Origin of the sequence: Paenarthrobacter sp. NPDC058040 (assembly GCF_042885775.1) — a bacterium.
Taxonomy (GTDB): Bacteria; Actinomycetota; Actinomycetes; order Actinomycetales; family Micrococcaceae; genus Arthrobacter.
The window spans coordinates 188,253-303,595 of sequence record NZ_JBHVRN010000001.1; the positions used below are offsets into that span (position 1 = coordinate 188,253).

The 115,343-nt window shown below is 64.5% G+C and carries 101 protein-coding genes and 2 tRNA genes (2 of these 103 cut by a window edge); 64 read left to right on the forward strand and 39 right to left on the reverse strand.

The features are described 5' to 3' along the window. The 5 genes from ACFVSJ_RS00835 to sdhC all read right to left on the reverse strand — a co-directional run. Positions 1-30, reverse strand: the 5' end (the start) of a protein-coding gene (locus tag ACFVSJ_RS00835) for an alpha/beta hydrolase (protein ID WP_387433246.1). 741 nt of this gene lie to the left of the window's left edge; 30 of the gene's 771 nt are visible here — the first part of the coding sequence; the start codon lies at positions 28-30; its stop codon lies beyond the left edge, outside the window. Between the two features lie 113 nt (positions 31-143). Then, positions 144-926: a succinate dehydrogenase iron-sulfur subunit gene (locus ACFVSJ_RS00840; RefSeq protein WP_364163696.1), complete on the reverse strand. Its 783-nt coding sequence runs from the start codon at positions 924-926 to the stop codon at positions 144-146. Beyond that, positions 926-2,725: a succinate dehydrogenase flavoprotein subunit gene (gene sdhA / locus ACFVSJ_RS00845; protein WP_387433249.1), complete on the reverse strand. Its 1,800-nt coding sequence runs from the start codon at positions 2,723-2,725 to the stop codon at positions 926-928. The genes ACFVSJ_RS00840 and sdhA overlap by 1 nt, the downstream gene beginning before the upstream one ends. Before the next feature lie 95 nt (positions 2,726-2,820). Further along, a complete protein-coding gene (locus ACFVSJ_RS00850) occupies positions 2,821-3,282 on the reverse strand; it encodes a succinate dehydrogenase hydrophobic membrane anchor subunit (RefSeq protein ID WP_387433251.1) in 462 nt (153 codons plus the stop codon). 3 nt (positions 3,283-3,285) lie between these two features. After that, positions 3,286-3,666, reverse strand: coding sequence for a succinate dehydrogenase, cytochrome b556 subunit (gene sdhC / locus ACFVSJ_RS00855; RefSeq protein ID WP_011773978.1), 381 nt, complete (start codon positions 3,664-3,666; stop codon positions 3,286-3,288). A gap of 253 nt (positions 3,667-3,919) precedes the next feature. On the opposite strand from sdhC, the gene ACFVSJ_RS00860 reads away from it, so the two are divergent. From ACFVSJ_RS00860 to ACFVSJ_RS00975, 24 genes are all read left to right on the forward strand, one after another. Further along, complete coding sequence (locus ACFVSJ_RS00860) at positions 3,920-5,053, forward strand: mannose-1-phosphate guanylyltransferase (protein ID WP_387433255.1); 1,134 nt, start codon at positions 3,920-3,922, stop codon at positions 5,051-5,053. A gap of 109 nt (positions 5,054-5,162) precedes the next feature. Continuing rightward, positions 5,163-6,368, forward strand: a complete 1,206-nt coding sequence (locus ACFVSJ_RS00865) for an amidohydrolase (protein ID WP_387433257.1) — start codon at positions 5,163-5,165, stop codon at positions 6,366-6,368. Between the two features lie 122 nt (positions 6,369-6,490). After that, positions 6,491-6,925, forward strand: coding sequence for a MarR family winged helix-turn-helix transcriptional regulator (locus ACFVSJ_RS00870; RefSeq protein ID WP_387433260.1), 435 nt, complete (start codon positions 6,491-6,493; stop codon positions 6,923-6,925). 29 nt (positions 6,926-6,954) lie between these two features. Then, a complete protein-coding gene (locus ACFVSJ_RS00875; RefSeq protein WP_387433262.1) occupies positions 6,955-7,386 on the forward strand; it encodes an organic hydroperoxide resistance protein in 432 nt (143 codons plus the stop codon). Then, on the forward strand, positions 7,383-8,408 hold the full coding sequence (locus tag ACFVSJ_RS00880) for an NADP-dependent oxidoreductase (RefSeq protein WP_387433265.1): 1,026 nt from the start codon (positions 7,383-7,385) through the stop codon (positions 8,406-8,408). The genes ACFVSJ_RS00875 and ACFVSJ_RS00880 overlap by 4 nt, the downstream gene beginning before the upstream one ends. A gap of 265 nt (positions 8,409-8,673) precedes the next feature. Continuing rightward, positions 8,674-9,741, forward strand: coding sequence for a BMP family protein (locus ACFVSJ_RS00885; RefSeq protein WP_387434141.1), 1,068 nt, complete (start codon positions 8,674-8,676; stop codon positions 9,739-9,741). 125 nt (positions 9,742-9,866) lie between these two features. Further along, positions 9,867-11,390, forward strand: coding sequence for an ABC transporter ATP-binding protein (locus ACFVSJ_RS00890; RefSeq protein WP_387433267.1), 1,524 nt, complete (start codon positions 9,867-9,869; stop codon positions 11,388-11,390). Continuing rightward, positions 11,377-12,711, forward strand: a complete 1,335-nt coding sequence (locus ACFVSJ_RS00895) for an ABC transporter permease (RefSeq protein ID WP_387433270.1) — start codon at positions 11,377-11,379, stop codon at positions 12,709-12,711. The genes ACFVSJ_RS00890 and ACFVSJ_RS00895 overlap by 14 nt, the downstream gene beginning before the upstream one ends. Then, the gene (locus tag ACFVSJ_RS00900) at positions 12,708-13,997 is read left to right on the forward strand and encodes an ABC transporter permease (RefSeq protein WP_387433272.1); all 1,290 of its coding nucleotides are present in this window, start codon (positions 12,708-12,710) and stop codon (positions 13,995-13,997) included. Before ACFVSJ_RS00895 ends, ACFVSJ_RS00900 begins: the two co-directional genes overlap by 4 nt. After that, positions 13,984-14,400 carry a cytidine deaminase gene (locus ACFVSJ_RS00905; RefSeq protein WP_387433275.1) on the forward strand — a complete coding sequence of 139 codons (417 nt, stop codon included), beginning with the start codon at positions 13,984-13,986 and terminating at the stop codon, positions 14,398-14,400. The genes ACFVSJ_RS00900 and ACFVSJ_RS00905 overlap by 14 nt, the downstream gene beginning before the upstream one ends. Beyond that, a complete protein-coding gene (locus ACFVSJ_RS00910; RefSeq protein ID WP_387433278.1) occupies positions 14,397-15,707 on the forward strand; it encodes a thymidine phosphorylase in 1,311 nt (436 codons plus the stop codon). Before ACFVSJ_RS00905 ends, ACFVSJ_RS00910 begins: the two co-directional genes overlap by 4 nt. Positions 15,708-15,718: 11 nt before the next feature. Then, positions 15,719-16,387, forward strand: coding sequence for a DedA family protein (locus ACFVSJ_RS00915; protein WP_387433281.1), 669 nt, complete (start codon positions 15,719-15,721; stop codon positions 16,385-16,387). Positions 16,388-16,580: 193 nt separating this feature from the next. Further along, positions 16,581-17,267: a DedA family protein gene (locus tag ACFVSJ_RS00920; protein WP_387434143.1), complete on the forward strand. Its 687-nt coding sequence runs from the start codon at positions 16,581-16,583 to the stop codon at positions 17,265-17,267. Between the two features lie 29 nt (positions 17,268-17,296). After that, complete coding sequence (locus ACFVSJ_RS00925; RefSeq protein ID WP_387433284.1) at positions 17,297-18,439, forward strand: adenosine deaminase; 1,143 nt, start codon at positions 17,297-17,299, stop codon at positions 18,437-18,439. Continuing rightward, positions 18,417-19,109, forward strand: coding sequence for a MazG nucleotide pyrophosphohydrolase domain-containing protein (locus ACFVSJ_RS00930; RefSeq protein ID WP_387433286.1), 693 nt, complete (start codon positions 18,417-18,419; stop codon positions 19,107-19,109). Before ACFVSJ_RS00925 ends, ACFVSJ_RS00930 begins: the two co-directional genes overlap by 23 nt. A gap of 120 nt (positions 19,110-19,229) precedes the next feature. Continuing rightward, positions 19,230-20,510 (forward strand): phosphopyruvate hydratase, encoded by a 1,281-nt coding sequence (gene eno / locus ACFVSJ_RS00935; protein ID WP_387433287.1) that lies wholly within the window; start codon positions 19,230-19,232, stop codon positions 20,508-20,510. A 169-nt stretch (positions 20,511-20,679) separates the two neighbouring features. Next, positions 20,680-21,378 carry a septum formation initiator family protein gene (locus ACFVSJ_RS00940; RefSeq protein ID WP_387433289.1) on the forward strand — a complete coding sequence of 233 codons (699 nt, stop codon included), beginning with the start codon at positions 20,680-20,682 and terminating at the stop codon, positions 21,376-21,378. A 68-nt stretch (positions 21,379-21,446) separates the two neighbouring features. Beyond that, positions 21,447-22,136: a DUF501 domain-containing protein gene (locus ACFVSJ_RS00945; protein ID WP_387433291.1), complete on the forward strand. Its 690-nt coding sequence runs from the start codon at positions 21,447-21,449 to the stop codon at positions 22,134-22,136. Continuing rightward, the gene (locus tag ACFVSJ_RS00950; protein WP_387433293.1) at positions 22,133-23,089 is read left to right on the forward strand and encodes an exopolyphosphatase; all 957 of its coding nucleotides are present in this window, start codon (positions 22,133-22,135) and stop codon (positions 23,087-23,089) included. The genes ACFVSJ_RS00945 and ACFVSJ_RS00950 overlap by 4 nt, the downstream gene beginning before the upstream one ends. Continuing rightward, complete coding sequence (locus ACFVSJ_RS00955; protein ID WP_387433294.1) at positions 23,086-24,465, forward strand: S8 family serine peptidase; 1,380 nt, start codon at positions 23,086-23,088, stop codon at positions 24,463-24,465. Before ACFVSJ_RS00950 ends, ACFVSJ_RS00955 begins: the two co-directional genes overlap by 4 nt. Before the next feature lie 38 nt (positions 24,466-24,503). Then, positions 24,504-25,958 carry an NAD(P)/FAD-dependent oxidoreductase gene (locus ACFVSJ_RS00960; protein WP_387433297.1) on the forward strand — a complete coding sequence of 485 codons (1,455 nt, stop codon included), beginning with the start codon at positions 24,504-24,506 and terminating at the stop codon, positions 25,956-25,958. 82 nt (positions 25,959-26,040) lie between these two features. Continuing rightward, complete coding sequence (locus tag ACFVSJ_RS00965; protein ID WP_387433299.1) at positions 26,041-26,961, forward strand: N-acetyltransferase; 921 nt, start codon at positions 26,041-26,043, stop codon at positions 26,959-26,961. Positions 26,962-26,982: 21 nt separating this feature from the next. Beyond that, positions 26,983-27,056: transfer RNA gene (locus ACFVSJ_RS00970), tRNA-Leu, on the forward strand. A gap of 222 nt (positions 27,057-27,278) precedes the next feature. Then, the gene (locus ACFVSJ_RS00975) at positions 27,279-28,640 is read left to right on the forward strand and encodes an ABC transporter substrate-binding protein (protein ID WP_387433301.1); all 1,362 of its coding nucleotides are present in this window, start codon (positions 27,279-27,281) and stop codon (positions 28,638-28,640) included. Positions 28,641-28,846: 206 nt separating this feature from the next. On the opposite strand, the gene ACFVSJ_RS00980 is transcribed toward ACFVSJ_RS00975, so the two are convergent. Genes ACFVSJ_RS00980 through ACFVSJ_RS00995 form a run of 4 tightly spaced genes read right to left on the reverse strand, consistent with a single transcriptional unit; the run spans position 28,847 to position 32,981 of the window. Continuing rightward, positions 28,847-29,617, reverse strand: coding sequence for an ABC transporter ATP-binding protein (locus ACFVSJ_RS00980; RefSeq protein ID WP_387433303.1), 771 nt, complete (start codon positions 29,615-29,617; stop codon positions 28,847-28,849). Beyond that, positions 29,614-30,609 (reverse strand): ABC transporter ATP-binding protein, encoded by a 996-nt coding sequence (locus ACFVSJ_RS00985; protein WP_387433305.1) that lies wholly within the window; start codon positions 30,607-30,609, stop codon positions 29,614-29,616. The genes ACFVSJ_RS00980 and ACFVSJ_RS00985 overlap by 4 nt, the downstream gene beginning before the upstream one ends. Further along, positions 30,606-31,574 carry a branched-chain amino acid ABC transporter permease gene (locus ACFVSJ_RS00990; protein ID WP_387433307.1) on the reverse strand — a complete coding sequence of 323 codons (969 nt, stop codon included), beginning with the start codon at positions 31,572-31,574 and terminating at the stop codon, positions 30,606-30,608. The genes ACFVSJ_RS00985 and ACFVSJ_RS00990 overlap by 4 nt, the downstream gene beginning before the upstream one ends. A gap of 9 nt (positions 31,575-31,583) precedes the next feature. Then, complete coding sequence (locus tag ACFVSJ_RS00995; protein WP_387433309.1) at positions 31,584-32,981, reverse strand: branched-chain amino acid ABC transporter permease; 1,398 nt, start codon at positions 32,979-32,981, stop codon at positions 31,584-31,586. Positions 32,982-33,263: 282 nt separating this feature from the next. Here ACFVSJ_RS00995 and ACFVSJ_RS01000 point away from each other — a divergent pair, with 282 nt between their 5' ends. After that, positions 33,264-34,187 carry a Bax inhibitor-1/YccA family protein gene (locus ACFVSJ_RS01000; protein WP_387433312.1) on the forward strand — a complete coding sequence of 308 codons (924 nt, stop codon included), beginning with the start codon at positions 33,264-33,266 and terminating at the stop codon, positions 34,185-34,187. 55 nt (positions 34,188-34,242) lie between these two features. Here the strand turns inward: ACFVSJ_RS01000 and ACFVSJ_RS01005 are convergent, their stop codons facing one another. From ACFVSJ_RS01005 to galT, 3 genes are read right to left on the reverse strand one after another with little or no spacing between them, the layout of a single operon-like run. Then, entirely contained in the window at positions 34,243-35,481 is a 1,239-nt protein-coding gene (locus tag ACFVSJ_RS01005; protein ID WP_387433315.1) for an acetyl-CoA C-acetyltransferase, read from the reverse strand. Positions 35,482-35,533: 52 nt separating this feature from the next. Continuing rightward, positions 35,534-36,694 carry a galactokinase gene (gene galK, locus ACFVSJ_RS01010; protein ID WP_387433318.1) on the reverse strand — a complete coding sequence of 387 codons (1,161 nt, stop codon included), beginning with the start codon at positions 36,692-36,694 and terminating at the stop codon, positions 35,534-35,536. Beyond that, positions 36,691-37,833: a galactose-1-phosphate uridylyltransferase gene (gene galT, locus ACFVSJ_RS01015; RefSeq protein ID WP_387433320.1), complete on the reverse strand. Its 1,143-nt coding sequence runs from the start codon at positions 37,831-37,833 to the stop codon at positions 36,691-36,693. The genes galK and galT overlap by 4 nt, the downstream gene beginning before the upstream one ends. A 99-nt stretch (positions 37,834-37,932) precedes the next feature. Here galT and ACFVSJ_RS01020 point away from each other — a divergent pair, with 99 nt between their 5' ends. From ACFVSJ_RS01020 to ACFVSJ_RS01035, 4 genes are read left to right on the forward strand one after another with little or no spacing between them, the layout of a single operon-like run. Beyond that, a complete protein-coding gene (locus tag ACFVSJ_RS01020; RefSeq protein WP_387433322.1) occupies positions 37,933-38,883 on the forward strand; it encodes an aldose 1-epimerase family protein in 951 nt (316 codons plus the stop codon). 56 nt (positions 38,884-38,939) lie between these two features. Next, complete coding sequence (locus ACFVSJ_RS01025; protein ID WP_387433324.1) at positions 38,940-40,220, forward strand: AI-2E family transporter; 1,281 nt, start codon at positions 38,940-38,942, stop codon at positions 40,218-40,220. Between the two features lie 3 nt (positions 40,221-40,223). Then, the gene (ilvA, locus tag ACFVSJ_RS01030) at positions 40,224-41,462 is read left to right on the forward strand and encodes a threonine ammonia-lyase (protein WP_387433326.1); all 1,239 of its coding nucleotides are present in this window, start codon (positions 40,224-40,226) and stop codon (positions 41,460-41,462) included. Between the two features lie 12 nt (positions 41,463-41,474). Next, positions 41,475-42,113 carry a rhomboid family intramembrane serine protease gene (locus ACFVSJ_RS01035; protein ID WP_387433328.1) on the forward strand — a complete coding sequence of 213 codons (639 nt, stop codon included), beginning with the start codon at positions 41,475-41,477 and terminating at the stop codon, positions 42,111-42,113. Between the two features lie 127 nt (positions 42,114-42,240). Here ACFVSJ_RS01035 and greA read toward each other — a convergent pair whose 3' ends face one another. Both greA and ACFVSJ_RS01045 read right to left on the reverse strand, forming a co-directional pair. After that, positions 42,241-42,735 carry a transcription elongation factor GreA gene (gene greA / locus ACFVSJ_RS01040; protein WP_387433331.1) on the reverse strand — a complete coding sequence of 165 codons (495 nt, stop codon included), beginning with the start codon at positions 42,733-42,735 and terminating at the stop codon, positions 42,241-42,243. Between the two features lie 151 nt (positions 42,736-42,886). Beyond that, complete coding sequence (locus tag ACFVSJ_RS01045) at positions 42,887-43,345, reverse strand: DUF4307 domain-containing protein (protein ID WP_387433333.1); 459 nt, start codon at positions 43,343-43,345, stop codon at positions 42,887-42,889. Positions 43,346-43,422: 77 nt separating this feature from the next. On the opposite strand from ACFVSJ_RS01045, the gene mca reads away from it, so the two are divergent. From mca to ACFVSJ_RS01060, 3 genes are all read left to right on the forward strand, one after another. Further along, on the forward strand, positions 43,423-44,325 hold the full coding sequence (gene mca, locus ACFVSJ_RS01050; RefSeq protein WP_387433334.1) for a mycothiol conjugate amidase Mca: 903 nt from the start codon (positions 43,423-43,425) through the stop codon (positions 44,323-44,325). A 99-nt stretch (positions 44,326-44,424) separates the two neighbouring features. Continuing rightward, positions 44,425-44,706 carry a hypothetical protein gene (locus ACFVSJ_RS01055; protein WP_387433337.1) on the forward strand — a complete coding sequence of 94 codons (282 nt, stop codon included), beginning with the start codon at positions 44,425-44,427 and terminating at the stop codon, positions 44,704-44,706. Further along, on the forward strand, positions 44,684-46,843 hold the full coding sequence (locus ACFVSJ_RS01060; protein WP_387433339.1) for a thioredoxin domain-containing protein: 2,160 nt from the start codon (positions 44,684-44,686) through the stop codon (positions 46,841-46,843). Before ACFVSJ_RS01055 ends, ACFVSJ_RS01060 begins: the two co-directional genes overlap by 23 nt. A gap of 22 nt (positions 46,844-46,865) precedes the next feature. On the opposite strand, the gene ACFVSJ_RS01065 is transcribed toward ACFVSJ_RS01060, so the two are convergent. After that, complete coding sequence (locus ACFVSJ_RS01065; protein ID WP_387433341.1) at positions 46,866-47,507, reverse strand: hemolysin III family protein; 642 nt, start codon at positions 47,505-47,507, stop codon at positions 46,866-46,868. A gap of 159 nt (positions 47,508-47,666) precedes the next feature. On the opposite strand from ACFVSJ_RS01065, the gene ACFVSJ_RS01070 reads away from it, so the two are divergent. Together ACFVSJ_RS01070 and ACFVSJ_RS01075 are read left to right on the forward strand one after the other, a co-directional pair. Next, positions 47,667-48,428: an isoprenyl transferase gene (locus tag ACFVSJ_RS01070; RefSeq protein WP_387433344.1), complete on the forward strand. Its 762-nt coding sequence runs from the start codon at positions 47,667-47,669 to the stop codon at positions 48,426-48,428. A gap of 263 nt (positions 48,429-48,691) precedes the next feature. Next, on the forward strand, positions 48,692-50,086 hold the full coding sequence (locus tag ACFVSJ_RS01075; protein ID WP_387433346.1) for a PhoH family protein: 1,395 nt from the start codon (positions 48,692-48,694) through the stop codon (positions 50,084-50,086). Between the two features lie 214 nt (positions 50,087-50,300). On the opposite strand, the gene ACFVSJ_RS01080 is transcribed toward ACFVSJ_RS01075, so the two are convergent. Both ACFVSJ_RS01080 and ACFVSJ_RS01085 read right to left on the reverse strand, forming a co-directional pair. Beyond that, entirely contained in the window at positions 50,301-50,945 is a 645-nt protein-coding gene (locus tag ACFVSJ_RS01080) for a GNAT family N-acetyltransferase (RefSeq protein WP_387433348.1), read from the reverse strand. Between the two features lie 59 nt (positions 50,946-51,004). Continuing rightward, on the reverse strand, positions 51,005-51,811 hold the full coding sequence (locus tag ACFVSJ_RS01085; RefSeq protein ID WP_387433351.1) for a hypothetical protein: 807 nt from the start codon (positions 51,809-51,811) through the stop codon (positions 51,005-51,007). Positions 51,812-51,872: 61 nt separating this feature from the next. Here ACFVSJ_RS01085 and ACFVSJ_RS01090 point away from each other — a divergent pair, with 61 nt between their 5' ends. Both ACFVSJ_RS01090 and ACFVSJ_RS01095 read left to right on the forward strand, forming a co-directional pair. Further along, entirely contained in the window at positions 51,873-52,403 is a 531-nt protein-coding gene (locus tag ACFVSJ_RS01090) for a prepilin peptidase (protein WP_387433353.1), read from the forward strand. Positions 52,404-52,420: 17 nt separating this feature from the next. Beyond that, positions 52,421-52,894 (forward strand): NUDIX domain-containing protein, encoded by a 474-nt coding sequence (locus ACFVSJ_RS01095; RefSeq protein WP_387433355.1) that lies wholly within the window; start codon positions 52,421-52,423, stop codon positions 52,892-52,894. A 5-nt stretch (positions 52,895-52,899) separates the two neighbouring features. On the opposite strand, the gene ACFVSJ_RS01100 is transcribed toward ACFVSJ_RS01095, so the two are convergent. The 5 genes from ACFVSJ_RS01100 to ACFVSJ_RS01120 all read right to left on the reverse strand — a co-directional run bounded on the left by ACFVSJ_RS01100 (position 52,900) and on the right by ACFVSJ_RS01120 (position 58,152). Further along, a complete protein-coding gene (locus ACFVSJ_RS01100; protein WP_387433357.1) occupies positions 52,900-54,495 on the reverse strand; it encodes an MDR family MFS transporter in 1,596 nt (531 codons plus the stop codon). Continuing rightward, the gene (locus tag ACFVSJ_RS01105; protein ID WP_387433359.1) at positions 54,492-55,160 is read right to left on the reverse strand and encodes a TetR/AcrR family transcriptional regulator; all 669 of its coding nucleotides are present in this window, start codon (positions 55,158-55,160) and stop codon (positions 54,492-54,494) included. Before ACFVSJ_RS01105 ends, ACFVSJ_RS01100 begins: the two co-directional genes overlap by 4 nt. 145 nt (positions 55,161-55,305) lie before the next feature. After that, complete coding sequence (locus tag ACFVSJ_RS01110) at positions 55,306-56,733, reverse strand: class II fumarate hydratase (protein ID WP_387433362.1); 1,428 nt, start codon at positions 56,731-56,733, stop codon at positions 55,306-55,308. Positions 56,734-56,820: 87 nt separating this feature from the next. Further along, positions 56,821-57,435, reverse strand: a complete 615-nt coding sequence (locus ACFVSJ_RS01115; RefSeq protein ID WP_387433364.1) for a carbonic anhydrase — start codon at positions 57,433-57,435, stop codon at positions 56,821-56,823. A gap of 9 nt (positions 57,436-57,444) precedes the next feature. Beyond that, positions 57,445-58,152, reverse strand: a complete 708-nt coding sequence (locus tag ACFVSJ_RS01120; protein ID WP_387433366.1) for a DUF4245 domain-containing protein — start codon at positions 58,150-58,152, stop codon at positions 57,445-57,447. Between the two features lie 199 nt (positions 58,153-58,351). Between ACFVSJ_RS01120 and glpX the strand changes: the two genes are divergently transcribed. Beyond that, the gene (glpX, locus tag ACFVSJ_RS01125; RefSeq protein WP_387433369.1) at positions 58,352-59,374 is read left to right on the forward strand and encodes a class II fructose-bisphosphatase; all 1,023 of its coding nucleotides are present in this window, start codon (positions 58,352-58,354) and stop codon (positions 59,372-59,374) included. 80 nt (positions 59,375-59,454) lie between these two features. On the opposite strand, the gene ACFVSJ_RS01130 is transcribed toward glpX, so the two are convergent. Genes ACFVSJ_RS01130 through ACFVSJ_RS01150 form a run of 5 tightly spaced genes read right to left on the reverse strand, consistent with a single transcriptional unit; the run spans position 59,455 to position 65,094 of the window. Continuing rightward, a complete protein-coding gene (locus ACFVSJ_RS01130; protein WP_387433371.1) occupies positions 59,455-60,390 on the reverse strand; it encodes a lipid II:glycine glycyltransferase FemX in 936 nt (311 codons plus the stop codon). A gap of 2 nt (positions 60,391-60,392) precedes the next feature. Then, on the reverse strand, positions 60,393-61,643 hold the full coding sequence (gene manA, locus ACFVSJ_RS01135; RefSeq protein ID WP_387433374.1) for a mannose-6-phosphate isomerase, class I: 1,251 nt from the start codon (positions 61,641-61,643) through the stop codon (positions 60,393-60,395). Positions 61,644-61,691: 48 nt separating this feature from the next. Further along, positions 61,692-63,335 carry an LCP family protein gene (locus tag ACFVSJ_RS01140; protein ID WP_387433377.1) on the reverse strand — a complete coding sequence of 548 codons (1,644 nt, stop codon included), beginning with the start codon at positions 63,333-63,335 and terminating at the stop codon, positions 61,692-61,694. A gap of 11 nt (positions 63,336-63,346) precedes the next feature. Beyond that, positions 63,347-63,910 carry a 5-(carboxyamino)imidazole ribonucleotide mutase gene (gene purE / locus ACFVSJ_RS01145; protein WP_387433379.1) on the reverse strand — a complete coding sequence of 188 codons (564 nt, stop codon included), beginning with the start codon at positions 63,908-63,910 and terminating at the stop codon, positions 63,347-63,349. Continuing rightward, positions 63,907-65,094: a 5-(carboxyamino)imidazole ribonucleotide synthase gene (locus tag ACFVSJ_RS01150; RefSeq protein WP_387433382.1), complete on the reverse strand. Its 1,188-nt coding sequence runs from the start codon at positions 65,092-65,094 to the stop codon at positions 63,907-63,909. The genes purE and ACFVSJ_RS01150 overlap by 4 nt, the downstream gene beginning before the upstream one ends. Positions 65,095-65,286: 192 nt before the next feature. Between ACFVSJ_RS01150 and ACFVSJ_RS01155 the strand changes: the two genes are divergently transcribed. Next, positions 65,287-65,859, forward strand: coding sequence for a GtrA family protein (locus ACFVSJ_RS01155; protein WP_387433385.1), 573 nt, complete (start codon positions 65,287-65,289; stop codon positions 65,857-65,859). On the opposite strand, the gene ACFVSJ_RS01160 is transcribed toward ACFVSJ_RS01155, so the two are convergent. After that, complete coding sequence (locus ACFVSJ_RS01160; protein WP_387433388.1) at positions 65,846-66,541, reverse strand: TIGR03089 family protein; 696 nt, start codon at positions 66,539-66,541, stop codon at positions 65,846-65,848. The two genes, ACFVSJ_RS01155 and ACFVSJ_RS01160, sit on opposite strands and share 14 nt — an antisense overlap. A 366-nt stretch (positions 66,542-66,907) precedes the next feature. Between ACFVSJ_RS01160 and ACFVSJ_RS01165 the strand changes: the two genes are divergently transcribed. The 3 genes from ACFVSJ_RS01165 to ACFVSJ_RS01175 all read left to right on the forward strand — a co-directional run bounded on the left by ACFVSJ_RS01165 (position 66,908) and on the right by ACFVSJ_RS01175 (position 72,481). Beyond that, positions 66,908-67,453, forward strand: coding sequence for a WhiB family transcriptional regulator (locus ACFVSJ_RS01165; protein WP_387433390.1), 546 nt, complete (start codon positions 66,908-66,910; stop codon positions 67,451-67,453). A 29-nt stretch (positions 67,454-67,482) separates the two neighbouring features. Continuing rightward, positions 67,483-70,806, forward strand: a complete 3,324-nt coding sequence (locus ACFVSJ_RS01170; RefSeq protein WP_387433393.1) for a glycosyltransferase — start codon at positions 67,483-67,485, stop codon at positions 70,804-70,806. Between the two features lie 82 nt (positions 70,807-70,888). Then, positions 70,889-72,481 (forward strand): DUF5719 family protein, encoded by a 1,593-nt coding sequence (locus tag ACFVSJ_RS01175; protein ID WP_387434145.1) that lies wholly within the window; start codon positions 70,889-70,891, stop codon positions 72,479-72,481. A 24-nt stretch (positions 72,482-72,505) separates the two neighbouring features. Here the strand turns inward: ACFVSJ_RS01175 and ACFVSJ_RS01180 are convergent, their stop codons facing one another. Continuing rightward, entirely contained in the window at positions 72,506-73,024 is a 519-nt protein-coding gene (locus ACFVSJ_RS01180) for a metallopeptidase family protein (RefSeq protein ID WP_387433396.1), read from the reverse strand. A 121-nt stretch (positions 73,025-73,145) separates the two neighbouring features. Between ACFVSJ_RS01180 and ACFVSJ_RS01185 the strand changes: the two genes are divergently transcribed. From ACFVSJ_RS01185 to ACFVSJ_RS01200, 4 genes are all read left to right on the forward strand, one after another. Continuing rightward, positions 73,146-73,553 carry a DUF3499 domain-containing protein gene (locus ACFVSJ_RS01185; RefSeq protein WP_387434147.1) on the forward strand — a complete coding sequence of 136 codons (408 nt, stop codon included), beginning with the start codon at positions 73,146-73,148 and terminating at the stop codon, positions 73,551-73,553. A gap of 113 nt (positions 73,554-73,666) precedes the next feature. Then, entirely contained in the window at positions 73,667-73,861 is a 195-nt protein-coding gene (locus ACFVSJ_RS01190) for a Trm112 family protein (RefSeq protein WP_387433398.1), read from the forward strand. Positions 73,862-73,905: 44 nt separating this feature from the next. Beyond that, the gene (gene ahcY, locus ACFVSJ_RS01195; RefSeq protein WP_387433401.1) at positions 73,906-75,384 is read left to right on the forward strand and encodes an adenosylhomocysteinase; all 1,479 of its coding nucleotides are present in this window, start codon (positions 73,906-73,908) and stop codon (positions 75,382-75,384) included. A 110-nt stretch (positions 75,385-75,494) separates the two neighbouring features. Next, positions 75,495-76,715: an Ig-like domain-containing protein gene (locus ACFVSJ_RS01200; protein ID WP_387433403.1), complete on the forward strand. Its 1,221-nt coding sequence runs from the start codon at positions 75,495-75,497 to the stop codon at positions 76,713-76,715. A gap of 9 nt (positions 76,716-76,724) precedes the next feature. On the opposite strand, the gene ACFVSJ_RS01205 is transcribed toward ACFVSJ_RS01200, so the two are convergent. Then, complete coding sequence (locus ACFVSJ_RS01205; protein WP_387433406.1) at positions 76,725-77,528, reverse strand: RDD family protein; 804 nt, start codon at positions 77,526-77,528, stop codon at positions 76,725-76,727. A 127-nt stretch (positions 77,529-77,655) separates the two neighbouring features. On the opposite strand from ACFVSJ_RS01205, the gene ACFVSJ_RS01210 reads away from it, so the two are divergent. Beyond that, complete coding sequence (locus ACFVSJ_RS01210) at positions 77,656-78,651, forward strand: stage II sporulation protein M (RefSeq protein WP_387433408.1); 996 nt, start codon at positions 77,656-77,658, stop codon at positions 78,649-78,651. A gap of 139 nt (positions 78,652-78,790) precedes the next feature. Beyond that, the gene (locus tag ACFVSJ_RS01215) at positions 78,791-79,981 is read left to right on the forward strand and encodes a TIGR01906 family membrane protein (RefSeq protein WP_387433411.1); all 1,191 of its coding nucleotides are present in this window, start codon (positions 78,791-78,793) and stop codon (positions 79,979-79,981) included. Positions 79,982-79,995: 14 nt separating this feature from the next. On the opposite strand, the gene ACFVSJ_RS01220 is transcribed toward ACFVSJ_RS01215, so the two are convergent. The 4 genes from ACFVSJ_RS01220 to ACFVSJ_RS01235 form a co-directional block, all read right to left on the reverse strand. Then, positions 79,996-80,883 carry a phosphotransferase family protein gene (locus tag ACFVSJ_RS01220; protein ID WP_387433414.1) on the reverse strand — a complete coding sequence of 296 codons (888 nt, stop codon included), beginning with the start codon at positions 80,881-80,883 and terminating at the stop codon, positions 79,996-79,998. Beyond that, positions 80,880-81,329: a hypothetical protein gene (locus ACFVSJ_RS01225; RefSeq protein ID WP_387433416.1), complete on the reverse strand. Its 450-nt coding sequence runs from the start codon at positions 81,327-81,329 to the stop codon at positions 80,880-80,882. Before ACFVSJ_RS01225 ends, ACFVSJ_RS01220 begins: the two co-directional genes overlap by 4 nt. A 164-nt stretch (positions 81,330-81,493) precedes the next feature. Further along, positions 81,494-83,326, reverse strand: coding sequence for an AMP-dependent synthetase/ligase (locus ACFVSJ_RS01230; RefSeq protein WP_387433417.1), 1,833 nt, complete (start codon positions 83,324-83,326; stop codon positions 81,494-81,496). A gap of 81 nt (positions 83,327-83,407) precedes the next feature. Further along, on the reverse strand, positions 83,408-85,093 hold the full coding sequence (locus ACFVSJ_RS01235) for a dolichyl-phosphate-mannose--protein mannosyltransferase (RefSeq protein WP_387434149.1): 1,686 nt from the start codon (positions 85,091-85,093) through the stop codon (positions 83,408-83,410). 285 nt (positions 85,094-85,378) lie between these two features. On the opposite strand from ACFVSJ_RS01235, the gene rsmI reads away from it, so the two are divergent. Beyond that, the gene (rsmI, locus tag ACFVSJ_RS01240) at positions 85,379-86,209 is read left to right on the forward strand and encodes a 16S rRNA (cytidine(1402)-2'-O)-methyltransferase (RefSeq protein ID WP_387434152.1); all 831 of its coding nucleotides are present in this window, start codon (positions 85,379-85,381) and stop codon (positions 86,207-86,209) included. 161 nt (positions 86,210-86,370) lie between these two features. Further along, complete coding sequence (locus ACFVSJ_RS01245) at positions 86,371-87,852, forward strand: NAD-dependent succinate-semialdehyde dehydrogenase (RefSeq protein ID WP_387433420.1); 1,482 nt, start codon at positions 86,371-86,373, stop codon at positions 87,850-87,852. Between the two features lie 113 nt (positions 87,853-87,965). Here ACFVSJ_RS01245 and ACFVSJ_RS01250 read toward each other — a convergent pair whose 3' ends face one another. From ACFVSJ_RS01250 to ACFVSJ_RS01260, 3 genes are read right to left on the reverse strand one after another with little or no spacing between them, the layout of a single operon-like run. Continuing rightward, positions 87,966-90,461, reverse strand: a complete 2,496-nt coding sequence (locus ACFVSJ_RS01250) for a DUF3488 and DUF4129 domain-containing transglutaminase family protein (protein ID WP_387433421.1) — start codon at positions 90,459-90,461, stop codon at positions 87,966-87,968. Further along, positions 90,458-91,924 carry a DUF58 domain-containing protein gene (locus ACFVSJ_RS01255; protein WP_387433423.1) on the reverse strand — a complete coding sequence of 489 codons (1,467 nt, stop codon included), beginning with the start codon at positions 91,922-91,924 and terminating at the stop codon, positions 90,458-90,460. Before ACFVSJ_RS01255 ends, ACFVSJ_RS01250 begins: the two co-directional genes overlap by 4 nt. 28 nt (positions 91,925-91,952) lie before the next feature. Beyond that, entirely contained in the window at positions 91,953-93,038 is a 1,086-nt protein-coding gene (locus ACFVSJ_RS01260) for an AAA family ATPase (protein WP_387433425.1), read from the reverse strand. A gap of 173 nt (positions 93,039-93,211) precedes the next feature. On the opposite strand from ACFVSJ_RS01260, the gene ACFVSJ_RS01265 reads away from it, so the two are divergent. The 5 genes from ACFVSJ_RS01265 (at position 93,212) to ACFVSJ_RS01285 (ending at position 99,295) form a co-directional block, all read left to right on the forward strand. Next, the gene (locus tag ACFVSJ_RS01265) at positions 93,212-94,108 is read left to right on the forward strand and encodes a TatD family hydrolase (protein ID WP_387433427.1); all 897 of its coding nucleotides are present in this window, start codon (positions 93,212-93,214) and stop codon (positions 94,106-94,108) included. 292 nt (positions 94,109-94,400) lie between these two features. Beyond that, positions 94,401-95,546, forward strand: coding sequence for a transglycosylase family protein (locus tag ACFVSJ_RS01270; RefSeq protein WP_387433429.1), 1,146 nt, complete (start codon positions 94,401-94,403; stop codon positions 95,544-95,546). Between the two features lie 26 nt (positions 95,547-95,572). Next, positions 95,573-96,454: a 16S rRNA (adenine(1518)-N(6)/adenine(1519)-N(6))-dimethyltransferase RsmA gene (gene rsmA, locus ACFVSJ_RS01275; protein ID WP_387433431.1), complete on the forward strand. Its 882-nt coding sequence runs from the start codon at positions 95,573-95,575 to the stop codon at positions 96,452-96,454. Continuing rightward, the gene (locus ACFVSJ_RS01280; protein ID WP_387433433.1) at positions 96,451-97,434 is read left to right on the forward strand and encodes a 4-(cytidine 5'-diphospho)-2-C-methyl-D-erythritol kinase; all 984 of its coding nucleotides are present in this window, start codon (positions 96,451-96,453) and stop codon (positions 97,432-97,434) included. The genes rsmA and ACFVSJ_RS01280 overlap by 4 nt, the downstream gene beginning before the upstream one ends. Positions 97,435-97,465: 31 nt before the next feature. Then, a complete protein-coding gene (locus ACFVSJ_RS01285; protein WP_387433436.1) occupies positions 97,466-99,295 on the forward strand; it encodes an ABC-F family ATP-binding cassette domain-containing protein in 1,830 nt (609 codons plus the stop codon). A gap of 99 nt (positions 99,296-99,394) precedes the next feature. Here the strand turns inward: ACFVSJ_RS01285 and ACFVSJ_RS01290 are convergent, their stop codons facing one another. Together ACFVSJ_RS01290 and ACFVSJ_RS01295 are read right to left on the reverse strand one after the other, a co-directional pair. Beyond that, entirely contained in the window at positions 99,395-99,796 is a 402-nt protein-coding gene (locus ACFVSJ_RS01290) for a VOC family protein (RefSeq protein ID WP_387433438.1), read from the reverse strand. A gap of 159 nt (positions 99,797-99,955) precedes the next feature. Beyond that, the gene (locus ACFVSJ_RS01295; RefSeq protein WP_387433441.1) at positions 99,956-100,642 is read right to left on the reverse strand and encodes a TetR/AcrR family transcriptional regulator; all 687 of its coding nucleotides are present in this window, start codon (positions 100,640-100,642) and stop codon (positions 99,956-99,958) included. A gap of 178 nt (positions 100,643-100,820) precedes the next feature. Here ACFVSJ_RS01295 and ACFVSJ_RS01300 point away from each other — a divergent pair. The 10 genes from ACFVSJ_RS01300 to sufU form a co-directional block, all read left to right on the forward strand. After that, positions 100,821-100,892: transfer RNA gene (locus ACFVSJ_RS01300), tRNA-Gln, on the forward strand. A gap of 122 nt (positions 100,893-101,014) precedes the next feature. Further along, positions 101,015-102,520 (forward strand): bifunctional UDP-N-acetylglucosamine diphosphorylase/glucosamine-1-phosphate N-acetyltransferase GlmU, encoded by a 1,506-nt coding sequence (glmU, locus tag ACFVSJ_RS01305; protein ID WP_387434154.1) that lies wholly within the window; start codon positions 101,015-101,017, stop codon positions 102,518-102,520. After that, positions 102,517-103,497 carry a ribose-phosphate diphosphokinase gene (locus tag ACFVSJ_RS01310; protein ID WP_387433444.1) on the forward strand — a complete coding sequence of 327 codons (981 nt, stop codon included), beginning with the start codon at positions 102,517-102,519 and terminating at the stop codon, positions 103,495-103,497. Before glmU ends, ACFVSJ_RS01310 begins: the two co-directional genes overlap by 4 nt. 294 nt (positions 103,498-103,791) lie before the next feature. Then, positions 103,792-104,391 carry a 50S ribosomal protein L25/general stress protein Ctc gene (locus ACFVSJ_RS01315; protein ID WP_387433446.1) on the forward strand — a complete coding sequence of 200 codons (600 nt, stop codon included), beginning with the start codon at positions 103,792-103,794 and terminating at the stop codon, positions 104,389-104,391. Between the two features lie 114 nt (positions 104,392-104,505). After that, on the forward strand, positions 104,506-105,090 hold the full coding sequence (pth, locus tag ACFVSJ_RS01320; RefSeq protein ID WP_387433447.1) for an aminoacyl-tRNA hydrolase: 585 nt from the start codon (positions 104,506-104,508) through the stop codon (positions 105,088-105,090). A gap of 134 nt (positions 105,091-105,224) precedes the next feature. After that, complete coding sequence (locus tag ACFVSJ_RS01325; protein ID WP_387433450.1) at positions 105,225-107,969, forward strand: LuxR C-terminal-related transcriptional regulator; 2,745 nt, start codon at positions 105,225-105,227, stop codon at positions 107,967-107,969. A gap of 35 nt (positions 107,970-108,004) precedes the next feature. After that, on the forward strand, positions 108,005-110,665 hold the full coding sequence (locus tag ACFVSJ_RS01330; RefSeq protein WP_387433452.1) for an AAA family ATPase: 2,661 nt from the start codon (positions 108,005-108,007) through the stop codon (positions 110,663-110,665). A 469-nt stretch (positions 110,666-111,134) separates the two neighbouring features. Further along, positions 111,135-113,564, forward strand: a complete 2,430-nt coding sequence (locus tag ACFVSJ_RS01335) for an ATP-binding protein (RefSeq protein WP_387433455.1) — start codon at positions 111,135-111,137, stop codon at positions 113,562-113,564. A 78-nt stretch (positions 113,565-113,642) separates the two neighbouring features. Further along, a complete protein-coding gene (locus ACFVSJ_RS01340; protein WP_387433457.1) occupies positions 113,643-114,968 on the forward strand; it encodes an aminotransferase class V-fold PLP-dependent enzyme in 1,326 nt (441 codons plus the stop codon). Positions 114,969-115,008: 40 nt separating this feature from the next. Continuing rightward, positions 115,009-115,343, forward strand: the 5' portion of a protein-coding gene (sufU, locus tag ACFVSJ_RS01345; RefSeq protein WP_387433459.1) for a Fe-S cluster assembly sulfur transfer protein SufU. The gene runs 118 nt beyond the window's last position; only the first 335 of its 453 coding nucleotides appear in the window; the start codon lies at positions 115,009-115,011; its stop codon lies off the right edge, out of view.

Below are 115,343 nucleotides of genomic sequence, written 5' to 3' on the forward strand. Positions count from 1 at the left end.
CGTGAAGCTGATCTTCTCAGAGCGTGACACGCTGGTCTCCTTGCGTTGGGATGTGGGTTGCGGCAGTTGATTAACGACGACGGCGCCCCTCACCAACAGTGGTGAGCGGCGCCGTCGTCGTGCTGTTCTTTGGGAACGGCCGACTAGATCTTGCGGGCCAGGATGGCCTGCTTGACCTCGGCGATGGCCTTGGTCACCTGGATGCCACGCGGGCAAGCCTCGGAGCAGTTGAAGGTGGTGCGGCAGCGCCACACGCCTTCCTTGTCGTTGAGGATCTCCAGGCGCATGTCGCCGGCGTCATCACGGGAGTCGAAGATGAAGCGGTGGGCGTTGACGATCGCGGCCGGGCCGAAGTACTGTCCGTCGGTCCAGAAGACCGGGCAGGACGAGGTGCAGGCGGCGCAGAGGATGCACTTGGTGGTGTCGTCAAAGCGCTCACGGTCCTCGACGGACTGCAGGCGTTCCTTGGTGGGCTCGTGGCCCTTGTTGATCAGGAACGGCATCACTTCGCGGAAGGACTGGAAGAACGGTTCCATGTCCACAATCAAGTCCTTCTCCACCGGAAGGCCCTTGATGGGCTCAACGGTGATCGGCTTGGTGGTATCCAGGTCCTTCAGCAGCGTCTTGCAGGCGAGGCGGTTGCGGCCGTTGATGCGCATGGCATCCGAACCACACACGCCGTGGGCGCAGGAGCGGCGGAACGAAACCGTGCCGTCGATCTCCCACTTGACCTTGTGGAGGGCGTCCAGCACGCGGTCCGTGCCGTACATGGTCAGCTTGTAGTCGTCCCAGCGTGCTTCGTCGGAGATCTCGGGATCGTACCGGCGTACGCGCAGCGTGATGTGGAACGTGGGGATCTCACCGTCGCCAGCAACGCTTGCGGGCAGCTCGATCTTGGAAGCGGGCTCTGCCATTTCGGTGGTCATTAGTACTTACGCTCCATCGGCTCGTAACGGGTGAAGACAACGGGCTTCGTCTCAAGACGGATGCCCGCAACGGACTCGGCCGACGAGGCGGCGGTGACGGAGTCGTCCAGGTAAGCCATGGAGTGCTTCATGAACTTCTCGTCGTCGCGGTCCGGGAAGTCTTCGCGGTAGTGGCCACCGCGGGACTCTTCACGGTGCAAGGCACCAACGGTCATGACCTTTGCCATGTCCAGCAGGAAGCCCAGTTCCACGGCTTCCAGGAGGTCCAGGTTGAAGCGCTTGCCCTTGTCCTGGACGGTGACGTTCTTGTACCGCTCTTCGAAGGAAGCAATGTCGCTCAAGACCTGCTGCAGCGATTCCTTGGTGCGGAACACCTGCATGTTGGCGTCCATGGTGTCCTGCAGTTCCTTGCGGATCTGGGCCACGCGCTCCGTGCCGGTGCCGTTGAGCAGGCCTGACAGGATGCCACGGGTCATGGCTTCCGGATCCTCGGGCAGCTCAACGTAGTCGGCGGTCTTGGAGTACTCAGCGGCCGCAACACCGGCACGCTTGCCGAAGACGTTGATGTCCAGGAGCGAGTTAGTGCCAAGGCGGTTGGAACCGTGCACGGAAACACAGGCAACTTCACCGGCTGCGAAGAGGCCAGGCACTACAGTGTCGTTGTCCTGCAGGACCTCGGTGGCGATGTTGGTGGGAATGCCACCCATCGCGTAGTGGGCCGTCGGGAACACCGGTACGGGATCCGTGAACGGCTCAACACCGAGATAGGTGCGGGCGAATTCCGTGATGTCCGGAAGCTTGGCTTCGATGTGCTCGGGCTCAAGGTGCGTCAGGTCGAGGAGGACGTAGTCCTTGTTCGGGCCACAACCGCGGCCTTCGCGTACCTCGTTGGCCATGGCGCGGGCCACGATGTCACGGGGTGCGAGGTCCTTGATGGTGGGGGCGTAGCGCTCCATGAAGCGCTCACCCTCCGAGTTACGCAGGATGGCGCCTTCACCACGCGCACCCTCGGTGAGGAGGATGCCCAGGCCGGCGAGGCCGGTCGGGTGGAACTGGAAGAACTCCATGTCCTCCAGCGGAATGCCGCGGCGGAAGGCGATGCTCATGCCGTCACCGGTGAGCGTGTGGGCGTTGGACGTGGTCTTGAAGACCTTGCCTGCACCACCGGATGCGAACACAACGGACTTGGCCTGGAACACGTGCAGTTCACCCGAAGCGAGGTCGTAGGAGACGACGCCGGCTACACGCTTCTGCTTGTACGGAGTACCGTCCTCGCGCACTGCGTCTTCTTCGACGATCAGCAGGTCAAGGACGTAGTACTCGTTGTAGAACTCAACGTTGTGCTTGACGCAGTTTTGGTACAGCGTCTGCAGGATCATGTGGCCGGTGCGGTCGGCAGCGTAGCAAGCACGGCGGACGGGGGCCTTGCCGTGGTCGCGGGTGTGGCCACCGAAGCGGCGCTGGTCGATCCGGCCTTCGGGTGTGCGGTTGAACGGCAGACCCATCTTTTCCAGGTCCAGCACGGCGTCGATGGCTTCCTTCGCCATGACCTCTGCTGCGTCCTGGTCAACCAGGTAGTCGCCACCCTTGATGGTGTCAAAGGTGTGCCATTCCCAGTTGTCTTCTTCGACGTTGGCCAATGCTGCACACATGCCACCCTGGGCCGCACCGGTGTGCGAACGAGTGGGGTAGAGCTTGGTCAGTACCGCTGTGCGTGCGCGCTGACCAGACTCGATCGCGGCGCGCATGCCGGCGCCACCTGCACCGACAATGACGACGTCGTACTTATGGACCTGCATACCAGATGCTCTCTCTTTCAAAAATTCAGATGGTCGGCGGAGCCTGCTCCGCTAAGTCGGGTGCGGCCCTTGGAACAGGCCCACCGGAGGAGCCGCTACGGCGCCGGGCAGAAACCGCCAGGCAACTGAACGCCGTCGACGACGGGGCACGGGTTGAACGTGAAGATCACCAGGGTGCCGAGGATGACGATGACCGCAGTTGCTGCGTACAGGACCACCTTGAGCCAGAAGCGGGTGGAGTCCTTTTCCGCGTAGTCGTTGATGATGGTGCGGACGCCGTTGGTGCCGTGGAGCATGGCCAGCCAGAGCATGGCCAGGTCCCAGAACTGCCAGAAGGGATCTGCCCACTTGCCGGCGACAAAACCGAAGTCGATGGCGTGGATGCCTTCGCCCACCAGCAGGTTCACGAACAGGTGGCCGAAGATCAACACCACCAGGACGATGCCGGAGAGGCGCATGAAGAGCCAGGCGATCATTTCGAAGTTGCCGCGGCTGCTGCCGGTGCGGTTGTACTTCGGGGCAATCTTGCCCGAGCGGGGGGACTGGATGGTGGTCATGGCTTAGTGGCCTCCCAGCGCGAGGGAAAGGTGGCGGATGGCGAAACCTGCGAACGTAACCAGCCACAGTGCAAGTACGACCCACAGCAGTTGGCGCTGGTACTTTGCGCCCTTCTTCCAGAAGTCGATCGCGATCACACGCAGGCCGTTGAAGGCGTGGAAGATGATCGCAGCGACCAGGCCCGTTTCACCCAGGGCCATGAGGGGGTTCTTGTAGGCGCCGATAACGGCGGTGTAGGCCTCAGGGGACACGCGCACCAATGAGGTGTCCAGCACATGGACCAACAAGAAGAAAAAGATCACTACACCGGTAATGCGGTGTCCAACCCAGGACCACATGCCTTCACGGCCGCGGTACAAGGTGCCAGCTGGTTTTGTCGGCACTGAATAAACCTTCCTGCAACACAGCGGCGCTGGCATGGGATCCACGCGGGGGGAACGCCTGCTGCGAGAGCACTCGTAGCTCACGCCTAAATCTAGGCTTCGCTAACAGCTTATTCAATTTAGGACCGGCTTCTCTGCTTGTTAATTCTGTGTTTCCCGCCCGTGATTCCGCGAATTTTTCCGCCGCATGAGACTAATGCCACATGTGTGGCGCGCGGCGGGGCCTGCCAGCGGTGTCCGATAAAGTATTGAGGTGAGTACAGAAGACGCGACATTCCCGGAATCGCCATTGGACCGCTTCCATGCAGTCATTCCGGCAGGCGGTGTGGGGACCCGGCTGTGGCCACTCTCGCGTGCCGCGGCACCGAAGTTCCTCCACGACCTGACCGGTTCCGGCAGCACTTTGTTGAGGGCCACCTATGACCGCCTTGAGCCTTTGGCCGGCGAGCGGGTCCTCGTGGTGACGGGCCAGGCGCACCGCGCGGCCGTGTGCCGCCAGCTCCCCGAAGTAGGGGATGACGAGTTGGTCCTCGAAAGCGAACCCAAGGATTCCGGCGCAGCCATCGGCCTTGCGGCGGCCATCCTTTACCAGAGGAACCCGGAAACCATCATGGGCTCCTTCGCGGCAGACCAGGTGATCAGCCCGGACGAGCTCTTCCAGGACACCGTGCGGGAAGCCATCTTCACCGCGGCAACCGGCAAGATCGTCACCATCGGCATCAAGCCCACGCACCCGTCAACCGGCTTCGGCTACATCCGTTCCGGCAAGGAACTGAAGGTCGACGGTGCGCCAAACGCGCTGGCCGTGGCGGAATTCGTCGAGAAGCCCAGCGAAGACGTTGCCCGTAAGTACGTCGAGGCAGGCGACTACGTATGGAATGCCGGTATGTTCGTGGCTCCCGTTGCCCTCATGCTCAAGCACCTGGAAGCCAACCAGCCGGAGCTGTTCGGCGGGATCCAGGAGATTGCGCAGGCCTGGGACACGCCGCAGCGCGACGAAGTGACCGCGCGCGTGTGGCCAACCTTGCCCAAGATTGCCATTGACTACGCCGTCGCTGAGCCCGCAGCGGCAGCCGGCGATGTCGCCGTCGTACCTGGTACTTTCCGTTGGGACGACGTCGGTGACTTTGCCGCGATCGGACGCCTCAACAATGCCGGCGACGTTGACGAGGTGACAGTCCTTGGCGAGGGCGCCCGCGTTTTCGCCGAAAACGCCAGCGGCGTGGTTGTTTCGGACACCAAGCGCGTTATTGCCCTGATCGGTATCAAGGACGTCGTCATCGTGGACACCCCGGACGCACTCCTGGTGACCACCAAGGAACACGCGCAGAGGGTCAAGGGTGCCGTCGATGCCCTGAAAGCCAGCGGCGACACGGACGTGCTTTAGCCGGAGCCTTATAACGCAAGCCACCTCTTTGCTTGTCCTGCGCCTGAACGCAGCGTAACCAAGAGGTGGCTTTCGTTCTTCGAAGGCTGTGCATGGCTAGAGTTGTGACGTGCGCAATTACACGACTGAAACCGAGCCCACCCCTGTTGTTGGTCCCTGGGTTGACGAGCTGTTGCCCGGACTCATCGAATTCAGGCGGGACCTGCACGCGCACCCCGAACTTTCCTTCAAGGAATTCCGCACCACGGACAAACTCGTGGAGCGTCTCGAGGCTGCCGGGTTGAAGCCACGCAGGTTGGAGGGCACGGGCTTGACGGTGGACGTGGGGGAAGGCCCCATCGCCACCGCCCTCCGCGGCGACATCGACGCCCTGCCGATCATCGAGGAAACCGGCCTCCCGTTCGCTTCCAAGAACCACGGTGTGACGCACGCATGCGGCCACGACATCCACACCACCACCATGCTGGGCATCGCCCTGACGCTCCAGCGCATGCACAAGAACAACCCGTTGGGCGGTTCCGTCCGCATCATCTTCCAACCGGCCGAGGAAACCATGCCGGGCGGCGCGTTGTCCTGCATCGAGCAGGGCGTGCTGCAGGGCGTTCCCCGTATCCTGGCGCTGCATTGTGATCCGAGGATCAACGTTGGCCAGATCGGTACCCGCATCGGGGCCATTACCTCGGCATCGGACACCATCAAGATCGAACTGACGGGCCGCGGTGGCCACACCTCCCGGCCGCACCTGACCGAGGACCTCGTGTTCGCTTTGGCGCAGATTGCCATTAACGTCCCGGCCGTCTTGTCGCGCCGCGTGGATGTCCGCAGCGGTGTCTCCGTGGTCTGGGGCCAGATCTCGGCGGGTTCTGCTCCGAACGCGATTCCGGGCAGCGGGTACATGGCCGGAACCATGCGCTGCCTGGACCGCGACGCCTGGCACAGCGCCGGGGAGCTGCTGGACGACGTCGTGAAGCAGGTTGCCGCGCCCTACGGCGTGGACGTCCACCTGGAGCACACCCGCGGTGTCCCGCCGGTGGTGAACTCGGAGCATGAGACCGCCTTGATCGAGGCCGCGGCCCGGGCAGAGTTGGGCGAGAATGCCGTTGTCCTGACTCCGCAGTCCATGGGTGGCGAAGACTTCGCGTGGTTCCTCGCCGACCTCCCCGGCGCCATGATGCGCCTGGGTACTCACACGCCCGGTGGCGAAGAGTACGACCTCCACCGGGGAGACTTCATCGTGGACGAGCGCGCCTTGGGCTATGCGGTCCGCGTCCTTACTGCCGCTGCGCTCCGCACCATCCGCGACCAGCAGCAGTAACCCAACTGGGTCGCATTTGTGCGCGTTTTCAGCGCCCAAAACGCGCACAACTGCGACTCAGTTGGGTAAAAGTTTGGCCAATTGAGTTGTGCACAATTTAATTGTGCGCTACCGTTTTATCCATGAGTGATGCTCCCCGCCTCCGCCACCAGGTTTGCTTCGCGCTGTACTCGGCATCGAAAGCCGCGACGGCGGTCTACCGCCCCGTGCTCGACGAGCTGGGCCTGACGTATCCGCAGTACTTGGTGATGCTGGTCCTGTGGGAGCAGGAGCCGCGCAGCGTCCGCGAGCTTGGGGCCGAACTCGGCCTGGACTCGGGCACCTTGTCGCCGCTCTTGAAGCGACTTGAATCGCTGGGGCTTGTTGAGCGCCACCGCTCGGCCGAGGACGAACGCCGCGTCGACGTGGTGCTCACGGCAGCCGGGCGCGGGCTCAGCGAACGTGCTGGAGCCGTCCCCCAGCGACTCGCCGATGCTGCGGGACTCTCCGCGGCAGAAATCCAACAGCTTCACGCCACTCTCGGCAAGCTCACCGCGGCACTGCAGAACTCACTCTGAAGATTTCCACACCAGAAAGGGATAGATCCATGAAGACCCTCTACACAGCTGAGGCCTTGGCCTCGGGCGAAGGCCGCGACGGTAACGCGCGCACCAACGATGGCAAACTCGACGTAGCCCTGGCAAGCCCCGTGGAACTCGGTGGCAACGGCCAGGGGACCAACCCAGAGCAGCTGTTTGCCGCCGGCTACGCAGCCTGCTTCCATTCAGCGCTGCGCCTTGTAGGCCGGAAGGAACGCGTCGACCTCACGGATTCCGCTGTCGCTGCCAAAGTCCACTTCGGCGCATTGACGGACAGCGAAGGCTACGGCCTGGCCGCTGAACTCGAAATCGCGCTGCCCGCCCTGGGTCGTGAAAAGGCCGAGGAACTCATGGCCAAAGCGCACCAGATCTGCCCCTACTCCAACGCCACGCGCGGCAACATTGCCGTAGACCTCAAGCTCGTGGAGTTCGCAGCATGAGCGCCGTGACCCAGGAACTGCCAGCCGCAACCCGCGAAATCCAGCTCGCCTCGCGCCCGTCGGGCCGTCCCGTGCCGGAGAACTTCCGTCTGGCCGAGGCTGGACTGCCCGAACTGCAGGATGGCCAGGTGCTGGTGAAGAACCAGTTCATGTCCGTGGATCCGTACATGCGCGGCCGCATGAACGACGCAAAGTCCTACTCGGCACCTTTCAGCATCGATGCCGCGCTCGACGGCGGTGCCGTAGGTGAGGTGATCGCGTCCCGTTCGGACGCGCTCAAGGTGGGTGACGTCGTCGTGCATCAACTCGGGTGGCGTGAACACGCTGTTGTTGACGCCGCAGCGGCGAGCATGGTTCCGCACGGACTGGCGCCGGCCTCTGCATTCCTCGGAGCGTTGGGCATGACCGGCTTGACGGCGTATGCCGGACTGCTCAAGGTGGCCGAATTCAAGGAAGGCGACGTGGTCTTCGTCTCAGGTGCCGCCGGGGCCGTGGGTTCCATGGTGGGGCAGATCGCCAAGGCCATGGGGGCCGGGAAGGTGATTGGCAGTGCGGGCTCGGCGGCCAAGGTTGCCCGGCTGTTGGAACTCGGCTTCGACGCCGCGTTCAACTACAACGATGCCCCCGTGCTGGAGCAGCTCCGCGAGGCCGCGGGGGAGCAGGGCATCGACGTGTACTTCGACAACGTCGGCGGGGAGCACCTGGAAGCGGCCCTTGCCACGATGAACGTCGGAGGGCGGGTTGCCATGTGCGGTGCCATCGCGCAATACAACTCCACTGAGCCGCCGGCAGCTCCGCGCAACCTGGCCGTGGCGATCGGCAAGCAACTGACGCTTCGCGGCTTCCTCGTGGGCGGCCAGAGGCAGCACGCTGCTGAGTTCCGGCAGAAGATGGCCGGCTGGTTGGCCGATGGCACCGTCAGCTACGACGAGACGATCGTGGACGGACTGGAAAACGCGCCGCGCGCGTTCATCGACCTGCTGGACGGAATGAACACAGGAAAGATGCTCGTCCGCCTGTGACTGGCGCCCCCGCCTACTGATTGGTAACAAAAAGTCAACGATCTGGGGCGGGGGCCATCTTTGTGCTACCTCCATGTGTTCTACGCCACTAGGGTGGTGGTATTAGTGCGCTACGGCGCAATGCTGCGAAGCATCAGTGAAAACAGAATTTCTGCCCCGGGGTTTTGGAAACGGACACTCATTGACCACCAGTCGTAGCGATCATCACTTTCTTCCTGGAGGAACATTGAAGAAACCACTGCGTGCCACCCTGAAGCGCGGTTCGATGGCCGGTGTGGCCACCTTGGGCGCTACCGCGCTCCTGCTCAGCGGTTGCGGACAGGCTCCCGACGCCGGCTCCAGCAGCAACACCGCCAGCAACTACACCGGTTGCATCGTCTCCGACTCCGGTGGGTTTGACGACCAATCCTTCAACCAGTCCTCCTTCGAGGGCCTCAAGAAGACCGAAAAGGACCTGGGCATCAACACCAAGTCCGCGGAGTCCAAGGCCAACAGCGACTTCGAGACCAACCTGAACGGCATGATGTCCGCCGGCTGCAACATGACCATCACGGTGGGCTTCCTCCTGGGCGACGCCACCAAGGCCGCAGCCGAGAAGAACACGGACAAGCACTTCGCCATCATCGACTACTCGTACCAGACGCCTATCGCCAACGTGAAACCGGTTGTCTACGACACCGCACAGGCTGCCTACCTGGCCGGCTACGCCGCTGCCTCGGCAACCAAGACCGGCAAGGTGGGAACCTTCGGCGGCATCAAGCTGCCTACCGTCACCATCTTCATGGACGGTTTCTACGACGGCGTCCAGGCTTACAACAAGGCCAAGGGGAAGACCGTCCAGGTTGTCGGTTGGGACAAGGCCACGCAGGACGGCTCGTTCACCGGTGACTTCGAGAAGCAGGACACCGGAAAGCAGATCACCAAGAACCTGCTGGACCAGGGCGCGGACATCGTGATGCCCGTTGCCGGCCCGGTTGGCAAGGGTGCCGGCGCGGCACTCAAGGAAGCCAAGGCCGCGGGCAAGGACGTCAAGCTCATCTGGGTTGACTCCGATGGCTTCCTCACCGCTCCCGAATACAAGGACCTGATGCTGACCTCCGTGGTCAAGCAGATGGGTGAAGCCGTGGAAACCGTGGTGAAGGACGACAAGGACGGCAAGTTCAGCAACGAGGCCTACGTTGGCACCCTTGCCAACGACGGCGTGGCCATCGCCCCGTTCCACGACCTTGACTCGGCCATCTCCGCCGACACCAAGTCTGAGCTCGATGCCCTGAAGGCGGACATCATCTCCGGCAAGCTGAAGATCGAATCGGCGGCCAGCCCCAAGAAGTAGCAACTCCTGGACGCGCCGCCAGTACCGTTCCCCGGTACTGGCGGCTCGTTTTTGCCCTGACTAGGCTGCTGCCATAGGTAGTGAGCAGTGCAGCCGTCCCTCGGACTCAAAGAACGGTGGGAGTTGTGAAACTCGAATTAAAGGGGATCTCGAAAGCCTTCGGGAGCTTCTACGCCAACCAAGACATCGACCTCGTGGTCGAATCCGGCCAGATCCATTGCCTCCTCGGTGAGAATGGTGCCGGAAAATCAACCCTCATGAATGTGCTGTACGGGCTCTATGAACCTACGGCCGGACAAATCCTGGTGGACGACCAGCCCGTGAACTTCCGCGGGCCCGGCGACGCCATGGCGGCGGGCATCGGCATGGTGCACCAGCACTTCATGCTGGTCCCAGTGTTTAGCGTCGCGGAAAACGTGGCGCTCGGAGCCGAACCGACGTCCTTCGGCGGCGTCCTCAGCATGGACGAAACGCGCAAGCGGATCCGCGAAATCTCGGAGAAATACGGCTTCGACGTGGACCCTGACGCCCTGGTGGAGGACCTTCCGGTTGGTGTCCAGCAGCGCGTGGAGATCATCAAGGCGCTGGTCCGCGAAGCCAAGGTACTCATCCTGGACGAGCCCACAGCCGTCCTGACGCCACAGGAAACGGATGAGCTCCTGGACATCATGCGCCAGCTCAAAGCCAGTGGAACCTCGATTGTCTTCATCTCCCACAAACTCAGGGAAGTGAAGGCCGTCTCGGACGTCATCACGGTGGTCAGACGCGGCAAGGTGGTGGGCGATGCGCCCCCGACGGCCTCGGCCACGGAACTGGCCTCCATGATGGTGGGCCGGCCCGTCAGCCTGAGCCTGAACAAAGCGGCGGCACAGCCCAAGGAGACCACCTTCGTCGTCGAGAACCTCACGGTTCGCGCTCCCAACGGCACCAACGTGGTGGACGGGATCAGCTTCGACATCGCCCAAGGCGAGATCCTCGCCGTCGCCGGTGTCCAGGGCAACGGACAGACCGAGCTGACGGAAGCGATCCTCGGGGTCCAGGAACATGTCACCGGCTCCGTCACCCTGGATGGCAAGCAGCTCCTGGGTTTGCCCGTCAAGGACGTCCTGCGTTCCGGCGTCGGCTTTGTTCCGGAAGACCGGACAGTCGACGGACTCGTGGGACCGTTCTCCGTGGCGGAAAACCTTGTCCTTGACCTCTACGACCAGGCGCCTTTTGCCAGCGGTGTGAGCATGAAGCCCACCAAAGTGGCGGACAACGCCAAGGCCAAAATTGAGGAATTCGACATCCGGACCCCATCGGCCGGTGCCGCGGCGGGAACCCTCTCCGGCGGCAACCAGCAAAAAGTGGTCATGGCACGCGAGCTGTCCCGCCCGCTGCGGCTGTTCATCGCAAGCCAGCCCACCCGCGGCGTGGATGTGGGCTCCATCGAATTCCTGCACAAGCGCATCGTCGCCGAGCGCGATGTTGGGACGCCGGTGATGATCGTCTCCACGGAACTCGACGAAGTCATGGAACTGGCAGACCGCATTGCCGTGCTTTACAAGGGCAAGCTCGTGGGCATTGTTCCCGCCGGTACTCCCCGCGACACCCTCGGCCTCATGATGGCCGGCGTCAGCCCGGAAGGGGGCTCCGATGACAACCAGTGACCAGTCCAAGAAGGATGCAACACCCCATGAATCCACTGCGGATGCCCAGGCGGCCGATGTCGCCCTGGATACCGCAGGCGGCACGCTGGAGCCGTCGATCGTGCCGGTTTCCTCACAGAGCGGCGACGTAGGCCATCATGAGGGAAGCGCGATGCGCAGGATCGTCATGGGCAACGGCTTCGTGTCGGTCCTCGCCGTGATCGTGGCACTGATCCTCGGTGGGCTCCTGATTGCCAGCACGGACGCCCGGGCAGCGAGGACTGCAGGCTACTTCTTCGCCCGCCCTGCCGACTTCCTCTCGGCCCTGTGGGACGCCATGACCAAGAGCTACGTGGCACTGTTCCAAGGCGCCGTGTTCAACACACGCCAGGGCTTCATGCCGATGCTGGAAACCATGACCGTGGCTACGCCGCTGATCTGCGCTGGTTTGGGTGTTGCCCTGGCCTTCCGTGCAGGTCTGTTCAATATCGGCGCCCAAGGCCAGATCATCATCAGCGCTACGCTCGCCGCCTACGTTGGTTTCACCTGGCACCTGCCCTTCGGCCTGCACCTGCTGATCGTCATCATCATGGGCGTCCTGGGCGGCGCAGTATGGGGCGGCATCGTGGGTGTCTTGAAAGCCAGGACGGGCGCGCATGAGGTCATCGTGACCATCATGTTGAACTACGTGGCCTTGTTCCTGCTGGACTTCCTGCTGAACACGGCCGCTTTCCGCCGACCCGGGGACAACAGCCCCATCTCGCCGCGACTCGACGAGTCCGCCACATACCCGGTGCTGATCCCGGGCTCGCGGCTCCACCTTGGCTTCCTGGTAGCCGTGCTGCTGACCTATGGCGTGTGGTGGATGCTGAACCGGTCCACCATCGGCTTTGAATTCCGGGCTGTTGGCGCGAACCCGGCGGCCGCCCGAACGGCCGGCGTCAAAGTTCCCCGCGCAACCATCCTGGTCATGGCCTTCGCGGGTGCGCTTGCTGCGTTCGGCGGTGTGGCCCAGGTTGCCGGAACGGAGAAAGTCCTGACCGGCGGCGTTGCCGCGCAGATCGGCTTCGACTCCATCACGGTGGCCCTTCTGGGGCGGAGTACTCCTTGGGGTACGTTCTTCGCCGGCCTGTTGTTCGGCGCTTTCCGGGCCGGCGCGGTCCAGATGCAGATCCAAACGGGAACGCCGATCGACATCGTCCTGGTGGTCCAATCGCTGATCGTCCTGTTCATCGCGGCTCCGCCGCTGATCCGGTCCATCTTCCGGCTGGACAGCAAGAAGAAGAACAAAAACAGGAAGGCGGCACCGAAGGCCGCCGTTGCCACCGGAGGTGCCAAGTGAGCGCAACAACTACCGCTCCCAAGGCCGGAGCACCCGCGCTGCCCGGCACGAGGCCTTCATTGAAGGTCCCTGTGTCACTCGGAGTACTGGCCTTGCTGGCCCTGGTCTTCTTCGGACTGCTCGGCCCCGGCCAGACTGCCGAGATGAAGATCAGCGATCCGGGCGACACGTTCCAGGTTCCGGCCCTCATGATCCCAGGCCAGGTTGGCGGCGTGCTGCTGGCCATCCTGTTGCTGGCCATGGCGGCCTACTCGATCTACTTGTGGACCCGCGGGGAACGCTCACCCAAATGGCTGCCGATCGCCTTCGCCGTGGTGTTCGTCTTCGCCCTGCTTGTTTGGATCGTGGCCGGCGCCCGCCAGCCGTCCATTTCGCTCGCCGGCCTGGTGGCGGGCTCCGTCACGCTTGCCGTTCCGTTGGTGTTCGGCTCGTTGTCCGGTGTCCTGTGTGAGCGGGTGGGCGTGGTCAACATCGCCATCGAGGGCCAGTTGCTGGGCGGTGCCTTCACAGCGGCGCTCGTGGCCACCGTGACGGGCAGTCCATACATCGGCCTGCTTGCTGCTGCGGCGGCAGGTGCCGCGGTGTCCATGGTGTTGGCAGTGTTCAGCATCAAGTACCTCGTCAACCAGATCATCGTCGGCGTGGTGCTGAACGTCCTGGTCTCGGGCCTCACGGGATTCCTGTTTGGCACGGTCATGGCGCCGAACAAGGATCAGTTCAATACCCCGGGACGCCTGGACATCCTGCCGATTCCGCTGCTCTCCGACATCCCGATTATTGGTCCGATCCTCTTTGAACAGTCCATCGCCGGTTACCTCATGTACATTGCGGTGGCCGTGGTGTGGTTCGGGCTGTTCAAGACCCGCTGGGGCCTGCGGGTCCGCGCAGTGGGCGAGCACCCCCAGGCGGCGGACACGCTGGGCATCAACGTCAACGCCACCCGTTTCTGGAACGTCACGCTTGGCGGCGCCATTGCCGGCATCGGCGGGGCTGTCTTCACGTTGGTGACCATTGACTCCTTCACCAAGGAGATTTCCGGTGGCCGCGGCTTCATCGCCCTCGCGGCTTTGATCTTCGGCCGGTGGAATCCCATCGGTGCGTTCCTGGCATCGCTGCTGTTCGGCTTCGCCTACAACCTGCAATCGATCCTGGGCATTATCGGAACTCCGGTGCCCAGCCAGTTCATGGCCATGTTGCCGTACCTCGTGACCATCTTCGCCGTCGCCGGTTTGGTGGGCAGGTCAAGGCCGCCCGCAGCCAGCGGCATACCGTATGTCAAGGGCTGAGCCGGTGGGCGACGTCAATTGGCAGGCCCTGGAAGACGCCGCGAAGCAGGCCATGGCCAAGGCGTATGCACCCTATTCGAAGTTCCCGGTGGGGGCTGCGGCCCTCACCGAGGACGGCAGGATCATCAGCGGCTGCAACGTTGAGAACGCAAGCTACGGCCTGACCCTTTGCGCCGAATGTGCGCTGGTGGGTCAGTTGCATATGAGCGGCGGTGGCAGGATCGCGGCGTTCTATTGCGTGGACGGCCAGGGAAACGTGCTGATGCCCTGCGGGCGTTGCCGCCAACTGCTGTACGAGTTCCGGGCCCCCGGCATGCAGCTCATGACCACCCAAGGCATCAAAACCATGGACCAGGTGCTGCCTGACGCCTTCGGTCCGGAACACCTGGAGGAAAACACGTGACCAGCTCCGAAGCCTTCGACGCCGTCCAGATCATCACCATCAAGCGGGACAAGGGCACGCTGACGCCCGAACAAATCGACTGGACCATCGATGCCTACACCCGGGGCGTCATTGCCGAGGAACAGATGGCGGCGCTCAACATGGCCATCCTCCTCAACGGCATGGACCGCGAAGAAATCTCGCGATGGACATCGGCAATGATCGCCTCGGGGGAGCGGATGGACTTTTCGTCGCTGACAACGCCCGACGGCGGCAGGAAGGCTACCAGCGACAAGCACTCCACCGGTGGGGTCGGGGACAAGATCACCCTTCCCCTTGCGCCATTGGTGGCGGTTTTCGGCGTCGCTGTCCCGCAGCTTTCGGGCCGCGGCCTGGGCCACACCGGCGGCACGCTGGACAAGCTCGAAGCGATCCCCGGATGGCGCGCGAACCTCAGCAATGAGCAGATCATGGCCCAGCTCCAGGACGTTGGGGCCGTTATCTGCGCAGCGGGTTCCGGGCTGGCTCCGGCTGACAAGAAGCTCTACGCCCTCCGCGACGTCACGGGAACGGTTGAGGCGATCCCGCTCATTGCCTCCTCGATCATGAGCAAGAAGATCGCAGAGGGCACCGGCTCGTTGGTCCTCGACGTGAAGGTCGGATCGGGCGCTTTCATGAAGGACCAAGCCAAAGCCCGGGAACTCGCCGAGACCATGGTGGCCCTGGGAAAGGACGCCGGGGTGCACACCGTGGCCTTGATGACGGACATGTCCACGCCACTTGGCTTGACGGCGGGCAACGCCATAGAGGTTGAGGAATCTGTGGAGGTCCTGGCGGGCGGCGGTCCGGAAGACGTCGTCGAACTGACCGTCCGGCTGGCGGAGGAAATGCTGGCGGGCGCCGGCATCCATGACGCCGATCCCGCCGCCGCACTCAAGGACGGCCGGGCCATGGATGTGTGGAACCGGATGATCGAGGCCCAGGGTGGCGATCCGCGGGCCGCCTTGCCGGTGGCGAAGGAGTCCGAGGTCGTCTACGCTCCGGCGGACGGTGTCCTCGTGGAATTGGATGCTCTTTCGGTGGGCGTGGCGGCGTGGCGTCTCGGCGCCGGGCGGGCCCGCAAGGAGGACCAGGTGCAGGCTGCGGCAGGCGTCCGGATGCATGCAAAGCCCGGTGCCCTGGTCCGCGCGGGGGAGCCGCTCATGACGCTCCTGACTGATACGCCGGAGAAGTTCGGGCGTGCCAAGGAGGCCTTGGAGGGCGCTGTGGTGATTGCGCCGGAGGGCTCCCGCCCCGCCCGGCAACTCATTATCGACAGGATCGCCTAGGCTTAATTCCCGTGCAGGCCATCAACGATTTCATCCTCGCCGCAGCCGAACAGCCCTGGGTGCTGTTCCTGGTGTTGGCCTGTTGCGTCATCGACGGTTTCTTTCCCCCGATCCCCAGCGAATCGGTGGTGGTAGGCCTCAGCGCTGTCTCCGGAAGCAGTGGTTCACCGAACGTGTGGCTGCTGGTCCTGGTGGCAGCGCTGGGCGCCTTTTCGGGGGACAACATTGCCTACCTGATCGGCCGCCGCATCGGCATCCAGCGGTGGCGGTGGATGCGCACCCAGCGCATGCAGGGCGCCTTCCGGTGGGCGGGCAAGGAACTACGACGCCGGGCCGCCTCGCTGATCATGGTGGCGCGGTTCATCCCGATTGGACGGGTGGCCGTGAACCTCACGGCAGGTGCAACGCACTTCAACCACCGCCGCTTCGTTGGGCTCACGGCATTGTCGGCGGTGCTGTGGGCCAGCTACTCCGTGGTCTTGGGCTACTTCTTCGGAGTCTGGTTCGAGCACAACCACTTGCTGGGCGCCGTGATCGCGATTGTTGTTGCGGTGATCCTCGGCATCATCATTGACCGCATCATCAGCAAGGTCCGCGGCTCGGTTCCGTTGGACAAGGAGAACATCCCGGAGGCGGAGAGCCCCACGGGCGAAAGCGCCCCGCCTCCACCCACGGTATGAGGCCCTGGATGGCGGAAGATCACCCCACTGGTTGACGCCGGAACAACTCCCTCGCTTATAGCGTTAATTGTGTGATCCCGAGGCTGGGGCGTAGCGAACGACGTCCCGGCCATGGGACACTAAGAGCGACTTCCGTCACAGTGTCAAGTCATAACCGTCTAGGAGCTACCCCCGCGTGGAGTTTTTGAACCAAATGCTCGAGCATGCAGCCGGGCAGCCTTGGATTTACCCGGTGCTCCTGGTGTTCTTCTTCATCGACGGATTCGCCACCATCCTGCCAAGCGAAACAGCAATTGTGGGCCTCTCGGCGCTGTCCCTTCACAGCGGGGAACCCAACCTCTGGATCCTTGGAGCTACGGCACTCATCGGAGCCATGGCCGGCGACAACATGGCCTACCTCCTGGGCCGCAAGATTGGCCTGACCCGCTGGAAGTGGATGCGCCGTCCCAAGGTCCAAAAGATGTTCGCCTGGGCCCAGTATGAGCTGGACAAGCGTGGCGCCGTCCTCATTTTCACGGCGCGTTATATTCCCTGGGGCCGCGTGGCCGTCAATTACGTTGCAGGCCAAACCGGGTTCCGGCACCGTACGTTCTTCTTCCTGGATGCGTTTGCCTGTGTGACGTGGGTGGGATATTCGATCGGCATCGGTCTCCTGGCCGGACAATGGGTCCACCACAACCCGCTCCTGGGCGTTGGCATCGCTGTGGCCTTCGCTGTGGTTCTTGGCATCATCGTGGACCACGTGCTGCGCTGGTGGCACAAACACCTTGAACGGAAGGACCACGCCAAGGAGGCTGCGGCCACTGCTGCCGCCGCTCCCGCGGAGGATCCAAGCGCGAAAGCCATTGTGGGCGTCGACCGTTCAAAGCCTGCTGGCTAAGCACCTGCCGTCCCCCTACAGTTGGGTACGTGACTGAGCCAATTGTTGACGCTGCCCCTGCCCTCGACTTCGATCTGAAGAGCCTGCCGAAGGTTTCCCTCCACGACCACCTGGACGGAGGACTGCGGCCCGCAACCATCATTGAACTGGCGGAGGCCGTCGGCCACACCTTGCCGTCCACTGATCCTGTCGCGCTCGGCGAGTGGTTCCGCGAATCCGCAGACTCGGGTTCCCTGGTCCGCTACCTTGAGACCTTCGACCACACCATCGCCGTGATGCAGACCAAGGAAGGCCTCTTCCGGGTGGCCAAGGAGTTCGTCGAAGACCTCGCCGAGGATGGCGTGGTCTATGGCGAGGTCCGGTGGGCTCCGGAGCAGCACCTGCAGAAGGGCCTCACCCTCGATGAGGTAGTGGAAGCCGTGCAGGCCGGCCTCGAAGCCGGCGTCGCAGCCGCTGACGAGCGCGGACAGCAGATCCAGGTGGGCCAGCTCATCACCGCCATGCGCCACGCCGACCGTGGCCAGGAGATTGCCGAGCTCGCCGTCCGCCACCGTACCAAGGGTGCCGTTGGCTTCGATATCGCCGGTGCCGAGGACGGGTTCCTGCCCTCCCGCTTCAAGGACGCCTTCACCTACCTCGCCGCAAACAACTTCCCGGCCACCGTCCACGCAGGTGAGGCCGCCGGGCTGGACAGCATCCAGTCGGCCCTCGTCGACGGTCGGGCCCTGCGCCTGGGTCACGGCGTCCGGATCGCCGAGGACATCACGGTGGAGTTCGAGGAAAACGCGGACGACGACGGCGAAGGCACTGTTGGGCTCGTGACGCTCGGCAACGTGGCCGGCTGGGTGCGGGACCGCGGCATCGCCCTGGAAATCTGCCCATCGTCCAACCTGCAGACGGGTGCCATCGCCAGCTTCGGTGACGGCATCGAAAGCCACCCGCTGGACATGCTGTTCCAGCTGGGGTTCAACGTCACCATCAACACCGACAACCGCCTCATGAGCGGCGTGACTTTGACGGACGAGTTCGAGCTCCTGGTAGAGACCTTCGACTATGACCTCGATGATTTGCTCGAACTGACCCTCAACGCCGCCGAGGCAGCCTTCCTGCCCCTCGACGAGCGCGAGGCCTTGGTCGAGTACATCAACGATGCCTACGCCAACCTCGGCTGACGGTCCCGGCGCCCAAGGCATCGGTCTGCTGATCCGGACCATCGCCGCTCTTCGGGAACACTGCCCCTGGATGGGTGCGCTCACACACGAATCGCTCGTGGAGTACCTGATCGAGGAAGCCTACGAAGTGGTGGACTCGATCGAAGCGGGTTCTGTTGACGATGAGCTTCGCGGCGAGCTTGGCGACGTACTGCTTCAGGTAGTACTGCACGCCCGGCTCGCCGAGGAGCGCGGCAGCTTCGATTTCGACGCCGTCGCCCGCGGCATCAACGCCAAGATGGTGCGGCGCAACCCGCATGTCTTCCGGCCGGACGGCTGCCTGCAGGACACCTTCCCTGCCACGGTCGAGGAAATCATCCTCAAGTGGGACGCCGCCAAGCGGGCCGAGAAGCCGGAACGTGCCGATCCGTTCGAGGGGATTCCGCCGCACCTTCCGGCGTTGGCAGCAGCACAGAAGTCCCTGGACAGGGCCGCACGCGCGGGCCTCGACATTGACCACGGGAGCCGCCCTGCCGGCGTCGTGCTTCCCGCCATTCCGGCCTCGGAGGAGGCGCTCGGTGAGCTGCTGCTCGCGATCGTCGCCAAAGCCCGGGAGCAAGGGGTCGACGCCGAACGGGCCCTTCGCAAGGCGGTGCGGACGTTCCAGGACGGCCAAGGCCGGCCTTCATGACGTGAGCGGTTGGAAGCCGTTCCGTAACCTAAGCCACTCTCGACTACGCTAGTAGCGACGAGGACGTCGAGAATTCCCCTCTAGATTCCTGTAAATCGCTTCACCATAAGGAGCACATCCATGGCGCTTATCGATGCCATCCACGCACGCGAGATCCTTGATTCCCGCGGTAACCCGACTGTAGAAGTTGAGGTCCTGCTCTCCGACGGCCAGATCGGCCGCGCAGCAGTTCCTTCCGGTGCCTCCACCGGTGAGCACGAGGCCGTTGAACTCCGCGACGGCGACAAGGGCCGTTACCTCGGCAAGGGTGTCCAGAAGGCCGTAGACGCCGTCATCGACGAGATCTCCCCGGCCCTGATCGGCTTCGACGCTACTGACCAGCGCAGCATCGACCAGGCGATGATCGACCTCGACGGCACCCCGAACAAGGGCAAGCTTGGCGCCAACGCCATCCTCGGCGTCTCCCTGGCCGTGGCCAACGCGGCGGCTGCCTCCGCAGACCTGCCGCTGTACAAGTACCTCGGCGGCCCGAACGCCCACGTCCTCCCGGTTCCGCTGATGAACATCCTCAACGGTGGCTCGCACGCCGACTCCGACGTTGACATCCAGGAATTCATGATCGCCCCGATCGGCGCCGAGACCTTCTCCGAGGGCCTCCGCTGGGGTGTTGAGGTCTACCACAACCTCAAGGCTGTCCTCCAGGAGAAGGGCCTCTCCACCGGCCTCGGCGACGAGGGTGGCTTCGCCCCCAACCTGCCGTCCAACCGCGCTGCACTGGACCTGATCCAGGAAGCCATCAAGAACGCCGGCTACACCCCGGGCACGGACATCGCCCTGGCCTTGGACGTTGCTTCCTCCGAGTTCTACAAGGACGGTGCTTACCAGTTCGAAGGCAAGGCACTTTCTGCTTCCGAGATGAGCGCCTACTACGCCGGGCTCGTTGCCGACTACCCGCTGGTTTCCATCGAGGACCCGCTGGACGAGAACGACTGGGAAGGCTGGAAGACCCTCACCGACACCATCGGTGACAAGGTCCAGCTGGTGGGCGACGACCTCTTCGTCACCAACCCGGTTCGCCTGCAGCAGGGCATCGACGCCGCAACGGCCAACTCGCTCCTGGTGAAGGTCAACCAGATCGGTTCCTTGACCGAGACCCTGGACGCCGTGTCCCTGGCCCAGCGCTCGGGTTACACCACCATCACCTCGCACCGCTCCGGTGAGACCGAAGACACCACGATCGCCGACATCGCCGTTGCCACCAACGCCGGCCAGATCAAGACCGGTGCTCCGGCCCGCTCCGAGCGCGTTGCCAAGTACAACCAGCTGCTCCGGATCGAAGAGGAACTCGACGACGCCGCTCGCTACGCCGGCCGCAGCGCTTTCCCGCGTTTCAAGGGCTAGCCTTCAGCGAAAACAGCTGACCGGTGGCTATGGTGGAAAGACCATAGCCACCGGTTCTGTTTAATGCTTGCCTGCCGAACCGCGGGCACGGCAGGACAAAAGCCACGTACGTCAGGCGCAGGGCAAGCGCAGCAACCGCCAGGCAAGCACCGGGCATTACAGGAGTGTCATGGCCACCCGTCGTCCAAAGGTTCCCCGGGCTGACGCCCTTGGCAGGTCGTCAGGCCCGGCCGCTCCCGGCCAATCCCCGCGGAAGGGCTCTCCGGCTCCGGAGTCCGCCCGCCAAGGCTCTGCAGGTGGCGACCTCATCGAGGCGGAGTTCGGCGGTGCCCGCGGAAAAGCGGTAACGGGCAGCGCGGAAGCCAAGCCCGGTCCGCGGGCTGATGCCCATGGCAAGGCTGGCGGAACGCGCAGGCCCGGTGCCCCAAGGACTCCGGTCCGTCCACGGGTCACCACCGAGACCCAGGCGAGTGATCCGGTACCGGCCAAAGCATTCTCCGGCCGCGTGCTGGCGCTGGCCGTGGTGATGATTGCCATCACTATCATGCTGGCCCCAACGGTGAAGATCTTCCTGGAGAAGCGCTCCGAAATCTCGGCGCTGGAGGCCGAAATCGCGAGCAAGGAAGCCGAGCAGGCTGACCTCAACAAGCAGCTCTCCCGGTGGCAGGACCCCAACTATGTGAAGCAGCAGGCCCGCGACCGCATTAACATGGTTATGCCGGGTGAAACGGGTTACTGGGTATTTGGCGGGGATGAAGCCGCCGGAACCCCTGGGGGCCGCACCGGCTCCGGATCATCTGCGAACCCGGCAAACCTGCCTTGGGTGGATGCACTTTGGGAGTCCATCAGACGATCGGCAACAGACTAGACGCGGTGCCCGCCGCCGTCGTGCCCTTGCGGGAGGCGACCAAAAGGGCAGGAAGGTTGGCAGCGCAAGTGGAAGAGAACACGGCTGCAATGCCGCAGGAATCCCGCCAGCCATCAGCACACGACCTCGATGTCCTGAGCCGTCAGCTTGGCCGTCCGGTGAGGGACGTCGTCGAGATTCCCGCCCGTTGCGTGTGCGGCAATCCGTTGGTCGCGGCCACGGCACCCCGGCTCAGCAACGGGACGCCGTTTCCCACCACGTTCTACCTGACCCATCCGGTGATCACCTCGGCTGTCTCCCGGCTGGAGGCCGGTGGGCTGATGAACCGGATGAACGATCGCCTGGTGGACGACCAGGACTTGGCCACCGCCTACCACGGCGCCCACGATGCGTACCTGCAAGCGCGCAACGAGATCGCCGAGCGCTCCGGATCGGGTGCCGTTCCCGAAATCGCCGGCGTCTCCGCGGGCGGCATGCCCACCCGTGTTAAGTGCCTGCACGTGCTTGTTGGGCACTCCCTTGCGGCCGGACCCGGCGTCAATCCTTTGGGGGACGAGGCCCTTGAAGCGGTCGCCGAATGGTGGACCAAGGACCGCTGCTATTGCGACGGAGCGTGGGACACGGCGGGCCAAGCCCCGTCGAAGGACCTCAGCCGCCATGGCCCCCAGGGCCTGCCGGACATCGTGGGGCGTCCCGCTCCTGTCCGCAAATCGAAAACCTCACTGCCCACCACGGAATCGACGGAAGAGCGTACATGAGCCGCGTTGCCGCCATTGACTGCGGAACCAATTCCATCCGCCTCCTGATTGCCGACGTTTCGGCTGATGGGGCACAGAGCCCGTTGACCGACGTCGTTCGGGAAATGCGCGTGGTGCGCCTGGGCCAGGGCGTGGACGCTACCGGCGAGCTCGCGCCGGAGGCCCTGGAACGCACTTTTGCGGCGGCAAAGGACTATGCGGAACTCATCCGTGAACACGGGGCCGGGCGGGTTCGCTTCGTTGCCACGTCCGCCACCCGGGATGCCCGCAACCGGCAAGTGTTCGTGGACGGGATCCAGGACCTGTTGGGGGTTGCACCCGAGGTCATCTCCGGTGATGAGGAAGCTTCGCTGTCCTTTGCCGGGGCAAGCAGCGTCCTGCCGGTCAGGGGGAACGACTCCGTCCTGGTGGTGGACCTCGGCGGCGGCAGTACGGAGTTCGTCCTGGGTGACTCGCGTGGAGTCATCGCCGCGCGTTCGGTGGACATCGGCTGCGTCCGGCTGACTGAACGCCACCTTAAGAGCGACCCGCCGACGGCTGCCCAGATCGCCGCTGCGGAGGCCGACGTCGACGCCGCCATCGACCTCGCCGCGCAGACAGTCCCGCTTGACCGCGCCACAGCCGTGGTGGGCGTCGCGGGTTCCATCACCACCATCACAGCGCACGCCCTTGGCCTGAGCGAATACCAGCCCAACAAGATCCACGGCGCATACCTGGACCTTGAGACCATCGGCGATGCCGCCACCAACCTGCTGGAAATGAGCCGCTCCGAGCGGGCAGCACTGCCCTACATGCATCCCGGACGGGTGGACGTGATCGGCGCCGGTGCCTTGGTATGGCGCCGCATCCTGTGGCGCCTTGGCCAGGCCAGCGGTGGCCGCATCGAGGGCGCAACATCCAGTGAGCACGACATCCTGGATGGCATTGCCCTCAGTATCCGGGGAGTTGCATGACCATGCGGCACAGGCGCCTCCTCTCGGCCTCGCTGGCTGCCTTCCTGGCCGGAGGAGCCTTGGCCGGAGGATTGGTCACCGCTCCTTCCGCCATGGCTGATTCCTGGCGTGACAAGGAACAGTGGCTCAAGGACTCAGGCATCACCAATGCCTGGCAGGTCTCCAAGGGCGCCGGGGTCAAGGTGGCTGTGATTGACAGCGGCATCGACGGCAACCACCCGGACCTGAAAGGCGTGGTGACAGGCGGTGCCGACGCATCCGGTGCCGGAGCCGCCAACGGCCAGAAGAGCATTGGAGCAAAACCGGAGCACGGAACCCTGGTGGCCACCATGCTGGCCGGGCGCGGCCATTCCACGCCCACTGCCTCACCCTCTGCCTCGCCGACGGCCACGCCCACCGTTCCGCCGGCAGGGGGACCTGACGGGATGGTGGGCGTTGCCCCGGAATCCGAAATCCTGTCCGTCTCCACCTGGCTCGGCTCACCCAATCCCGGCGGCAAGACGGACCAGGAACAAATTCCGGTGGCCGTCCGCTGGGCAGTGGATAACGGTGCAAAGGTCATCAATATTTCCTTGGGCAGTACCTCTCCGGATTGGCCGCAAAGCTGGGACGCTGCGTTCCTTTACGCAGAGCAGAAGGACGTGGTGATCGTTGCGGCGGCGGGCAACCGTGTTGGCGGAAACGTGCAGGTGGGTGCCCCGGCCACCATTCCCGGCGTCCTCACCGTTGCGGGCCTGGACGGCGACGGAAAAGCCAGCGTTGACTCCTCATCCCAGGGCATCAGCATTGGCGTGGCCGCCCCTGCCGAAGACCTCGTGGGAGGCGTGCCCGGTGGCGGGTATGCAGAGTGGGCAGGAACCTCGGGTGCTGCTCCGATCGTGTCCGGCGTGGCCGCGCTGATCCGTTCCAAGTGGCCGGAAATGAGTGCCAAGCAGGTGATCAACAGGATCGTCAGCACGGCCAAGGATGCCGGTGCCCCGGGCAAGGACCCGATCTATGGCTACGGAATCCTCGATGCCGAAGCTGCGTTGAAGGGCGACGTGCCCACCACCAGCGTCAACCCGCTGGGTTCCATCGCGGACTGGATCCGTGTGCACCGCCGCGGCGACTTCAGCACGCCGTCGCAGGCCCCGGTGGCGAGTCCCACCAGCGCGCCTCCTACGCTGGCTGATCCCACCGTTCCCTCGGCGAAGACACCGGCCGGCGTCGACGATGCCCTGCCGGCCGCCGTCGTGCTTGGTTTCGGCGGGCTCTTCGCCGCCATAGTTACGGGCGCCGCACTGCAACTGCGCCGTGCCTACAAGAACCCGCCTGCCGTGCCGGAAGAGGCCGAAACAGGGGCCGTGGAAGTGGTGGATCCGCCCGCCAAGAAGTAGCTAGTGAAGATTTTCACAAAGTGCTGTACTCTGGATTCATGGCAACCACCCCAGAGCTCATTGACCGTCCGCGGGTTCTCGTCGTCGGCGGCGGCTACGTCGGCCTGTACGTAGCACTCAAACTGCAGAAGAAGATCGCGAACGCAGGTGGCATCGTCACCGTCGTGGATCCACTGCCCTACATGACTTACCAGCCGTTCCTCCCCGAGGTGGCTGGTGGCAACATCGAGGCACGCCACGCCGTCGTCTCCCACCGTCAGCACCTGAAGCAGACTGAGCTCATCCAGGGCCGCGTCACCAGCATCGACCACGCAAACCGCACTGCGGTCGTGGCACCCTCCGACGGTGGCGAGCCGTTCGAGATCCCGTACTTCGACGTCGTGATCGCCGCTGGCGCCATCACCCGTACGTTCCCCATCAAGGGCCTCGCGGACAAGGGCATCGGCCTGAAGACCATCGAGGAAGCCGTTGCATTGCGCAACAAGGTCCTGGAGCGCATCGAAGCCGCGTCCACCATGACCGATCCCGCAGAGCGCGCCAAGGCCCTCACCTTCGTGGTTGTCGGTGGCGGTTTTGCCGGCATCGAGTGCCTGACGGAAATGGAAGACCTCGCCCGCGCCGCTGTGCGCAACAACCCGCGCATCCGCCAGGAGGAAGTCCGCTTCATCCTGGTTGAGGCCATGGGCCGCATCATGCCCGAGGTCACCGCACCCCAGGCCGAGTGGGTCGTGGAGCACCTTCGCAGCCGCGGCATCGAGGTCCTGCTCAACACCTCCCTGGACAGCGCCGAGGGCAACCTCAAGCTCATCAACCTGCCGGACAAGACCTCCGCTGGTGAAGTCGAAGCAGACACCCTGGTTTGGGCTGCCGGCGTGCAGGCCAACCCGATGATCCGCTCCACCGACTTCCCGTTGGAACCGCGCGGCCGCGTCCGCGTCCTCCCGGACCTGCGTATTGCCGGTGACGAAGGCATCATCGAGAACGCCTGGGCAGCCGGCGACATCGCCGCTGTCCCGGACCTCACCGGCAAGGGCCTGCCCGATGGCACGTGTGTGCCGAACGCCCAGCACGCACTCCGCCAGGCGAAGAAGCTCGCCAAGAACCTGTGGGCTTCCCGCTGGGACAAGCCGCTGCACGACTACAAGCACAAGAACCTTGGTGCTGTTGCCGGCTTCGGCGAGTGGAAGGGCGTTGCCAACATCAACCTCCTGGGCCGCATCGGCCTCAAGGGCGGCCTCGCCTGGCTGGCACACCGTGGCTACCACGGCATGGCCATGCCCACGGTTGAGCGCAAGTTCCGCGTGATCTTCGGCTGGATCCTGTCCTTCTTCGCCGGCCGCGACACCACGCAGCTGATCGACCTCGACAACCCGCGCGGTGCCTTCGTGGCAGCGGCAACCCCGGCTCCCAAGCCGGCTGCCGCCCCGGCCCCGGCTCCGGCTGCGGAGAAGCCCGCCGAGGAGAAGACCCCGGTAACGGCTAACGCCAAGTAGTTCACGCTCGACGGCGGCTGCTCCCCTGAGGGGAGTGGCCGCCGTCGACGTTTAACGGCCAAGCCGCCCCTAGACTGTTCCCATGGCTGGCGAAACCGACCTGGAAACACTCCTGGAGTCCATGCATCCAATCGTGCGCGACGGCGACTACGTTTACGCGCTCTGGCCGCACGGCAAGCCGTTGGAAGGCGGCGTGGAGGCCGCGGTCCGCGAGGCTGAAGGCCTGACCGTCGTCTTGCGGCGTGATGAAGCGGACAGGCTTGGGCTCGCCTACGACTTCGTGGCGGCATGGATTACCCTGCAAATCCATTCGGCTTTGGAAGCAGTGGGTCTGACAGCCGCAGTCAGCGCCGCGCTGACGCATGCGGGGATCAGCTGCAACGTCCTGGCCGGCTTCCATCACGACCATTTGCTGGTGCCCGTTGGAGACGCGGACCGTGCCATGGGGGTATTGCAATTGTTGGGCCGCGGAATCGTGCTGCGGACCGAACAGCCGGAGGACCGGCCGGCAATTCTGGCCCTGACAGCCCAGGCATTCTCCGTCTCACCGGTGACCGGCGAACCCGTCCAAGGAACGCCCATCGAAGTAGCTTTGCTTCGTGAGCTTTTGGATTGCGACGAGTACATTCCGGAATTGAGCATCGTGGCCGAAATCGGTGGCGATATTGTGGGCCACGTGATCAGTACCCGCGGTTGGGTGGGTGATCTGGAACTTGTGGGCCTGGGCCCCATCGGCGTCGTGCCAACCCTGCAACGCCGGGGGATTGGCTCCGCCCTGATGCGCGAGACGGCTGCGCGGGCCACGGCGGCAGCTATCCCGGGAATCGCGCTCCTGGGCAGCCCCGCGTACTACCCGCGCTTTGGGTACCAGCCGGCCACGTCTGTCGGCGTGCGGCCACCTGAGGCGGCATGGGCCGACCACTTCCAGGTGCTCAGGTTGCCGGGATGGCCCGACGGCGTCAGCGGAACCTTCCGCTATGCGGCGCCATTCGATCGTCTCTAGCTGGGATACCATGGTCCGGGCGCCCCAGTAGCCCAATTGGCAGAGGCATCAGACTTAAAATCTGCGTGTTGTGGGTTCGAGTCCCACCTGGGGCACTGCAAGGAAGGGGAGGCGAAGTCTCCCCTTCCTTTTTTCGCACCTTTCTCAGAGAATTTTCCCAGTCGGTTCGTAGATTCCCCACAGGCAACGAGTGTTATAGGGATGTGACCTGAATCACTTATCTTCCCGGATCAATTGCACTAGTTTGAGCAGTAATCAGGAATACCTGAGCAATCGCATCAAAGGCAGTTCGCACCTTTCGATCGAGGAGATTACGAATGTTTGATCTTTCCCAAGCGGCGCCCCGTGCCGCCAAGCTAACCGCGCTTGGCATTGGGGTCGCTCTTCTCGCCACGGCCTGTGGCGGGTCTTCCACGCCGAGCCAGACCGGCTCCGGCTCCAGTTCAGCAGCCGCGGCAGGCATTTCGTGCCCGGCTCCCAGTGCAGGTGCGGGGGCCGGCAACAGCGCGGCTGCCACCAACACTGGACCTGTACCTCCTTCGACCACTACTACGTCTACGCCGCTCAAGATTGGTTCGCTCCTGCCGACAACGGGGTCGCTGGCGTTCCTCGGCCCACCTGAAATTGCCGGCGTCAACCTTGGCATCAAGGAAGTCAACGACGCCGGTGGTGTCCTGGGTGCTCCCGTTTCCGTGATCCACCGTGACTCCGGCGACACCAAGACCGATATCGCTACGCAGTCCACCACCGCCTTGCTCGGGCAGGGTGTCAGCGCCATCATTGGCGCGGCTTCCTCCGGTGTATCCAAGACGGTCATCAACCAGATCACCGGTGCCGGCGTCATCCAGTTCTCGCCTGCGAACACCTCGCCTGACTTCACCACGTGGGACGACAAGGGCCTGTACTGGCGCACTGCACCCTCGGATGTCCTCCAGGGCAAGGTGCTCGGCAACTACATGGCTACTTGTGGCGCCCAGACCGTTGGCATGATCGTCCTTAACGACGCTTACGGTACCGGCCTGCAGAAGAACGTGAAGGAAGCCTTCGAAGCAGCCGGCGGCAAGGTTGTTGCCGAGGAACTGTTCAACGAGGGTGACTCGCAGTTCAGCAGCCAGGTGGACAAGGTTCTTGCCGCCAAGCCGGACGCCATCGCACTGATCACGTTCGACCAGGCAAAGAGCATCGTCCCGTTGATCACCGGCAAGGGCATCAAGCCCACGCAGCTGTTCATGGTTGACGGCAACACCTCCGACTACAGCAAGGACTTCCAGCCCGGCACCCTGAAGGGCGCACAGGGAACCATTCCCGGTACGTTCGCCAAGGACGCCTTCAAGCAGAAGCTCCTGGCCATTGATCCGGCCCTGAAGGATTACAGCTACGCAGGCGAGTCCTACGACGCCGTGAACCTGATCTCGCTGGCTGCTGAGGCCGCCAAGAGCACCAAGGGCACCGATATCGCAGCCAAGCTCAAGGAAGTCTCCGAAGGTGGCGAGAAGTGCACCAGCTACGCGGCTTGCGTGACGCTCCTCCGCCAGGGCAAGGACATCGACTACGACGGCCAGTCCGGCCCCGTAACGTTCTCCGACGCAGGTGACCCCACCGAGGCGTACATCGGTATCTACGAGTACCAGGACAACAACACCTACAAGCCGGTTCGCGAGGAGTTCGGCAAGCTGTAAGCCGCTCCTGGCACACCAAACAGAACAGGTCCCCTTCCACCCGGAAGGGGACCTGTTCCTTTGTGCGTTGTGAAGTGTGCGTTGCGGGGCCTGCTTTGCGTGCTTTGGGACGCTCAGAGGGCGCAGAGCGGGCCCCACAACGCAGTGGGCCCCGGTTCAGTCACCCGAACCGGGGCCCACGCTGCCTTGGTGGCCTTCTGGACTTCCTAGACCTCGTCCGCCAGCGTGCCGAGGTAGAGCTGGATGACCTTGGGGTCCTTCATGAGTTCGCGTCCGGTTCCGGTGTACGCGTCGCGCCCTTGGTCCAGCACGTATCCGCGGTCGCAGATCTGCAGGCAGCGCCGGGCGTTCTGCTCAACCATGATCACCGAGACGCCGGCCCGGTTGATTTCGTGGACACGGAGGAATGTTTCATCCTGCTTGACGGGGGAGAGGCCGGCAGACGGCTCATCGAGGAGCAGTACCGCCGGATCCATCATGAGTGCCCGGCCCATCGCCACCATTTGTCGCTCGCCACCGGACAGGGAACCCGCCCGCTGCGCCCGCCGCTTGCCCAGTTCAGGGAACAGACTGGTGACGAAGTCGAAGCGCTCGGCGAACACCTTGGGCCGCTGGAACAGCCCCATCTGGAGGTTTTCCTCGATGGTCAGCGTGGCGAACACATTGTTGGTCTGGGGGACAAACCCCACGCCCTGGGTGACCAGCTTGTTGGCCTTGAGCCCCGTGAGGTCCTGGCCGCGCACGACTACGGTGCCCGAGTGGACCTTCACCAGGCCGAACATGGCCTTCAAGAGCGTGGACTTGCCCGCCCCGTTGGGGCCGATGATGCCGATCAGCTCACCCTTGCGGGCCTCGATGCTGCATCCGTTGAGGATGTTGACGCCCGGCAGGTAACCGGCCACGAGGTCGGTGACTTTGACGACGGCGTCTTCCGTGGGATTGCCTGCGGGGGCGGGCATTGCGCTGGTTGCGCTCATTTCTCGTCCTCCTGCTTGGTTTCGGTCACGTCGGTGGAGAGCATTCCGGCGTCTTCGGTGCCCACCACCGATTCTTCGTCGTTGACGAGCTCGGCTTCGAGTTCCTTAATGCCTTGGGCGTCGCCCAGGTCCACGTCGTGGTGGGCGCCCAGGTAGGCGTCGATCACGGCGGGGTTCTTCATCACTTCGCCCGGAGGGCCCTCGGCCACGACCTTTCCTTCGGCCATGACCACCACCCAGTCCGCAATGTGGCGCACCATGTTCATGTCGTGCTCAACGAAGAGCACAGTCATGCCTTCGGCCTTGAGGTTCTTGATGTGGTCCAGGAGCGACTGGGTCAGGGCCGGGTTGACGCCTGCCATCGGCTCATCCAGCATCACCAGCTTGGGCCGCACCATGAGGGAGCGCGCCATCTCGAGGAGCTTCCGCTGGCCACCGGACAGGGAGGCGGCGTAGTCGTCCTTCTTGGCGTCGAGCTTGAACTTCTCCAGCAAGACGTTGGCTTGGGCGGTGATTTCCTTCTCACGGCCGCCCCAGATGCCCTTGAAGAGGGCCTTGGACAGGCGTTCGCCGGGCTGTTCCGAGGCCCCGAGGCGCATGTTTTCCATAACGGTGAGCTTGCCCATGACCTTGGTCAGCTGGAAGGTCCGGACCATGCCCATGCGGGCCACTTTGTAGGAGGAAACCCCGGCGAGGCTGTTCCCCTCGAACTGCCATTTGCCGGAGTTCGGGGTGTCGAATCCGGTGAGCAGGTTGAACAGCGTGGTTTTCCCGGCACCGTTGGGACCGATCAGGGCGGTGATCTTGTGGCGGGGAATTTCGAGGTACTCAACGTCCACTGCGTTGATGCCGCCGAACGTGCGGGTGACGTTTTCTGCCACCACGATGGGATCGCGCTTCTTGCAGCCGGGGGTGTTTTCCCCGACGGCAATGGGTCGCGTGTCCGTCATGTAATCAATGTTGTCGGTCTGCCGACCGTTGCTTTCACTCATGCGAATGCAAGCTCCTTCTTATTGCCGAAGACGCCTTGCGGGCGGAAGATCATCAGGAGCATCAGGGCCACGCCAACCAGGATGTAGCGCAACTGGCCTGCCTGGACGGTGGTGAGCCACGTGACGGCTCCGGATTCGATGAGCCCGTACAGCAGGCTCTGTGTCAGGGACAGCACCACCCAGAAGATCATGGCCCCGATGACCGGTCCCAAAACGGTGGCCATGCCGCCTAGGAGCAGGCAGGTCCACAGGAAGAACGTCAGTTCGGTTCCGTAGTTGGACGGCTGGACTGCGCCGCGAGGGAGCGTGAAGATCATGCCTGCGAGGGCGCCGAGGACGCCACCGATGATGAGCGCCTGCATCTTGTAGGAGTAGACGTTCTTGCCGAGCGATCGCACGGCGTTTTCGTCTTCGCGGATACCCTTCAGGACGCGGCCCCAGGGGCTGCGCATGAGCAACCAGACAAGGACACAGCAGACGATGACCAGTCCCCAGCCGACCACGCGGATGAAGAAGTCCCTGTTGTTCATGCCCATGTACGATCCCTCGGGGAAGGGGTTCATGGAGTAGAAGCCCCCTTCGAAGGCAGCAAGGCCGTTGGCAGAACCCGTGACGCTGGTCAGTTGGTTGGTAGTGACCACGTAGCGCACGATTTCCGCCGCTGCGATGGTGACGATGGCCAGGTAGTCGGCCCGCAGGCGAAGGGTGGGAATACCCAGTATGAAGGCGAAGATGACCGAACACAGGACGGCGATCAACAGGCCGACGAAGAACGGCGCCTTGAACTGGAGCGTCGAGATGGCGAAACCGTAGGCGCCAACGGCCATGAAACCGGCCTGGCCGAAGTTCAGCAGGCCCGAGTAGCCGAAGTGGACCGCGAGGCCCAAAGCGGCAAGTGCGTAGGCCGCCGTCGTCGGACTGAAAAGTTCGCCAAGGGCGCTGGAAAGAATGAATCCGAAGTCCATGGCCCGCTCCTAACCCACACGCTCACGCCGGCCGAGGATACCCTGCGGTCGGAACAGAAGGACAACGATCATGATGAACAAGGCGCCGACGTACTTGAGATCGGCGGGAAGGCCGAACACCGTGGTCAGCTCCACGAAAATGCCGACGACGATGGAGCCGATCAAGGCACCGAAGACCGTCCCCAGCCCGCCGAGCGTGACGCCGGCGAAGATGAGGAGCAGGATCTGGGAGCCCATGTCGAACGTGACGCCAGGACGGTAATAGGCCCACAAGATGCCGCCGAGTGAGGCGAGGAGGCCACCGACGATCCAGACAATGCGGATCACGGAGTCGACGTCGATGCCCGAGGCTGCGGCCAGGGCCGGGTTGTCTGCCACGGCCCTGGTTGCTTTACCGAGGCGCGTCTTCAGCAGGACGATGCCGATCAGCGCGATGACCACGGCACTGATGATCAGCGACCAGAGGTTGTTCGGCGAGATGGAGATGGGCCCGATCTGGATCTCGGCGCTCTGTGCGCCCGGCAACTGCTGGGTGGCTCCACCGAAGTAGAACTGGATCACATAGCGGATTGCCAGGGCCAGGCCGATGCTGACGATCATCATGGGAACCAGGCCCGTGCCGCGCCGACGCAGCGGACGCCAGAGCCCGGCATCCTGGGCGTACCCGAAGAGGCCGCCACCAACCAGTGCCAGCAGGATCGCGAGCCAGAAGGGGAACCCGAACCCGTTGAAGAGGAAAACCAGGACGGCGCCGAGGGTCACCATCTCACCGTGGGCGAAGTTGGTCAGGCCCGTCGTTCCGAAAATGAGGGACAGACCAACGGAGGCAAGTGCCAGCAGGAGGCCGAAGCTGAGGCCCGCAACCAGGCGGTTGAGGAGGTTTTGGCCGAAGTCCTGCTGCTGGACCACGATGCCTTTGCCGAAGGCGAAGATCACGGACAGGTTGGATGTTTGGCTGAACGTGACGTTGCGGGGATTTTCCTGGCCGTCGGCCAGTTTGATACCGTCCGGCAGGGTGGAGGTATCGAGTTCAACTTTGTAGGTGCCTTGGACCGGTACGCCGATGCTCCACGCACCGTTGGACCCGGAAGTTGCCTCGCCTTCGAATCCATTGCCAGAGGCTTTGATCTTGACGCCGGCTATGGGCGCCCGGGCGTCGTCGCGGAGGAACCCGCTGATGCTGTTCTGGAAATTGGTGGCTGATGGCGAAGGCGAGGGGGTGGTTGCCTCCGCCGCGGGAGCGGCGATCAACAGAGCGGCCAGGAGGGCCGCGAAGAACGCCCCCAATGCTCTCCGTAGTCCCTTGGACCGTCTGATGGACGGGTCGCGCAGTGTGCTTCTCAAAATGGAAACCTCCACAGTGGGGGTGGTCCCGGCTGCGCCATTGCAACCGGTGCGAACGGACACGGGTCTTGGTACATTTCCTGCCTGCATCCCGAAAATGTGACCCAAGTCACCCATGCTGTGGCTATGTTACCGCTCAGTGCGGATAAAAAATGCCCGGCAAAGGGGTCCAAAGGTCGCGATCAGGTAACAACTGTGGCGCTGCAGGCAACTGCGCTTCACTGTTCCAGTCCCGTGTCACGGTTGGGTTTCGGCTGGATGAACAAGGGAACTTTCCCTGCCGCGCATGCGTGGTAATTGGTACCGTGAATTATCACTCAGCCCTTTTTCAGGAGGACACCCGCGATGGCACTTGGCGGAAACCCGATCTTCAACGGAAAGAATTTCCGTGGAGCCAAACAGGCACCGTCTGTACCGCAGAATCCGTACGGCAATCCCTACGGCCAGCAGTTTAACCAGGTACCCGGACGTGCCCCCAGCCAGGTCATGGATGGCCAGGCTGCATGGTCTGCCCAGCAGCAGGGCATGACCAACGAACAACTGCAGCAGATGTACAACCAGCCTGCCGCCGGTCCGGCCGATACCGGACGCATGACTTACGACGACGTCATCATGAAGACTGTCATGTGCCTCGTCGTCCTGGTCCTCGGCGCAGGCGTCACCCTCTTTGTGGCCCCGACGCTGGCCACCACGCTCATGATCGTGGGTGCGCTGGGCGGCTTCGTCCTTGCCCTCGTGAACACCTTCAAGAAGCAGCCGTCGCCTGCGCTGATCCTTGCTTACGCAGGACTTGAGGGTCTGTTCCTCGGTGGCTTGACCCGCATTCTCGACGGCATGTTCCCGGGCGTCGGCCTCCAGGCCGTCATCGGTACCCTGGCGGTCTTCGGTGTCACGCTCCTGCTCTTCAAGAGCGGCAAGGTCCGTGCCACTCCGAAGATGATCCGCTTCTTCATGATTGCCACCATCGGCTACGCAGTGTTCGCGCTGATCAACCTGGTAATGATGTGGACCGGAGCGGTCCAGGAGCCCTTCGGCCTGCGTACCAGCATCACCATCGCCGGCATTCCGCTGGGCGTCTTCATCGGCATCCTGGCGATCGGCCTCGCGGCTTTCTCCTTGATCATGGACTTCACCAGCATCGAGGAAGGCGTCCGCGCCGGCGCTCCGGAACGCTATTCCTGGGTTGCCGCGTTCGGCCTGACGGTTACCCTGGTTTGGCTCTACGTTGAAATCATCCGCCTCCTCGCAATATTGCGCGGCGACGATTAGTCGAGCCACATGGAAAATGCCCCCGAAATTTCGGGGGCATTTTCCGTTTAACGGGTCAGAGAAGCCTTTCGAAAACGACGGCCATTCCCTGGCCCCCACCCACACACAAGGTGGCCAAACCCAGCGAGCCGTCGCGTTCCTTGAGCCCATTGAGCAGGGTTGTGGTCATCCGTGCTCCGGTCATGCCAAACGGGTGCCCCAGCGCAATAGCACCTCCGTGGACATTCAGTTTCTCCGGATCAATGCCGAGCTCCCTCGCGCTCGCAATCACCTGGACCGCAAATGCTTCGTTGAGCTCCACGAGGTCGATGTCCCCCATAGACAGCCCGGCCAGCGAGAGGGCCCGGCGGGTGGATTCAACCGGTCCCATGCCCATGAGCTCAGGCGAGAGTGCACTGACGCCGGTGGAGACCACCCGGGCCAGAGGTTCGAGTCCGAGCTGCCGAGCGCGGACGTCGCTCATCACTACCAGTGCCGCCGCGCCGTCGTTGAGCGGGCAGGCGTTTCCCGCGGTGACTGTTCCTTCGGCCCGGAAAACGGGCTGCAGTGCGGACACCGCCTCCAGGGTGACGCCGGCCCTTGGCGAGTCATCCCGATCGATGATTGAGCCGTCCTTGCGCTTGTAGGGCGTGATTTCGCGGGCGTAGAAGCCCGAAGCAATGGCAGCCTCGGCCCGATTCTGGCTCAGCACGCCCCATTCGTCCTGCTCGGCGCGGGTGATGCCGTATGTTGTGGCCACGTTTTCCGCGGTCTGTCCCATGGCGATGTAGATGTCAGGAAGCCGCCCGCCAAGCCGCGGGTCGGTCCACGGTATGTTTGACGCTGCCCGGGCAGCAGTTCGTTGTGCTGCAGCTTCGAAGAGCGGGTTGTGGTTGGCGGCATCCGTTTCGCCGGCGCCTGCCCAGTCCCGGTACCGGGAGACGCTCTCGACGCCGGCGGCGACGATTGCGTGGGCCTCTCCTGCTTTGATGGCGTGGAAGGCCATGCGCAAGGTCTGCAGGCTCGAAGCGCAGAACCGGTTAATGGTTGATGCGGGAACGGTGTCCAACCCGGCAAGGACGGCCACCACCCTGGCCATGTTGGAGCCCGCCTCGCCGCTGGGTTCGGCGCAGCCAAGGAGGATGTCGTCCAGGCCCTGCCCGGCTACGGCGGCCGCATCAAAGCCGGGGAGTTTCGCCAAGGCGGCCTGCACCATGGCTGTGGCAAGATCGTCGGGGCGTTCGTCCTTGAGGGAGCCTTTGAAAGCCCGGCCGATGGGGCTTCTGGCAGTGGAAACAATGACGGCCTCAGTCATGGCCCCAGCTTACGCCCGCTATCCGGACGCAAGACGGGCCAGGGGAAGCCGTTCACGTCAGGCGAAGGGCTCCCGCTGCGGGGGTGACGGTGAAGATGTCCGGCTCCGTGAAGCCGGCCCGGGCAAAAGCGCGTACGACGGCGTCACGCACCTCTTGCTCCTGGCCCACCGGAGTCAGGGCGATGGCAGAGCCGCCGAAACCGCCGCCGGTCATGCGGGCACCGATGGCGCCGTTGGCCCTGGACGTGTCCACGGCCAGGTCCAGTTCGGGGCAGGAGATCTCGAAGTCGTCCCGCATGGACGCATGGCTCGCATCCAGCAGCGACCCGACACTGGCCGGCCCTTCGCTGCCGAGAAGTTCCACCGTTTGCAGCACGCGGTCGTTTTCCGTCACCACGTGGCGGACCCGGCGCAGCGTAATTTCATCAAGGACGCCGGAGGCTTCTTCCAAGTCCTCAATGCCAACATCGCGGAGTGCGGTCACGCCCAGGACCTCGGCTCCCAGCTCGCAGGATGCCCGGCGGGAGGCATACCCGCCGTCGGCGTGGGAGTGCGAGACCTTCGTGTCGATCACCAGCAGCACCAACCCGGAGGCTTCCGCGTCGAACGGTACGAGGTCCACGTGCTGGTCCCGGCAGTCGAGGAACACCGCGTGCCCCTTGGCTCCCCGGAGGGAAGCAGACTGGTCCATGATCCCCGTGGGTGCGCCCACAAAGACGTTCTCGGCGCGCTGCGTTTCCAGCACGAGTTCTTCGGCTGTCAGGCCGGCGCCGGTGAGTTCGTTCAGGGCTGTAATGACGGCACACTCGATCGCGTGCGAGGAGGACAACCCGGCGCCCAGCGGAACGTCGGAATCCAGCAGCAGGTCGAATCCGGGAACCGGTACTCCGCGTTCCCGCAGGGCCCACGCTACGCCCAGCGGATACCGGGACCAGCCTTGGCCGGATCCGGGTTCAAGTCCGTCCAGCGAGCTCTCCACGAGCCCGTGGCCGCCGAAAGTGGACAGAAGCCGGACGGTTGAATCGGAGCGCAGCCTCAGCGCCACCTTGGCTGTCTTGTCGATCGCAAAAGGCAGGACGAAGCCTTCGTTGTAATCGGTGTGCTCCCCGATGAGGTTCACCCGCCCCGGCGCCTGCCACACGCCGTCGGGGGCTGTCCCGAAGGTTTCCTGGAAGCGCTCGGTGAGGGCGCTGGTATCCGTGGTGGTGGTCATGCGGGGGAGCCTTCCAGCGTCTTGGCGGAGGGGGCGTTGGCGACGCTGCGCAAGCGTTCGGCCACGGCCTCCGGGGTGGTGTCGTTAATGAATGCACCCATGGCAGCTTCCGAGCCGGCCAGGTATTTCAGCTTATCCGCAGCCCGCCGGGGCGAGGTGAGTTGGAGATGCAACTGGCCGGCAGGCCGCAGTGATGGGTCCAAAGGCGCTTGATGCCACGCTGAAATGTACGGCATGGGCGTGGGATAGAGGGCGTCCAGGCGCTTGAGCAGGTCCAGATACACGTGGGCCAGTTCGTCCCGTTCGTCGCTGGTCAAGGCTGCCAGGTCGGGAACCTGGCGGTGGGGGACCAGATGGATCTCCAGCGGCCAGCGGGCGGCGAAGGGAACGTATGCGCTGAAATGCCGTGCCTCCAGGACCATGCGGCTTCCGTCTTCCCGTTCGGCCCTGAGCAACGACGCCGCGAGCGTATCCTTCGCGTCGACGTCGTCGTAATATTTCCGGGCCACAGCGCCCAGGCTGGCCGCCCGCGGGGTGATGTACGGGTAGGCGTAGATCTGGCCGTGCGGGTGGTGGAGCGTTACTCCGATGTCAGCGCCGCGGTTCTCGAAGGGGAAAACCTGCTTGATTCCCGGCAGTGCGCTCAAGGCTTCGGTGCGCTGGGACCAGGCCTCGATGACCGTGCGGGCCCTGGTCTCGCCGAGTTCGGCAAAGGATCCTGTGTGTTGCGGAGTGAAGGCCACTACCTCGCAGCGGCCGAACGCGGCCCCCTTGATTCCATGACCACCCGCATGGGGTGCCTGTGGGATGTCGCCCACGGCCGGACCAAGGGAGGGAAAGCGGTTCTCGAAAACCACAACGTCGTAGTCCGGCGCAGGGATCTCCGAGGGGTTTGCAGCCGTGGTGGGACAGATGGGGCACTGCTCCGCCGGGGGGAGGTGCGTACGGCTCTGCCGATGCGCCGCAACGGCCACCCACTCGCCTGACAACGCGTCGTACCGCACTTCGCCGGGCTCGCCACGGGCCGGGAGCTCACGGTGGTCCACCAAGGACTCCGGTGTCCGTGGGGGTGTGCCGGGGTCGTCAAAGTAGATCAGCTCACGGCTGTCGGCGAGGCGGGTGCTGGTGATGCGACTCATGGATTCATCATTCCACAAGCAATCAAAAACGCATAGTTTCTAACAAAAATTAACATTGGCGGAATCGGGGCCAGCACGAAGGTGCAGTACGGTATTCCCATGCCTGACTCTTCCCCGACTCCCCACCAAGGTTCCCAGTCCGAAGCCCGCCGCTTTGCCACGGGCCGCCAGTTCGAGCTGCGCCGCGACGATGCGCTCGCAGTCGTCACCGAGTTGGCCGCCGGGCTTCGCCTGTACTCCCGCGCCGGCGTCCAATTGACCGAAAGCTATGGCGACGCCGACATCCCTCCCGGCGCCACTGGGATCACCTTGGCGCCGTGGGCAAACCGCGTGGAAGACGGAGTCTGGCACTTGGACGGCAAGAAGCAGCAGCTCGATATCACGGAGGTATCCCGCAACAACGCCAGCCACGGCTTGCTCCGGAACACGGGGTACGCGCTGGTGGATGAGTCCGAGTTCTCCGTGACCCTTGAAGCCACCGTCTTCCCCCAGCACGGCTACCCCTTCCTGGTCCGGCACCGGGTCCGCTACGAAATCGATGCCAACCAGGACCTGCGGGTGGAGCAAACCCTGGTGAACGATTCCCAAGCCCTGGCACCTTTCGTCCTCGGGGCCCATCCGTACCTGCGTCTTGGTGACGTGGCTCCGGAAGACCTGACATTGACCGTCAAAGCCGGCAGCCGGCTGGTCGCAGACGAACGCCTGATCCCGCGCAGCGCCACCTCCGTGGACGGCGGGTTCGACCTGTCGGAAGGCCGTGCCGTGGCCAGCTTGGACATTGACGTCGCCTTCACCGATTTGGCGTACGACGGCGGCATGGCGCGCCACACGCTGAGCGCGGCGGACGGGCGCAGCGTGAGCCTGGTGCAGGATCAAAATTGCCAGTACGTCCACGTCTTCGTCACGGACACTTTCCCCGGCCGCAGCAAGGCCGTTGCGCTGGAACCCATGACGGGTCCGGCCAATGCCTTCAACAGCGGCGACGGCCTGCGCTGGTTGGCGCCCGGTGAATCCTTCACCATGACGTGGGGCATTACCGCTTCGCTCTAAGCTGCTTGCCGCAGGCCGGGTTTCCCATACGGCCCGGCCTGCGGAAGTATGGGTCCATGACGCCAACACCGGACGCCAAAACCCGCACTGACCGCCAAATTGCCGAGGACATACCGTACGGTGTGCGAATTGCGGCTGCCTGGTCCTGGCGGGCAGGCCTGATCCTCGTGATGATCGGCATCCTTGTCTGGCTGCTCGGCAAAGTCAGCTTCCTCATCATTCCGTTGATGGTGGCCGCGCTGCTCGCCGGCCTGCTCTACCCGGTGGTTGCCTGGCTGCGTAACCGGAAGGTGCCCAACGGTCTGGCCGTGGCCATTACGGTACTGGGTTTCATCGGAGTGATCGCCGGAGCGTTGGCCTTGGTTGGACGCCAGTTGGCGTCCGGGTTCGGGGAGTTGTGGCAGGAGGCGCTCACCGGGATCCAGCAGATCCAAACCTGGTTGGCCGACGGACCCCTGCACCTGACGGCCGACCAAATCGACAAGTACATCTCGGACGCGGTCAATGCCCTGCAAAACAACAGCAGCAGCATCCTGAGCGGCGCGCTGTCGTTCGGCAGCACGGCTGGGCACTTTGCCGCGGGCTTGGTGCTGGCCCTGTTCATCCTGATCTTCTTCCTGCTGGAGGGCAACCGGATCTGGGCGTTCCTTGTCCGGCTCCTCCCCAAGAAGGCGCGTCGTGCCACTGATGGCGCTGGTCGCCGAGGCTGGACCTCCATGGTCAACTACGTGCGGATCCAGATGTTCGTCGCGTTCGTTGACGCCGTTGGCATCGGAGTCGGAGCCGCCATTATCCAGGTCCCGCTGGCACTGCCCCTTGCCGTCCTGGTGTTCATTGGCTCATTCATCCCCGTGGTGGGTGCCTTGGTGACCGGCGCAATCGCCGTCCTGCTTGCCCTGGTGGCGAACGGTCCGGTCAACGCTCTGATCATGCTGGCGATCGTGCTGCTGGTGCAGCAACTGGAGAGCCACATCCTCCAGCCGCTGGTCATGGGCAAGGCCGTTGCCCTGCACCCGGTGGCAGTGATCCTCACGGTGGCAGCCGGTTCCTACCTCGCGGGCATCCCTGGAGCCCTCTTTGCCGTGCCGCTGCTCGCCGTAGTAAACACGGCCGTTCGCTACATTGCCGGGCGGACGTGGGAACATGATGGAGGACTGGGCGCGGCTGAGGCCGCCACCGCCGAAGGATCACCGGGACCTGACGGCGACTCCAATTTCAAGGACGTCGCTTTTCCGGCGCACCAATCGCGCGGTGCCACCAGTGCCGAAAACAAGGCCAAGGTCTCAGGAAGCGCCCCCGCGGAGCGGACTGAAACCGACACCAACAAAGGAGAATAGCCAGTGAATACCCTCGAAACCCTGCCCGTCACGCTGGACGATGTCCTCAAGGCGCAGGAGCTGCTCGAGGGCATTATTACCAAGACTCCGGTGGAGTCGTCCCGTGCGCTCGGTACCCTCGTGGGCGGCAACGTCTTCTTCAAATGCGAGAACCTGCAGCGCGCCGGCTCCTTCAAGGTCCGCGGCGCCTATGTCCGCATGGCCCGGCTCTCCGACGACGAAAAGAAGCGCGGCGTCGTGGCGGCCTCGGCCGGCAACCACGCACAAGGCGTGGCCGTCGCGGCGAAGAGCCTGGGCATCAACGCCCGGATCTACATGCCGCTCGGCGTGGCCCTGCCCAAGCTCGCCGCCACCCGGAGCCACGGTGCCGAAGTAGTACTGCACGGCCACAACGTTGACGAAGCCCTGGCCGAGGCGCAGCGGTACGCCAACGAGACCGGCGCAGTCTTCGTTCATCCCTTCGACAATGTGGACGTGGTGGCCGGACAGGGAACCATTGGCCTGGAAATCCTGGACCAGATCCCGCACGTGGACACCATCCTCATGGGCGTCGGCGGCGGTGGGTTGCTCGCCGGAGTGGCTGTGGCCATCAAGGCCAGGGCGAAGGAGCTGGGCCGCGAAATCCGCGTCATCGGCGTGCAGGCCGAAAACGCTGCCGCCTACCCGCCGTCGTTGGCCGCAGACGCCCTGGTGCCCCTGAAGAAGGTCTCCACCATGGCAGACGGCATCGCGGTGGGGCGGCCGGGCCAGCTTCCGTTCAGCATCATCCGGGAACTGGTGGACGACGTCGTGACAGTCAGCGAAGACTCGCTTGCGCGGGCACTGATCTTCCTGTTGGAACGGGCCAAGATGGTGGTTGAACCGGCCGGCGCCGTGGGAGTAGCCGCACTGATGGACGGCAAGATCGAAAACCCGGGGAACACCGCCGTCGTGCTTTCCGGCGGCAACATCGATCCCATGCTTATGCTCAAAGTCATCCAGCGCGGCCTCTCCGCCGCCGGGCGGTTCATGACCGTGCGGATGATGCTGGACGACCGTCCCGGCTCCCTCGCCACTATCGCCCGCATCATCGCGGAGAACGACGCCAACGTCACCGGTCTGGACCACACCCGGCTGGGCGGTTCCATCAGCATGGGCGATGTCTCCATCACCATCAACCTGGAAACCAAGGGCCACGAACACGGGGAGCAAGTCCTGGGCGCACTTCGTGCCGAGGGGTTCCAGCCGATCGTGGTTCACTGACGGAGGCTTGGCATGGTGCTCGAAACCCCGGACGGGTCGAAGGCGGACGCCCGCGATTCGCTGGCGGGGAGGGCCAAAGGCGGGCTGCTCTTCATGGGCGGCTTCGTGGTCCTGTTGTACGTCATCGAGTTCCTGAACACACTCATGCTGCACGGGCTCAACCGCACGTTCGGGCTGCGGCCGCGCTCCCTTGACGGAGTCCTGGATATCCTGACGTTTCCGCTGCTCCATGCCAACCTCAACCACTTGCTTTCAAACACGCTGCCGCTGTTGATCTTCGGCTTCCTGGTGTTCCTTGCCGGGCTGCGGGTGTTCATCACCGCGCTGGCGTTCAGCTGGCTGGGATCGGGCCTGACAGTTTGGCTGATCGGTGGGGGAGGGGTCACCGTTGGGGCGTCCGGACTGGTTTTTGGCTTCTTCGCCTTCCTGCTGGTCCGGGGTTTCTTCAACCGCAGCTGGTGGCAGATCCTGCTGTCCGTGGTGCTCTTCATGGCCTATGGCAGCATCCTGTTTGGTGTGCTGCCCACGGTGATGGGGTACGTTTCCTGGCAAGCGCACCTCGGAGGCGCCCTGGGCGGCATCATCGCCGCGATCCTCCTGCGGCCAAAGAACCCAACGAACAACTCCACGATCCCAGGCTCACCCAACTAGGTCGCAATTGTGCGCGTTTTGAGCTCTCAGAACGCGCACTAATGCGACCCAGTTGGGGAAGCCGGGTACACAAAACGCCGGCCCATCCGTGAACGGAAGGGCCGGCGTTTTAGCGTGTGAAAGCCGATTAGCCTGCGTAGGGCTTGGCGGAAACGATCTCCACGGAGATTTCCTTGCCGTTGGGGGCGGTGTAGCTGAGCTTGTCGCCCTCCTTGTGGCCGATGATTGCAGCGCCGAGCGGGGACTTCTCGGAGAAGACGTCGATGTCCGAGTCACCGGCGATTTCGCGGGAACCGAGGAGGAACTTCTCTTCGTCACCGGCGATCTTGGCAACAACCAGCATGCCGGGCTCGACGATTCCGTCGTCGGCCGGAGCCTCGCCAACCTGGGCATCCCGGAGGAGCACGGTGAGCTGGCGGATGCGGGCCTCGATCTTGCCCTGCTCTTCCTTGGCTGCGTGGTAGCCGCCGTTCTCCTTGAGGTCGCCTTCCTGGCGGGCGGCTTCGATCTTCTGGACGATATCCGCCCGGCCGGCGCCGGAAAGGTGGTCCAGCTCAGCCTTCAAGCGGTCGAAAGCTTCCTGGGTGAGCCAAGCTGCAGTGGCGCTATTGGTGGTAGACACGGATTTCTCCTTTTGATCTGACAAAGCAAAGACCCCGCCGAGGTGGCCACTCGTGAAACTCAGTAACCAACTTAACGGGGTGAAGGTTTCATCCATTGTAGTAAATCCTCTGGATGAACCCAAACTGCTTGAGCCGTGGGTCACATGATTGTTATTTTCCGCTGTCCGTGATCCAGCAGTTGTCGACCACCCCGGACACCGCCGGTGACTCGGTGACCAGGACGGTGCGCTGGGCGGTGGTCCTGCCGCCGTCGGCGTTTTGTTCAGGAGCGTTCGGTCCAATCTCGACCACCTTCCATCCCACTACCGCGAACTTGGAATCCATGGCCTTGATGGCGCACTTCGCCGTGGCTGCGGGGGACTTTGTGACCTGGTAATCGACCTCTGCCTGGGTGCCATCCACGGTGCTGTAGCCGACATCCTTGAAAGTCACCGGCGCGGTGGCCGAGCCGGTTGCCACAAAGGCCGCGAAGCCAATCCCGACAACCAGGGCGCCGATGATGATGTTGCGCTTCGACTTCCGCGTCAGGCCGCGCTTTTGGCCGCCGTACCGATTGGCTAGGCTGTTGTCTGCCGGAAGGGCGGTGGCCGATGGGTCCTCTGAAGTCACCCATCCAGTTTAGTGCGGATCCCGGCACCACCTGCACAGTCCCTAATTTGCACCATCCATGAAAGAGGAGCCGTCCCGTGACTGCGTCCAGCACTACAGAGCAGCTGCGGCTGCTCGCCGTCCATGCCCATCCGGATGACGAGTCCAGCAAGGGTGCGGCAACCATGGCAATGTATGCCGCTGCCGGGGTTGAAGTCATGGTGGCCACGTGCACTGACGGATCGCGCGGAGACATCCAAAACCCGGCCATGGAAGACGCCCCGCACCCCAAGCGGGACATGGCAGGTGCCCGCAGGTTGGAGATGGCCAACGCCGCGGCCGTCCTTGGAATCCAGCAACGGTGGCTGGGGTTCGTGGACTCCGGCCTTCCTGAAGGTGACCCGCTGCCGGCCTTGCCCGCCGGCTGCTTCGCAGTGCAGCCCCTGGAACGTGCCACCACGCCATTGGTACGCCTGGTGCGCGACTTCAAGCCGCACGTGATCATCAGTTACGACGAGAACGGCGGTTATCCGCACCCGGACCACATCATGGCCCACAAAGTGGCCGTGGAGGCGTTCGAGGCAGCCGGAGACCCGTCGAGGTATCCCGGGACCGGCGAACCGTGGGCACCAAGCAAGCTCTACTACGACCGCGCCTTTAGCCCCGAACGCTTCCGGGCCCTGCATTTCGCCTTGGAAGAGGCCGGATTGCAGTCGCCATACGCTGAGCGACTTGCAGCTTGGCTCGAAGCGGACGCCGAAGGCCACACGCCCCCCGTGCCCGCGCACCAGACAACAACGCAGATTGATTGCGGCGACTTCTTCGAAGCCCGGGATGACGCCCTCAGGGCCCACAGGACCCAAATTGATCCCGTTGGTTTCTTCTTTGCTGTGAGCCCGGACCTGCAGCGTACGGCATGGCCTTGGGAGGACTACACCCTGGTCCAGTCCAAGGTCACGTCCGAACTGCCGGAAAAGGACCTCTTCGCGGGGATAAGATAGGGAGGGCCCGGGTTTCTATCGTTCGTAGAAGTCGCCCGGGACCAACCAACGTCCAGCCTGCTGGACCGGCATGCATCAGCTCCCATAGAAGGTTTGAACGTGCACCACTTGATCCTCGCCCTGACCGTCAGCCCGTCGCCCGACCCGACCGGCACACTGCGTCCGGGCCTGTCCGAGGACCAGGTGACGCCGGGTACTTGGGGCTTCGTCCTGACGGCCTTCATCGTCATCCTGACCACCTTCCTCATCGTGGACATGGTTCGCCGCATCCGGCGCGTCCGCTACCGTGCGCAGGTGGAGGAAGCACGCTTGGCTGCCGAATCCGGATCGGCAGACGCTCCGAGCGATGAGGACGGCGATGCCGCTGCCGGGACCCGCTGACCCCAGCAACAACCATTGGCCCGGGGCATCGAACGCCCTGGGTTCGGAGCCCTCTGCCTACTTGCGCCAGCACGCGGGCAACCCGGTGTTTTGGCGGCCCTTCGGGGATGAGGCGTTTGGCCTGGCGGCAGCCCGCGACGTTCCGGTGTTCCTGTCCATCGGCTACGCGGCCTGCCACTGGTGCCACGTCATGGCGCACGAGTCCTTCGAGGACGAGGAAACTGCCGACTACCTGAACGCGAACTTTGTGCCGGTCAAAGTGGACCGCGAGGAGCGCCCGGACGTCGACTCGGTGTACATGGCCGCCACGCAGGCCATCAGCGGCGAGGGCGGCTGGCCGATGTCCGTCTTCCTGACTCCCGACGGTCTGGCCTTCCATGCCGGTACCTACTTCCCGCCAACGCCCTTGCCGGGCAGGCCTTCCTTCCGCAATGTCCTGGAAGCCGTCCATGAAGCCTGGGTGGAGCGGCGCGATGCCGTGGAGCAAAACGCCCGGGGGCTTGCCTCGAACATGGCAAACGCCCAGATGTCCGCGGCCGTCCGGCTTGATGGGCCCCCGGAGGTCCTCGATGCGGAGCTGCTGTCCCAGGCTGTCGGCCTCTTGGCCCGGTCGGAGGACACCGCCGCCGGTGGCTTCGGCACCGCCCCCAAGTTCCCGCCGTCGGCCGTCCTCGAGTTTCTGTTCCGGCACGCGGCGGCACCATCGGGGACCGCCGAAGCTGCGCGGGACATGGCTGGCCGGACGCTCGCGGGAATGGCGCGGTCCGCTTTGCGCGACCAGCTCGACGGCGGTTTCGCGCGCTATTCGGTGACGGCGGACTGGTCTGTGCCCCACTTCGAGAAAATGCTCTACGACAATGCCCAACTGCTGCGTGCCTACACGCACTGGGTCCGGCTGGACGGCAATCCCGTGTTCCCCACGGAGGAAGCCGCCGCCGTTGCCTCTGCCTGTGCCGACTGGATGGTGTCCGCGCTGGCTGTTGACGGAGGCGCCCTCGCGTCCTCGCTCGACGCCGACACCGTGGTGGACGGCGTCCATCACGAGGGCGCCGCCTACCTGTGGACTCCGGACTCGCTGGGGGACGTCCTCGGCCCCGGTGACGCCGAGGCCGTTGGCCGGATCATGAGCGTGGGAGCCGAGGGCACGGTTTCGGCGCTTGGCTCGCCGCTGCACCCCGGGAGGCTGCTGACCGGCCCCGAATCCAGGCTGTGGGAGCGGGTCAGCCCGGCACTGCTCGCTGCCAGGAACCAGCGCAACCAGCCGGCGAGGGACAACAAAGTGGTTGCCGGATGGAACGGATTGGCGGTGGCCGCGCTGGCGGAAGCCGGAGCCGTCCTGGAACGGCCGGACTTTTTGGACGCGGCCGAAGACATCGCCGCGTACCTGGAACGCGTCCACTGGGACTCGAGTGAGCGATTACTGACCAGGGTCTCGCATGCCTCAGCAGCGCGGGGGATCGGCGGACTGCTTGAGGATTACGCGTTCTGCGCCGAGGGATTCTTTGCCCTTTATGCCGTGACGGGACGGAAACACTGGTACTTCCTGGCCGAAAACCTCGTCCTGAGCGCAAGCGAACGGTTTGTGGAGAACGGCCAGCTGGCGGATTCTGCGGGTGAATCAGCGCAGGTCTTCAACGCCCAAGGGCAGCATGCCGGGCTGGATCCGTTCGACAACGCCACACCCAGCGGCGCCGCTGCCTTCGCCGGCGTGCTGTTGACCTACTCGGCCTACTCGGGGTCGCATGATCACCGGCTCATGGCAGGGAACATCCTTGGCTTGCTTCCGCCGATAGCCAGTCGCGCTCCCCGGGTGGCCGGTTGGCTCCTTGCTACAGCGCAAGCAGCACTCGCCGGGCCCGTGGAAGCCGCCGTCGCCGGTCCTGACTCGCCGCTGCGGCGGGAACTGCACCACGCGCTGCTGGCCTCGGCCAGCCCGGGCCTGGTGGTCGCCCTGCAAACCGAGGACGACGGCGGGTCCCCGGCTGCCGCCGTCGAGGTTCCGTTGTTGTTGCACCGCCAAGGCGCGGCGGATGGCTCGCCGCAGGTGTATTTATGCCGCGGCATGGTGTGCGAGCGGCCGGTGGGGACGGTGGCCGATGTTGGAACCCGGCTCGCCGCGATGGTGTCCGGCGGGTGAGCCGGGGGTTCCCGGCCGTGGCCTAGTTCAGGACGGCGATCATGATCGCGATGAAGTGTGCCGCGAAAGCGAACACCGTGAACGCGTGGAACAGTTCATGGAAGCCGAAGTGCTTGGCGCTGAAGTTGGGCCGCTTGATGCCGTAGAACACCGCACCGGCGATGTAGAGGGCCCCACCTACGCAGATGAGCACGGCGGACGCGACGTTCGCTGCGAAGAACTGCGGCAGGTAGAAAAGGGCGCCGCAGCCGAGGGCCACGTAGATCGGCACGTAGAGCCACCGCGGCGCGTGGGTCCACAGGACCCGGAACAGCACGCCAGCGATGGCCGCGGACCAGATGGTCCAGAGAAGCGTGACAGCCTGCTGCCGTTCCAGGAGGGACCATGCAAGGGGAGTGTAGCTGCCGGCGATCACCAGCATGATGTTGGTGTGGTCCAGCCGTTTGAGCACCACGCGGGCTCGGTCATTCCAGTTGCCGCGGTGGTATACGGCGCTGACCCCGAAAAGCATGACCCCCGTCAGGGCGTAGACGGCGGAGGTGAGCTTGCGGTCTGCAGTGGGGGCCAATGCCACCAGGACAATCCCGGCGGCCAACGCGAATGGAGTTGCAACAGCGTGGATCCAACCGCGCCACAAGGGCTTGATGTTGAGGGTGTCAGCCATTGTTAAAGCGTAACCTACGGTTCGGTAAGTTACTCAAGGGTAATGTTCCGAACGATTGCTCCGTGACACTCGCTGCACCAGCCTGCCAGCTTGGGCAGGTAGCCTTGGATGTGCGCGTCGTTCGATTTGATAAGAGCAAGGAAGTCAGGTGAGAGTCCGGTGGAGCTGCCCGGTTTCCTCTACGGCTTCTATGAACGCAGGCTCCTCAAATCGCTTGACCACCAGAAGATCCCACGGCACATCGGCGTCATGGTGGACGGCAATCGCCGGTGGGCGCGGCAATTCAATGCCCCCACAAGCCAGGGGCACCAGGCCGGTGCGGACAAGATCCACGAGTTCCTGGGATGGTGCCAGGAACTTGGCGTCAAGGTCGTAACGCTCTACATGCTGTCCACGGACAACATGAGCCGCTCGGGCGAGGAACTCGACCTCCTCATGGGCATCATTGCCAACACCATGGACCGCTTGGACGAAAACGAGGACGTCTCGGTGCACGCCATGGGAGCCCCGGAACTTCTTCCCGACTACCTGGCCGAACGGCTGAACAAGCTGACCGCCCGGACGCCCGTTCGCGAGAAGATCCACGTCAACGTCGCCGTCGGCTACGGAGGACGCCGCGAAATCGTGGACGCCGTCCGTGAACTCCTCGAGGATGCCGCTGCCAAGGGCCGTAACATGTCCGACGTCGCAGATGAACTCTCGGTGGACGACATCTCACGGTTCCTTTACACAAGGGGTCAGCCCGATCCCGATTTGGTGATCCGAACCTCCGGCGAGCAGCGGCTTTCCGGCTTCCTCATGTGGCAGAGTGCCTACAGCGAGTTCTACTTCTGCGAGGCGCTGTGGCCCGCTTTCCGCAAGGTCGACTTCCTGCGGGCCCTCCGCGACTACGCCGGACGCCAACGCCGCTTCGGCTCGTAGCCCTACCATCTGGTACTTGCCCGAAGGTGACATCCGGTTCACCGGAAATTAACGCTCCCGCCTCACGACTTGCCGGTCAAGGATTGCGGAAATGTCTGTGAGCCGGATTACGTTAAACCCATCAGCAGGCAAAACCGCCCGCTGATCGGGGAGGCCAGTAGATGGAGCGGATCATCGCACCAGTTACAGGGGAGGCCACGCCCGGCCTTCCGGCCGAGCCGCTTCACCATAAGGCCGGGCGAACGCCCGGGGCTGGAGTCGATGTGGCTATTTCAGAGCAACTGCCCGCAATGGTTTCCGACGGGGAAAGTGCAGCTACCTCTCGCGCCAAGCGCGCCACCAAAGGGACAAAGAAACCAGCGGCTCCCACAGGCCGCAGCTACGTCATAGACACCTCCGTCCTGCTCTCCGACCCGCATGCATTGCTGCGTTTCGCCGAGCACGAGGTCATCGTCCCGATCGTGGTCATCAGCGAACTCGAGGGCAAACGCCACGATCCGGAACTGGGCTATTTCGCCCGGAAAGCCTTGCGGCTCCTGGACGACCTGCGGATTGAGCACGGCGGCCTGGACCACCCCATTCCCTTGGGAACCGACGGTGGCATGCTCAGGGTGGAAATGAACCACATTTCCCCGGACGTGCTCCCTGCGGGCTTCCGCGGCGGCGACAACGACAGCCGGATCCTGGCCGTCGCGAAGAACCTGGCCAACGAGGGCCACAACGTCACTGTGGTCTCCAAAGACCTGCCGATGCGGGTCAAGGCATCCGCCATGGGCCTGCATGCCGACGAGTACCGCAATGAGTTGGTCAAGGACTCCGGGTGGACCGGAATGGCCGAAATCGAAGCCAGCGAACAGGAAATCACCACCCTCTACGGCCACGAACCCGTGTTCGTCCCGGCCGCGGCCGAGCTGCCCGTCAACACCGGCTTGGTCCTGCTCTCCAACCGCGGCTCGGCTCTCGGCCGGGTGGGCTCGGACAAGCAGGTCCGGTTGGTCAAGGGCGACCGCGACGTCTTCGGCCTCCACGGCCGGTCCGCGGAACAGCGGCTCGCGATCGACCTCCTCATGGACCCGTCCGTCGGCATCGTGTCCATCGGTGGGCGGGCCGGTACTGGCAAGTCCGCGCTGGCCCTTTGCGCCGGTCTTGAGGCGGTCTTGGAACGCCGCGAACACCGCAAGGTTGTGGTCTTCCGTCCCCTCTACGCCGTGGGCGGCCAGGAACTCGGCTACCTGCCCGGCTCCGAATCGGAAAAAATGAACCCGTGGGCGCAAGCGGTGTTCGATACCCTCGGGGCGTTGGTCAGCCAGGAAGTCGTGGAAGAAGTCATGGACAGGGGAATGCTCGAAGTCCTGCCGCTCACCCACATCCGCGGCCGCTCACTGCATGACGCTTTCGTGATCGTGGACGAGGCACAGTCACTGGAAAAGAACGTCCTCCTGACCGTCATGAGCCGTATTGGACAGAACTCCAAGATCGTCCTCACCCACGACGTCGCCCAGCGCGACAACCTCCGCGTGGGACGGCACGACGGCGTCGCGGCCGTCGTCGAAACCCTCAAGGGGCACCCGCTGTTCGGCCACATCACCCTGACCCGGTCTGAGCGGTCGCCGATCGCGGCCCTCGTGACGGAGCTGCTGGAAGGGGCAGAAATCTAGGGGTGCTTGCCTCAGCGGTTAGGTCCGCGCGCCAGCGGCCTCCCGCCGTCGCTTAGCGCGTGGGTCCCTTCCCAAACCTCGCAAGCTCGGTTTGGGGCCCTCGGGACGACGCTTCAACGCAAAAGGCCCCCTTCGGTCGCTGGGCGACCTTAGGGGGCCGATGCGTCGCGATGCGCTCCTTTCCGGGAGCCCCCTGTCGCGCTCGTGCCGCGGGTCAGAACCCCAGGTACGATTTCAGCCCTTCGTGGCCTTGGACATTTAGTGTCCAGTTGGGGCGTCTGTAGGTTTTGGGGGTGAGGCGGACTTTTTGGACGTCCTCCACTTCGGTGCCCCAGGTGGTGCGCGCGAGGCCGTTTGGTTCGTAGCCGAGGGCGGCGGAGACGCCCAGGGATTGGTGGTTCCAGACTGCGGCTTCGGATTCGGCCACTTCCGCTTTCAGGTGGTCGAAGGCGTAGCTGACGACGGCGGCGCGCATCTCCTTGCCGACGCCGCGGCCCTGCGCTGCTTGCTTGAGCCAGGAACCCGTGCTGACCGTCTTGAGGGTGCCAAAATTCTTGGCGCCGAGGTCCTGGACGCCCAACAGATCGCCGTCCTGCCAAACGCCCAGCAGGAGCGTCCAGTCCTCCGGGGTGAATCCGGCCCGGCAGCGCCAGTACCACTGGGCCATGTTCGGGGCCAGTTCATTGCCCGGAAGTTCGGCCCACGGCGTGCTGAACGGGCTCTTCCCGGGCTCATGGATGCCGGATCTGGCGGCGGCAACTGCGGCTGGTATATCGGCGTCGAGGATTGGGCGCAGGATGAGGCGCGGAGTGGTGAGGACGAGCCCGAACGGGGGCCAGATGCTTGCCAGCGAGGTCATCGCCGTAGTCTAGCCGCGGGCGGGGCGCCGGATCATGTCACGTTCGTCCATGAGCCGTTTCAGGCTGCCGGGCCGATGTCCCAGGAGATATGGCGCCGGACGTCAGTCAGGTTCATGGACTCGGCCAGGAAGAGGTCATCGAGCATGTATTCGTCCGCGCCGAGGATCTTGAGCCAGTGGCCCTTGCCCGCAGAGTCACCGTCCAAGGACTGGCTGGCCACGCAGACGCCCGTGGTGGCGTCGATGCGGATCAGGGTCCGTCCGGGGTGGGCCAGCGGTTCGGCGGGATCGGACGGTTTGTAGGTGCGTCCCCGGGTTACGACGACCTCCAGGGCCGGGCGGCCTTCATGGTCCACCTCGCGCGGTTCGTCGAAGAAGACCGGGTTGGTGTCCGGAAACTCCAACGGCACAGGAGCATTTCCGGCGAGCTCCACGGGGTCGAGCGCTGCGGCCAGCCGGCCGTTTCCGAAGGAGGGCTCACCATAGGCGGCCTCCGGGCGTCTCCGCACCAGTCCGGCGTCGTCATACACGGGGGTCACCAGATGCGGTGGAAGCAGCCACGACCGGCGCGTGGCACTGACGTAGAACTCATCCCTCGAGTCGTTGATCCCGGTGGTGCTGTACAACAGTTGACCGTCAGGGGTTTCCAAGCGGAGTGCTCCCGGCCGCCGAAGCCAGGCACGGACCATGTTGGCACCCGTTCCGGGCCGCTCCAGGTATTCGAACCGAAGGCTGGTCCATTTCCAAGGCGAAGAGCGGCACAGATTCCGGAAGGTGGACGACAGCTCGGCGTGGGCCCCGGACTGCCCGTTGGACGGGCCAAATCCCGGCGGAAAGCCCGGTCCATCTGCACTGTAGCGCCCCATATCCACAGTCTACCCAGAGGTTCGTTCCGGGTCCGGCGGCAATCCGGGGTAGCATCCGAGGGTGATCCGACGACTCGCCGAACTCTGGGATGCAAGCCCCTTTTCCTTCTGGCTCGCCGTGTTGGCTTCCGTCTACTTCGTGGTGATGGCGGTCCGGCTCACAATTATTGATATCCGCAGCCATTTGCTGCCAAACCGCATCGTCTTCCCGTCGTATGCCGTAGCTGGCGTGCTGCTGCTGGTGGCGGCGTTGCTCGGTGGTCCGCGCAGGGACGCCGCAATGCTGGGCATCCCGGGTCTCACCGTGTTGGCAGGGGCGGCGGCGTTATGGATCCTCTATTTCGTGCTCAGGCTGATCTACCCGCCCGGCATGGGATTCGGTGACGTGAAGCTGGCCGGAGTGTTGGGCCTGTATCTCGGCTACCTTGGCTGGGGCCACGTCTTTGCCGGTACGTTCGCCGCATTCCTGCTGGGAGGGCTCTGGGGCCTGGTGATCCTGGTAGCCAGGAAAGGCGGCCTGGCGTCGGCGATTCCCTTCGGCCCGTTCATGCTTGCAGGGGCCGCCGCGGCCATGGTTCTCCTGCCTGCCTGACACCGTAAACTGGCGCCATGGGTGCACCTGAGTTCGTGCTGAAACTACGGGAAAAGATCGGTAACGACCGCCTCTGGCTGCCGGCAGTACGGGGAATCGTGTTGGATGACCAAGGAAGGGTTCTCCTCTGTCAACGTTCCGATAACGGCCACTGGACCCCGATCACCGGCATCCTGGAGCCCGGCGAGCATCCCGCTCCCGGATTGGTCCGGGAGATCTTCGAGGAAACCGCCGTCGTGGCCGAAACCGAGAGGATCATCGGCGTCGGAGTCGTTGGGCCGGTGACCTTCCCGAACGGCGACGAGTGCGACTTCCTGGACATCACGTTCCGCTGCAAGTATGTCTCCGGCGAAGCCCGTGTCAACGACGACGAGTCGGTGGACGTCCGCTGGTTTGATCTGGATGACCTACCGGAAATGAGCCACGGGCATATGGAGGCCATAAGGCTCGCCACGGAGCCCGAAGGCCCCGTGGCGTACCAAACGGAGTAGCTGGCTTACCGGCGTGCCGCTTCCAGTTCCTCGGCTTCGGCGCCACCGATTGCCTCGCCGCGGGCAACCATCCCGGCGGTGTCTGACAAAGGGATCTGCTTGAGCGTGATGGCCAGGATCAGGGCGATGGCGATGAACGGAACCAAGTACCAGAACACGGGAGCCAGGGAGTCGGCGTAGGCGTTCACGATCGCATCACGCAGCTGTTCGGGCAATTGGGCCAAAGCCTGCGGGTCAAGACTGCTGGTGGACTGCGAAGCCTGCTCAGCGGAAGCCCCAGCGCCGGTGAAGGCCTTGGTCAAGGACTCTGCCAGGCGGTTGGTGAAGATGGAGCCAAAGACGGCGACGCCCAAGGACGCACCTACCTCACGGAAGTAGTTGTTGGTGCTGGTTGCCGTACCGATCTGGTCGGCGGGGACGGAGTTCTGCACCACTAGGACAATGACCTGCATGATCAGGCCAAGGCCTGCGCCAAAGATGAAGAGCTGCACGCAGATCATCCAGATCGGTGTTTCGGCGGTCAAAGTGGTCAGCCAGAGCATGGCCAGAATGGTCAGGGCAGCACCCATGATCGGGTACAGCTTGTATTTGCCCGTCTTGGAGATCCGGATGCCGGAGAAGATCGAGGTGCCCATGAGGCCCACCATCATGGGCAGCATCAGCAGGCCGGACTCGGCTGCCGAGGTTCCGGAGGACATCTGCAGGAACGTGGGGACGAAGGCGATCGCTGCGAACATGCCCAGGCCGAGCGTGAAGCCGATGGCCGTGGCGTTGATGAAGATGGGGTTCTTGAACAGGCTCAGCGGAATGATGGGGTCCTCGGCGCGGCGCTCAGCCATGACAAAGGCGAACGCGGCCAACACCATGCCTGCTCCGAAGGCCCAGGTCAGGGGTGAATCCCAGCCTTCGTCCTTCTTGCCGCCAAAGTCTGTGAAGAAGATCAAGCACGTGGTGGCCGCGGAGAGGAACAGGACACCGAGGATATCGATCTTCTTCTCGGCCTTCTTGTTCGGCAGGGTCAGGGTGAACCAGGCCGTGATGAAGGCGGCGATACCGATCGGGATGTTGATGTAGAAAGCCCATTCCCACGTGAGGTGGTCCACGAAGAATCCACCCAGCAGCGGCCCGGCAACAGCGGAGAGACCGAAGATGGCGCCGAGTGGACCCATGTACTTGCCGCGCTCCTTCGCGGGAACAATGTCCGCGATGATCGCTTGCGAAAGGATCATGAGGCCGCCGCCACCCAAGCCTTGGATGGCGCGGAAAATGACGAAGCCCCAGAAATCAGTGGCGAAAGCGCAGCCCACGGAAGCCAAGGTGAACAAGGCAATGGCCACGAGGAACAGGTTGCGGCGGCCCAGGATGTCACCGAACTTGCCGTAGATGGGCATCACGATGGTGGTGGCCAACAGGTAGGCCGTGGTGATCCAGGCCTGGTGTTCCACGCCGCCGAGCTTGCCCACGATGGTGGGCATGGCCGTGGAAACGATCGTTTGATCGAGGCTGGACAGGAGCATGCCTGCGATCAGCGCCGAGAAGATGATCCAGATTCTCTTCTGGGTCAAAAGCAGCGGCTCGGCTGCCTTCGAAAGTGTACTCATGCGGGGTCCTTCGGTGTCTGTGCAGGGGTGGTGTCCAGCGTTTGCGAAAAGAGTTTCCGGGCGGCGGCGAGGTTCTGCTCGAGAAGCTCGCGGTAGGGCCGGGTGTTGTCCTCGGAGAAGAACTGCTGGGACGTCTTCTTGGAGACTGCGCCGAAAACGGCCGAGGCCATGATGATCTCCGGGTGCTCGGGGGAGAGGCCTTCGCGGGCGGCGATCAGTTCCATGAACTGGCGTTCCCGTGCCTCGCCTTCCAACGTCATGCGGCCCAGGAGTTGGGGCTCGGCTTTGATCGCGGCGATCAGTTGGTGGACCTCGGCGCGGCTGATGGTGGAACGCTCCACGATGTCCACAGTGAGGTGGAACAGCGCGGAGAGCAGCGTTCCGGAGATGCCGTCCGTTCGCCGTGCCTCGTTTCGGTTGAACACGTCCAGCGCATCCTGCGGGAGGTCGTCGGAAAAGGCGCCGATGACGGCATCTTCTTTGGAGTGGAAGTAGTTGAAGAATGTGCGCCGGGAGATCCCCGCGTCCTCGCACACTTCCTCCACGGTATAGCCGTTGAGTCCGCGTTCGGCAGTCAAGTTGCGCGCGACGGCGGTGATGGCCAGACGTGTGGCGACCCGCTTGCGCTCGCGGAGGCCGCCGTCGTTATTTGCACTATTGGTCACAAAGTAAAGTTTTGCACTAACTTCTCAATAGTGCAAAAAGAGCGTTGGGTGTCATTCCTCACAACGGGTCCATATACGACGACGGCCGGTACCTTCCGTCTGGAAGGTACCGGCCGTCGTCGTACTTTGGGTCTTGCTCCGGCAGTTACGCCTTGTGTGCCGGGGACGTCATGGTGGTGACGTCCAGGGCCTTGTCCAGGTCTGCTTCGGAGACCTTGCCTTCGCCTTCGCCGACGAAGCCGAGCTTCTCGGTTGCCTGGCGGATGGTCAGGCCTTCCTTGACGGCGATCTTTGCGATCTTGGCCGCATTCTCGTAACCGATGTACTTGTTCAGCGGAGTCACGATGGACGGGGAGGCCTCGGCGAGGAAGCGGGCGCGCTCGACGTTGGCGGTGATGCCGTCGATCATCTTGTCGGCCATGACGCGGCTGGTGTTGGCCAGCAAACGGATGGACTCAAGGAGGTTGGCGGCCATGACCGGGATGCCAACGTTCAGTTCGAAAGCGCCGTTGGTGCCGGACCAGGCGATGGCGGTGTCGTTGCCGATGACCTGCGCGCAGACCATGATGGACGCTTCGCAGATGACCGGGTTGACCTTGCCGGGCATGATGGACGAACCCGGCTGCAGGTCCGGGATGGCGATCTCGCCAAGGCCCGTGTTGGGGCCGGAGCCCATCCAGCGGAGGTCGTTGTTGATCTTCATGAAGGAGATCGCGATGTTGCGCAGCTGGCTGGAGCCTTCGATGAGGCCGTCGCGGTTTGCCTGGGCCTCGAAGTGGTCGCGGGCCTCGGTCAGCGGCAGGCCGGTGTCTGCTGCGAGGAGTACGATCACGCGCTCCGGGAAGCCTGCGGGGGTGTTGATGCCCGTTCCGACGGCGGTGCCGCCGAGGGGAACCTCTGCAACGCGGGGGAGTGCTGCGTTGATGCGCTCGATGCCGTAGCGGACCTGCGCTGCGTAGCCGCCGAACTCCTGGCCCAGCATGACGGGCGTTGCGTCCATGAGGTGCGTGCGGCCGGACTTGACGACGTCCTTGAACTCCACGGCCTTGCGGTCCAGGGATGCTGCCAGGTATTCCAAGGCCGGGATCAGGTCGTTGATCAGGGCCGAGGTGGCGGCTACGTGGACGGACGTCGGGAAGACGTCGTTGGAGGACTGGGAAGCGTTCACGTGGTCGTTGGGGTGGACCACCTTGTCGCTTCCTGCAGCGGAGAGGGCGCGGGAAGCGAGCTCCGCGATGACCTCGTTGGTGTTCATGTTCGAGGACGTGCCGGAGCCGGTCTGGAAGACGTCGATCGGGAAGTCGCCATCGTACTTACCGGTTGCGACCTCATCGGCAGCTGCTGCGATGGCCTCGGCGAGCTCGCCGTCGAGCACCCCCAGTTCGGCGTTCGCGAGTGCAGCGGCCTTCTTGACGCGGGCCAGGGCTTCAATGTGCGTGCGCTCCAGCGTCTTGCCGGAGATCGGGAAGTTCTCCACAGCACGCTGCGTCTGGGCGCGGTACAGGGCGTTCACGGGGACGCGAACTTCGCCCATCGTGTCATGTTCAATACGGAACTCAGTGGTGGAAGTCATGGGGCTAGCTTATGGCGATTGCGGGCTCCACCGAAAACCCGGAAGGCAGTGCTACGTGCCCCGGCCCAGGGGTCGGGGCACGTTGTCCTAGACCTCGCCGATCCCGGAAACAAGGGCCGCGCGGCCCTCGTCGAGTTTGTAGGAAAGTCCGATCACGGCTACGCGGCCCTCTTCAATGGCGTCGGAAATCACACGTGAGCTGTCGGCCAGACGGGAAGCGGTCTGCTTGACGTGCTCCACCACCATGTCGTTCACGTCCTCTTCACCGTTGCGCTTGGCCGTGAGGACGGACGGAGTGATGCGTTCGACGAGGTCGCGGATGAAGCCGGCCGGCATCTCGCCGGTTTCCACTACCGACTTCGTGGCCTGGACGGCACCGCAACTGTCGTGGCCCAGGATGACGATCAGCGGAACGTGAAGTTGGCTGATGCTGTACTCAAGGGACCCGAGCACGGCGTCGTCGATGACCTGGCCGGCAGTGCGCACGACGAAGGCATCGCCAAGGCCGAGGTCAAAAATGATCTCTGCAGCGAGGCGGGAATCCGAGCAGCCAAAGATGACGGCGAAGGGATTCTGGCTCTCAAGGAGGGAGGAGCGGCGGGAGGCATCCTGGTTGGGATGCTGTGATTCGCCGGAGACAAAACGTTCGTTACCCTCGCGGAGGCGTTGCCAGGCCAGGGCCGGAGTCAGATTAGTAGGCACCTGATTACTTTACGGCGCGGGTGTGGCTGGCTGCGAAAGTGTTGCGCCGGGTTGTGGCGAAGCGGAACCTGCCGCGGGGGCCTGGTCTGCGGACTTCACGACGGCGGCAGCGAGGGTGGCGAGCTCTTCAAGACCCGCGGTGCCGCTCAGGATGATGGTGGTCCCCTTGTACTGCAGGGTCATGCTGCGCTTGTCTTTGCCGGAGTCGCGCAACTCCCAGTCCTGGCCCCCGGCGTTCCGTGTCCCCGTGACCGGGAGGTTGCCTGTTTGCTGCAACACCCAGGTGGGGTTGGCCTGCCGCGTCTGGATCAGGCCGATGAACGCCTCCTTGGGCGTCAGGTAGCCAACCTCCCACGTGGGAACGCCGGTGGCGGTACCGGTTTCCCAGCGGGCGTAGTTTGGCTTGAATGTGTCGCCGGTATCCGGGGTGACGGGTGTGAATCCCGCCACATCCGCTGCGTTCCGGGCGATGGCTGCGACATCCACGGCCGGACGGAAGTTCTCACCTTTGGGTGCGGGGTTCATGAGAACTACGGGAAGGAATGCCAGGACGCACAACACCAGTGCGATGATCATGCCAATGACGGATGCGTTGGCCCGTTTGGCGGCTTTCGCCGGAATCACGGGCTTGAAAGGGGCATCCGGGGTGCTGGTGGGGTTGGCCTCGTTGGCGTTTGGGCCATTGCCGGCCGCGGGCTTGTCCTGCGTTTCACTCACCCTTCCATAGTCCCTTATCGCCCCTGCGAACACACAACCGGGGACCTCACCATCGCTGTTTCGGACGGTGGTCATCCAGAGACCCCAGGGGGCTCCGGCGACTATGATCGATGGAGAGGGACCACAGGTGGCCTCGTGCAACCGTGTCCGGTCCCGTGAATCGTCACTCGAAGAAGAGGTTCAAGTGTCTCCTGCACCAATGACCCAGCAGTTTTCCACGATTTCGCCGTCGCTCGCCGTCGGAATCGACGAGCCTGACCGCAACCTCGCACTGGAACTCGTCCGCGTCACCGAAGCCGCAGCCATTGCCGGCGGCCACTGGGTGGGCTTCGGCGACAAGAACAAGGCTGACGGCGCCGCCGTCGACGCAATGCGCTCGTTCCTCCACACCGTCCACTTCAACGGCGTCGTTGTTATCGGCGAAGGCGAAAAGGACGAGGCCCCCATGCTGTTCAATGGCGAACAGGTTGGCGACGGCACCGGTCCCGAATGCGATGTTGCCGTGGACCCGATCGACGGAACCCGCCTCACTGCCCTCGGCATCAACAACGCCCTCGCCGTCCTGGCCGTGGCCGAACGTGGCTCCATGTTCGATCCCTCCGCCGTGTTCTACATGGAGAAGCTCGTCACGGGTCCCGAGGCCGCCGACATGGTGGATCTCCGCCTTCCCGTCAAGCAAAACCTGCACCTCATCGCCAAGGCCAAGGGCGTCAAGGTCAGCCAGCTCAACGTGATGATCCTGGACCGCGACCGCCACCGTCCCCTCGTGGAAGAAATCCGCGAAGCCGGGGCGCGCACCAAGTTCATCATGGACGGCGACGTTGCCGGCGCCATTGCCGCAGCCCGCTCCGGCACGGGTGTCGACGCCCTCATGGGCATCGGCGGCACACCCGAAGGCATCGTTGCTGCCTGTGCCATCAAGTCCCTCGGCGGCGTGATCCAGGGCCGTTTGTGGCCCACCTCGGACGACGAGAAGCAGAAGGCGATCGACGCCGGACACGATCTTGACCGCGTCCTGTCCACCAATGACCTGGTCACGTCGGACAACTGCTACTTCGCAGCCACCGGCATCACGGACGGCGACCTCCTCCGCGGCGTTCGCTACCAGAAGGACCGCGTGCTGACGCAGTCCATCGTGATGCGCTCCAAGTCCGGAACCGTCCGCTTCGTCGACGCCGAGCACCACGCCTCCAAGTGGGAGACGTACGCCCGCAAGGCTTAGTTTTCGCAGACAAAAGAAGGACGGCAGGCATGGCCTGCCGTCCTTCTTTTGTCTGGCGAACTTTTGTCTGGCGAACGTCCCTAGCGGAGCTTGTCCCGGAGTTTGCGGGCCAGTTGGTAGGCCCCATAGCGGAGCTTGTTGACCGGGAGGTCCCAGGTGCCGGGGTAGGAGACTTCGCGGCCGCCGAAGGACTTCTTGAACGCCGTGAAGCCCGCCCACTTGTGGTCCGGCTGGTCCTCGGGAGCCACACCCCACAGGTCCACGTGCTTGAGGCCCTTCTCCTTGGCGTCAGCCATGAGCGTGACCAGGAGCGGGATCCCTGCACTCAGCTTGCGGTGCGTGTCGTCGAGGGCAGCGTGGGCATAGACCCGCGTATCCGCGGAATCATAGGCGAAGGCCGCCGCGATGGGTTCGCCTTCGAGCTCGGCAATGAACAAAGTGCCGGCCCCGGCCGGCAACAGGGACTGCGCCACGCTGGTGAGGTATTCATCGCTTTGCGGCTTGAAACCGTTGCGGGCCGCCGTCAGGTGCAGGAAATGCAACAGCACGGAAATGTCCGCAGGGTCCTGCGACGCCCGGAACGTGACACCCTTCTTGTGGATGTTCCGGTAAAGGTTCCGGTTGGTCGGCTTCATGCCTGCCAGGACGTCCTTGAAGTCGCCCTCCAGGTCCACGATCCAACTCAGTTCCGGTTGCTGGTTCGCCGGCGCCGGCTGCAGGCCACGCGCGCGAAGGAGGTGGCCGGCGTCGGACGCAGTGAAGCCCGCTGCCACCGGCTCCATGCGGACGAAAACAGCCCGCTCCCGCTTGGCCAGCGCCACCAAGGCCGCCGTGGCAGCGTCGAAGGCTTCCACGTTCTCGGCAACGGGGCCATACGGTGCGTAGATGACCTTCCCGGCGGGGTTCTTTTCCTCTATCGCAAGGAAGCTCCAACCGGGTCCGGATTGCTCATGCACCCGGCGGCCGAGAGAACGCTGGACGTCGGCCCACGCGGGAGTTTGCAGGAAGAAGTCCACGCTTAGTTCCCCAGTCCTGTGGTGACGGCGAATGCCACGCTGGTTTCGGTGGTTCCTTGGGCTGGGTGGACGTTGACCGGGTTTTCCGCCTCGGGGATGAACGCGGCGGCGCCGCGTTCGAGGCGGAGATCGCTCTTGGGGGAGTCAAGGACCACGGAACCGGAAACGACCACGACGACGGCGGGTCCGGTTTGGGCCAACGGTACGGGTTCGGCGGTGGGAGCCAGTTCGATGCGCTGGAGCTGGAACTCCTTGAACGGCGGGCGGTACAGTTCCTGCCCGAACCCGGTGTGTTCGGCCACCACGTGGGGAACCCCGAGGGCCTCGAAACGCACGGTTTTGAGCAGTTCGGGCACATCGACGTGTTTGGGGGTCAGGCCGCCGCGCAGGACGTTGTCCGAGGTGGCCATGACCTCCACGCCCAGGCCGTGGATGTAGGCATGGACGTTCCCGGCGGGCAGGTACACGGCATCGCCGGGCTCGAGTGAGAGGTGGTTCAGGAGCAGGGAGATGAGGACGCCTGGATCGCCCGGGAAGGCCTCGTTGATGCCCAGCATCGCGGTCAGGGCTTCCTCGTGCGGTTCCCGCGGTGCCCCGGAACGCAGCACGGACTCGACGTCCACCACGGCTTGGGACACTTCACGGCCGCCCTCGATCAGCCGCGTGAACGCCGCTTTGAGGGCCTGGGACTCATCCGCCTGGCCGAGATCGTCGATGACGCCGGTGATGATGGCCGGGACGCTCGTGGCTGCGGAGTCCATCACCGTGGCCAGGTGCTCAAAGATGCTCCGGGACTGCGCCGCGGGCCGGAAACCGCACAGCGCCCTGAACGGCGTCAGGGCGTAGATCATCTCCGGCTTGTGGTTGTCGTCCTTGTAATTGCGTTCGGCGGACCCGGCAGCCAGTCCGGCGGCGTTTTCCCGCGCCCACCCCTCTCGGGCCTGTTCCAGGCTGGGGTGGACCTGCAGCGACAACGGCTGCTCGGCCGCCAGGAGCTTGGTCAGGAAGGGCAGGCGCGGCCCGAATTCGGCCATGCTCTCCGCACCCAGGAAATGCTCGGGATCCGAGGCAATGAGTTCGTCCAGGGCCTGTGTCACACCGTTCGGGTGGATCGCCGTTGAGGGGGAGTCCGGGTGGGCGCCGATCCAGAGCTCAGCTTCCGGCCCGCCCGAGGCCGGCCGCCCCAGCAAGTCCGCGATCGCCGTCGTCGAACCCCATACATAGGGCCGCAAAACATTCTCAATCTGGTACACGAAAGAAAGTCCTTTAGGTTGCGTGAACGTGGGCGGGATGCTGCGTGGCTACAGCGGGGCGCACTGGCCGTTGGTGGCCACAAGGTCACGGATGCCTTGTTCGTCGCCCTGGGCCTTCAGCCCGTTGAGCAGCTCCTCGGTAATGGGAGTTCCATCAGGGGTGGTGGTTACCGGGGTGAAGTCCGACGACGACGACGGCGACGACTGCTGGCCGGCAGGCCGAACGCTGGACTGCTTGGCAGGAACGGCGCCGGAGGCTGTGACGGTGCCCGCGGCCGGCTTGGTGCCGGACACCATGGCGTCGTCCGCCTTGGGGCTGTTTTGCGATGCCAGCAATTCCTGCACCCTGGAATGAATGAGGTCGAAATCCGGCACCGTGGAGAACGAGGCGTCGAAGTCCGGCGGGCCGATGGTGAGGCGCTTGACGGGCTGGCCCTTCGACTTCAGTGCCAGGTCCACAAAGCTGCCCAGCTGGGAAGAGGAAATATTGGAGTCAACCACCTTGGTGCCCGCGTTGGCGATGTCCTCGAACTTGGTGAGCAGTGTGGCGGGATCCAATTGCTTCAGCATGGCCTGCTGGACGCATTGCTGGCGTGCGATGCGGGCATAATCGTCCACGAATTCGCGCGAACGGCCGTACCACAGGGCGTGGAAGCCATCGAGGTGGACGTCGCCTGCGGGGATCCAGCCGTCGGGCATGCCGTGGATTCCATGGGCCTCGTCAGTGACGGGACCGCTGATGGGAACCCAGCCACCCGCCTTGACGCGGATGCCGCCCATGGCATCGATCAGCTTGGCGAAGCCGTCCATGTCAACCAGGACGTACGCCTGGACGGTGATGCCCAGTGTCCCGGACACGGCCTCGAGGGTAGCTTGCGCCCCGGGGTCGGCAACTCCGGGGTAGAGGTTTTGGTAGTTATTGGTGACCTCGGTGTTGACGGCGTTGATGAGGCACTCATCGCCGCAGTTGTAGCCGTCCGGATAGATCTTCCGCATGGGGGAGCCCTCGCTGAACTGGGCGTTCTGGAGGTTGCGGGGGACGGAAATAATGGCGCTTTCACCGGTTTTCGCGTCCACGCTGATGACCGAAAGGCTGTCCGGGCGGCGCCCCGTCCGGTCATCCCCGGCGTCGCCGCCCATCATCAGGAAGTTGTAGCGACCGTCCACCGGATCGATGGCGGGACCGGCATCGAAAATGCTGCCGATCGCATTGCGGCTGACGTTCAGGACGTACGCAAGGTAGCCAAGGGATCCGCTGGCCAGCACGGTTGCCGCTGCCAGCACGACGGCGATGATGGGCCGCATTCCGGGCGCCAGCATGGTGGGCCGGATGATCCGCAGGGTGTTCAGGAACAGGAACGCCCAGCCAAGTGCCAGCGCCACCAGGACCACAATGAGCAACAGCGAGCCCACGGGATGCGTGGCGATGCTGAGCAGCACACTGCGGTTCACGAGTGCGAGGAGCAGGGTCAGCAGGACCAAGGCCCACACCACCATGGTGACCCGCAGTGCGATCCGGCCCAGTTTGCGGTCTCCCGCGACGATCTGGGCGCTGCCGGGGATGAAGAGGGTGAGCAGGACCAGCACGAAGGCGCGTTTGGTCCGAACCGGGGCGCTGGCCCCGGACGGATAGCGGACAGGATCAGTCAGCGTTGCCCCCGACTGATTCGTATTCTTTTGCATGCTGGTCATCCGCTGCCTTCCTAGCGGGTGCTCCGTGCGGAATCCTGGGCAGGTGCGAAGACTTCTTCGACTTTCTGCCGGAGGTTCTTGCCCTTCTTGGTGGCTACGTCATTGAGGTCCTGCGCGAAGCGGAGGAGGTCCTCCTGGAGTCGGGCGGCGAGCTCGTCCGTGCCGGAGGCCAGCATCCGGACCGCGAGCAGCCCGGCGTTGCGGGCACCCGCGATGGACACAGTGGCCACGGGAACGCCGGCCGGCATCTGCACGATCGAGAGCAGCGAATCCATGCCGTCGAGGGTCTTCAGGGGCACAGGCACGCCGATCACGGGCAGGGGAGTCACGGATGCCAGCATGCCTGGCAGGTGGGCGGCGCCACCGGCGCCGGCGATGATGACGCGAAGGCCGCGTTCATGGGCCGTCTGTCCGTAGCGGATCATCTCGGTGGGCATCCTGTGGGCGGAAACCACGTCCGCTTCGAAGGGAATGCCGAATTCGGCGAGGGCATCGGCTGCGGCTTCCATCACGGGCCAGTCGGAGTCCGAGCCCATGACGAGCCCAACAAGGGGAGCGGTGTTTTCGGAAGTCATGCGGTCTCCTCGGGGGTGGTTTGTGCCGGCAGCCGGCCGTCGCGAATGGTGTTGGCTACGGCCGTTGCCCGCTCGCGCACGGAGTCAACGTCGGAAACCGAGGTACCCACCAGGTTGACGTGCCCGATTTTGCGGCCGGGCCGCACGGATTTCCCGTAGCAGTGCACCTTGGCGGCGGGTTCGAAGGCGAGGGCCAAGGGGAAGGCCTCGAAGAGGTTCTGGTTGTCGCCACCAAGGAAGTTCTTCATGACCGTGACGGGAGCCAAGGCATCGGTGGCGCCGAGCGGAAGGTCGAGTACTGCCCGCAGGTGTTGTTCGAACTGGCTCGTAATGGAGCCGTCCTGCGTCCAGTGCCCGGTGTTGTGCGGGCGCATGGCGAGCTCGTTGATCAGGAAACCGGCGCCCACGCCCGGGGTCTCGAAGAGTTCGGCTGCCATGACCCCGGTAACGCCGAGTTCGTTGGCAATGCGGAGTGCTGCTTCTTCGGCTGCGGCGGCAACCTCCAAGGAGATGTTCTGCGCGGGAGCAATGACCTCGTCGCACACGCCGTCCACCTGGATGGTGTGCACTACCGGCCAGGCGCGGGACTCTCCACTGGGTGTGCGGGCCACCAGGGCCGAGAGCTCGCGGCTGAAGTCCACCTTGGCTTCGGCGAGCAGCGGGCTCATGGCCTGGAACCAGTCTGCCGTGGCCGCGGCGTCCTCGGCAGAGTCGACAATCCGCACGCCCTTGCCGTCGTAGCCGCCACGCGGGGTTTTCAGCACCACGGGCCAGCCGATCTTGTGGCCAAACGCCACGAGCTCGTCCACCGAGTGCACGGCCGACCATTCAGGATTGGGCAGGCCCAGGCGGTCGATGGCTGCCCGCATCACCAGTTTGTCCTGGGCGTTGACCAGGGCATCCGGACCGGGCTGCACGTTGACGCCTGCGTCCAGCAGGGCGCGAAGGTGCTCGGTGGGCACATGCTCGTGGTCGAAGGTCAGGACGTCAACACCCTTCGAAAATTCAAGGAGCGCGTCGAGGTCCTTGTAATCGCCGATGGGTGCCGTGGCTACAGCGGCTACGGCCGAAACGTCCTCACCCTCAGCCAAAACACGGAGTTCGAAGCCCAAAGCAGTAGCGGGCGGGGCCATCATTCGTGCGAGCTGGCCGCCGCCAACAACGCCAATAACAGGAAAAGTCACAAGGTTCAGCCTACCGAACCGGGGACAGGATCACTGATTCTGCGGCTTCCGGCCCTGCTTTTATGGCCCGGAATGTGATGTGGGGCATAGGGGTATTGGCGTTCTCACAGCCGACTCCCGGGTAACCCTTGGAAATCGGCGCTAAAATGGGTGAGGCCCATCGGCCCCAATTTTCAACGGCCTTGGAGGGTCATGATCACCACACTTGCAGATCGCATCCGCGGACTGGCCTCGCTCTTTTGGCGCGAGGTAGCCAAGTTCGGCGCCGTCGGCGGCGTTGCGTTCGTCATCGACTCGGCCGTTTATATCTGGCTTTTCTCCGGTCCGATGCATGGCAGCGAAGTGTGGGCCAAAGCGATCGCGACGATCGTCGCAAGTATCTTCTCCTGGGTAGCCAACAGGTTCTGGACCTTCCGCCACCGCAAGCAGGCAAACGTGGTGCGGGAAGCGGTCCTGTTCGCCGTCATGAACTTCGTGGGGCTGCTCATTGCCTCCGGGTGCGTCTGGGTGGCCAAGTACATCCTCGACCTCAACGACAAGCCGTCCCTGTTCATCGCAGGCAGCGTGGTGGGCCTGATCCTCGGCACCATCTTCCGCTTCTTCGCTTACCGTTTCTGGGTCTTCAATGAAGAACTCGACGCCGAGCCCGCCTACTCGCACGATCACGAGCTCATCGAGGTCCACCACAAGGCAAAGGCAGGCGTCGCCGATGCAGGCAACGCCGGGCCTCAGACGGGCGAGCTCCCGTCCATCAAGAACCGCTGACGCGCTCGTTCTCCAGCAGGTGCTGCGTAACGTCGACATCCTGGTGAACTAGGACAATTGAGCCGTCCTGGTTCCAGACGCCCAAGGCCGAGGCAAGGCCTGGCTCCAGGCCTTCCGCGGCACGGACCAACAGGCGCACGCCGGGCTCCTGTGCCTGGGCGAATCCGTCGATCAGGGCCTCATGGGCACAGGCCGAGGCGCCGCGCACCGCGGGATCGCCGGCCGAGGCTTCGCTGTGGGCCATGAAAACGTCTCCGTGTGAACGGACCTCCGCCGCGTAGTCCACGACGCCGGCAGGCAGCTCCCCGGGCCAGCGCATGGCAAGTGCCGCCAGCGGTACGGCAACCACTGCATCGAAGCCGGCGCCAGCGCCGCCGTCGGGCTCGCTGGTGACCAGCAGGTTGGCGTCCGAACCGTCCAGCACCACTTCCATGCCCAGCTGCCACGCTGCCAGGGCCCAAACGAAGGATTTCCAGTGGGCGGGCAGATCCAGTCGGATGGCCATGCCGGGCTCCGCATCCAGCTCGTCCTGCAGGAGGTTGCTGGTTTTCGCTACCCAGTTGTCCAGCACCCGGCCGGAGAGTTCCACACGCTCGGCGTCGGGGCCGTACCACGTGAGTCTGGGTGAGGTCGAGTGGCCGGATCGCAGGGCGGTCATCAGGTTCGCTGCCGGGATGCTCATGGCTCAATCTTGTCACGGCCGGTGGATGCCGTCCCGGGTGTGTGTGAATTGACGCACACTCGATTTGTCAGGTTCCTGTGTATCGTGGGGTGAAGATGCCGATTTCCGCGGAAATTCAGCGCATGTTCACGCGAAGTGATTCAGCGCTTCCGATTTCCCGTGCCCGCGTGGGGAGCCAGATGGAAAACGTTGGGCGTGGCGCATCCCACGTTTCTACAGATTCTTGATTATTATCCCGGCGCGGCTTGACTGGCAGGTAGTTACACACGTGTAATTAGTAATCAAACGCCGCTGCACAGATAACCGGCACGTGACCGGGAATCGGGAAAACATCCAAGCAGCAGCTGCAAAATCAGGAGGGACGCCATGGGGCAAGCGTTGCGTATCCAGGAAGATGCAGTCGTCGCAGAACAAGCGTCGGTGAAGTACCGTTCGCGGGACGTGCCAGGGGACTGGTACGTGGATCCCGCGGACCCGGAAGCGGCAGAGAGATACAACCAAAACGTGCAGCAGTCTTTGGAGGACCAGGCAACAGCCCTCCTCGCAGCACATGAAGCTTTGATTGGAGATCTGCCGGAAGGTCCGGAAGATGACGTGGACGATCCTCCCATGGAGTTGCGCCGGCCACTCGAGAACCCCGGGCAGCCCGTGTGGATAGGACTTCCGAGCCAGACAGACTTCGATGACGAAGGCGAACTCGGCTGGCAAACGGACGCCCTGTGCGCCCAGACGGACCCGGAAGCCTTCTTCCCTGAAAAGGGCGGGTCCACCAGGGACGCCAAGAAAGTCTGCGGCGCGTGCAACGTCCGCTCGCAGTGCTTGGAGTACGCCCTGGCGAATGACGAACGGTTTGGTATTTGGGGCGGGCTCTCCGAGCGCGAACGCCGTCGGCTGAGGAAGCGAGCAGTCTAATTCTTAAGGAAGTACACGTCACCGCCGTCGTGGTAGCCCACGACGGCGGGACCTATCTCCCCAGGACATTGGCGGCACTGTCGAACCAGACGCGTTCGGCAGATGCCGCCATTGGCGTTGATACGGGATCCACGGACTATTCAGCGCAACTGCTCCGCGATGCGTTTGGCGACGCCAATGTGGTGGAACACCACCAGGCCAAGCCAGGCTTCGGGGCCGCGGTCCAGTCCGGCCTGCAGCAGCTGGCGCCGGCAGGGACGCGCGGCGGTTCGGACGTGGTGGAGTGGATCTGGCTCCTGCATGACGATGCCGCTCCGGCGCCCGATGCGCTGGCCGAGTTGCTGCTCGCGGTGGAACGCACCACGTCAGTAACCATTGCCGGGTGCAAGCAGCTCGACTGGAATGACGAGCGCCGCCTGGTGGATGTTGGACTTTCCACGAGCCGCTGGGCTGAACGGTTGACCCTGATCGATGCCGATGAAGTAGACCAGGGCCAATACGATCCGCGGTCCGATACCCTCGCGGTGAACTCTGCGGGCATGCTCATCCGGCGCGATGTCTGGGAACACCTGGGTGGTTTCGATCCGGCGCTCCCCGGCAGCGGTGACGATGTGGATCTCTGTTGGCGCAACTGGCTGGCCGGAAACCGTGTGGTGGTGGTCCCCAGTGCGCGGATGTTCCATGTGGAGAACAGGCCGAACGCCCTGGGCACGTCCTCTGCGGCACGCAAGGCCCAGATCCATATGCGGCTCAAGCACACGCCGTGGTGGAACGTGCCATTCCAGGCCGCGGGCGCGCTGTTTGGCTCGCTGGTCCGCTTGGTTCTCAGCATCCTGCTCAAGGAGCCCGGCTACGGCTTCACGCAATTCACGGCCACCGTTGCCGCCCTCGCCCGCCCGAGGGCCGTTGCACGCGGACGCCGTTCAGCGGCCAGGACCCGTTGCAGGCAACGGTCCCTTGTCCGCGGGCTGCAAAAGTCGTCACGCGAGGTGCGTGCCCACAGGAGGTCGCTCCTTGAAGCCATCCGTCCGGGAGATGACCGCCAGGAGGCCACGGACCTGCTGGCTGCCGAGCCCAGTGGTGACGCCGTTGACGACTTTGCGGCTTTGGCCACCAATGAACGTGGCTGGGTGGGGACCGGTGCCGTCGCGGCAGCGTTGACTGCCTTGGCGGCGGCCTTGATTGGCCTGTTGGGACTGCTGCGTACCGGTGTTGTTGCCGGTGGCGGCCTTTTGCCCCTGTCCGAATCGCTCGGAGACATGTGGGGCAACGCCTCGGGTTGGTGGATTTCCCTTGGCGCCGGGCTGCCGGGGCATGGGGACCCGTTCGGCTACGTGCTGTGGTTGGTCTCGCTCTTTGGTTGGGGCGACGGCAACTCGGCCGTCGCCTGGCTCCTCATCCTGGCCATGCCTTTGTCCGGCGCAGGTGCCTGGTTTGCCGTGGGCGCCCTCACCGGCCGCCGCAGGTTCCGGACGGTTGCAGCCCTCGCCTGGGGTGGCGCGCCGGCGCTGTTGATTGCCATCAACGAGGGCAGGTTGGGCGCCTTGCTGGCCCACATAGTGATGCCACTCCTTCTGTTGGCGCTTCTTCGTGCAACAGGGACAGCCATCGGGGGCAGTGCCACCCGTGCGCCGTTCACCCGCAGGCCGGTGCCGGTCCGCGGGAAGCCGGGCACCAACGGGACCCCTTCCTGGACCGCCGCGGCCGCCGCCGGGCTCGCCATGGCTGTTGTGACCGCTTCGGCTCCATCGCTCCTGGTTCCCATCGCCGTGGCAATCGTGCTTGCCGCCGTCGTGCTGGGATCCCGTGGAAAAACGCTCTGGTGGGCGTTGCTGCCCAGCCTGGTGCTCTTTGTTCCCTACGCCGTCTCCGCGTTGGACCGCCCGCGGTCCCTGCTTGCCGACCCCGGCCTGCCGCTGGACTTCGAGGCTGCTCCGTTGTGGCAGCAGATCCTGGGCCAGCCGGTGGCGTTCAAGCTCGACGGCGGCCTCACCGGTCTTGCGCTGTTTGGTCCGGGCGCCGCGCCCTGGGCCCTGTTGTTGGCCCTTCTGGTCAGCGTTCCAACACTCCTGCTCGCCGCAGCGGCCCTTTTCCTGCCGGGAAGGCGTGCGGCCCTGGCCCGCGTCTTCTGGTTGGTCGCGTTGGCTACCTTGGCCAGCAGTTGGTTGGTGGGACACGTGGCAACCGGTGTCAACAACACCGTGCTGGTGGGTCCGTTCACCGGACCGGCCGTGTCCGCTGCCGGCATGCTTCTCCTGGCTGCGGCGATGATCGGCGCTGACCGGACCTTCTCCGCGCCGCGCTCAGCGCCGGATCCAACGCGCTGGAAATTGCCTTTGCGGGGCCTTGCTTCTGCTGTGACGGTGGCTTTGCTGGTGGCCGGTCCGCTGGCAGCGATGACCGCGTGGGCAGCCCAGAACGTCCTTCAGCCTTCTTCCGAAACCGGCGCGACACCCCCGGGGGCCAAGACAGATGGCTCTCTTGGCGCGAGCCGGCTTGTTCGGCCAGTGACCAGCGATACCTTGCCGGCCACCGCCGTCGACCGCGGTACCGGACCCGAGCAGACGCGCACGCTTGTCATCACCAGCGGCGAACAGGGCTCGTTCACCTCATCCCTCATGCGCGGTTCCGGAACCACCATGGACAGCCTGTCCACGATTGCCTCGGCACGGACCATCATGGGTGCGCCCGGCCGGGAGGAAATTGTCACAGACGATGCCGCCACCGCTTCAGTGCGACGCGCAGTGGCCACCATTGTGGCAAGCACCGGCGTTGATCCCCGGGCGGACCTGGAACAGTTGGGCGCAGGTTTTGTGGTCCTCAAAGCCGCGGACAGTGCTGCCCAACTGACGGCCAGTCGTATCGACGCCGTTCCGGGCCTGGTGGCCGTGGGACAGACGGATGCCGGATGGTTGTGGAGGGTGACTCCGCGCAGCTCCGGCGGCTCAAGTACCCCGGACACCATGAACCGGGTCCGGATCGTCGACGCCAACGGGGCAGTGGTTGGTGCCTTGCCGTCGGCCCATGTCGCCGCGGATGCTGAGGTGCCCGCAGGCAACGACGGCAGGAAAGTGGTTCTCGCCGAGCGCTCCGACCAAGGGTGGAATGCCTGGCTTGACGGACGTGCCTTGAAATCAACGACGTCCGGATGGGCGCAGGCCTTTGAGCTTCCCGCCAGCGGTGGAACTCTGGAAATCCGCTACACCGCGCCGTGGGCGGTCTGGTTCGGGATCCTCCAGGCAATGGTCTTCGGCCTGACTGTGCTGCTTGCCGTCCCGGTCCCCGCCCGCCGTTCGCGTACCGGCATGTCGAGGGACGAAGTTTCCCTCCGTAAGGAGTACAGCAGTGTCTGACGACCAGAAAAACGGCGTCGAAGAAACCACGGATTCCGGCCAGCCAAAGACGGAGTCCGCCAAAGCCGGGAAGCAGCCCAAGGTGCGCGCTGGAAGCCGGCGGAGTTCAAACAAGGGGATCGTCACCGGCGTGCTCTCCGCCGTCGTCATCCTTGCCGCCGGGGGCGGAGCGGTGGCCGCCTCAGGCATGGTTCCCGGGCCGTCCGGCGGGAGTACCCTCGAAGCGCGCCAGGCAGACGTCCCTGCCGGGCGCTCCCTGGGAGTTTGCCCCGAGCCGGCGCGGCTGGTCACGGGCACCGAGGTGGGAACAGACGCGCAGTTCAGCCCCGTTTCCACCACCGCCACCAGCGCACTCAACGCGCTGGTCCTCAGCAATCCAGCCGGCACGGTCCCCGGAAGCAGCATCGCTGCGTTGGGCGGCAAGAGCGTGGCCGAAATCGCCAAGGCCCCCACGAGCACACTTTCTCCTACCCCGGGTCCACCCGTGCTGGCCGCGGCCGCGGCGTCAATCAGCCCGGTGGATTCACCAACCGTGGTGGGAGCCGACCCCATCGGCAACGAAAAGGCCTCGCTCTCGGCGAACCTCAGCTACTCCGCCACGGACGGCGACCTTCGCGGGCTGGCGGCCGCGCAATGCCAGCAACCCGGCAACGATGCGTGGCTTTTGGGCTCAAACACGGCCTTGGGCCGCACGGCCGTCCTGAACCTCAGCAATGCCTCCGAAACCCCTGCCACCGTCAACCTGGACTTGTTCGGCCACCAAGGACAAATCCAGGCGCCCGGCGCACGGGGGCTCCTGATTGCCCCGGGGACAACCCGCTCGGTTAACCTCGCTGGCCTTGCGCCGAACGAGTCCGAGCTGGCGGTCCACCTGCGGAGCGCCGGTGGCCCCGTGGCAGGAACCATCCAGCAGAGCGTCCTGCGTGGGCTGGTTCCCGGTGGCATCGATTTCCTGTCACCCGGTTCTGCGCCGTCAAATCTTCAGGTGATGACCGGCGTCGATATCCAGGACGCCGCGGCCCTGAAGACGCTGGGCGCCAAGTCCGGTTTCAGCGACGCCGTACCTGCCTTGCAAATTGCCGTTCCGGGGTCGGCTGATGCCGTAGTCCAAGTGAAGCTTTACGGCGCCAACGGCGAGCGGCAGCTTCCCAACGGGGGAGTGGTCACCGTCAAGGGTGGCACCGTTGCCAGCCTGGACCTCGATGGCGTTCCCGCCGGAAGCTATACAGTGACGGCGAGTTCCGATGTTTCGTTTGTCGCTTCCACGCGGATCGCCCGCGGAGCCAAAGCCGAGTCGCCCACCGACTTTGCCTGGTCGCCGTCGTCCGCGCGGCTGGGCAGCCAGCACCTGGTTGCTGTTCCCCGCTCCGGCCAGCGCTTCTTCAGCTTTGGCGTACCGGACGGCCGGGCAACCGTCAGTTACGCACCCATCACAGCTGACGGGAAAGTGGGCAAGTCGGTGGACATCGATATCTCCGGCGGAACCACGTCCCTCATTGAGCTCCCCGCTACCTCAGGTGACGCGGCGGTGGCAGGCTTCGTGGTGTCCGCATCAGGGGACCCCGTCTACGGGGCGATGCTGCTTGGCACCAAGGACCGCGCCGACGTTTCGGTGCTCGCCATCCAGGACGCCGCTGCGGGCCTGGAGAAAGTTCCGGTGTCGGTGGGCTACTGAGCCGACCCGTTGCCCAGTATCGGCTTACTGATATCGACGCCGGTACACGGGGTCCAGCGTCTCCGGCGGAACCCCGAGCATCTCGGCGGTATATTCCACCACGACGTCATGGACCAGGTCCTGCAGTTCTTCCCTGGTTCCGGCAGTCTGTTCCACGACGCGCCGGTACACCGTGATCATGGGCGCCTCCCCGCGGCCACCGGGTGCATAGGTACCCATGGGGGCCGGGGTTCCGGAGGCCACCAGTTCTTCGAGGTTCGGCGGTATCTCATCCACGGCGAAGAGCACGCCGTCCAGTTGCTGTCCCCACATGTCCTGGAGCCTCTCCGCCGAATCGAGCACCATGTCATCGAAACGCTCGGACCGGGACCGGAAACCAGGGAGGTTGGGGAGCAGGATTTCCCCGCGCAGTCCACGTCCATGGCGGTTCCGGCGGCGCCTCCGGAAACCCTTCGCCTCCTGGGCGGCGTGGCCCGGCTGCCCGTCGGCTGTGGCGTCTGTCCACCGGATGGAGAAGCCAGGAACATGTGGCTGTGACTGCATATATCGACTGTAGTCCCGGGAATCCGCCAGCGCGACATCATGGGCGGCACCGCGCCGGCCAGTGACCTGCGGGGCAGAATCCGTGCGGCCACACGCGGTCAATGCACCGTCAAGGGGCCAACTGCGGCTAATCTGGGATGTTGTGGGTGCTATTCGCCAGTGTTCCAGATCCGCTTGCCGCCAGTCCGCGGTAGCTACTTTGACGTACGTGTACGCCGAGTCCACGGCCGTGCTGGGTCCCCTGGCCACGTACGCCGAACCCCACGCCTATGATCTGTGCGCACAGCACGCCGAGACGCTGACCGTTCCCCGCGGCTGGGAAGTCCTGCGTCTGGCCATGCCCACCTCGCCTCCCGAGCCTGGGCCCGATGATCTCCTGGCGCTTGCCAATGCCGTACGCGAGGCTGCCTCGAACGTGAACTCCGCTCCGGAGACGCCCGCCCGCCAGCACCGCCAGCCCGTTGAGCCGCCCGCCGCGGTTGAGGGAACACGCCGCGGGCACTTGCGGGTTCTCCGCGAGCCTTCCTGACCGGACCCAAAACGTCCCGGGCTCCGTAGGGCGTCCCCCGGCGCGGTAGGCTGGAGGCTGCAGATAAGTCCGCCAGCGGCGCCATGCACGGCGCCACCCAGGGAGCATCATCCATGCCAAAGGTCAGTCCTGAATTGTTGTCCATCCTGCGTTGCCCGGTGACAGGTTCACCGCTGGTCCAGGAGGGCGAGGAACTCGTGTCGACTGAGGCTGCTGCCAATGGGGAAAAGGTCCGCTACGCAATCGAGGACGGCATCCCGCTCCTTCTGCCCCCGGAACTTCTTGCGGCCGCAAACGCCGACGCCTGACAGCGCCCCAGACACCCACGCACACGGTACACCTAAGGACACCCATGACTTTCGACTACAAAATGGCTGACATTTCGCTCGCCGAGGCCGGTCGCCACCAGATCCGCCTGGCCGAGCATGAAATGCCGGGCCTCATGTCCCTTCGTGCCGAATTCGGCGCATCGCAGCCCCTCAAGGGTGCCCGCATCGCGGGTTCGCTGCACATGACGGTCCAGACCGCCGTGCTCATCGAAACCCTCACGGCCCTCGGTGCCGAGGTCCGCTGGGCTTCGTGCAACATTTTCTCCACCCAGGACGAGGCAGCGGCCGCCGTCGTGGTTGGCAAGGGTACGCCCGAGGACCCGCAGGGCGTCCCCGTTTTCGCCTGGAAGGGCGAAACCCTGGAGGAATACTGGTGGACCGCAGAGCAGATCCTGACCTGGCCTGGTGCGGACAGCAACCCGGAGCTGGGCCCCAACATGATTCTCGACGACGGCGGTGACGCGACGCTGCTGCTTCACAAGGGCGTCGAGTTCGAGGCTGCCGGCGCCGTTCCGGCGGCCACCGAAGCCGATCCTGAGGAATACGCGCTCATCCTCGACCTCCTCCGCCGCACGTTGGCTGAAGACCCCAAGAAGTGGACGCGTATCGCCGCGCGCATCGAGGGCGTCACCGAGGAGACCACCACAGGCGTCCACCGCCTGTACCAGTTGGCAGAGCAGGGCAAGCTCCTCTTCCCGGCCATCAATGTCAACGACTCCGTCACCAAGAGCAAGTTCGACAACAAGTACGGCATCCGCCACTCCCTGCCTGACGGCATCAACCGCGCCACCGATGTGCTCATGGGCGGCAAGGTCGCCGTCGTTTGTGGTTATGGCGACGTCGGCAAGGGTGCGGCGGAAGCGCTGCGGGGACAGGGTTCCCGCGTTGTGGTCACCGAGATCGACCCCATCTGTGCACTTCAGGCAGCCATGGACGGCTACCAGGTTGCCAGGCTGGAATCCGTACTGGCCCAGGGTGACATCTTCATCACCACCACGGGCAACAAGGACGTCATCCTGGCCGAACACATGGTGGCCATGAAGAACAAGGCGATCGTGGGCAACATCGGCCACTTCGACAACGAGATCGACATTGCCGGACTCGCCAAGGTTGCTGGCGTCAAGAAGGTCGAAATCAAGCCGCAGGTCCACGAGTGGGTCTTCGACTCGGGCTCGGACAGCGAGCGTTCCATTATCGTCCTGTCCGAAGGGCGGCTCCTGAACCTGGGCAACGCCACGGGACACCCGTCGTTCGTGATGAGCAACTCGTTCGCCAACCAGACGATCGCGCAGATCGAACTCTGGACCAAGAGGGACCAGCCCGAAGGTGAGCGCGAATACGAGAAGCAGGTCTACGTCCTGCCCAAGATCCTGGACGAGAAGGTGGCACGCCTGCACCTCGACGCCCTGGGCGTCGAGCTCACCGAACTGAGCAAGGAACAGGCTGAGTACCTGGACCTGGATGTTGCCGGTCCGTACAAGCCGGAGCACTACCGCTACTAAAGCCATCCACAGTTTGAGGTCCCGAAGGCCGGACACGCACCAGCGTGGCCGGCCTTTCGGCTAAAATTGGGTGTTCAGTATTGCTTGCCGGGGGACAGGAAGACAGGGCCATGACGGAAGTCGCCAAACGAAAAACAGGCAAGATCCTTGCCATTGTTGGGATCTGCGCGGCCATTGCCGCAGGCGGGATCGGAGTCGCGACGGCTCCGGGCTTGCTGGCCGGATCTTCCCAGAGTGATGCCGGAAATGCCCCGGCCACGCCAACGCCGGAAGCCAAACCGGTGGAATTGGGTGTCACGCCGCTGGACGGCGCGATTGAGTGGAACCCGGTGGTTGGGCCCCAAGTGAAGGCCGTCAACGGCAAGATCAAGGACGTTGTCCTGGCGCCGGTTGGCGGAGGCACGCCTGTCCCGGGCAAGACGAGCCCCGATGGTAGTACGTGGACCACCCTGGAAGTCCTGAAGTTCAAGACCCAGTACAGCTACTCCTTTACCGTGGTGGATACCGCCGGCAAGGAAACCAAGAAGACCCAGACTTTCACCACAGTTTCGGCGGCGTATGAGGCCGATGCTTCGATCTACCCGAGGAACGGTTCCGTCGCAGGGTCCGGCCAGCCCATCGAGATCAACTTCAGCGAGCCCGTGGTGGACAAAGCCGCCATGGAGAAGCGGGTGGCCATCACGGTTTCCTCCGGGCAGCCTGTGGCGTGGCACTGGTACTCGGACAAAAAGGTCCGCATCCGCCCCGAGGCCTTCTGGGCGTCCGGAACCACTGTCACCGTGGACATGAAGCTGCTGGGCGTCGACTTCGGCAACAAGATGATCGGCAACGGCAACATCACGTCCACGTTCACCACAGGCCCCCAGCGCATTGCGGTGGTGGATGACACCACCAAGACCATGAACGTGTACATCAACGGCCAATTGGAGCACACAGCCCCGGTGTCCCTCGGCGGGGAAGACTGGCTCTCGCCCACCGGCTACGCGGTGATCATGGAGCAGGAACGCCACTCGAACTTCAACGCCGGTACCATCGGGTTGAAGCCGGGCGACAAGGGATATTACCCGCCCCTGGTAGTGGAGTACGCCAACCGCCTGACCTGGTCCGGCGTGTACGTGCACCAGGCGCTTGAGGCTGCCTGGGGCGCCATTGGCAGGGTCAATGTTTCCCACGGCTGCGTCGGTTTGCTCCCCGAAGACGCCGCATGGTTCTTCAACAACATGAAGACCGGCGACGTTGTGCAGATCCTCAACACCGGCGCCCCGCCGGTTGAACCGCTTGAAGGCTTCGGGGACTGGAACATCCCGTGGGCAAGCTACGCCCAACGGTAGGGCTAGCGGTCAGCGTTCCGTAAAGGGAAGCTTTCGCAGTCTTTCGCCGACGGCAACATTGCGTTGCTCAGCTTGCCTCAGTCGCATGAACTCGCGATTGCGACGCTCGCCCAGGACCGCCCCGATATAGTCCGCGGGGTTGGTCCCGGGCGGCGGGGGAGGCGCGACATATCGCGACAACTCGGAGGCCAAGGCGATGGCCATGTTTGTCCGCGAGCCGGGGGCCATCCGGTACGCGTGCTGGACGAAGGTACCCGCCCGGCGAGCCGTGGCGTCCGGTACGCGGCCGATGTCCGCCATAGCCACCCAGCCCTGGAGGTACGGCGGAGCCGAGGCGAGAATGTGCGGCTCGGCAGGCACGCGCAGACGCAGCGAGTACGTACCGGCGACAATGTCGCCCAGGCGCTTGGACTTGTCGTTGAACAGGGCCACGCCGATCGCCAGTCCGCCGAAGGTCAGGTAGATCTCAAGGAACCCGAGCAGCCCCCGGATCACCGCGTGCCTGAACCGGATGGCGCCGCCGTCATCACGGACAATCCTCAATCCTGCGGCGAGCTTGCCCAGCGAGCGTCCACGGGTGAGGGTCTCGACGGTCACGGGAACTATGACGAAAGTAAAGACCACCGCGGCCAGGATCATGGCCCGCATCGCTGCCTGATCCACATCTCCGGCGGCAGATCCCACCAAGACAACCAGGAGGATCAGCAGGAGGATATGTGCGATAACGTCGATGATCAGCCCCAGCGCCCGCGCCGCGAACGAGGCCGGGCGCAGCTCCAGGACAACAGCCTCGCCTGTGATGATCGAACTCAAGCCGTCCCCCGGTCCATAGTGTGCTGCAAGGCAACCTGCAGTGCTGCGGCGGGCCAACCAGTCCCGCTCCACCGAGTCTAGCGGCGCTTGTGCCGGCATGGGCCGTGCCACGGGCTAGGGTGGTGCCGTGGACATCGATGCCTTCTCAGCCGTCAACCAGAACAAATGGTCGCGGCTGACGTACCTGGCCCAAAAGCGGCGGCTTTCCGGAACTGAAGCCGACGAGTTGCTGCGGCTCTACCAGACCGTGTCCGCCCACTTGTCCCTGATCCGTTCCGTGGCCCCCGAAACGGCATTGTCGTCGTCGTTGTCCGCCGCGCTTGCGCAGGCCCGCACGCGGTTCACCGGGGCGAGGTCCAACTTCATGGAGGACCTGGCCCGCTTCTTCGTGATCTCGCTTCCGGCAGCCTTTTACAGGGTCCGTTGGCTGACGATCTGGTGTGGCGTCTTCTTCGTCCTTGTTGGCGGTGCTTATGCCTTCTGGATCGGCACCTCACCCGAGGCACTGCGCGCCGTCTACGGCAGTGACGCGAGCGTGCGGCAGTACGTCGACGGCGACTTCATCGACTACTACTCCGAGAACCCTGCTGCCTCCTTTGCCGGGGCCGTGTGGACCAACAACGCGTGGATCTCCGCCCAGGCCGTGGCGTTCGGCATCACGGGTTTCTGGGTGCCGATGATCCTCTTCCTCAATGCCCAAGGGGTGGGCGTTGCCGCCGGAGTGTTCGCAGCTTCGGGCAAGCTCGACGTCTTCTTCAGCTACATCCTCCCGCACGGCCTGATGGAACTTACTGCCGTCTTCATCGCCTGCGCCGCCGGACTCAAGATCTTCTGGGCATTGGTCCAGCCGGGTCCACGGACGCGCTTGCAGGCCGTTGCTGACGAGGGCCGCTCGTTGGTGACGGTGGCGCTGGGTCTGGTTCTTGTCCTGTTGGTCTCCGGCGTTGTTGAGGCCTTCGTGACGCCGAGCCCCCTGCCGGTGTGGGCGAAAATCACCATAGGCGCCTTGGTCCTTGCCGGCTATTGGGCCTATACGCTCCTTCTTGGCGGCCGGGCCGCGCGGGCCGGAGAAACCGGCGACCTCGATGCCAACGACGCCGGTTACCGCGGCATTTCGGCGTAGCACCTTACAGTTACGTTTCAATCTGCCTGCAGGCGGGGTGGCTCCTGTCTCGGCGGATGGGCGGACTGTAGGCTCGAATGCAGACAAGAATGCCGGCAGCCCCCAAACGCCGGTGGATGCCTACGGAAGTGAAACCGCTGTGAGCGACAAGAGCCCGAAACCACAAGAACCGGACACGGACGTCCATGACGATCCCGACGAGCCGGCTTTCGACTGGATGAAGCCCAAAGCCTCCGGTGGAACCTCCACTGCCGCCGGGTCTGCGGCTTCCTCCGCTTCGGCAGCGCCCGCGACTCCTGCGGGTGGCCAGTCCTCGACGCCGGCTGCAGGCCAGCCAACGACGCCGGCCGGCGGCCAGTCCTCGACGCCGGCGGGTGGCCAGCCGGAGAGCCGCGCCGACCGGAAGGCGGCCGAGGCTGCCGATGCCGAACCGGAGCCACCGCTGTTCGCTGACACTGTTGCGGGCCGCCCATCGCACTATTCGGAACCGTTGCCGACGTCGGCCCTCCAGGTCCGTCCTCCCGAGGAGGAAGTGGCACGGCGTAACGCCGAGCGCGAGCAAGCCGCGAAGGTCAAACCGATCGGTCCACGGATATTCCAGGTCCTGCTGGCGGTTTTCTACCCCGTGATCCTTTTGGTCCTCGCTGTCCGGGCCGTGACCAGCCCCCTGTTCCTCTGGGTGGAGTACAACCGGCCGGGATTCCCCGGTGACGGTTACGGGTTCAGCACCGACGACCGCATGACCTACGGGTCCTACGCCGTGGACTACCTCAGCAACTGGGCTGGACCGCGTTATCTGGGCGGCTTGGTCAACCAGGACGGCGCCAAGCTGTTCAAGGACTCCGAAGTCTCGCACATGGCCGACGTCAAAGTGGTCATGCTCTCCTCGTTCGGCGCTGGCCTGTTGCTCATCATCCTCAGCATTATCGCCATCATCTATCTCCGGAAGCGCAGCGTTGGCGGCGTACGCCGTGGGCTGTTTGCCGGATCCATCGTGACCCTGGTGATCATCATTGGCCTGGCCGTCCTAGCGGTGCTCAGTTGGCAGCAGTTCTTCACGGAGTTCCACCGGATCTTCTTCGCCAACGGCACTTGGACGTTCTCGCTGGAAGACACCCTGATCCGCCTGTTCCCGGGGCAGTTCTGGTCGGATGCCGGAATCGTGATCGGCGGGCTGGTCTTCCTGGCCGCGACGTTGACGTTTATCTTCACGTGGCCCACCCGCCGGCGGCGGGGAGTGGCAACCAAGCCTTCCGCCGACGATGATTCCGAGCAGCAGGCCGAGCTTTCTTCTGATGACGTTGCTGAAGACGGGGCGGTTCGCCACTAGCCGTTGACGCTGGCCTAAAGCTGCCCGAGCAGGCTCGTCACCCTTCCCAGGAAGAGCTCCCGCAAGGCGGGGTCCGGGGCAACAGAATCGAAGACCACCGCCAGCATCACGGCCGCGTCCAGCCTGAACAACGGCCAAGCGGCGTAGGTTTCGTTGACGACTCCTCCCGCGGCAGCGTAGCCCTCCCGGAAGGCCCTATAGTCCAGCCCTTTCGCGGCAATGGCCGCGTACTCTTCGATGCGTGCGATCTCCAACTCAGGCGCGGCCGGGAGAGCATTGCTCCAGTCGAAAAGGGACAACGGCCTGCCTTGCTGCACACGAACGTTCTGGCGCCTGACATCCAGGTGGACCAGCCCGGGAGGAGCCAGGCTGCTCTCCAACGCGTCAGCCATTCGGCCGACGGGAGGTAACGGCGGCAGCTGGGTACGCTGACCCAACGCCGAGTATCTGTGGCCCAACCGCTCTGCGATCCGTACCCCAATTGGTAGGCCATTCTGGGCGACAAACGCCAGCCCGGGAGGCGGCAGCAGGTGCATCGTCGCGATGACAGCGCCCACAGCCGCGGAGTCGAGTCGGGACCCGTCGTCGTCGAGCACCTCGAGGACAAGGACCGGGTAGCCGTCCTGATCAATGAGGTCCAATGGTTGTGCGCTGGGAACGCCGTTGGTCCTTGCCCACGCCGCCAATGCCATTTCCTGACGTTGAAGGTCGCTTGCGGAAACTCCCGGATTGTTTGCGGTCTTGAAGTATGGAGTCCGTGGAACCCGGTAACCTTCTTGGCGTCCATGGCCGCTTGCGACAAAGAAAAGAAACTCCGTGCCCGAGCCGGCAAGCGTAACTCGACGAAAACCCCTGCGTGCCGCAATCCGCGAGGCGGCATGGGCCGGGCCGATGGTGTTCACTGCGTCAGTACCTGAATCAGGGCCTCGGGGTCCGTTGTGCTTGCGATGATCGTCTTGCCGTTTGTCATCTCGATAGTGATCTCCGGCCCGCCAACGACGTAGCCCCAGGTCCGAGGCCCAAGGTAGCGGAGTCCGTAACCGCTCGGAACGGCCGTCTTGTCGGTGGTCACCGTCGCTATTCCGCGGCGGGGGAGTGCCTGTTTGAAGACATTGCAGAAGGTAATCACGACGTTCTCATGGTCTACCTTGACGGTGACGCTCATGTACGCGGCAAGCAAGCCCATGGCCACCACGAGCGGCACTACAAAGAGGGCCTGAGTCTCATTCCTGAGGACCGCTGCGAGGCACAAGAGCGGCGTGCTACCAGCGACCACCAGCCCGATGATGCGCGGTACCAAGGTAGCTCGGACCCGCGAGTAGTAGAGCGCCCGCTGTGGCCCTGCCACGATTCCATCCACGTATTCCCCCAACCCTTGTCCTGGCAGGGAACGCTACGGCACAAAAGGCCTCTCACGATTGCCCTTCGGCAAATTAGGTGGCGTTTTTGGCGAAAATAGGTGGTTAAAACCGTCAACTAGGGGTTTTGACAATGTCCTCTAGGTGGTGGGGTCTACTTCGCGTAGAGCTTGTCCACCAGCGGCGCGAAATCGGTGACCACGGCCGCCCGCTTCAGTTTCAAAGAGGGCGTGAGGTGGCCCGACTCGATGCTGAGCTCGCCATTGATGAAGTCGAACTTGCGGATCGATTCGGCCGCCGAGACCAGCTTGTTTGCTTCGTCGACGGCGGACTGGACCGCCGTGCGCACGCGGGCGTCAGCAGCGGCTTCCGGGAGCGTCAGGGCTGGGGTCTTGTTCTCGGCGCACCAGTCGGCGAGCCCCTCAGGGTCCAGGGATACGAGGGCTGCGACGAAGGGACGCCCGTCGCCGACCACCACGGCCTGGCCCACCAGCTGGTGTTCGCGGAGCTTCTCCTCCAAGGGAGCGGGGGCCACGTTCTTCCCGCCGGCCGTCACCAGGAGGTCCTTCTTGCGGCCTGTGATGGTGAGGAAGCCGTCCTGGTCCAGTTCACCGAGGTCGCCTGTGCGGAAGAATCCGTCCACGAAGGCCTCTTCAGTGGCGGCGGGATTGGCGTGGTACCCCTTGAAAACTCCAATACCCTTGACCAGCACTTCGCCGTCGGGAGCCACGCGGATGGTGGTGCCGGGCAGTGGAATCCCCACAGTGCCGATGCGGGACATGGTGGGGGTGTTCACGGTGCAGGGGGCGGTAGTTTCAGTCAGCCCGTACCCTTCGAGGACGGGGACGCCCGCGCCATGGAAGAAGTGGTTCTCCCGAACGCTCAAGGGGCTGGCGCCGGAGACCGTGTAACCGACGTCGCCGCCAAAGACCTCGCGGACCTTCGGGTACAGGAGTTTGTTGAACATGGCGTGCTTGAGGCGCAGTAACCATCCGGGTCCCGTTCCCTGCCCACGGGAGGCGAGGTCCGCCGCCGTCGAATATTCAACCGCGGTGGCCGAAGCGGCCGTGAACAGTGCCTGCTTGCCGCTCATTGCCGCCTTGTGGCCGGCTCCGGCGTACACCTTCTCGAAAATGCGGGGGACGGCCAGGAGGAAGGTGGGCTTGAACGCGCCAAGGTCTGCCATGAGGCCATTTGCGCCCGCACTGTGGCCCAGGGTGACGCCTGCCGTCAGGCAGACCACCTGCACGGCACGCGCCAGCACGTGGGCCAGGGGCAGGAACATCAACGTGCGGGCGTTCTGCTGCATGAGGAGCTGCGGAAGGAAAGGGATGACGTTGCGGGCTACCAGTACAAAGTTGCCATGGGTGATCTCGCAGCCTTTGGGCTTGCCCGTGGTCCCGGAGGTGTAGACGATCGACGCGACGTCGGCGAGTGTCGCGGCGCTGCGTTGCCGCTCCAGTTCGGTATCGGTAATACCGCTTCCGACGGCGGCCAGGCTGGTCAGGTGGGGAACCTCGCCTTCGTGCTCCATCCGGATGATCGTCACGGGATCGTCGTCCATGGCTGCTGACTTGTCCACGACGCCACGCACCAGTTGTGCCTTGCCTGCGTCCTCAACGAAGATGCGGCGGGCGCCGGAGTCCACCAGGATCCACTCGACCTGGCTTGGAGAAGATGTCTCGTAGATGGGCACTGTGACTCCGCCGGCCATCCAGATGGCAAAGTCCACTACGGTCCACTCAAAGCTTGAATGGGACAGTACAGCCACGGGATCACCGGGGTTGAGGCCACCCGCGATCAGTCCCTTGGCCAGCGCGGTGACGTCGGCCAGGAAGCTGGAAGCGGTGACGTTCAACCAGCCATTGGCCGTTTTGTGGGCGTACACGATTCCGAAGGGGTCCTTGGAACTCCGTTCCAGAAGGAGGTCCGTCACATTGCTGTTCTCATCGGCCTCGACCAGAAGCTCCGTGCTTGCTTCCCTCACGACCCTCCTCACTTCCTTGCCGTTGCTGCGTACCGCATGGGCCATTCCCCAAACCCGGGTTGACCGCCTACATGGACCAGCCTAGATCCAGGAGGGCATCCACATCCTCATGCGCCAGTCCTGGTAGCTGATTACTTCGGCCGTCAATACCGGGTAGAAGAACGCGGTGGCAATAACGGCGAGCACCAGGACGAGCGCCACGATGTAGAGGCCGGACCTGCGCCGCCAGGGTGGATCAGTACTTCGTCCCAGGACCAAGCCCAGGACATAGGTGAGGGCGAGCACCAGGAACGGTTCGAAAGAGACCGCGTAGAAAATGAACATGGTGCGTTCGGGGTACATGAACCACGGGAGGTAGCCTGCGGCAACGCCGGCCAGGATGGCGCCCGCCCGCCAATCCCTGCGCCCGGCCCACCAGAACAGGAGGATTACCAGGGCGATGGTTCCGCCCCACCACACCACGGGATTCCCCACGGGCAGGATGGCGGAAGAACAGGTCTCCACCACGCAGCCGGCCGTTCCTTGCTTGGGGGACTGGTAATAGAAGGACGTGGGCCGTCCCATGATGAGCCACGTCCATGGGCTCGATTCGTAAGGATGGTCCGAGGACAGGCCTTGATGGAATTTGTAGGCTTCCAGGTGGTAGTGGATCAGGGACCGGACGGAGTTGGGCAACCAGTCCCATCCAGGGGAGGGATTCGTGGCCGCCCACTGGCGGTAGTACGCATCCTTGGAAAGGAACCAACCCGTCCATGTAGCTACGTAGGTCACGCACAACACAGGGATGATGGTGAAGAAGGCGGCGATGCCGTCCTTGATGATGGCGGCGCTTGGCCAGCTTCGGATCCCGGCAATGCGGCGGGCATTCATGTCCCAAAGCACCGTCATCAGGCCGAATGCTGCGACGAAGAACAGCGCAGACCATTTTGTTCCGACGGCCAGGCCCAGACAGATACCCGCCACCAGCCGCCACCAGCGCATGCCCAGCCAGGGACCGGACAGCAGTTGGGCTGCGGAGGGGCGGCCATCGCCCGATGCAGCCGCTTGCGCGGCGAGCCGGGAAGCAAGACGACGGCGGCCGTCGTCGCGGTCCAGGAGCAGCGCACCGAACGCGGCAAACAGCCAGAAAGCCAGGAAGATGTCCAGCAGGGAGGTCCGGGACAACACCAGATGGTGGCCGTCGATAGCTAGAAGGACACCTGCCACCAGGCCCAGTACGTGGGAACGGAAAAGCTTCAGTGCGATGAGCGAGACCAGGAATACCGTAAGTGTCCCGGTCAGTGCAGCACCGAAGCGCCAGCCAAACGGGTTGTCCGAGCCGAACAACCACATGCCGAACGCGATCATCCACTTCCCCACGGGCGGGTGGACCACGTATTCGGGAGTGTTCAGGAGGACGTCGGGGTTGCCGATGTTGAACGAATCATTGGCCTTGGCCGGCCAGCTCCGTTCGTAACCGCTCACCAAGTAGGAGTAGGCATCCTTGACGTAATACGTCTCGTCAAAGACCAGGCTGTGGGGTACGTCCAGCCGGTAGAAGCGAAGGATGCCCCCGAGCGCTGCCGTCAGGGTGGGGATCAGCCAGAACCACAAACGCAACGACGGCGGATAGTCCCGCCAGCTCTGGATGCTGCCGATGAGGCGGGACCGCAGGGCTTCGACGCTGAAGGCTTCGGCCGGACGTTCAACCCAGCGATGGCCCTCAAGTCCACGCCCGTGGTCGGGGCTGCCCGTACTGCGCCGCCGCGGAGGCTGCCAGACAGTCAGTTTACTTAGCGCCCGCTTGCCCGCAGGAGGGGCTGCCGTCTCTTCGGTATCTTCGGGCGAGGACGGCGTCACGGAAGTTCCGGAAGCTGTTGCAGGAACGGGCGGCTGGTTCACCCGCCCATGCTACCTTTCGATGCTTGGCGGAAAGCTGAAATGCCCTCGGGGCGGCGCGGGCATTAGGCTTGGCAGGTGGACGAAGAACGCGGCGTACCGGCCGAAGCCCCCCTGGATGACGACTTTCCCGACGATGCGCTGGAAGCACCGGTGCCCGGAGAGACCTCCGGGATTGGCAGGATTGTCCTGGCCGCCACTCCGATCGGCAACGTCGGCGACGCATCGTCACGTTTGATTGAGCTCCTGGGCACCTCGGACATCATTGCCGCCGAAGACACTCGAAGGTTGCATCGTTTGGTCCACGCCCTGGGTGTTGAGGTCACCGGCCGTGTCATCAGCTACCACGAACACAATGAAGCGGCGAGAACCGGCGACCTGCTGGAACAGGTGCGCGCGGGCAAGAGCATCCTCATGGTCAGTGATGCCGGAATGCCTGCAGTTTCGGACCCCGGCTTCCGTTTGGTGGAGGGTGCGGTAGCGGCAGGGCTGACAGTTACCGCAGTACCCGGACCGTCGGCTGTGCTGACCGCTTTGGCGCTGTCCGGGCTGCCGACGGACCGTTTCTGCTTCGAGGGCTTCCTGCCGCGCAAATCCGGGGAGCGCAATTCCCGGCTTGGGGAGTTGGCAGACGAGCGCCGCACCATGGTGTTCTTCGAAGCCCCGCACCGCCTTGAAGTGATGCTGCGTGCCCTTCACGAACGCTTTGGCCCTGAACGTCGCGGTGCTGTGTGCCGGGAATTAACCAAGACCTATGAAGAGGTCATCCGTGGATCGTTGCGCGAGCTCCTGGAATGGGCGGAAAACAACGAGGTCCGCGGTGAAATTGCGGTGGTGATTGGTGGTGCACCCGAACAGGCGCCAGCCAAGCCCGAGGACCACGTCGCAGCCGTCAACGAGTTGGTTTCCCAAGGTATCCGCCTGAAGGAGGCCGTGGCAGCAGTTGCCGACGACGCCCGCATCAGTAAGCGTGAACTGTACGCGGCGGTGCTCGCAGCGCGCTGACAGTCCCTGTGCAGTTGCACAAATTGGAGGACGCAGGGCAGTGCGCGGAGGCGTAGACACTCCTTCCGGCCGGGCAGTACCGTGGCAGTAATTCAAGCCACTTCTGGCAAGGAACCCTAGTGGTGCAACACTCCAAAGGCACCCAAGACGAAGGAGTCGCCATGACTGTCACGGTTGAACGCGAAAGCGAACTGCTGGCTTCCGTCCCCACTGGCCTGCTGATCAACGGTCAGTGGCGTCCGGCGGGATCCGGAAAGACCTTTGATGTTGAGGACCCGGCCACGGGCAAGGTCCTGCTCAGCATCTCCGACGCCGGTGCTGAAGACGGTGCCGCAGCCCTGGACGCTGCTGCCGCCGCACAGGCCGGCTGGGCGCGCACCGCCCCGCGCGAACGCGGGGAGATCCTGCGCCGCGCCTTCGAATTGGTCACCGAACGGGCCGAGGACTTCGCCCTGCTGATGACCCTGGAAATGGGCAAGCCCCTGGCCGAAGCCCGCGGTGAAGTTACCTACGGTGCTGAGTTCCTGCGCTGGTTCTCCGAGGAAGCCGTCCGCGTTTCCGGCCGCTACTCCGCAGCCCCGGACGGCAAGAACCGCCTGCTCGTGCAGAAGAAGCCCGTTGGCCCCTGCCTGTTGATCACCCCGTGGAACTTCCCGCTGGCCATGGCCACCCGCAAGATCGCTCCTGCTGTCGCCGCTGGTTGCACCATGGTCCTGAAGCCGGCCAACCTGACCCCGCTGACCAGCCTGCTGTTCGCCCAGGTCATGCAGGAAGCCGGTCTTCCCGCCGGCGTGCTGAACGTCATCCAGACCTCCACCGCAGGGGCCGTGACGGGCCCGCTGATCAAGGACGACCGCCTCCGCAAGATCTCCTTCACCGGCTCCACCCCGGTGGGCCAGGCCCTGATCCGCGAAGCCGCGGACAAGGTCCTGCGCACCTCCATGGAACTGGGCGGCAACGCACCGTTCGTCGTGTTCGAAGACGCAGACCTGGACAAGGCCGTGGAAGGCGCCATCGCAGCCAAGATGCGGAACATGGGCGAGGCCTGCACCGCAGCCAACCGCTTCATTGTGCACGAATCCATCGCCGACGCCTTCGCGGAGAAGTTCGCCGCCAAGATCGGTTCCCTCACCACGGCCCGCGGCACCGAGCCCGAATCCAAGGTCGGTCCGCTGATCGACGGCAAGGCCCGCGACGGTGTCCACGCCCTGGTTGCCGACGCCGTCGCAGGTGGCGCCGAGGCAGTGACCGGTGGTGCCGCCGTCGACGGTCCCGGCTACTTCTACCAGCCCACCGTGCTGAAGAACGTCGCCGAGGACGCCCGCATCCTGCAGGAAGAGATCTTTGGACCGGTCGCCCCGATCATCAAGTTCTCCACCGAGGACGACGCGATCCGCCTGGCCAACAACACCGAGTACGGCCTGGTTGCCTACGTCTTCACCAAGGACCTCAACCGTGGCCTGCGCGTCAGCGAACGGCTCGAGACCGGCATGCTCGGCCTCAACGCCGGCGTGATCTCCAACGCGGCGGCCCCGTTCGGTGGCGTCAAGCAGTCGGGCCTGGGCCGCGAAGGCGGTTCCGAGGGCATCGAAGAGTACCTCTACACCCAGTACGTAGGTATCGCGGACCCGTACGCCGACTAGGCCTCACAGGATCCGGTCCACCGCTCTCGCAACAAGAACGGTCGGCAAGAGCAAGGGCCCGGCCTGGAACCACAAGTTCCAGCCCGGGCCCTTTGCTGTGCCCTTGGCAGGCCCTAACGCCGTTGGGGGAGCAGCCCCCGGAGTGCGCGCCATGGCCGCGCCACCGCGCGTCCGGTGTGCCGGGCTCCGGAAGCCACGGCACGGAACGGCGCGCCCAGTGCATGGAACCAGCGGCGCATCAACGACGGCGGCAGCCAGGTTGCGCGGAAGCGGACCCACCAGTTGGAATTGTTCCGCAACGATTCGCGGACGACGGCGATCCTCGGCGCGGCTGCCTTGCCCGGCTCCGACGGGCGGCCGTAGCGTTGCCGCTCGAAGTCCGCGGTCAGGGATGACACGGCGGCGTGCGCGGCGTCGTCGAGGCCTCCCGTGTCACCCAGGATGGAACTGGACCTAAGGCGGGCGGAGAAATGTCTGGGTGTTTCGCTGGGTACGGATGGCACGCCGTAGTCGGCCGAAAGGTCCAGCAGTTCAGCCCAGGCCAAGGCCGCCGAAGGATCCTTGTATCCAGGTGGCCGCCCTTCCTCTGGAGGCGGCCTGCGGTTCAGACGGCGGCGCCGCAGGAGCGTGCGGCTCAGCCACGGAGATCCGAGGAATGCCGCGAGTACCAAGGCAGCGGCCGCAGTGATGCCGATCGCCGGGAGGGGATTGTTTTCCACAGGTCCCGTGGTGGGCGATTCCGCGCCCGGCAGTGGCAGGGGGGTGGGAGCCGGAGTGGCAGCCGTGGTGGGGACGTCCTTCTCATCGGCGTTGGTGCTCAGGTTGCCGGAGACCGAGGACTCACTGGCGTAATCGGGAACAACACCGCGGGAGGGAGTCGGCTCGAAAGGAACCCAGCCCAGGCCCTCGAAGTACAGTTCCGGCCACGCATGGGCATCGCGGGCGTCCACCTCGTATTCGGGGAACGACCCCTGGCCAACCAAGGCCACGGACTCGCCTGTGAGCCGGCCGGGAGCGTAGCCCACGGCGATGCGGCTCGGGATGCCTTCGGCCCGGGCCATGACTGCCATGGCCGAGGAGAAGTGGACACAGTAGCCGGCCTTGACGGAAAGGAAATCGGCCAGCACGGACAAGCCGTTGCCGTCATAACCATTCTGCACGGGTGCCTGGAGCGAATAGGTGAACTCTCCCGAACGCAGGAACTTCTGGATGGCCAAGGCCTTGCCGTAGTTGTTCCCTGCTGACGCAGTCACCTTGTCAGCTGTCTCCCGGATGATTCCGGGAAGGTTGCCCGGGATGCGCAGGAAGTCATCCGAAATGGAACGCGGCGCCGCGTTGGCTTGGGACAAGGCCTGGGCCGTCACCTTGGGAGCGGCGGAAAACACCACGTAGCGCTGGGCCAAGGTGCTCGTCTCGGTGCTCATGATGCTCAATGTGTTGGGGTCCCACGTCCAGCGCCCATTGAGCCCGTTCACGGACGCGGGAGCAAACGGCGCCGGAAGGTAAGGACTTGTGAAGAGGCCTGCGTTGATCGATGTCACGGCGTTCACCACCTCGCCCTGGACGGCATACCCGGTCTCGATCTTGTCCGCTCCGGCGCGCCGCGTGGCGGTGCGGTCGTCCGGAGCCCAGGTTTCGCCGTCGAAGTGGTCGATGGTGACGGACCGCAGGTACAGCGGTGCGCTGGAACTTGTCGCGTAGGTGATGCGGCCCGAGCCTGTAGGGCTGCGGAGGCTGTTGCCCAAGGTGATCATGGGGTTCAGTCCGTTCGAGGTTCCCCAAGGGCTCAGCCGTGATCCTTGTGGGAAGGTCCCCGACTCGAAGCCGGGAATGGCCAGCGGAACCACCAGCGCGAGTCCAAGTGCCAGGACACCGGTAATGAGGGACCGCTTGAACTGGCCGGAACTTCGCGGAGCCCCGGACTGCAGCCTCGAGTCGGGTGCGAACCACTGGCTGCAACCGAGGATGAGCAGGAATCCGATGGTTGCGCCCAAGAAGCCTGGCATCCCGACACTTTGCGGCTTGATGGTGGCCGGAACCACCATCACTGCCAGCAGGCCCACACCGCTTGCCGCCGGCATGGAAAGTGGGACTGCCAGGGCGTCGATAAGGATGACCAGGAGGCCCAGGCACGCGCAGGTGACGAACACGATTCCCGCATTCGGGGCCACCGGGGCACTCTCCGAAACCACGGTTTCGCCGGCACGCTTGATGAGCCGTCCCACCGCCGCGAACGTTCCAGGCGTTGGGATGAAGCCCAGCAGGCTGTCCGCTCGGCAGAAGGTGAAAGCCAGGATGCCGGCAAGGGCCGTGAATGAACCCAGCGTGGACAGGATCGGGGGGAGGCGGAGCGAACGAAGGATGGCCAGCGTCAAGGCAACGGCCACCACGGTGGTGATCAGGGGAAGGAGCCACGCCCAGCCGCGGAAAACACCATTCAGGGACAGAGAAGCGCCCAGGACTCCCACCGAAATGGCACCGGCCATGGCCCAGGGATACAGGCCGGCACCGGGCTTCCGTGGCCGGCCGGAAGGGCTGCCCGTCGGACGGCCCTGCTGGCCTCTTGCTTGTTGCGGACCCGGGACTCCAGGCCGCGATGTCACAGTCATCGGGGCACCGCCGCCCCGCGTCTGACATCCATGGCCGCTCCGGCAGCAGCCACGATCCCGCCCTCATCGAAGCCGGACCAGGCAGCTGCAAGGGGAGTCTTTGCGCTGACGGACAGGGCACGCCACCCTCCCTGCCGCAGGATCTCGAGCACCTCGTCGTTGTTCCGGGCGGGATCCGTGACCACCAAGGCAAAAGCGTTGGCACCATATGCCGCTGCCGGGGCCAACGCCCTCGCCTCTGACACGGTCAGCGAACCAAGGAGGGCCAGCAGCGGACCCCGTAGCCGGTGAGCGGCAAGCTTGTCCATGAGTTTGTCGTCGAAGGCAGCATCCAGTCCCTCCGCCACAGTCTCAGGTGCACCCCGGGGTGGTGGAGCCTGGCGTTCCGATTCCTTCTGCTTGGCGTCAGCCCTGGCGTGCTCGGCCCTGTGATGCCGCGGACCACCCAGTTCAATGGCGGCGAGGCTTTCCGCGATGGCATGGAGTCCACCTGAACCGATGAACTCTTCGTCTCCCGGGTCCGGCGCGGAACGGGAATGGCTGAAGGCCGGGTGTCCGAAGGCATCCAGGACGCGGAGCGAATAATTCCGTTCGGACAGGTGCGCGCTGATGGACATCGCGGCCGTGACCACCCACTCAAAATTGGGCGTGGTGACAAGATCGGAGTCTTCATCGTGGCTCCCGAACACCGTGCCGGTTCCCGAGGCGAACGCCGTGAACCTTTGGTCAAGGACGATCGTGGCCTCAGGCGTGGTCACGGATTCTTCCTGCCGCACCATGAGCTGCCCATGGCGCGCAGTCGCAGGCCAGTGGACCCGGCGCATGGGATCGCCGTGGCGGTATTCGCGCGTCATGATGTCGTCGTCGCTCGGGTTGGCCCGGATGCGGGTGGCGGTGACGCCGTCGTTGCCCCGCGCCCCGGCCAGGCCCGTCGCGGGAAGTTCGACGGCGGCCGGCGTCACGGTGAGGAGGTCGCCGTCGTCGATTGAATGCCGACGCAAGGACAAACCAAAGGGGTCGCTGAACTCTGCGGTGACCGGACCGATCCTGAACTGCCCGCGCTTGCCGGAGCGCAGATGGTACTCGTAGCGGCTGGTACCGCCGGAGGCCGAACGGGCCGGAAAGCGGAACGCGGGCGGCTCGCCGAAGCGGGGCGGCAACTGCTCCTCCATGATGACGTGGCCGGTTGCGAACGAGGTTCGGGCGACTGCCAGACGGACAGTGGTTGCCGTGGCGGTTTCCACCGTGGATGGATTGAACTCCCGGTAAACCTGAAACCGCGGTTTCAGGACACGGACACCAGCCAGGGCAACCAAGGGCAGGAGGATCAGGAACACAGCCAACGTCAGCAAGTCACGGCGGCCCATGATCTGCGCGCAAGCCAGGGAGGCCGCTCCCGCAGCGAGCAGTCCCCAACCGCGGTTGGTGAACAGGTGCTTGGGAAGCCGGTCCACGAGTGCCATGCGCGCTTCTCCTCTGCGGTTGCCGGTTTTATGCGGTCTGCTTGTCCCGGCGCCACGCGCCCGGCGGTTCCTGGGAAACCGGCAGTGAAGCGAGGATGCCCCGGATGATGGTTTGAGGTGTATCGCCGGCGCTGGCGGCCTTGCGGTCGAGGATGATCCGGTGTGCGAGAACGGACTCCGCGACGTCAACAACGTCGTCGGGAAGCACAAAGTCCCGGCCGTCCAGGGCTGCAGTGGCCTTCGCGGCACGCAAAAGCTGGAGCAGGGAACGCGGGCTGGCGCCCAGCCGGAGCCGTGCACTTTCCCGGGTGGCATGGCCGATGGCCACCGTGTATTCCTTGATGGCCGTGGAGACGTAGACCTGCTGGACGGTGGCGATCATTGCGGCGACGTCGTTGGCTGTGACCACCGGAGTGACCTTGGCCAAGGGGGAAACAGCCTGGTGGGTCTCCAGCATTTCGATCTCGGCTTCCTGGTCCGGGTAGCCCATGGAAATCCTGGCCATGAAACGGTCGCGCTGAGCCTCCGGCAGGGGATACGTCCCCTCCATTTCGATGGGGTTCTGCGTGGCAACCACCATGAATGGCAGCCCCAGCTGGTAGGAGTTGCCGTCCACCGTGACTTGGTGTTCCTCCATGCATTCGAGCAGGGCGGACTGGGTCTTGGCGGAGGCGCGGTTGATTTCGTCGCCGATCACGATGTTCGCGAAGACGGCGCCCGGCCGGAACTCGAACTGGCGCGAGGACTGGTTGTAGATGGATACGCCGGTCACGTCGGAGGGGAGGAGGTCCGGGGTGAACTGGATGCGTGACACGGTGCAGTCGACAGTCCGGGCCAACGTCTTGGCCAGCATGGTCTTGCCCACGCCGGGCACATCTTCCAACAGCAGATGCCCCTGGGCCAGGAGCACGGTGAGCGCCAACTTGGCTGCATCCGCCTTCCCGTCGATGACCTTGCTGATGGCAGCCAGGATGCGTTCGCTGGCGTCGTGGAACGGTTCCGGGTCCATGACCTGCGGCTTGTGTCCGTTGAGCACGGCATCCCGGGGCAGGGTGCTGTACGCCTCGCCCTGGAAGGAGGCAGGTTCAACGGTGACGTGTCGCTTGGACTCCATGGATTGCCCTTCAGCCGTGGCCAACGTCCCCCGTTTGGCCTCCTTGTCCGTTCCAGCCTACCTAGACTTTGGGTGTCGCTGACATAGTGGCCAGCGAATTTATGTACCAAGTGGAATTTATGCGGACGGCTTCGGCGGCGCGGGGAGGACCGCGGTCCGGTTAAGGTGGGAACATGTGCAACTCCCTCGCTCCTGCTCCTTATCGCAGCAACGTCGACGCGACAGAGGCCAAAGATTCCCGCAAGGAGTACCCGCCTGCTCCTGAACCGCTTCCCGTTCCCGTGATGGACAACCACACGCACCTCGATTTCCGGCACGGGCTGATCGAAGTGAACGTCGCTGACGCCATGGACTCCGCGGAAGCAGTTGGCGTCCAAGGTGCGGTGCAGGTTGGCTGTGACCTGGAGTCCTCACGATTCACCGTTCAGGCAGTGGAAGCCGACCCGCGCCTGCTGGGGGCAGTGGCAATCCATCCCAACGACGCACCCGCCTACGCTGGACGGGGCGAGTTGGAATCGGCGCTCGCGGAGATCGAGGAGCTGGCCCGGCATCCCCGGGTGCGTGCCATCGGGGAAACCGGACTGGACTTCTTCCGGACCCACGGCGAAGGGCTGACGCACCAGCGGTATTCGTTCCGCAGGCACATCGACATCGCCAAGCGTTTGGGACTCACCCTGCAGATCCATGACCGTGACGCCCACGACGACGTGGTTCAGGTCCTGCGAGAGGAAGGCGCTCCGGAGACTGTGGTGTTCCACTGTTTCTCGGGCGGTGCCGAACTGGCGCGGATCTGCAACGAGAATGGTTGGTACATGTCCTTCGCCGGGACCATGACGTTCAAGAACGCGGACAATCTCAGGGAGGCGCTCGCGATCGCGGATCCTGCCCGGATCCTGGTGGAGACGGACTCACCTTTCCTGACGCCGCATCCATACCGTGGCCGGCCGAATGCCAGCTACATGGTTCCCTACACCGTTCGTTCCATGGCGGATGTGACAGGAAATGACCTGTCCGAGCTGTGCGCGCGGTTGGCTGAAAACACCGTCAATGCCTATGGAACGTGGGCTTGAACGCAGCCTTTCCCGTCCGGCCTGGCTCCGAGGGCTGAATACCCGGTATGCAGATTTCTTGGTCCGTTTATAACAGATCGGTTACTGTGTACAAGAAATAGCCGGGGTCGGGGAAGGCCTCCGGACAGCTGGTCCGGTTGAATCCGGACATTCCAGTTGAATGTTTTGGCGGCACAGATGCCCGCCGCACGTGTGGGACCAAGCGATCTGCCTGGCCCCATCCATTTGCGGCCGGGCATGTTTGTTCTGTGCTTATCCCCGTGCCCGGATGGTCTGAGAGTTATGGGCAAACGTGATCAAGTTCTTCACAACGGATGGCAAGTTCAGCTTCCTCAAAGTTGGCGCGCAGGCGCTGGTTCTGGTGGCCTTGGTGGCCGGCGTCGTTGCCTTTGTGGGCAACAACAAGACAGTCACCCTCAACGTTGACGGCAAAGTGAGCTCCATCCAGACCTTCGGTGGCACGGTTGACCAAGTGGTCAAGGCTGCCAAGGTCGAGTTGAAGAACGACGACCGGGTGTCGCCTGCCCTCGACACCCGCGTGGAAAACGGCTCTGTGGTCAACGTCAACCTGGCCAAGGCCGTGTCCATCGAACTGGACGGTGCCCGCAAGACCGTGAACACGAACGCTCCTGACGTTGCCGGGCTCGTCACTGAACTCGGCGTGGCCAGTTCCTCCGAGATTTCGCAGCCCAAGGACGCCTCATTGGCCGTCGAAGGTTCGTTCGTTTCGATCTCGACGCCAAAGACCATCAGCCTGGTGGCCGACGGCAAGGACACCAGCACCACAACCACAGCGTCCGACGTCGCAGAAGTCCTCAAGGACGCGGGCATCACCCTTGGTGCCAGCGACCGCGTCTCCCAGCCGAGCAATGCCCCCGTCATCCAGGACATGGTGATCAAGGTCTCCCGCGTGGACACCAGCAAGACGGCCGATGCCACGGAGGAAGTTCCGTTCGACAGCGTGCGGACGGATAGCGCCGACCTCTACAAGGGCGAAGAAAAAGTGACCCAGAAGGGCGTCGCCGGTTCCGTGGTGAAGACGTTCAAGCTGGTCCTGGTGGACGGTCGTGAAGCCTCCCGGACGCTGGTCTCCAGCAATGTGACCACCCAGCCGGTCACCGAAAAGGTGGCCGTTGGCACCAAGGCACGCCCCGCGGCCACTCCCGCCAAGGCCGTCTCGGGCGCAGCCACGGGTGCGCCGAACGAAGCCATGTGGGACAGGATCGCCCAGTGCGAGTCCGGCGGTAACTGGGCCATCAACACGGGCAACGGCTACTACGGTGGACTGCAGTTCTCCAGCCCCACGTGGCTGGCCAACGGTGGTGGCGCCTATGCCCCGACGGCAAACCTTGCCAGCAAGGCACAGCAGATCGAGATCGCCAACCGCCTCTACGCCAAGAACGGCCTCCGTGACTGGGGCTGCGCCGGCGCTGCCTGATCCCGCGCAGGCGATACGATACCTAGGTGACTGAACCGAATTCCGAACCCGCCGCCGTCGCGCCTTTGCTGGGCGCAACTGACATCCGACGGTTAGCCGAGGAAATCGGTGTCCGCCCCACCAAGACCTTGGGGCAGAACTTTGTGATCGACGGCAATACCATTCGCAGGATCGTATCCGCGGCCAACATTGACGCGTCGGAGACTGTCCTCGAAGTGGGCCCCGGCCTGGGCTCGTTGACGCTTGGGCTGCTCGACGCGGCACGCGAGGTTGTCGCCGTCGAAATCGATCCTGTGTTGGCGGGGAAGCTCCCCGAGACAGTGCGCGCTTGGCGGCCGCAGGCCGAAGACCACTTCCACCTGGTCCTCTCGGACGCCATGAAAGTGACCGAGCTGCCCGTTGAACCGACCGCCTTGGTGGCCAACCTGCCGTACAACGTCGCTGTACCTGTGGTCCTGCACTTGCTGCAGCACTTCCCGAGCCTGCGCCACGGCCTGGTCATGGTGCAGGACGAGGTGGCCGACCGCCTTGCCGCCGCTCCTGGCTCCAAAATCTATGGGGTGCCGTCGGTCAAGGCCGCCTGGTACGGGCAGATGCGCAAGGCCGGCGTGATCGGCATGAACGTCTTCTGGCCTGCACCCAAGATCCACTCGGGACTCGTGGCTTTCACCAGGCACGAACCGCCTGTCACCCACGTCACGCGGGACCAGGTCTTCGCCGTCATCGATGCAGCGTTCGCACAGCGCCGGAAGACCCTCCGCGCTGCCTTGGCAGGATGGGCCGGGGGTGCCGTGGAGGCGGAGCGCTGCCTGGTTGAGGCGGGAGTGGACCCCACTGCCCGCGGCGAGGTCCTGGATATCGCCGCCTACGTGCGCATTGCCGAAGCCCGCTACCCAAGGGACGCATGAGCACGGGCACCCGCAGCCTGCCCTTTGTGGGGGAGCGTTTCCATCCGCGCACAGTCCGTGTGAAAGCCCCCGGCAAAGTCAACGTGTCCCTCAACGTCGGTCCCTTGCGGCCGGACGGCTACCATTCCGTGGCCAGCGTCTACCTCGCGGTTTCCCTGTACGAGGAAGTCGCCGCCACCAGCACGGAGACCCCGGGCATTACGGTCAGCATCAGCCCGGACAGCACCCTCGACCTCGATGGCGTGGACATCCCCCTGGATGAGCGAAACCTCGCGCACAAGGCCGCTTCCCTCATGGCGGAGATGTCCGAAAAACCAACGGGCGTGCACCTGGAAATCACCAAGCGGGTTCCCGTGGCCGGCGGGATGGGCGGTGGATCCGCTGACGCCGCGGCCACGCTCCTGGCTTGCGATGCGCTCTGGGACAGCGGCCTGTCCCGCGAGGAGCTCGCCCACGTGGCGGCCGAGTTGGGCGCGGACGTGCCGTTTTCGCTCCTCGGAGGGACCGCCGTCGGGCTTGGCGTCGGGGACAAACTATCGCCCGCGCTGGCCAAAGCGCAGATGGACTGGGTCCTGGTCTTCGCAGAGTACGGCCTCTCGACACCTGAGGTCTTCCGCACCCTCGATGGTCTCCGTGATTCCGAAGGGGCAGAGATCCCGGAACCCGTGGACGTGGACCCCACAATCCTCCAGGCGCTCCGGAACGGCGATCCGGAAACCCTCAGCCGGGTTCTCCTTAATGACCTCCAACGCGCTTCGATCACCTTGGCCCCCCAGTTGAAGGACACCATCGGTTTGGGCGAAGCCCGGGGCGCGTTGGCCGGAATGGTCTCCGGTTCCGGGCCCACTATCGCGCTGCTGGTGCGGGATCCGGACTCCGCATCCGTCCTCGCCGAAGAACTCACGCACCGCGGCCACACTGCCATGGCGGTCCACGGTCCTGTACCGGGCGCCCGGATCATCTCCGATACTCTCCTCTAGTACGCACTCCAGCTGTAGAAAGTAGTACCCCTTGGCCCACCTTCTTGGCGGCGAAAACCTGACGGTTTCCTACGCGACCCGCACAGTCCTCGACGGCGTCACCCTCGGTTTGGAGGATGGCGACCGGATTGGCATGGTGGGCCGCAACGGTGACGGCAAGTCCACGCTCATGCGGCTGCTCGCGCAGCGATCCACCCCGGACTCCGGTCGGGTCACCAAGCGCGGCGACGTCAACGTGGGCTACCTGGACCAGGGCGACGTGCTCGACGGCGACTTGACCGTTGGCGCCGCGATCGTCGGCGACCGTGCGGACCACGAATGGGCCGCCAACCCGAAGATCCGCGAAATCATGGGCGGCCTGGTGGGGGATGTGGACTGGCGCGCCAACGTCCACTCGCTGTCCGGTGGGCAGAAGCGCCGCGTTGCCTTGGCCAAGCTCCTCATCGAAGACCACGACGTCATCATGCTGGACGAACCCACCAACCACCTCGACGTCGAAGGTGTGGCCTGGTTGGCACGCCACCTCAAGTCCCGGTGGCGTGCCAACCAAGGTGCCTTCCTGGTGGTCACCCACGACCGTTGGTTCCTCGACGAAGTCTGCAACTACACCTGGGAAGTCCACGACGCCATGGTGGACATGTTCGACGGCGGATACGCCGCCTACGTTTTGGCGCGCGCCGAGCGCGACCGGATGGCCGCCGTCGTCGAAAATAAACGCCAGCAGCTGGTCAAGAAGGAACTGGCCTGGCTTCGGCGCGGTGCGCCCGCCCGGACGGCAAAGCCGAAATTCCGCATCGAAGCTGCCAACGACCTCATTGCGGACGTACCGGAGCCCAGGGATTCGGTGGCTTTGAGCAAGATGGCGACAGCGCGTTTGGGCAAGGACGTGCTGGACCTTGAAAACGTGACCCTGGATTTCCAGGGCGGCGAGTCCGGGCAGAAACTCTTTGACAACATCACCCTGCGCTTGGCGCCGGGGGAACGCCTCGGGCTGGTTGGCGTCAATGGCGCCGGTAAGTCCACCCTGCTGAAGCTGCTCAACGGGGAGATCCAGCCGACGTCGGGCAAAGTGAAGCGCGGCAAGACGGTGGTTACTGCCGTCCTGACGCAGGACGTGAAGGAGCTCGACGAAGTTTCGGACCTGCGGGTCATCGAAGTGATCGAACGCGAAAAGCGGTCCTTCAGCGTTGGCGGCAAGGAATTCACTGCCGGGCAGCTGGTTGAGCAACTCGGTTTCACCAAGGAGAAGCAGTGGACACCCGTCCCGGATTTGTCCGGTGGCGAGCGGCGGCGTCTCCAGCTCCTGCGGTTGTTGGTGGGTGAACCCAACGTGCTCATGCTCGACGAGCCCACCAACGACCTCGACACCGACACCCTTGCCGCCGTCGAAGACGTCCTGGACGGTTGGCCCGGGACGCTGGTAGTGGTCAGCCACGACCGCTATCTCCTGGAACGCGTCACCGACCACCAGATGGCCTTGCTCGGCGACGGCAAACTTCGCGGACTGCCCGGCGGCGTGGACCAGTACCTCGAACTGCGGGAAGGGGCCCTTGCCTCCGGTGCCTTCGGCGGATCTACGGCGCCGACGGCGGCTTCCGGACCCGGTGCTTCGGCGCTGGCTGCGTCTGGACCCACCGAGGCCGAGAAGCGCGAAGCACGCAAGGACCTCAACAGGATCGACCGCCAGTTGGGCAAGATCGCGCAGCAGGAAGAAAAACTCCACACCCAGATGGCCGCGAAGTCCGAATCAGGCGACTTCGATGCCCTTGGTGAGCTCAACGCGAAGTTGCAGGAGCTGCTTGACGAGAAGGAAGGCCTGGAGCTCGAGTGGCTCGAGGCCGCCGAGGTCCTGGGCGAGTAACCCCTCCGGACGCTCTCTCACCAAACCGCCGCTTCCCGGGGGATGCTCTCTCACCAAACGGCCGCTTCCCGGGGGATGCTCTCTCACCTTTAGGGCTGGCTACGGCTGCGGTTCGTAGCCGATGAGCCAGTGGAGGCCGTGCCGGTCCTGGACTTGGCCGTCGATTGCCCCCCACGGTTTGGGCGTCAAGGGGTCGATGACCCGGCCGCCGTCTGACAGTTTGTGGAACCATTCGTGAAGTGTGGCCGGCTCCGCTGTGCCCAGCAACGAGAGCATGAGCCCCTCTGTTCGGAAGCTCGTCTCGCCATCAGCGGCGTCCGCACCGGCCAAGGCGACCCGGCCAGTGAGGACTCCGTGGGCGATGGCGTCTGCAGGGCCGTCGGATCGGCCGAATTCTGCATAGGTGTGGAGAGTCGCTTCTCCGCCGAAGACGTCCGCGTAGTAGCCAAGGGCCTCGCGTGCTGTTCCTGGAAAAAGGACGTAGATCTGGGGTGCTGTCATGAGCACATCCTACGGAGGCGTGGCGAAACCGTTATCCCATGCTGCCCACCGACGTCATGGGCTGCAATCAGCGAGAGAGCATCGGCCGGAAGGGGTGGTTTGGTGAGAGAGCGTCCGGGGGGAAGGGGTGGTTTGGTGAGAGAGCGTCCGGGGGTGGGGTTAGGGTTCGGAGCGGAGTTCGGGTTCTTTTTGCAGGCCGGTCAGGCCGTTCCACGCCAGGTTGACCAGGTGCGCGGCGACGGCGCGTTTATCCGGCTCGCGGCTGTCCAACCACCACTGGCCGGTCATGGCCACCATGCCCACGAGCATCTGGGCGTACATGGCGCCATCGGCGGCGCTGAAGCCGCGGCGGGCGAATTCGTCGGACAACAAGTGTTCAACGCGGGCGGTGACGTGGGAGAGCAGCGTGGAGAAGGCCCCCTCGGGCTGTGAGGGCGGGGCGTCGCGCATGAGGATCCGGAAACCGTCGGTGCGCTCCTCGATGTAGCCAAGAAGGGCCAAGGCGGCACGCTCCACGAGGACCCGGGGCTTGGCGTCGGTGCTCAGGGCCTCTGTGATGGAGTCCAGCAGGATCCGGAACTCGGTGTCGACAACCTGCCGGTACAGGCCCTCCTTGGAGCCGAAGTGCTCGTAGATCACGGGCTTGGAAACGCCTGCCGTGGCCGCAACTTCCTCGATGGTGGTCCCGTCCAGGCCCCGCGCGGCAAACAGCGCCCGGCCGATGCCGATGAGCTGCGCCCGCCTCTGCTGGCCGGTCATCCTGGCCCGGACCGCGGGTCCGTTGGTGCGGTGTTCCAAGGCCTCGGCGGGAGAGGTGGGCAGGGGGAGTCCAGTGCGCTTGCTCACGTGTCCATCATGCACCAAGCGCCGCGGCGGGACGCCGGACCCGCAGTTCACAACCCGGTAAAAGAGGGTCAAGTCGCGAAGCACGCAAAGGTCATGGCAAACTAGTTTCTTGTGTGTGCATCCCGGTGACCCGGGAAGGCCTCCGGACTTGCCGTTCGGACGTTGAAAGCACGCACGGTCCGCTCTGGTGTAACGGCAGCACCCCGGCCTTTGGAGCCGTGGAGTATAGGTTCGAATCCTATGGGCGGAACGGTCGGAAATGCGCTCCACTCTGTACCTGGAACGGCTTGAGCAGTGCCTGGGTCCAAAGCTTGGATGGCAGCATTCCGAAGCCGGATCATCCGGGACAAACCGAGCAAGGAGAGCCAGTACGTGAGCCCCGAAACCACCGGTCCCGCAGCAGTGATCGTTCTGGCTGCAGGTGCCGGAACCCGAATGAAGTCGCGGACTCCCAAGATCCTTCATGAAATCGGCGGCCGCTCCATGGTGGGCCACGCTCTCCTCGCCGCCCGGTCCATCAACCCCCAAAAGCTTGCCCTGGTGGTCCGCCACGAGCGCGACCGCGTTGCCGAGCATGTCTCCGCACAGGATCCCCAGGCCTTGATCGTGGACCAGGACGACGTTCCGGGCACGGGCCGCGCAGTTGAGGTTGCCGTGAAGGCCCTCGACGCCGAGGCCGAGCTGAGCGGCACCGTGGTTGTCACCTACGGCGACGTTCCCCTGTTGACCGGCGAACTGCTGGGCGAACTGGTCAGCACGCACGAGGCCGAAGGCAACGCCGTGACCGTCCTCACCGCCGTGCTGGACGACGCCACGGGATACGGCCGGATCCTGCGGGCCGAAGACGGCACCGTACTGGGCATCCGCGAGCACAAGGACGCCACCGAGGACGAGCGCGCCATCCGCGAGATCAACTCCGGCATTTACGCGTTCGACGCCGCCGTCCTTCGCAAGGCACTCGAAAGCGTCACCACGGATAACGCGCAGGGCGAGATGTACCTGACCGACGTCCTCGGTTTGGCCCGCGACGCCGGTGGCCGGGTCGCCGCCGTCGTTACTGACGACCGCTGGCAGGTTGAGGGCGCCAACGACCGCATCCAGCTCTCGGCTCTCGGCGCCGAGCACAACCGCCGCATCATCGAATCCTGGATGCGCGCAGGCGTCACCGTTGTGGACCCCTCCACTACGTGGATCGACTCCACGGTGACCCTCGACGAGGACGTCCGCCTGCTGCCCAACACGCAACTGCACGGTTCCACCACGGTGGCGAGGGACGCCGTCGTCGGACCCGACACGACCCTCACCGACGTGAACGTGGGCGAAGGCGCAAAGGTGGTCCGTACGCACGGCTCCGGCTCCACGATCGGCGCCAAGGCAAGCGTGGGCCCGTACACCTACCTCCGCCCGGGCACGGTCCTGGGGGAGACCGGCAAGATCGGCGCCTTCTACGAGACCAAGAACGTGACCATTGGCCGCGGCTCCAAGCTGTCCCACCTTGGCTACGCGGGCGACGCCGAAATCGGCGAGGACACCAACATCGGTTGCGGCAACATCACGGCAAACTACGACGGCGAGAAGAAGCACCGCACGGTGATCGGCTCGGGCGTCCGGACCGGTTCGAACACGGTGTTCGTGGCTCCGGTGACCGTGGGCGATGGTGCCTACAGCGGTGCCGGTGCCGTGATCCGCAAAGACGTCCCGGCAGGTGCCCTGGCCCTGAGCCTCGCCGCGCAGCGGAACGCGGAGGGCTGGGTTTTGGCCAACCGCGAAGGCTCCGTCTCCGCGCGCCTTGCCGAGGCCGCCCTGGAACCGCGGCTCGCAGCCGCCCCCACATCCTCACAATCCCCGGCAACCACAGAAGAGGGCACACAGGCATGAGCGAAATTACCGCACACGGCGAGAAGAAACTGGTTCTCGCCGCCGGAAGGGCACATCCGGAGCTGGCGCAGGAAATCGCGAAGGAACTCGAAACCGAGCTTCTGCCCATTGACGCCTACGACTTCGCGAACGGGGAAATCTACGTCCGTTCGGCCGAGAGCGTCCGCGGCACCGACGCGTTCGTGATCCAGGCGCACCCGGCGCCGCTGAACAACTGGCTCATGGAGCAGTTGATCATGATCGACTCGCTCAAGCGCGCCTCTGCCAAGCGGATCACGGTTGTTTCCCCGTTCTACCCGTACTCCCGCCAGGACAAGAAGGGCCGCGGCCGCGAGCCCATCTCGGCCCGCCTGGTAGCGGACCTGTACAAGACCGCCGGCGCCGACCGCATCATGTCCGTGGACCTGCACACCTCGCAGATCCAGGGCTTCTTCGACGGCCCCGTTGACCACCTGATGGCCATCCCTCTGCTGGCCGACTACATCCGCACCAAGGTTGAGGCCGACAACATCACCGTTGTTTCGCCGGACACCGGACGCGTGCGCGTCGCCGAACAGTGGGCCGAGCGCCTGGGCGGTGCCCCGCTGGCGTTCGTCCACAAGAGCCGCGACCTCACCGTGCCCAACCAGGCTGTTTCCAAGACGGTTGTTGGCCAGATCGAAGGCCGCACCTGCGTGCTGATCGACGACATGATCGACACCGGTGGAACCATCTCCGGCGCCGTCCAGGTCCTGAAGAACGCCGGTGCCAAGGATGTCATCATCGCCTGCACGCACGCCGTGTTCTCCGACCCCGCAGCCCAGCGCCTCGCGGACTCGGGTGCCCGTGAAGTCGTGGTGACCAACACGCTGCCGATCCCGGCTGAGAAGCGCTTCCCGCAGCTGACCGTGTTGTCCATCGCGCCGCTGATCGCACGTGCCATCCGTGAAGTGTTCGACGACGGTTCGGTCACGAGCCTGTTCGACGGCAAGGCATAACCCCGGCCGCTTGATACAACGGGCCATCCACCGCTCTTGGGGCGGAGGATGGCCCGTTTTCATTTTCCTGCGGGACCGCTGGTAAACTTTTGGCGATACCTTGGCGAGGGAGAGCATTCCGGCCTGCATGCAGGCAGCGTGTCTCCGTCATCGACTGGGTCTGAAACCTCCTTCGACGAAGGCGGGCCGGCGTTCAAGCCCCGGGCCCGCGGGCGTGGAAGGTCACTCCAGACCTCCGCCCTTGCTGATCACCCAACCGCCACCCGGCGGTACACCAGTAATCAAGGAGTACACATGTCTGAGCAGAAGCTCGCAGCAGAACTGCGCACCGAATTCGGCAAGGGCTACGCCCGCCGCGCACGCGTCGCCGGCCGCATCCCCGCCGTCATCTACGGCCACGGCGCAGAGCCCGTCCACGTAACCCTCCCGGCCCGCGAGACCACCCTGGCCGTCCGCGTTGCCAACGCCCTGCTGAACCTGGACATCAACGGCGAGGCCCACCTGGCCATCGTCAAGGACATCCAGCGCAACGCCATCAAGCAGACCATCGAGCACATGGACCTCCTGACGGTCCGCCAGGGCGAGAAGGTCACCGTGGACGTTCCTGTCCACGTCACCGGCGAAGTTGCTCCGGGTGCCGTTGCCAACCAGGAAGCCACCACCCTCTCCGTCGAGGCCGAGGCAACCCACCTGCCCACCGCCCTCGAGGTTGACATCGAAGGCCGCGAGGCCGGCGCGCACGTCCACGCTTCCGACGTCGTTCTTCCCAAGGGCGTCACCCTGCTGGTCGAAGCCGACACGCTCGTGGTCAACATCTCCGAGGCTGTTTCCGCTGAAGCTGAAGAAGCAGCCGAAGGCGAAGAGGCTCCGGCAGCTGAAGCAGCTGCTGAGTAGTCTTTGACTGCCTGAGGCTTTAGCCTTTCGAAGAGTGGCCGGGTCCCTGAGGGGTCCCGGCCACTTTCCTTTGCCTGACCTGTTCCACCCACCAGATTCCCTAGGATGAAAACCATGACTGACACTTGGCTGATCGTTGGCCTGGGCAACCCCGGCACTGAGTACAGCGGCAACCGCCACAACGTGGGCCAGATGGTCCTGGACGAGCTGGCCGCACGCATGGGGGGAAATTTCAAGGTCCACAAGTCCCGTGCCCAAGTGGTGGAAGGCCGGCTCGGAATCGGTGGACCGAGGGTGGTGCTGGCCAAGCCGATGACGTACATGAACGTCTCGGGTGGTCCGGTTTCGGCCCTGAGCAAGTTCTTCGACATTGCTCCGGACCACGTGATCGCCGTGCACGACGAAATCGACATCCCCTTCAACACGCTCAAGCTAAAGATCGGTGGGGGCGAAGGCGGCCACAACGGACTTCGGGACATCTCCAAAGCCCTTGCCACCAAGGACTATTTGCGCGTGCGCGTGGGCGTGGGCCGGCCTCCGGGACGGATGGACACCGCAGATTACGTGCTGCGGGATTTCGGAACGGCGGAGAAAAAAGAACTCCCGTTGCTGTTGGACGAAGCAGCCGACGCAGTGGAATTGCTCATGGCCCAGGGTTTGCTGGCCGCGCAGCAGAAACACCACCCAGCCCGTCCTTGAGCAAATCTTGAGGAAAGCCTGATCAAAGCCTTACGGTCGTAGGGACCCCAAGACCTACTAACTGTCGGCGCCCGGCGGTAGTGTGCATGGTACGCAGGGTACGCGGTGGGGACTGTCGGGATGTGTAGCGAGGGATGCGGGTGTCGGCGGAATTGCTAAACAGGAACGGGGGAGGCGCAGCCAGGGCTGCGGCTCCCGATCTTGTTGGCGGGCCGTCCGACCGGCAGACCTGGTCCCTCCTGGCCCGCAGCCAGGACCTCGCGAGGGCAAACAAGCACCTTGAATCACCCGATTCCTATGGCGTTGTCCTGACGGGCGAACGCGGAATCGGGAAGTCCGGGCTGGCCAGGGCCGTGGTGTCCTCCCTGGGTCCGAAGGTCCACAGCCTGCAACTGCGCAATACCTTGGCCAGTGGGCAGACTCCCTATGGCTGCCTCGGGTTCCTCCTGGCCAGGCTCCCGTCAGAGGCAGTGAGCACCCCCACCGGCATCCTCCACGCGGTCACGTCGCTGATCCGGGCCGAAGCCGGAGGACGCCAGACAGTCTTCATCGTGGACAACGCCGGCGGAATGGACCCCATGAGCACGGGCGTCCTGCTCAACCTCATGGCTACCGGCACCGCCAAGGTCATCGCCACAGTCCAGCGGGCCAGCGACCTCCCCGCCGACTTCCACCGCCTGGTGCTTGAAGGACAATTGGGCGAAGTCCACCTGAACACGCTCACCGAAGAACAGACCAAGCAGGTGCTTGGCTCGGTCCTGGGGCATTACGTCTCCTCAACCTTGGTGGGCTCGCTGCACTCCGCGGTCGGCGGAAACCCGATGCTCCTGCATGCCTTGTTGGACGAGCAGCGGCATTCGGGCAACCTGGTGCTCAATGACTCGGTGTGGACCCTTCGCGACCGCATCAAGCTCGAAGGCGCCACTGTAGTGGAGGACTTTGTGCGTTCGCGGCTGGCGCGTGAATCCCAAGCCAACCGGACCGTCGTCGAAATCCTTGCCTGTGCACGGCGTGCGACGCTCATGGACCTGGCCGCGATCTTCAGCACGGAAGTCCTGGTGGAGATGGAGGATTCTGGCCTGCTCAAGGTGGACCGCTCCGGAGAGCACTGGGTTTCGCTCCGGGACCCCTACCTGGGCGAAGTGGTCCGTGGATGGCTCAGCACCAGGCGCCGCCGGGAACTCCGCCTCATGCTCCTGGGGCCCAAGGAGCCGGAACTGTACGGCCTGGCGCCCCAGGACCTGCTGAGCTACGCGGCCTGGATGCACGAGTGCGAGGACGAGCCCTCGCCGTCCGCCTCCCATGCCCTCGCCGCCGGACGCGCTGCCTTGGACGAGTACGATCCGAACTTCGCCATCCAGTGCATCGTGTCCCTCGACCCCAAGGACTCCGAATGGGTGGCCGGCCAGCGGCTGAAGGCGGCGGCCTACCTCATGCTCGACCTCCCGCTGCACGCCGCGCAGGCACTGGACGAGGTTTCCGAAGCCCACCTGGCTCTCCTCGGACCCATGGACTTTGCCGAGATCACGGCGGCCAAATGCCAGGCCATGACGTGGATCGATGGCCGCTCCGCCATGGTGCCTGGGGTGATCACGGAGGCACGCGAATCACTTGCCACGATGGAAGCCACGGGAAGCCACACCGACGAGGAGCTCTCCCGGGCCCGCAACAGGCTCAACCTGTGCAATTACGAGTACCAGACGTACATGGGCGAGTACGCCGACATTGTGGAGGCCCTGGAACTGGAGCATGCCCAGGAGCCAGGTGAGGACCCCGAGCACTGGTTAAGGTGCGGATTCTTCCTTATTGAAGCCCGCTGCATGATGGGCCGGGAACTCGAGGCGCAGCAACTGGCGCGCACCATGTCCAAGCATCTGCGGGAGGCCGGCAGCACGCCCTCCTTGGAAGAAGCGTTCGCCAAGCATACTTTCCTGGTGCTGCTGCTTTCGGGCCAGTGGCGCAAGTGCATCGAACTCATGCGCCGCGCACCTTCCAAGCCCTCGCGACTGCAGTTCCGGGGCGCCGTGACGGAGCTCGGCATTGGGCTGGCATACGCTTACGCCGGCAAACCGTCGTGTGCCATCGAGCCCCTGCGTTCGGCCGCTGCGCAACTTGAATTGCGCCCCGCCATGAACCTGGTGAAGGTGGCCTACGCTGCCACTGCCTTCGCCTACGCGCAGTTGGGGAACGCCTTGGAGGCGGGCCGCTACCTGGACCTGTACCGGACGTGCCGGGGGACAGGGACCTATTTTTCCGAATCGGTCGCAGAATTCTGCGCGGAAATGGCCGGGCGCTGGATGGGCGATCCCGAAGTGAAGCAGCGGCTGCTGGCGAAGGTCCAGCTGGATGTGGCCAAGCAACGGTTCACCACCGCCGGCATTTGCCTCTTCGGCGCCACCGTTGAAGGCACGGACGCCGAGTACCGCTTCCTGGAAGACATCGCCGGCAGCCGCCAGGGTCCCTTGGCGAAGATCTCCGGCGACCTTGCCCGCGGCTCGCTGACCCGCAGCTCCCGCTCGCTCCTGGCTGCCGCGGATGCCGCCGCAGCGCTTGACCTGCTGGTGGTTGAGGCCCGCTGCGTGGCCATGGCCTTGGACTTTGCCCGTGACGCCGGCGAGACCACTACGGCACGGACGGCCCAGCTTAGGCTCGAACGACTCGAACAATCGGTATCGGCCCTGCCGATCCAACCTCGCAGCGACGCGCCGGTTCTCACCGAGAGGGAACGGCAAATCGCCAAGCTTGCTGGAAAGGGTGTCAGCAACCGTGAAATCGCAATGGATATTGGGGTGTCTGTGCGGACAGTGGAAGGCCACCTCTACCAAGTCTTTACCAAGCTGGGCGTATCGTCGCGGGGCGAGCTTAATGGCCTCCTGTAACGGCGCGACGCCGCCCTCGAGCATGGGCGCTGCCCATGCAGGCTGAGCACCTCGTAGGCCGGGAAGCAGAGCTGGACCTGGCAACGGAAATACTGAGGCAGGAGGGGGCAGGAGCCGTACTGCTCCTCGCGGACCCGGGAATTGGAAAGACTGCCATGGCAGCGGAGATCGCAGCCCGGCTGGCCGACGAAATGGTGGTGATGCGCGTCCACGGGAGTCCCGCCTTGTCTGCGGTTCCGTTCGGCGTCCTGTCCCCGTACCTGTTGGACCTGCCCGTGGACCAAGCCACCTCTCCGGTGGCCATCCTGCGCGAATTCTGGGCCCAGTTCGAGAAACGCCGCGGCAGCGCCGGTGCCCGCCTCCTGCTGGTGGTGGACGACGCGCACGACCTCGACGAGGGAAGCACGCAAATCCTGGCTGAACTCGTCACGGCCGGCTGGGCGCGGCTTGTTGCCACGAGCCGGCCGCGGCCCGGTCTGCCCGCTGCGCTGCTCCAGCTTTGGTACGACGGCCTGGCTGAACGGCTGGAACTGCACCCCCTGGAGAAGGACACGGTCACGGAACTGGCCGAAAAAACCCTGGGTGGCACGGTCATGGCCAGCACCGTGGATGTGTTGCATTCGGTGTCCGAAGGGAACCCTTTGCTGTTGAGGTCCCTCCTGGAGGATTCGAAAGCGGAGGGCAACCTGGTCCGGCGCAACGGGGTGTGGTTCCTGACCCGCGCCCTGACGGGCAATGGCGAGGGCTTGGCCGAGGTGGTCCGCAACAAGGTGCTCAGGACCAGCGAAGCCGAACGTGACGCGATGTACGTCATTGCGTTGTCCGAACCCGTCCCGGCCGCCGTGCTGGACTCCCTGGTAGGCAGGGACACCGTCCGCTCATTGATGGACAGTCGGTTGGTCCTGACCACCAATGGAGCAGGCAGCCCGTTGAAGATGTGGCACCCCATGTACGGCGAAGCCCTGCGCCAGATCGTTTCGCCGGCCCGCAGCCTGCAAATCCGCCAGAGCATGGTGCAGCACCTGATGACCGAGCCGGCCACGGCGGAGGGGTTGCTCCGGATGGTGAGTTGGGCGCTGGACTGTGGTGCCGACGTCGACGATGAACAACTGCTGCAAGCGGCGTTCCTTGCCGCGAAACTGCTGCAGAACCCCCTTGCCATGGCTGCCGCGGAGCGTGTCCGCTCGGAGGCGCTGCGGCCCCGCGCCCGTGCCGTGATGGCGATGGTCAACTACAACGACGGCGACTACCGCAGTACCGTCCGGCTGCTGGAGGAAGACGCGGGTTTCCTTGATGCTGACCCGACAGGCCCCCTGGGTGCCGGCCTCCTGTGGGCCGCGGCGCGCTCAGCAGTGGGGGACAGCTCCGAAGAGATTGTGGCAGACGTCCGGGCGGCAGCCGATGCCCTGGCCGGGCGCCACGCTGCTGACCAGGTCCTGGTAGGCGAGATCCGCCGTCACGCTTTTGCCCTTGAACTGGCCGCGCTGGCACATGACGGCCGGTACGCCGAGCTCAGGGATGGGCTGGACGCCTTCGAATCCGGGCTGGGGCAGGACGAACCCGACTTCGTCATGAGCCAACTGTTCCTCCTGGCCATGCGGTGCGAACTCCTGATGGTGGAGGGCCAGCCAGTCCAGGCGCTGGACAAGGGCAGGGATGCCTTGGTGCTGCTGGATGAGCACAAGGACGATCTCCTTTATGTCAGCGACTTCATCCTGGTCCGTTACGCCTTGGCCGCCCTCGAATCGGGTGACTGGGCCGCGGCCGAAACCGCCCTGAACCGCTATGCCGCCAGCTCGGCGATGGGGCTCATTACCTTTGGCGGGGACATCCAAACCCTCAAGGGCCTTTCCCTGCTGCGCCAAGGCCGCTTGGAGCAAGCCGGACTCGTGTTGACGCCCGCTGTTGAGGCCCTGAAGGTCAAAGACCCGCAGAGGCTCCGCAGGCTCGGGAACGCGTTGGCTTTCTACGCCGCGGCCCGCTCCGGGAACACCGACCTGGCGCGGCGGCTGGGCAGGGAGCAAAGCTCGGCCGCGGCCGGTGGAGCCTACGTGGAAGCCATGGCCCAACTCTTCATGCTCGCCGGCAGGGAACACCTGGACAAAGGCTCCGGGTTGGACAAACTGCGCCAGATGGCAGATGCCTCGGCGCTGCACCACCTCCCTGGTGTCCTGCTGCAAAACCTGGTGCTCCGCGCCGAGCTGGGGGACCTGCAAGCCACGGAAGCCCTCCAGAACACTGCGTCCACCATGGGGGGCACATGGGCGAACGGTTGGGAATCTCTGGCATCTGCCCAGATGGCCGGGGCCGGCGACGGTTTCGTCAACGCTGGAAACCTGTTGGCCGCAGCAGGAATGCCCGGCCCTGCCGCAGTGGCTTTCGACCGGGCGGCGAACGCGTTTGATGCCGAGGGCAAACGTCCCGAGGCCAGGCAGGCCGCCGTGCTGCGCGATGTCAGCGAATCCAACCTCGGCGACGCCTTGGTCCACGATCCCCACACCGAAACTGACCGCTCCGTTCCGCTGACCCGCCGGGAACAGGACATCGTGGCGCTCGCCGTCTCGGGACTGACGGACCGGCAGATCGCCGAGAAGCTCATGGTTTCCGTCCGCACGGTGGAAGGCCACCTCTACCGCAGTTACGCCAAGCTCGGCATCCGGCGTCGTGAGGATCTGGGAGCTGCCGTCCGCAGCTGACGGTCACCTTCTGAGTACCGCCTCAACAGCTACCGAAACCACTTGCGCGCGGCAGCCCAAGTGATTTGCCCATTCAATGGAGTAACGCCTGCCTTTGCCGTGCCCGGACCAAGTAGTGCCCTCCCAAAGGACTGAGTACAAGAGAGTATTGCCGCCGAAAATCCCCGCAACTAATCGAGTACCAACTACTGGTGTTCTGGTTTTCGCCACACGGTTAACTGTTCTCAGGAAGAACGGTTAGCCCCAAGCATCGCCGGGATTCCCACCGCAACACCCGCATCGGTGGTCTCGTTGAGCCGATGCTCCGGCCGTCGCAAGACGGTCCGGCCCTGGACGAAGCCGGCGGCGACAGAGTCTTCTGAGACCGAGACTCTCCCCCCAGCCGTCGCCGGCTTCTAGGCCAGGGATCCGCACTTCGCGGAACACCAAACCCCTCCCGGACCAAGGGACTGCTGCTATTGGAGTGCGCATGCTGCCGGACCCCTGGCTGGACGAAGACACCGTCTCAGTCGGGCTGAGGCCACCGGCATTCCCGGACCGGAACCAACTGCTTGAGCTCATCCTCGCAGCCGTACCGTCACCATCCACCAACGGCATTGTGGTGGTGGGGGACAAGGGATCCGGAAAGAGCCACTTGTTGCTCTCCATCCAGGCCGGCCTTCCGGAATCCCTGGACGTGCGCACGTTCGCCGGGAAACCGGAGCTTGAGACCACCAGGTTCGGGGCCTTGACGGCTGGCGAAGACTCCACGGACGAACACACGGTCCTCCCGGGGCTGCACGTCCTCCGCGCGCTCACCCAGACCCTGGGACCAGCAGACTACTTGTACACGCCTCCGCCGGGGCGTCGCCGCAGCAAGAAGCACTCGACGCCGTTACGCCGCGCCCCGCTGGTGCTGCTGGTGGACGATATCCACTACGTCGATCCGGCCTCCCTGGCGGTTCTGCTCCAGTTGATGCCGGGATTCGGTGCAACACTGGTAGCGACGGCGGACAGCCGCCGTCCCTTGCCCCAGGATCTGTACCAGATGTGGGAAGACGGATTCCTTGAGCAGTACTTCCTGCCGCCCTTTACCCTCAGCGAGGCCCACGCCCTCTGCCAGGAGATCTTGGCCGGCAAGGTCCAGCGCCGCGCGAGCAGCCTCCTTGCGGTCATGAGCGGCTTCAACGTGGGCCTCCTGAGCCTGGCAGTGGAGGACGCACGCCAGACGGGCCTCCTGGTCCTTCGCGATGGCTACTGGACCCTCGATGCCCGTGCCCACTGCCACTGGACCCGGGTGGTTGAACACATCAGGGCGGAGAATGCCAACCATCCGGAGGAGGAACGCCAGGCTCTCGAACTCATCGCGCTTGGGGAACCGGTCGCCTTGGACACGGTTGAGCGCAGCTATGGCCAGGGGGTGCTGGAACGCCTCCTGGCCGCCCACCACATCAGGTTGCTTCCAGGCCGGCCACCCATGGTCCGGACGAGTTCCTGGCTGCGGGGCGAGGCGACGCGGCTTTCCGTTCCCCGTTCGCGGAGTACCGCCCTGCGGCTTGGCATTGAAGGGCCGGCCGTGACCCGCGAGTCGGCGCCCACCATGCTCCGCTGGATGACGTGGACGCTCGACTCGGGCCTCGGGCTGTCCGATGAACTCCTGTTGTCCGCCGCGCCGGCCGCCGACCGGCCTTCAACCGCTGAGCTTGCCCTGCGGGCAGCGGAGGCCATCAAGGAGCCCGGCCTTCTGCAGGAGGCCAAGCTGCTCCGGGCAAGGGCCCTCGTTGCCGAGGGGCTGCTCCGGGAAGCGACCCCTGAACTTTGGGAATTGGCCACCTCCGGATCGCCCGGGGTGGTTAGGAACGACGCCGCGCACAGGCTGATGGCGCTGAGCCTGCTCGGAGCTGCCGCGGTTCCTGGGAGCGGCTTCGAAGACACGCCCGCCGACACGGCACGGTGGATCATGAGCGTCATCGATGAGGCCGAACGGCTCCTGGCGGCCGGCGCGGTTCCCCAGGCATTGGCGAACACGGCCGCCGCGATGGCCGCCGTGGATCAGGACCCTGCGTTGGAGATCTTCCGGCCCGGAGTCCTGCTGCGCCACGTTGTCTGCTTGCGCCACAATTTGGCATGGGGGCCCGTGGACGCGTTGCTGAATGCCCCCGGGTACCATGCCATGCCTGCGCACATGGCCGTCTGCCTGGAGGTGGCCCGTGGGTACGTGCAACTCAGCCAAGGACTGCCGCGGGCTGCGCGCCTGACGCTGCAACCGGCGGTAGCGGAACTGCCCGACGCCGGACTGCCGCCACTGCTGGGTTTCGCGGCGGCCATGCTGGCCTACTGTGAGGCGTTGTGCGGAGATCCCGTGCAGGCCAATGAGCGGATCGCCCAAAGTACGGCTGCATTGTTGAACACGCCTTCAGGGTTCTTTGGCCCGCTCAGCGAACTGTTCGTGGCTGCAGCACAGGACGCCGTCTCCCGGGGCTGGCACTCGGAAGGTGGCAGGTTGTTTGCCCTTGCCGGGGACTTCCATGGGCAAAGCCCCTTGCTGGAAGCCGAGGCGCTCTCGCTCCTGACGCTCAACGCGAGCAGCACCGCCGTCGACGATCTTGTGTTGCAGCGCCGGCTCGGGGAGCTGGGCTCCGCTGTCCAGGGTCCGGGTGGTTTGGCGTTGCGCACCTTCGCGCTGTCACTGCTGGACCATGACCCGAAGACGCTCGAGTCCGCCGGCCGGAGCCTCTCGGCGGACCGGCAGTTCGCGCACGCGGCAGTCTGCTACTCACGGGCGGCGAACGGTTATGAGGCCCGTACGCGGAGTGCGGCGAGCCGCCGGGCATCGGTGATGATGGAGCGTTTGCGGCACGCCTTTGAAAGCGAGGCCGTTCCGCCGCTGGGTTGGCTGCCGGGTACAGCCGGCCGCTGACGTGCCGGAACACACACTCCCGCGGGCGCATACCGTGGGATAATTGGGTGTCCCTGAAGGCTTTCCAAGGAGCGCCCCTTGACCGTCGTATCAACCCCCTCTTCACTGCAGCAGTCCGTGCACGCCATGGACAATGCGGAGGTTTTGCGGATCCGGAACGACTTCCCCGTCCTGGGCCAGCTGGTGAACGGCAAGCCCCTGGTCTACCTCGACTCCGGCGCCACGTCGCAGAACCCGCTCAGTGTCATCGAAGCCGAGCAGGAGTTCTACGAGCAACGCAACGCAGCCGTGCACCGCGGCGCCCACTTCCTGGCAGTCGAGGCAACCGAGGCTTTTGAGGATGCCCGCCAGACGGTGGCGGACTTCATCGGTGCCCTGTATGAGGAAACCGTGTGGACGTCGAACGCCACCGAGGGACTCAACCTCATCAGCTACGCCCTGTCCAACGCCGCGCTGTGGGCCGCGCAGGGGCGTGGCAGCTCAGCCCTGAAGGACCTCTCCTTGGGCCCCGGCGACGAGATCGTGGTCACCGAAATGGAGCACCACGCCAACCTGATCCCGTGGCAGGAGCTGGCGTTCCGGACCGGCGCCACGCTGAAGTACATTCCCATCACCGATGATGGCGCCCTTCGGCTCGACGCAGCGGCTGACATCGTCGGGGAGCGGACCCGCCTGCTCGCCTTCACTCACGCCTCCAACGTCCTCGGCACGGTCAACCCTGTGCGCGAGTTGGTGGCGCTGGCCCGTCGCGTGGGAGCCCTGGTGGTCCTTGATGCCTGCCAGTCCGTGCCGCACATGCCCATCGACGTCAAGGAACTTGACGTCGATTTCGCCGTGTTCTCGGGCCACAAGATGCTGGCACCTACCGGCGTGGGCGTGCTCTACGGGAAACAGGAACTGCTGGATGTCCTGCCGCCGTTCCTCACGGGTGGTTCCATGATCACCACGGTGACCATGGAGCGTGCCGAGTACTTGCCGGCCCCGCAGCGCTTCGAGGCGGGGACGCAACGGATCTCCCAGGCGGTGGCGCTGGCGTCCGCGGTCAATTACCTGTCCGAAACCGGCATTGACCGCATCCATGCCTGGGAATCGCACTTGGGCCAGCGCCTGGTGAAGGGCCTGGAGGGTATTGAGGGTATCCGCGTGGTTGGTCCCGCGTCCGGTTCCGAGCGGATTGGCCTGGCAGCGTTCGACGTCGCCGGCGTCCACGCACACGACGTCGGCCAGTTCCTTGACGATCGCGGCATCGCCGTACGCGTCGGGCACCACTGCGCGCAGCCGCTGCACCGCCGTTTGGGGCTGACGGCCACCACCCGCGCCAGCACGTACCTGTACAACACCACGGACGACGTCGACGCTTTCCTGGACGCGGTGTCCGGGGTGCGTGCGTACTTCCAGGCCTAACGGCGCTCCCTCAAACCTTCACGAACGGGCAAGCATCACCATGAGTCTCGACCAGTTGTACCAGCAGATCATCCTGGACCATTCCAAGCAGCGGCACGGCAGCGGGCTGGCCGAAACCGCCGCCCCCGCAGGCACCGCCACGGGGCAGTCGCACCAGCTCAACCCGGTTTGCGGTGACGAAGTGACCCTCCGCCTGGCCGTTGCCGGCGGCACCGTCAAGCAGGTCAGTTGGGATGGCGCCGGATGCTCCATCTCGATGGCCTCAGCGTCCGTCCTCAGCGAGATGGCCGAGGGCATGTCCGTGGATGAACTGCACGCCGTCATCGACAATTTCCGCGAAGTCCTGCGCTCCCGCGGCAAGGTCCAGGCCGATCC

Coding starts and splice junctions, on each gene's coding strand:
- ACFVSJ_RS00840 (WP_364163696.1), bottom strand. CDS start 926: ATGACCACCGAAATGGCAGAGCCCGCTTCCAAGATCGAGCTGCCCGCA.
- sdhA (WP_387433249.1), bottom strand. CDS start 2,725: ATGCAGGTCCATAAGTACGACGTCGTCATTGTCGGTGCAGGTGGCGCC.
- ACFVSJ_RS00850 (WP_387433251.1), bottom strand. CDS start 3,282: ATGACCACCATCCAGTCCCCCCGCTCGGGCAAGATTGCCCCGAAGTAC.
- ACFVSJ_RS00870 (WP_387433260.1), top strand. CDS start 6,491: ATGAGTGATGCTCCCCGCCTCCGCCACCAGGTTTGCTTCGCGCTGTAC.
- ACFVSJ_RS00875 (WP_387433262.1), top strand. CDS start 6,955: ATGAAGACCCTCTACACAGCTGAGGCCTTGGCCTCGGGCGAAGGCCGC.
- ACFVSJ_RS00880 (WP_387433265.1), top strand. CDS start 7,383: ATGAGCGCCGTGACCCAGGAACTGCCAGCCGCAACCCGCGAAATCCAG.
- ACFVSJ_RS00885 (WP_387434141.1), top strand. CDS start 8,674: ATGGCCGGTGTGGCCACCTTGGGCGCTACCGCGCTCCTGCTCAGCGGT.
- ACFVSJ_RS00895 (WP_387433270.1), top strand. CDS start 11,377: ATGACAACCAGTGACCAGTCCAAGAAGGATGCAACACCCCATGAATCC.
- ACFVSJ_RS00905 (WP_387433275.1), top strand. CDS start 13,984: ATGTCAAGGGCTGAGCCGGTGGGCGACGTCAATTGGCAGGCCCTGGAA.
- ACFVSJ_RS00920 (WP_387434143.1), top strand. CDS start 16,581: ATGCTCGAGCATGCAGCCGGGCAGCCTTGGATTTACCCGGTGCTCCTG.
- ACFVSJ_RS00930 (WP_387433286.1), top strand. CDS start 18,417: ATGCCTACGCCAACCTCGGCTGACGGTCCCGGCGCCCAAGGCATCGGT.
- eno (WP_387433287.1), top strand. CDS start 19,230: ATGGCGCTTATCGATGCCATCCACGCACGCGAGATCCTTGATTCCCGC.
- ACFVSJ_RS00940 (WP_387433289.1), top strand. CDS start 20,680: ATGGCCACCCGTCGTCCAAAGGTTCCCCGGGCTGACGCCCTTGGCAGG.
- ACFVSJ_RS00950 (WP_387433293.1), top strand. CDS start 22,133: ATGAGCCGCGTTGCCGCCATTGACTGCGGAACCAATTCCATCCGCCTC.
- ACFVSJ_RS00955 (WP_387433294.1), top strand. CDS start 23,086: ATGACCATGCGGCACAGGCGCCTCCTCTCGGCCTCGCTGGCTGCCTTC.
- ACFVSJ_RS00960 (WP_387433297.1), top strand. CDS start 24,504: ATGGCAACCACCCCAGAGCTCATTGACCGTCCGCGGGTTCTCGTCGTC.
- ACFVSJ_RS00965 (WP_387433299.1), top strand. CDS start 26,041: ATGGCTGGCGAAACCGACCTGGAAACACTCCTGGAGTCCATGCATCCA.
- ACFVSJ_RS00975 (WP_387433301.1), top strand. CDS start 27,279: ATGTTTGATCTTTCCCAAGCGGCGCCCCGTGCCGCCAAGCTAACCGCG.
- ACFVSJ_RS00980 (WP_387433303.1), bottom strand. CDS start 29,617: ATGAGCGCAACCAGCGCAATGCCCGCCCCCGCAGGCAATCCCACGGAA.
- ACFVSJ_RS00985 (WP_387433305.1), bottom strand. CDS start 30,609: ATGAGTGAAAGCAACGGTCGGCAGACCGACAACATTGATTACATGACG.
- ACFVSJ_RS00990 (WP_387433307.1), bottom strand. CDS start 31,574: ATGGACTTCGGATTCATTCTTTCCAGCGCCCTTGGCGAACTTTTCAGT.
- ACFVSJ_RS01000 (WP_387433312.1), top strand. CDS start 33,264: ATGGCACTTGGCGGAAACCCGATCTTCAACGGAAAGAATTTCCGTGGA.
- ACFVSJ_RS01005 (WP_387433315.1), bottom strand. CDS start 35,481: ATGACTGAGGCCGTCATTGTTTCCACTGCCAGAAGCCCCATCGGCCGG.
- galK (WP_387433318.1), bottom strand. CDS start 36,694: ATGACCACCACCACGGATACCAGCGCCCTCACCGAGCGCTTCCAGGAA.
- galT (WP_387433320.1), bottom strand. CDS start 37,833: ATGAGTCGCATCACCAGCACCCGCCTCGCCGACAGCCGTGAGCTGATC.
- ACFVSJ_RS01020 (WP_387433322.1), top strand. CDS start 37,933: ATGCCTGACTCTTCCCCGACTCCCCACCAAGGTTCCCAGTCCGAAGCC.
- ACFVSJ_RS01025 (WP_387433324.1), top strand. CDS start 38,940: ATGACGCCAACACCGGACGCCAAAACCCGCACTGACCGCCAAATTGCC.
- ACFVSJ_RS01035 (WP_387433328.1), top strand. CDS start 41,475: ATGGTGCTCGAAACCCCGGACGGGTCGAAGGCGGACGCCCGCGATTCG.
- ACFVSJ_RS01060 (WP_387433339.1), top strand. CDS start 44,684: ATGCCGCTGCCGGGACCCGCTGACCCCAGCAACAACCATTGGCCCGGG.
- ACFVSJ_RS01065 (WP_387433341.1), bottom strand. CDS start 47,507: ATGGCTGACACCCTCAACATCAAGCCCTTGTGGCGCGGTTGGATCCAC.
- ACFVSJ_RS01080 (WP_387433348.1), bottom strand. CDS start 50,945: ATGACCTCGCTGGCAAGCATCTGGCCCCCGTTCGGGCTCGTCCTCACC.
- ACFVSJ_RS01085 (WP_387433351.1), bottom strand. CDS start 51,811: ATGGGGCGCTACAGTGCAGATGGACCGGGCTTTCCGCCGGGATTTGGC.
- ACFVSJ_RS01095 (WP_387433355.1), top strand. CDS start 52,421: ATGGGTGCACCTGAGTTCGTGCTGAAACTACGGGAAAAGATCGGTAAC.
- ACFVSJ_RS01100 (WP_387433357.1), bottom strand. CDS start 54,495: ATGAGTACACTTTCGAAGGCAGCCGAGCCGCTGCTTTTGACCCAGAAG.
- ACFVSJ_RS01110 (WP_387433362.1), bottom strand. CDS start 56,733: ATGACTTCCACCACTGAGTTCCGTATTGAACATGACACGATGGGCGAA.
- glpX (WP_387433369.1), top strand. CDS start 58,352: ATGACCCAGCAGTTTTCCACGATTTCGCCGTCGCTCGCCGTCGGAATC.
- ACFVSJ_RS01140 (WP_387433377.1), bottom strand. CDS start 63,335: ATGACCAGCATGCAAAAGAATACGAATCAGTCGGGGGCAACGCTGACT.
- purE (WP_387433379.1), bottom strand. CDS start 63,910: ATGACTTCCGAAAACACCGCTCCCCTTGTTGGGCTCGTCATGGGCTCG.
- ACFVSJ_RS01155 (WP_387433385.1), top strand. CDS start 65,287: ATGATCACCACACTTGCAGATCGCATCCGCGGACTGGCCTCGCTCTTT.
- ACFVSJ_RS01160 (WP_387433388.1), bottom strand. CDS start 66,541: ATGAGCATCCCGGCAGCGAACCTGATGACCGCCCTGCGATCCGGCCAC.
- ACFVSJ_RS01165 (WP_387433390.1), top strand. CDS start 66,908: ATGGGGCAAGCGTTGCGTATCCAGGAAGATGCAGTCGTCGCAGAACAA.
- ACFVSJ_RS01180 (WP_387433396.1), bottom strand. CDS start 73,024: ATGCAGTCACAGCCACATGTTCCTGGCTTCTCCATCCGGTGGACAGAC.
- ACFVSJ_RS01190 (WP_387433398.1), top strand. CDS start 73,667: ATGCCAAAGGTCAGTCCTGAATTGTTGTCCATCCTGCGTTGCCCGGTG.
- ahcY (WP_387433401.1), top strand. CDS start 73,906: ATGACTTTCGACTACAAAATGGCTGACATTTCGCTCGCCGAGGCCGGT.
- ACFVSJ_RS01200 (WP_387433403.1), top strand. CDS start 75,495: ATGACGGAAGTCGCCAAACGAAAAACAGGCAAGATCCTTGCCATTGTT.
- ACFVSJ_RS01245 (WP_387433420.1), top strand. CDS start 86,371: ATGACTGTCACGGTTGAACGCGAAAGCGAACTGCTGGCTTCCGTCCCC.
- ACFVSJ_RS01250 (WP_387433421.1), bottom strand. CDS start 90,461: ATGACTGTGACATCGCGGCCTGGAGTCCCGGGTCCGCAACAAGCAAGA.
- ACFVSJ_RS01255 (WP_387433423.1), bottom strand. CDS start 91,924: ATGGCACTCGTGGACCGGCTTCCCAAGCACCTGTTCACCAACCGCGGT.
- ACFVSJ_RS01260 (WP_387433425.1), bottom strand. CDS start 93,038: ATGGAGTCCAAGCGACACGTCACCGTTGAACCTGCCTCCTTCCAGGGC.
- ACFVSJ_RS01265 (WP_387433427.1), top strand. CDS start 93,212: ATGTGCAACTCCCTCGCTCCTGCTCCTTATCGCAGCAACGTCGACGCG.
- ACFVSJ_RS01280 (WP_387433433.1), top strand. CDS start 96,451: ATGAGCACGGGCACCCGCAGCCTGCCCTTTGTGGGGGAGCGTTTCCAT.
- ACFVSJ_RS01290 (WP_387433438.1), bottom strand. CDS start 99,796: ATGACAGCACCCCAGATCTACGTCCTTTTTCCAGGAACAGCACGCGAG.
- ACFVSJ_RS01310 (WP_387433444.1), top strand. CDS start 102,517: ATGAGCGAAATTACCGCACACGGCGAGAAGAAACTGGTTCTCGCCGCC.
- ACFVSJ_RS01315 (WP_387433446.1), top strand. CDS start 103,792: ATGTCTGAGCAGAAGCTCGCAGCAGAACTGCGCACCGAATTCGGCAAG.
- pth (WP_387433447.1), top strand. CDS start 104,506: ATGACTGACACTTGGCTGATCGTTGGCCTGGGCAACCCCGGCACTGAG.
- ACFVSJ_RS01325 (WP_387433450.1), top strand. CDS start 105,225: ATGCGGGTGTCGGCGGAATTGCTAAACAGGAACGGGGGAGGCGCAGCC.
- ACFVSJ_RS01330 (WP_387433452.1), top strand. CDS start 108,005: ATGCAGGCTGAGCACCTCGTAGGCCGGGAAGCAGAGCTGGACCTGGCA.
- ACFVSJ_RS01335 (WP_387433455.1), top strand. CDS start 111,135: ATGCTGCCGGACCCCTGGCTGGACGAAGACACCGTCTCAGTCGGGCTG.